Annotated in this window: 99 protein-coding genes and 1 pseudogene (2 of these 100 running past the window's edge); 42 read left to right on the forward strand and 58 right to left on the reverse strand. The window is 37.7% G+C overall.

Annotation, left to right across the window (positions count from 1 at the left end):
• From AC106K_RS00775 to AC106K_RS00790, 4 genes are all read right to left on the reverse strand, one after another.
• Positions 1–273: the 5' portion of an alpha/beta hydrolase gene (locus AC106K_RS00775; RefSeq protein ID WP_482442879.1), read on the reverse strand. The gene continues 786 nt to the left of window position 1, outside the view; only the first 273 of its 1,059 coding nucleotides appear in the window; it begins with the start codon at positions 271–273; its stop codon lies off the left edge, out of view.
• Positions 257–1,531, reverse strand: coding sequence for a PepSY-associated TM helix domain-containing protein (locus tag AC106K_RS00780; protein WP_482442881.1), 1,275 nt, complete (start codon positions 1,529–1,531; stop codon positions 257–259). Before AC106K_RS00780 ends, AC106K_RS00775 begins: the two co-directional genes overlap by 17 nt.
• 288 nt (positions 1,532–1,819) lie before the next feature.
• Positions 1,820–3,970 carry a TonB-dependent siderophore receptor gene (locus tag AC106K_RS00785; protein WP_482442883.1) on the reverse strand — a complete coding sequence of 717 codons (2,151 nt, stop codon included), beginning with the start codon at positions 3,968–3,970 and terminating at the stop codon, positions 1,820–1,822.
• 343 nt (positions 3,971–4,313) lie between these two features.
• A complete protein-coding gene (locus AC106K_RS00790; RefSeq protein ID WP_482442885.1) occupies positions 4,314–4,805 on the reverse strand; it encodes a hypothetical protein in 492 nt (163 codons plus the stop codon).
• A gap of 391 nt (positions 4,806–5,196) precedes the next feature.
• On the opposite strand from AC106K_RS00790, the gene AC106K_RS00795 reads away from it, so the two are divergent.
• The 3 genes from AC106K_RS00795 to AC106K_RS00805 all read left to right on the forward strand — a co-directional run bounded on the left by AC106K_RS00795 (position 5,197) and on the right by AC106K_RS00805 (position 7,839).
• Positions 5,197–5,991: an alpha/beta hydrolase gene (locus AC106K_RS00795; protein WP_482442886.1), complete on the forward strand. Its 795-nt coding sequence runs from the start codon at positions 5,197–5,199 to the stop codon at positions 5,989–5,991.
• Positions 5,992–5,999: 8 nt separating this feature from the next.
• The gene (locus AC106K_RS00800) at positions 6,000–6,575 is read left to right on the forward strand and encodes a hypothetical protein (RefSeq protein ID WP_482442888.1); all 576 of its coding nucleotides are present in this window, start codon (positions 6,000–6,002) and stop codon (positions 6,573–6,575) included.
• 106 nt (positions 6,576–6,681) lie between these two features.
• Positions 6,682–7,839 carry an AraC family transcriptional regulator gene (locus AC106K_RS00805; protein WP_482442889.1) on the forward strand — a complete coding sequence of 386 codons (1,158 nt, stop codon included), beginning with the start codon at positions 6,682–6,684 and terminating at the stop codon, positions 7,837–7,839.
• A gap of 15 nt (positions 7,840–7,854) precedes the next feature.
• Here the strand turns inward: AC106K_RS00805 and AC106K_RS00810 are convergent, their stop codons facing one another.
• From AC106K_RS00810 to AC106K_RS00870, 13 genes are all read right to left on the reverse strand, one after another.
• The gene (locus AC106K_RS00810) at positions 7,855–8,565 is read right to left on the reverse strand and encodes a hypothetical protein (RefSeq protein ID WP_482442891.1); all 711 of its coding nucleotides are present in this window, start codon (positions 8,563–8,565) and stop codon (positions 7,855–7,857) included.
• Between the two features lie 20 nt (positions 8,566–8,585).
• Complete coding sequence (locus AC106K_RS00815) at positions 8,586–9,314, reverse strand: hypothetical protein (RefSeq protein ID WP_482442892.1); 729 nt, start codon at positions 9,312–9,314, stop codon at positions 8,586–8,588.
• 60 nt (positions 9,315–9,374) lie between these two features.
• The gene (locus AC106K_RS00820; RefSeq protein WP_482442894.1) at positions 9,375–10,181 is read right to left on the reverse strand and encodes a hypothetical protein; all 807 of its coding nucleotides are present in this window, start codon (positions 10,179–10,181) and stop codon (positions 9,375–9,377) included.
• 168 nt (positions 10,182–10,349) lie between these two features.
• On the reverse strand, positions 10,350–10,802 hold the full coding sequence (locus tag AC106K_RS00825) for a hypothetical protein (RefSeq protein WP_482442895.1): 453 nt from the start codon (positions 10,800–10,802) through the stop codon (positions 10,350–10,352).
• An 80-nt stretch (positions 10,803–10,882) separates the two neighbouring features.
• The gene (locus AC106K_RS00830) at positions 10,883–12,529 is read right to left on the reverse strand and encodes an amidohydrolase family protein (RefSeq protein WP_482442896.1); all 1,647 of its coding nucleotides are present in this window, start codon (positions 12,527–12,529) and stop codon (positions 10,883–10,885) included.
• 11 nt (positions 12,530–12,540) lie between these two features.
• A complete protein-coding gene (locus tag AC106K_RS00835; protein WP_482442898.1) occupies positions 12,541–15,303 on the reverse strand; it encodes a S8 family serine peptidase in 2,763 nt (920 codons plus the stop codon).
• A gap of 445 nt (positions 15,304–15,748) precedes the next feature.
• Positions 15,749–16,192 (reverse strand): hypothetical protein, encoded by a 444-nt coding sequence (locus tag AC106K_RS00840; RefSeq protein ID WP_482442899.1) that lies wholly within the window; start codon positions 16,190–16,192, stop codon positions 15,749–15,751.
• 288 nt (positions 16,193–16,480) lie between these two features.
• Positions 16,481–16,921, reverse strand: coding sequence for a DUF6884 domain-containing protein (locus AC106K_RS00845; protein ID WP_482442900.1), 441 nt, complete (start codon positions 16,919–16,921; stop codon positions 16,481–16,483).
• Positions 16,922–16,939: 18 nt separating this feature from the next.
• Positions 16,940–17,584 (reverse strand): tetratricopeptide repeat protein, encoded by a 645-nt coding sequence (locus tag AC106K_RS00850; RefSeq protein WP_482442902.1) that lies wholly within the window; start codon positions 17,582–17,584, stop codon positions 16,940–16,942.
• A 157-nt stretch (positions 17,585–17,741) separates the two neighbouring features.
• Positions 17,742–20,924 (reverse strand): carbamoyl-phosphate synthase large subunit, encoded by a 3,183-nt coding sequence (gene carB / locus AC106K_RS00855; RefSeq protein ID WP_482442904.1) that lies wholly within the window; start codon positions 20,922–20,924, stop codon positions 17,742–17,744.
• Between the two features lie 56 nt (positions 20,925–20,980).
• Entirely contained in the window at positions 20,981–21,331 is a 351-nt protein-coding gene (locus AC106K_RS00860; RefSeq protein ID WP_482442905.1) for a four helix bundle protein, read from the reverse strand.
• A 63-nt stretch (positions 21,332–21,394) separates the two neighbouring features.
• Positions 21,395–22,468 (reverse strand): carbamoyl phosphate synthase small subunit, encoded by a 1,074-nt coding sequence (locus AC106K_RS00865; protein WP_482442906.1) that lies wholly within the window; start codon positions 22,466–22,468, stop codon positions 21,395–21,397.
• A gap of 94 nt (positions 22,469–22,562) precedes the next feature.
• The gene (locus AC106K_RS00870) at positions 22,563–23,453 is read right to left on the reverse strand and encodes an aspartate carbamoyltransferase catalytic subunit (protein WP_047094923.1); all 891 of its coding nucleotides are present in this window, start codon (positions 23,451–23,453) and stop codon (positions 22,563–22,565) included.
• A gap of 241 nt (positions 23,454–23,694) precedes the next feature.
• On the opposite strand from AC106K_RS00870, the gene AC106K_RS00875 reads away from it, so the two are divergent.
• Entirely contained in the window at positions 23,695–24,156 is a 462-nt protein-coding gene (locus tag AC106K_RS00875; RefSeq protein WP_482442908.1) for an Lrp/AsnC family transcriptional regulator, read from the forward strand.
• 329 nt (positions 24,157–24,485) lie between these two features.
• Here the strand turns inward: AC106K_RS00875 and argH are convergent, their stop codons facing one another.
• From argH to AC106K_RS00915, 8 genes are all read right to left on the reverse strand, one after another.
• Entirely contained in the window at positions 24,486–25,790 is a 1,305-nt protein-coding gene (gene argH, locus AC106K_RS00880; protein WP_482442909.1) for an argininosuccinate lyase, read from the reverse strand.
• Between the two features lie 348 nt (positions 25,791–26,138).
• Complete coding sequence (locus AC106K_RS00885) at positions 26,139–27,221, reverse strand: M20 family metallo-hydrolase (RefSeq protein WP_482442910.1); 1,083 nt, start codon at positions 27,219–27,221, stop codon at positions 26,139–26,141.
• Positions 27,196–27,990: an acetylglutamate kinase gene (gene argB, locus AC106K_RS00890; RefSeq protein WP_482442911.1), complete on the reverse strand. Its 795-nt coding sequence runs from the start codon at positions 27,988–27,990 to the stop codon at positions 27,196–27,198. Before argB ends, AC106K_RS00885 begins: the two co-directional genes overlap by 26 nt.
• A gap of 79 nt (positions 27,991–28,069) precedes the next feature.
• Entirely contained in the window at positions 28,070–29,023 is a 954-nt protein-coding gene (locus tag AC106K_RS00895; protein WP_482442912.1) for an N-acetylornithine carbamoyltransferase, read from the reverse strand.
• A gap of 242 nt (positions 29,024–29,265) precedes the next feature.
• Positions 29,266–30,405: an aspartate aminotransferase family protein gene (locus AC106K_RS00900; RefSeq protein WP_482442913.1), complete on the reverse strand. Its 1,140-nt coding sequence runs from the start codon at positions 30,403–30,405 to the stop codon at positions 29,266–29,268.
• A 111-nt stretch (positions 30,406–30,516) separates the two neighbouring features.
• The gene (gene argC / locus AC106K_RS00905; RefSeq protein ID WP_482442915.1) at positions 30,517–31,482 is read right to left on the reverse strand and encodes an N-acetyl-gamma-glutamyl-phosphate reductase; all 966 of its coding nucleotides are present in this window, start codon (positions 31,480–31,482) and stop codon (positions 30,517–30,519) included.
• A gap of 52 nt (positions 31,483–31,534) precedes the next feature.
• A complete protein-coding gene (locus tag AC106K_RS00910) occupies positions 31,535–32,731 on the reverse strand; it encodes an argininosuccinate synthase (RefSeq protein ID WP_482442916.1) in 1,197 nt (398 codons plus the stop codon).
• The gene (locus AC106K_RS00915) at positions 32,703–33,389 is read right to left on the reverse strand and encodes a GNAT family N-acetyltransferase (protein ID WP_482442917.1); all 687 of its coding nucleotides are present in this window, start codon (positions 33,387–33,389) and stop codon (positions 32,703–32,705) included. Before AC106K_RS00915 ends, AC106K_RS00910 begins: the two co-directional genes overlap by 29 nt.
• A 160-nt stretch (positions 33,390–33,549) precedes the next feature.
• Here AC106K_RS00915 and AC106K_RS00920 point away from each other — a divergent pair, with 160 nt between their 5' ends.
• From AC106K_RS00920 to acs, 9 genes are all read left to right on the forward strand, one after another.
• Positions 33,550–33,966 carry an IS1/IS1595 family N-terminal zinc-binding domain-containing protein gene (locus tag AC106K_RS00920; protein ID WP_482442919.1) on the forward strand — a complete coding sequence of 139 codons (417 nt, stop codon included), beginning with the start codon at positions 33,550–33,552 and terminating at the stop codon, positions 33,964–33,966.
• 181 nt (positions 33,967–34,147) lie between these two features.
• Entirely contained in the window at positions 34,148–35,527 is a 1,380-nt protein-coding gene (locus AC106K_RS00925) for a porin (protein WP_482442921.1), read from the forward strand.
• Between the two features lie 63 nt (positions 35,528–35,590).
• Complete coding sequence (locus AC106K_RS00930) at positions 35,591–37,171, forward strand: MFS transporter (RefSeq protein WP_482442923.1); 1,581 nt, start codon at positions 35,591–35,593, stop codon at positions 37,169–37,171.
• A 43-nt stretch (positions 37,172–37,214) separates the two neighbouring features.
• A complete protein-coding gene (locus AC106K_RS00935; RefSeq protein ID WP_482442924.1) occupies positions 37,215–37,442 on the forward strand; it encodes a DUF6814 family protein in 228 nt (75 codons plus the stop codon).
• 61 nt (positions 37,443–37,503) lie between these two features.
• Positions 37,504–37,698, forward strand: a complete 195-nt coding sequence (locus AC106K_RS00940) for a hypothetical protein (protein ID WP_047094936.1) — start codon at positions 37,504–37,506, stop codon at positions 37,696–37,698.
• Positions 37,691–40,393: an ATP-binding protein gene (locus tag AC106K_RS00945; RefSeq protein ID WP_482442925.1), complete on the forward strand. Its 2,703-nt coding sequence runs from the start codon at positions 37,691–37,693 to the stop codon at positions 40,391–40,393. The genes AC106K_RS00940 and AC106K_RS00945 overlap by 8 nt, the downstream gene beginning before the upstream one ends.
• Before the next feature lie 9 nt (positions 40,394–40,402).
• Positions 40,403–40,762, forward strand: coding sequence for a response regulator (locus AC106K_RS00950; RefSeq protein ID WP_047094938.1), 360 nt, complete (start codon positions 40,403–40,405; stop codon positions 40,760–40,762).
• A 93-nt stretch (positions 40,763–40,855) separates the two neighbouring features.
• The gene (locus AC106K_RS00955; RefSeq protein ID WP_482442927.1) at positions 40,856–42,742 is read left to right on the forward strand and encodes an AMP-binding protein; all 1,887 of its coding nucleotides are present in this window, start codon (positions 40,856–40,858) and stop codon (positions 42,740–42,742) included.
• 158 nt (positions 42,743–42,900) lie between these two features.
• The gene (acs, locus tag AC106K_RS00960; protein ID WP_482443536.1) at positions 42,901–44,841 is read left to right on the forward strand and encodes an acetate--CoA ligase; all 1,941 of its coding nucleotides are present in this window, start codon (positions 42,901–42,903) and stop codon (positions 44,839–44,841) included.
• A 153-nt stretch (positions 44,842–44,994) separates the two neighbouring features.
• On the opposite strand, the gene AC106K_RS00965 is transcribed toward acs, so the two are convergent.
• Both AC106K_RS00965 and AC106K_RS00970 read right to left on the reverse strand, forming a co-directional pair.
• A complete protein-coding gene (locus tag AC106K_RS00965; protein WP_482442928.1) occupies positions 44,995–45,633 on the reverse strand; it encodes a hypothetical protein in 639 nt (212 codons plus the stop codon).
• A gap of 32 nt (positions 45,634–45,665) precedes the next feature.
• Entirely contained in the window at positions 45,666–45,950 is a 285-nt protein-coding gene (locus AC106K_RS00970; RefSeq protein ID WP_482442929.1) for a hypothetical protein, read from the reverse strand.
• Between the two features lie 607 nt (positions 45,951–46,557).
• Between AC106K_RS00970 and AC106K_RS00975 the strand changes: the two genes are divergently transcribed.
• From AC106K_RS00975 to nhaA, 3 genes are all read left to right on the forward strand, one after another.
• Complete coding sequence (locus tag AC106K_RS00975; RefSeq protein ID WP_482442931.1) at positions 46,558–46,923, forward strand: hypothetical protein; 366 nt, start codon at positions 46,558–46,560, stop codon at positions 46,921–46,923.
• A 108-nt stretch (positions 46,924–47,031) separates the two neighbouring features.
• Positions 47,032–49,242 (forward strand): RelA/SpoT family protein, encoded by a 2,211-nt coding sequence (locus tag AC106K_RS00980; protein WP_047094942.1) that lies wholly within the window; start codon positions 47,032–47,034, stop codon positions 49,240–49,242.
• 2 nt (positions 49,243–49,244) lie between these two features.
• A complete protein-coding gene (gene nhaA / locus AC106K_RS00985) occupies positions 49,245–50,423 on the forward strand; it encodes a Na+/H+ antiporter NhaA (protein ID WP_482442932.1) in 1,179 nt (392 codons plus the stop codon).
• Here nhaA and AC106K_RS00990 read toward each other — a convergent pair.
• Entirely contained in the window at positions 50,420–51,436 is a 1,017-nt protein-coding gene (locus tag AC106K_RS00990; protein ID WP_482442934.1) for a YihY/virulence factor BrkB family protein, read from the reverse strand. The genes nhaA and AC106K_RS00990 overlap by 4 nt on opposite strands.
• Before the next feature lie 239 nt (positions 51,437–51,675).
• Between AC106K_RS00990 and AC106K_RS00995 the strand changes: the two genes are divergently transcribed.
• A complete protein-coding gene (locus AC106K_RS00995) occupies positions 51,676–52,149 on the forward strand; it encodes a 23S rRNA (pseudouridine(1915)-N(3))-methyltransferase RlmH (RefSeq protein WP_482442935.1) in 474 nt (157 codons plus the stop codon).
• A 50-nt stretch (positions 52,150–52,199) separates the two neighbouring features.
• Here the strand turns inward: AC106K_RS00995 and AC106K_RS01000 are convergent, their stop codons facing one another.
• Genes AC106K_RS01000 through AC106K_RS01015 form a run of 4 tightly spaced genes read right to left on the reverse strand, consistent with a single transcriptional unit; the run spans position 52,200 to position 54,519 of the window.
• Positions 52,200–52,775: a hypothetical protein gene (locus AC106K_RS01000; RefSeq protein WP_482442937.1), complete on the reverse strand. Its 576-nt coding sequence runs from the start codon at positions 52,773–52,775 to the stop codon at positions 52,200–52,202.
• Positions 52,776–52,804: 29 nt separating this feature from the next.
• Complete coding sequence (locus tag AC106K_RS01005) at positions 52,805–53,617, reverse strand: tetratricopeptide repeat protein (protein WP_482442939.1); 813 nt, start codon at positions 53,615–53,617, stop codon at positions 52,805–52,807.
• Entirely contained in the window at positions 53,614–54,180 is a 567-nt protein-coding gene (locus tag AC106K_RS01010) for a phosphatase PAP2 family protein (protein ID WP_482442940.1), read from the reverse strand. The genes AC106K_RS01005 and AC106K_RS01010 overlap by 4 nt, the downstream gene beginning before the upstream one ends.
• 3 nt (positions 54,181–54,183) lie before the next feature.
• Positions 54,184–54,519: a Sec-independent protein translocase subunit TatA/TatB gene (locus AC106K_RS01015; RefSeq protein ID WP_047094949.1), complete on the reverse strand. Its 336-nt coding sequence runs from the start codon at positions 54,517–54,519 to the stop codon at positions 54,184–54,186.
• A gap of 326 nt (positions 54,520–54,845) precedes the next feature.
• Between AC106K_RS01015 and AC106K_RS01020 the strand changes: the two genes are divergently transcribed.
• The gene (locus tag AC106K_RS01020; protein WP_482442942.1) at positions 54,846–55,796 is read left to right on the forward strand and encodes a hypothetical protein; all 951 of its coding nucleotides are present in this window, start codon (positions 54,846–54,848) and stop codon (positions 55,794–55,796) included.
• A 208-nt stretch (positions 55,797–56,004) separates the two neighbouring features.
• On the opposite strand, the gene AC106K_RS01025 is transcribed toward AC106K_RS01020, so the two are convergent.
• The 3 genes from AC106K_RS01025 to secD form a co-directional block, all read right to left on the reverse strand.
• A complete protein-coding gene (locus AC106K_RS01025; RefSeq protein ID WP_482442944.1) occupies positions 56,005–56,808 on the reverse strand; it encodes an arylamine N-acetyltransferase family protein in 804 nt (267 codons plus the stop codon).
• A gap of 141 nt (positions 56,809–56,949) precedes the next feature.
• A complete protein-coding gene (locus AC106K_RS01030; protein WP_482442946.1) occupies positions 56,950–58,203 on the reverse strand; it encodes a TCR/Tet family MFS transporter in 1,254 nt (417 codons plus the stop codon).
• Positions 58,204–58,574: 371 nt separating this feature from the next.
• The gene (gene secD / locus AC106K_RS01035; protein ID WP_482442948.1) at positions 58,575–61,469 is read right to left on the reverse strand and encodes a protein translocase subunit SecD; all 2,895 of its coding nucleotides are present in this window, start codon (positions 61,467–61,469) and stop codon (positions 58,575–58,577) included.
• 216 nt (positions 61,470–61,685) lie between these two features.
• On the opposite strand from secD, the gene AC106K_RS01040 reads away from it, so the two are divergent.
• Complete coding sequence (locus tag AC106K_RS01040) at positions 61,686–63,065, forward strand: PQQ-dependent sugar dehydrogenase (protein ID WP_482442950.1); 1,380 nt, start codon at positions 61,686–61,688, stop codon at positions 63,063–63,065.
• Positions 63,066–64,086: 1,021 nt separating this feature from the next.
• On the opposite strand, the gene hemN is transcribed toward AC106K_RS01040, so the two are convergent.
• The 3 genes from hemN to AC106K_RS01055 all read right to left on the reverse strand — a co-directional run bounded on the left by hemN (position 64,087) and on the right by AC106K_RS01055 (position 68,204).
• A complete protein-coding gene (gene hemN / locus AC106K_RS01045) occupies positions 64,087–65,445 on the reverse strand; it encodes an oxygen-independent coproporphyrinogen III oxidase (RefSeq protein ID WP_482442951.1) in 1,359 nt (452 codons plus the stop codon).
• 179 nt (positions 65,446–65,624) lie between these two features.
• Entirely contained in the window at positions 65,625–66,638 is a 1,014-nt protein-coding gene (locus AC106K_RS01050; protein ID WP_482442953.1) for a WD40/YVTN/BNR-like repeat-containing protein, read from the reverse strand.
• A 51-nt stretch (positions 66,639–66,689) separates the two neighbouring features.
• A complete protein-coding gene (locus tag AC106K_RS01055; protein ID WP_482442954.1) occupies positions 66,690–68,204 on the reverse strand; it encodes an amino acid permease in 1,515 nt (504 codons plus the stop codon).
• A gap of 164 nt (positions 68,205–68,368) precedes the next feature.
• On the opposite strand from AC106K_RS01055, the gene pnuC reads away from it, so the two are divergent.
• From pnuC to AC106K_RS01080, 5 genes are all read left to right on the forward strand, one after another.
• Positions 68,369–69,046, forward strand: coding sequence for a nicotinamide riboside transporter PnuC (pnuC, locus tag AC106K_RS01060; RefSeq protein ID WP_482442955.1), 678 nt, complete (start codon positions 68,369–68,371; stop codon positions 69,044–69,046).
• A complete protein-coding gene (locus tag AC106K_RS01065; RefSeq protein WP_482442957.1) occupies positions 69,043–69,741 on the forward strand; it encodes a hypothetical protein in 699 nt (232 codons plus the stop codon). Before pnuC ends, AC106K_RS01065 begins: the two co-directional genes overlap by 4 nt.
• A gap of 91 nt (positions 69,742–69,832) precedes the next feature.
• Entirely contained in the window at positions 69,833–70,600 is a 768-nt protein-coding gene (gene dapF, locus AC106K_RS01070) for a diaminopimelate epimerase (RefSeq protein ID WP_482442959.1), read from the forward strand.
• A 31-nt stretch (positions 70,601–70,631) separates the two neighbouring features.
• Positions 70,632–71,657, forward strand: coding sequence for an endolytic transglycosylase MltG (mltG, locus tag AC106K_RS01075; RefSeq protein WP_482442960.1), 1,026 nt, complete (start codon positions 70,632–70,634; stop codon positions 71,655–71,657).
• Positions 71,658–71,790: 133 nt separating this feature from the next.
• Positions 71,791–74,397, forward strand: coding sequence for a TonB-dependent receptor domain-containing protein (locus tag AC106K_RS01080; protein WP_482442962.1), 2,607 nt, complete (start codon positions 71,791–71,793; stop codon positions 74,395–74,397).
• Between the two features lie 43 nt (positions 74,398–74,440).
• On the opposite strand, the gene AC106K_RS01085 is transcribed toward AC106K_RS01080, so the two are convergent.
• The 4 genes from AC106K_RS01085 to AC106K_RS01100 all read right to left on the reverse strand — a co-directional run bounded on the left by AC106K_RS01085 (position 74,441) and on the right by AC106K_RS01100 (position 78,292).
• The gene (locus AC106K_RS01085) at positions 74,441–74,890 is read right to left on the reverse strand and encodes an adenylyltransferase/cytidyltransferase family protein (RefSeq protein ID WP_482442964.1); all 450 of its coding nucleotides are present in this window, start codon (positions 74,888–74,890) and stop codon (positions 74,441–74,443) included.
• A 16-nt stretch (positions 74,891–74,906) separates the two neighbouring features.
• On the reverse strand, positions 74,907–75,671 hold the full coding sequence (locus tag AC106K_RS01090) for a methyltransferase domain-containing protein (protein WP_482442966.1): 765 nt from the start codon (positions 75,669–75,671) through the stop codon (positions 74,907–74,909).
• An 11-nt stretch (positions 75,672–75,682) separates the two neighbouring features.
• A complete protein-coding gene (gene galE, locus AC106K_RS01095) occupies positions 75,683–76,705 on the reverse strand; it encodes a UDP-glucose 4-epimerase GalE (protein WP_482442967.1) in 1,023 nt (340 codons plus the stop codon).
• Positions 76,706–77,167: 462 nt separating this feature from the next.
• Positions 77,168–78,292 carry a DegT/DnrJ/EryC1/StrS family aminotransferase gene (locus AC106K_RS01100; RefSeq protein ID WP_482442968.1) on the reverse strand — a complete coding sequence of 375 codons (1,125 nt, stop codon included), beginning with the start codon at positions 78,290–78,292 and terminating at the stop codon, positions 77,168–77,170.
• Between the two features lie 88 nt (positions 78,293–78,380).
• On the opposite strand from AC106K_RS01100, the gene AC106K_RS01105 reads away from it, so the two are divergent.
• Positions 78,381–79,985 carry a S8 family peptidase gene (locus AC106K_RS01105; RefSeq protein WP_482442969.1) on the forward strand — a complete coding sequence of 535 codons (1,605 nt, stop codon included), beginning with the start codon at positions 78,381–78,383 and terminating at the stop codon, positions 79,983–79,985.
• An 84-nt stretch (positions 79,986–80,069) separates the two neighbouring features.
• On the opposite strand, the gene AC106K_RS01110 is transcribed toward AC106K_RS01105, so the two are convergent.
• Complete coding sequence (locus tag AC106K_RS01110; RefSeq protein WP_482442970.1) at positions 80,070–82,604, reverse strand: phosphoenolpyruvate carboxylase; 2,535 nt, start codon at positions 82,602–82,604, stop codon at positions 80,070–80,072.
• Between the two features lie 131 nt (positions 82,605–82,735).
• Between AC106K_RS01110 and AC106K_RS01115 the strand changes: the two genes are divergently transcribed.
• The 6 genes from AC106K_RS01115 to AC106K_RS01140 all read left to right on the forward strand — a co-directional run bounded on the left by AC106K_RS01115 (position 82,736) and on the right by AC106K_RS01140 (position 87,007).
• On the forward strand, positions 82,736–83,455 hold the full coding sequence (locus AC106K_RS01115) for a hypothetical protein (RefSeq protein WP_482442971.1): 720 nt from the start codon (positions 82,736–82,738) through the stop codon (positions 83,453–83,455).
• 142 nt (positions 83,456–83,597) lie between these two features.
• Entirely contained in the window at positions 83,598–84,506 is a 909-nt protein-coding gene (locus AC106K_RS01120; protein WP_482442972.1) for a hypothetical protein, read from the forward strand.
• 123 nt (positions 84,507–84,629) lie between these two features.
• Entirely contained in the window at positions 84,630–85,196 is a 567-nt protein-coding gene (locus AC106K_RS01125; protein WP_482442973.1) for a Crp/Fnr family transcriptional regulator, read from the forward strand.
• 56 nt (positions 85,197–85,252) lie between these two features.
• Positions 85,253–85,831 (forward strand): peptide deformylase, encoded by a 579-nt coding sequence (gene def, locus AC106K_RS01130; RefSeq protein ID WP_482442974.1) that lies wholly within the window; start codon positions 85,253–85,255, stop codon positions 85,829–85,831.
• 125 nt (positions 85,832–85,956) lie between these two features.
• Positions 85,957–86,361, forward strand: coding sequence for a hypothetical protein (locus tag AC106K_RS01135; protein ID WP_482442975.1), 405 nt, complete (start codon positions 85,957–85,959; stop codon positions 86,359–86,361).
• Positions 86,362–86,401: 40 nt separating this feature from the next.
• Positions 86,402–87,007 carry a hypothetical protein gene (locus AC106K_RS01140; protein ID WP_482442976.1) on the forward strand — a complete coding sequence of 202 codons (606 nt, stop codon included), beginning with the start codon at positions 86,402–86,404 and terminating at the stop codon, positions 87,005–87,007.
• Positions 87,008–87,280: 273 nt separating this feature from the next.
• Here the strand turns inward: AC106K_RS01140 and lpdA are convergent.
• Positions 87,281–88,681 (reverse strand): annotated as a pseudogene (gene lpdA, locus AC106K_RS01145) (dihydrolipoyl dehydrogenase).
• Positions 88,682–88,780: 99 nt separating this feature from the next.
• Here lpdA and AC106K_RS01150 point away from each other — a divergent pair.
• The 6 genes from AC106K_RS01150 to AC106K_RS01175 all read left to right on the forward strand — a co-directional run bounded on the left by AC106K_RS01150 (position 88,781) and on the right by AC106K_RS01175 (position 93,406).
• Positions 88,781–89,191, forward strand: coding sequence for a winged helix-turn-helix transcriptional regulator (locus tag AC106K_RS01150; protein ID WP_482442977.1), 411 nt, complete (start codon positions 88,781–88,783; stop codon positions 89,189–89,191).
• A 62-nt stretch (positions 89,192–89,253) separates the two neighbouring features.
• The gene (locus AC106K_RS01155; RefSeq protein WP_482442978.1) at positions 89,254–89,664 is read left to right on the forward strand and encodes a hypothetical protein; all 411 of its coding nucleotides are present in this window, start codon (positions 89,254–89,256) and stop codon (positions 89,662–89,664) included.
• A 109-nt stretch (positions 89,665–89,773) separates the two neighbouring features.
• Positions 89,774–90,937, forward strand: coding sequence for an iron-containing alcohol dehydrogenase (locus AC106K_RS01160; RefSeq protein ID WP_482442979.1), 1,164 nt, complete (start codon positions 89,774–89,776; stop codon positions 90,935–90,937).
• 306 nt (positions 90,938–91,243) lie between these two features.
• On the forward strand, positions 91,244–91,699 hold the full coding sequence (locus AC106K_RS01165; RefSeq protein WP_047094976.1) for a lipocalin-like domain-containing protein: 456 nt from the start codon (positions 91,244–91,246) through the stop codon (positions 91,697–91,699).
• Between the two features lie 69 nt (positions 91,700–91,768).
• A complete protein-coding gene (locus tag AC106K_RS01170; RefSeq protein WP_482442981.1) occupies positions 91,769–92,425 on the forward strand; it encodes a GDSL-type esterase/lipase family protein in 657 nt (218 codons plus the stop codon).
• Positions 92,426–92,434: 9 nt separating this feature from the next.
• On the forward strand, positions 92,435–93,406 hold the full coding sequence (locus tag AC106K_RS01175) for a tetratricopeptide repeat protein (protein ID WP_482442983.1): 972 nt from the start codon (positions 92,435–92,437) through the stop codon (positions 93,404–93,406).
• A gap of 37 nt (positions 93,407–93,443) precedes the next feature.
• Here the strand turns inward: AC106K_RS01175 and AC106K_RS01180 are convergent, their stop codons facing one another.
• Both AC106K_RS01180 and AC106K_RS01185 read right to left on the reverse strand, forming a co-directional pair.
• Positions 93,444–94,796 (reverse strand): DEAD/DEAH box helicase, encoded by a 1,353-nt coding sequence (locus tag AC106K_RS01180; RefSeq protein WP_482442985.1) that lies wholly within the window; start codon positions 94,794–94,796, stop codon positions 93,444–93,446.
• Between the two features lie 197 nt (positions 94,797–94,993).
• Positions 94,994–96,643 carry an ABC1 kinase family protein gene (locus AC106K_RS01185; RefSeq protein WP_482442986.1) on the reverse strand — a complete coding sequence of 550 codons (1,650 nt, stop codon included), beginning with the start codon at positions 96,641–96,643 and terminating at the stop codon, positions 94,994–94,996.
• A gap of 87 nt (positions 96,644–96,730) precedes the next feature.
• Here AC106K_RS01185 and AC106K_RS01190 point away from each other — a divergent pair, with 87 nt between their 5' ends.
• The 3 genes from AC106K_RS01190 (at position 96,731) to AC106K_RS01200 (ending at position 98,174) form a co-directional block, all read left to right on the forward strand.
• Positions 96,731–97,543: a tetratricopeptide repeat protein gene (locus tag AC106K_RS01190; RefSeq protein WP_482442988.1), complete on the forward strand. Its 813-nt coding sequence runs from the start codon at positions 96,731–96,733 to the stop codon at positions 97,541–97,543.
• Positions 97,544–97,671: 128 nt separating this feature from the next.
• A complete protein-coding gene (locus tag AC106K_RS01195) occupies positions 97,672–97,845 on the forward strand; it encodes a hypothetical protein (protein WP_482442990.1) in 174 nt (57 codons plus the stop codon).
• Positions 97,846–98,012: 167 nt separating this feature from the next.
• A complete protein-coding gene (locus tag AC106K_RS01200; RefSeq protein ID WP_482442991.1) occupies positions 98,013–98,174 on the forward strand; it encodes a hypothetical protein in 162 nt (53 codons plus the stop codon).
• A gap of 75 nt (positions 98,175–98,249) precedes the next feature.
• Here AC106K_RS01200 and AC106K_RS01205 read toward each other — a convergent pair whose 3' ends face one another.
• Positions 98,250–99,752 carry a nitrilase-related carbon-nitrogen hydrolase gene (locus tag AC106K_RS01205; protein WP_482442993.1) on the reverse strand — a complete coding sequence of 501 codons (1,503 nt, stop codon included), beginning with the start codon at positions 99,750–99,752 and terminating at the stop codon, positions 98,250–98,252.
• An 86-nt stretch (positions 99,753–99,838) separates the two neighbouring features.
• Between AC106K_RS01205 and AC106K_RS01210 the strand changes: the two genes are divergently transcribed.
• Positions 99,839–100,051 (forward strand): hypothetical protein, encoded by a 213-nt coding sequence (locus tag AC106K_RS01210; protein ID WP_482442994.1) that lies wholly within the window; start codon positions 99,839–99,841, stop codon positions 100,049–100,051.
• Between the two features lie 57 nt (positions 100,052–100,108).
• Here AC106K_RS01210 and guaA read toward each other — a convergent pair whose 3' ends face one another.
• The 10 genes from guaA to AC106K_RS01260 form a co-directional block, all read right to left on the reverse strand.
• Entirely contained in the window at positions 100,109–101,638 is a 1,530-nt protein-coding gene (guaA, locus tag AC106K_RS01215) for a glutamine-hydrolyzing GMP synthase (RefSeq protein ID WP_482442995.1), read from the reverse strand.
• Between the two features lie 161 nt (positions 101,639–101,799).
• A complete protein-coding gene (gene purD, locus AC106K_RS01220) occupies positions 101,800–103,038 on the reverse strand; it encodes a phosphoribosylamine--glycine ligase (protein ID WP_047094984.1) in 1,239 nt (412 codons plus the stop codon).
• A 103-nt stretch (positions 103,039–103,141) separates the two neighbouring features.
• Positions 103,142–104,659, reverse strand: coding sequence for a bifunctional phosphoribosylaminoimidazolecarboxamide formyltransferase/IMP cyclohydrolase (gene purH / locus AC106K_RS01225; RefSeq protein WP_482442996.1), 1,518 nt, complete (start codon positions 104,657–104,659; stop codon positions 103,142–103,144).
• 171 nt (positions 104,660–104,830) lie between these two features.
• Positions 104,831–105,397, reverse strand: coding sequence for a phosphoribosylglycinamide formyltransferase (gene purN, locus AC106K_RS01230; RefSeq protein ID WP_482442997.1), 567 nt, complete (start codon positions 105,395–105,397; stop codon positions 104,831–104,833).
• 83 nt (positions 105,398–105,480) lie between these two features.
• Positions 105,481–106,473 (reverse strand): phosphoribosylformylglycinamidine cyclo-ligase, encoded by a 993-nt coding sequence (gene purM / locus AC106K_RS01235; protein WP_482442998.1) that lies wholly within the window; start codon positions 106,471–106,473, stop codon positions 105,481–105,483.
• 280 nt (positions 106,474–106,753) lie between these two features.
• Complete coding sequence (locus tag AC106K_RS01240) at positions 106,754–107,305, reverse strand: NADPH-dependent FMN reductase (protein WP_482443000.1); 552 nt, start codon at positions 107,303–107,305, stop codon at positions 106,754–106,756.
• A gap of 95 nt (positions 107,306–107,400) precedes the next feature.
• Positions 107,401–108,129 (reverse strand): pirin family protein, encoded by a 729-nt coding sequence (locus tag AC106K_RS01245; RefSeq protein ID WP_047094989.1) that lies wholly within the window; start codon positions 108,127–108,129, stop codon positions 107,401–107,403.
• 311 nt (positions 108,130–108,440) lie between these two features.
• The gene (locus AC106K_RS01250; protein ID WP_482443001.1) at positions 108,441–109,823 is read right to left on the reverse strand and encodes an MFS transporter; all 1,383 of its coding nucleotides are present in this window, start codon (positions 109,821–109,823) and stop codon (positions 108,441–108,443) included.
• Between the two features lie 14 nt (positions 109,824–109,837).
• A complete protein-coding gene (locus AC106K_RS01255) occupies positions 109,838–110,359 on the reverse strand; it encodes a nuclear transport factor 2 family protein (protein WP_482443002.1) in 522 nt (173 codons plus the stop codon).
• 9 nt (positions 110,360–110,368) lie between these two features.
• The gene (locus AC106K_RS01260) at positions 110,369–112,231 is read right to left on the reverse strand and encodes a glycoside hydrolase family 13 protein (protein WP_482443003.1); all 1,863 of its coding nucleotides are present in this window, start codon (positions 112,229–112,231) and stop codon (positions 110,369–110,371) included.
• A 384-nt stretch (positions 112,232–112,615) separates the two neighbouring features.
• Here AC106K_RS01260 and AC106K_RS01265 point away from each other — a divergent pair, with 384 nt between their 5' ends.
• Positions 112,616–113,599, forward strand: a complete 984-nt coding sequence (locus AC106K_RS01265) for a sterol desaturase family protein (protein WP_482443537.1) — start codon at positions 112,616–112,618, stop codon at positions 113,597–113,599.
• 112 nt (positions 113,600–113,711) lie between these two features.
• On the opposite strand, the gene AC106K_RS01270 is transcribed toward AC106K_RS01265, so the two are convergent.
• On the reverse strand, positions 113,712–115,343 hold the 3' portion of the coding sequence (locus AC106K_RS01270; RefSeq protein WP_482443004.1) for a glycoside hydrolase family 97 protein. 525 nt of this gene lie beyond the right edge of the window; 1,632 of the gene's 2,157 nt are visible here — the last part of the coding sequence; its start codon lies beyond the right edge, outside the window; its stop codon occupies positions 113,712–113,714.

Below are 115,343 nucleotides of genomic sequence, written 5' to 3' on the forward strand. Positions count from 1 at the left end.
TGCATAGGGAGCTTTTGATAGGAAATCGGTCATTCCTGCATAATATTCGAAATTGATTTCGCCGTCCAAAAGATAAATAACCGGATATTTTGCAGGATTGATGCTGCTGTCGTTATAGGTTTTGGGAAGATGTACCCAGATTTCTCTGTTTTCATTTAAAATTTTTGAAAATAAAGTCTGCTTCTCTCCTACTGTTATCTTCTCCTGCGCATTCGTCTTTGATGTAAAAACCAAAAGCAGGGAAAAGCATAAAAATTTAAACCAATTGTTCATGATGTCCTTCTTTTCGATGTTGATAAATATTTTTAATTTCTTTTGTCTTTTTTGATGATTTGTTTCTTCTCCCCCACCAGATCAGAAATCCGGTAATGGGAAGACTTGTACAGATGATGCCGACGATAAACGTGAAGATTTTTCCGAACATTCCACCCCAATACCCCACGTGAAGATCAAAATTCATATGCTCGATCACCTCATGCATCTGAACTTCCTTTGGATAATTGATTTCATTGCCTGTATATTTATTAACTTCTCTGCTTTTCCCATCGACAATACTTTTTAATCCAATAAACTTGGCAGCCACCACATTGTAGACAGTAGCAGAATCTTTTCTCGGTACACTCATTCTGATCTGCCGGGCTTCAGGGATTTCTTTAAAATTCCGATCGATAAAAGCGGTAAAAGGCAGTGCTTTTTTATCAGGATCAAACTTCGGTTCGTACTTTTCTGCAATGGCGTGGGCGTCTGCTACTCCACCGAATGCTTCCTGAGTAAGATCCGTCAATACTTTATAAGCCATGATAAGCCCCGTAATGGTAATGAATACTGCCGGCAATAATGAATAAAACCCAAACACATTGTGAAAATCATAATTTTTCCTGCGCCATTTTGTGCCGGATTTGATCTTAAATGCGGTTGTTCTTGTGGTTTTATTCCATTTTTTTGGCCACCAAAGGATCAAACCACCGATCAGCTGTATAAAGAAAATGATCGATGCCACTCCCACAACTGTTTTCCCAAATTTCCCTGCCAGGAGCTGGGCATGAATATGGGCCACCACATAGAAAAACTCATAGCTTTTGGTAGAGCCCATTACTTTTCCGGTGTAAGGATCCAGATAATGATAAGCAAAAACGCCTCTTGGACCTCTTCCCTTTCCCTTAGGTTTCTCTGCTTTTTCTGCATTTTTATCTTTGGGAGGCTTGGTGGCTGAGGCTACCCGGAAACTACGGTCTGCCTCTTTATAGGTATCGAAATAAAATGCTTTCCTGTCCGGAACCTGCTGATGAAATGTAGTGAGAAGCTCTTCGGGAGTCATTTTTTTTGCATGGGCAGGAACCTGTACGTATTTTGCGCTTCCGCCACACAGATCAATAATCTCGTCACAGAACACAAATACGGTCCCGGAAAGGGTTACGGTAAGAACAATGATTCCGGAAACAAGTCCGAGCCAGAGATGGAGCCATCCGGTGATTCTTTTGGTCAGGGATTTTCCCTGTTTTTTCTTTGGGTTAGTTTTTTTATTTTCCATATCTACATCTGAGGCTGTCAAAATGTATTAAGGTGGTTGGGAAAGAACAAAGAGGTAACAACTATTAATGTATTCTAATTACCTATAAAGACTCTGAGAGGCATTATTCTATAGTCTAAAATTTTATCTTGATAAACCAGATGTTTTTTATATAGCCACGAATGCACTAATAAAATAATTCTTGCATTCGTGGCAAAAACAAAATATCAGATGGTAGTCTTTGTCTTCATTTTTCCAACAGACTTTAGCTTAAGATTGGGACAGCCTATGTTTTGTTTTTAAAGGGTATTAGAATTTAAAGGCAAAATTGGCAAGAATCTCTCTTGGTTTCTGTGGCTGGCCGTAGAAGTTCCAGTACATCTGATTCAGAGCGTTATTCATCTTCAGACCGATTCTGTATTTCTTTTTATCATAGAAAACAGTAGCTCCTACAGTAGTGTAGGCCGGTGCAAGAAAATGATTGGTAATATTAATGTATGACTGATCTACAAAATTAAATCCTGCACCAAAGCCCAGCCCTTCATAAGCTCCATCCATAATTTTATAACTTGTCCATAGATTGGCTACATGTTTAGGAGTCCAGGCAATTCTTTTCCCACTGTCTTTGCTTCGGTCATTGTATTTATTATCATTGTAGCCGTAACCAGCCACAATATTCCAGCCTTTCAAAGGGTTAGCAATAATACCGATCTCTGCTCCCTGACTTTTAATATTCCCATCCTGAATGCTTCCTATTCCCCCCGGATCAGCAACCAGTCTGTTTTTAACATTAATGTTGTAGTAACTGATTGTGGTGAGTAATTTTTTATTAAAAAGATCCAATTTGAACCCTGCTTCTACCTGATTACCTTGCTCCGGATCCCATTTTGTAAGGACTCCCACTTCGTTAAGAGAGGGGGCGTAATTCTTGAATCCGTTGACGTAATTGGCAAAAAATGATATTTGATCTTTTACAATTTCATAGACTAACCCAAATTTTGGAGAAAACTGGGTCTGGCTATATCCGGCCACTTTATTTTCAGCATACCCATTTTTAGTGGATATTTCTACACCGTTAATAATTGTATCGTCATTTTTATAACTGTCTACTCTTAAACTTGCCATTACAAGAAGGTTGTCTGTAATATTCAAAACATCAGAAACATAAGCGCTCACTGTTCTGAATCTGGTAATATCCGACTCTGTAGATTTTCTGGCTGTATTTCTAAATTTATTTCTGGAAATAGGATCCCAGACTGAAGAGCTGTCAAGGTTTACTTTATCATAAGGCATAAAAACATTGCTGTAGCCATTAGAATCATAATAAGGGAACTGATATTTTGAGGTTTGCTGGAAGTAATCTATCCCTACGACCAGACGGTTTCTTAAGTTTCCTATTTTAAAATCCCCGATGAAATTCTGCTGAATATTATCGGTGGTTATTTTATAGCTGTCAAACGGACGGATCATTCTTTCCACCTGTTTGTCATTCAAATATCTGAGCACTAAAAAGATTGATTCGTTCTCATTAGCCTCCCCTCTTTGGTAAGATGTTCTGGAAGTCCATTGATCATTGAACTTATGGGTAACTTCAGCCATTGTTACAAAATTGGTTCTCTTTGAACCTATATCATTACTTGTAAATGCTCTCTTGTACGCCACTTCCAGGTCCTTCATAGAATGATAGCTTAGCTTTTCTGAATTTCTTACATAGGCATTCAGCGTTTTTTCCGGTGCATGAAACTCGGTATCCAATGTTACCGTTGTCTTGTCACTTACTTTATAAAGCACACTTCCTGAGAAGAATAATCCTTTATTGTAGCCCGCATCCTGAAATGAATCCTGAGAATAAGCCGCCACATTGAATCTTGCCAGAGCTGTTTTTTCTTTATTCAAAGGAGTGTTTACATCAGCCGTGACCCTGTTCATTCCCCAGCTTCCGGTGGTATAATTAACAATTCCGCCGAAGTTTTCCTGTGGTTTTTTGGTCACTACATTCACCACTCCGCCATAGTTCGCCATAGTTCCGCCAAATAAGGTTCCTGACGGCCCTTTGATCACTTCTACTCTTTCAATATTGGCAATTTCTGACTGTACTCTTGGATTTTGAACCAATCCGTTTCTGAAAGTAGCATTTGAGCTGAATCCTCTCATGAAAATATCATTCCCGCTGTCATTTACACTGTTGTTAACCACTACTCCCGGAGCTGAAGCCATCGCAGTATTGAAATCTATGGCACTCATTTCACTGATGATCTCTTTAGGAACAAGGTTGTATACCGTGGGATTTTCAAGGTTTTCAAGCGGGAGTCTTGCGATGGATTCTGATTTTTTGGTTCTGTAGTTGTGGGTTCCCTGTAGGGATACCGACTGAATTTCGGAGACTTTAATTGTATCTGTCTCCTGTGCACTTAGCATGGTTACTGCCAGTAAAGATGCAGAAATAATAGTTTTTTTCATTTTTATAATTAAGCTTAGTGGAGGCTAAATTACTTTATTTTTATTAATTCTAAATAAAAACATGATGGAAATCATAAAATATCCTCTTCAAAACAGCCCATCAATAAAGGGTTTCCGAATATCGAAAACCCTGACTGGTGAAGTATTTTAACTTACATTCAGAAGAATGAAAATATTTTATCTAAAGATTAGCAATAGTAAATAATGATTGAATAATTAAGAAATCTACCAATTGTATGATTCATTTTCAGACTAAGATTTTAAGGTATAAATCAATGATTGTATTCATTTAAATATTTCTGAAGAATCCCAAGGCAGAATTCTAAAAAATTGTTCTGCTTTTCTAAACAACAGCGATCATTGACATATAATAATTTGCACAGTGTAACGAATTGAGCAGCAAAATCTCTTTATTGGAAAGGACTTCAAAGCTTTCGGACGTGATGATCTGGTATTCATAATTCAATGTACTCCATTTCAGATGAGGCTTCATGACGAAAAGCTCGGTTCCTTGCTGATCGGTAAGGACAAATGAATCTTTAAAGATCCCTCTGTGCTTAAAAAGAAAACCATCTTTTACTCCATCGAAATAGGTCTGTATTACAATTTCCCCATTCCAGTTCATACGGAATTTAAGCAAAACTCTTTCATGATCTTTAAGTTCTATGGTGGTTCCCCAAAAGCCTTTGGGTTCAACTTTATAAGAATGACCTAAAGTCACCATTTCAGCATTAAAGCTAAACCAATTGGTATAGATAAGCTCTCCGATTGACTGGTCTTCCTTCTCCACTTCAAAAGATAAAGAATTGTTTGATTTTGCGTAATATTCTGCCATGGTTACTGTTTAGTTTGCTGAAGATACTATCCGTTTTTATAGGTTCTACAGCTTTCATTTATAACGCTCTAATTTATAAATAATTCCGCAAAAAAATAACAGCTTTTAAAATCCGTTTTTTATCTGCCAATTTCCGGAAGATCTATAAGGACTGAAAAACCATTTTTATCCATAATCAGGTTCTTATGTTTTATTTCTTCTGAATAGAAATACAGGAAACATATCTTTTATCCACCACTGTTATAATTCAAAACAAAAAACAACACAACCTTCTCAAAAACTGCAACTTAAAACAAAGACCACCTTATAAGATGGAGCGCTCAGCATCCACAGCTCCATTACTTTTGCCTTGTCAACATGAAAAAATACTATCGATAAAAACCTCATCCAAATGAAAATATCTGTTATCACATGCCTTAGTATGTTTCTATTTTTTTTAACCGCCTGCCGGGAGGAAGAATTTGATCAGAAGAATGTAAGGGAATTCAGTTTTACCTCTTCGGTTAATGGGAGTACTTATCCTATCAAAGTAGCACTTCCGAAAAACTACTCTACAAATTCAAAATATAAAACACTGTATGTTTTGGATTCAAACTGGGATTTTAATTTTGTCGCTCAGGAGGTTCAGAAACAATCCGAAGAATTCCAGCGTTATGATATTCTGGTTGTAGGTATCGGCTGGGGGAATGACAGGTTGGACGATTATCTGCCTGTTCCTTATAAAAACCATGCTGGCCGGGCTGATGAGTTCGTGAAAGTTATTCATGATGAATTGATCCCCAGACTGGAAAAAGATTATCAGGCAACTCCTTTCCGTGAAGACCGGGCCATCTTAGGACACTCTGCCGGGGGATTACTGGGCTCATATTGCTTTACCAATTATCCTGAAATCTTTGGAAATTATCTTTGCCTGAGCCCTTCACTTTGGGTGGGAAATCAGGTGGTACTCATCAACGAAAAAAAAAACAGGGCCGGAAACCAGTCCAGAAGTGGTAGGTTCTTTCTAGCTGCAGGGGAACTGGAAGAAGGGGGAATGCTTCCTCCTATAGAAGCTTTTCGTTTGATCCTTAACCAGCATTATAACGGATTTTATCAAGGTTATAATCTGGCAGGAGGACTGGATCATCTGGGTTCTAAAAAGGCTAATATCCGAAAAGCAATCTCTTTTTATTTTCATCAACTTTAATCTTTTATATGCGTTTATTATTGATTTGTCTTTATACGTTTATTGGTGTACAGCTACAGGCACAGGATACCATCAGGCAGAAAAAGGTGCTTGAAATAAAACCGGCTATTGGTGCTACAGGAAGTCCTGTAAAAACTACAGTATCAGTCATGATGCTGCATCCGTTGAATTCCAGGTTTTCCGTAGTCTCCCATTCTATGATCAGTTTTTCGCTGTTCAGAAATTCCCTTGATGAATACATCAAAACTCATTACAATTATTCTCTGTCTCAAAAATTAGGAATTGGGTATTCTCTGTACGGAAAAAAAGGAAAAAGCCGGCATACCCTATTAGCTCTGGGCGGTATCAGGCATATTGCATTTAAAGAAACGCTTCAGAATCCGGATCTGGAACAGATAAGCATCAGTACTCACAGTACCGTCGGTGATTATGGACTGATGTATGAGTTTTCAGTGGGAAAAAAGAGATATACATTTGACACCAGATTGTATCTTCCTTTTAGCCCCATCCGTTATTATCCGCAGGGAACATTGACCAACCTGATTTATCTGGAAGTGGGAATTGGCATCAGGCTCTACAAATAAAAAGGAATTGGCTATCAAACGAATAGAATTTTATTGAGTATGAATAAGAAAAAAGAGATAACAGACTGATTATTTGTTATTTTTACTTTTTTGATTTGTTATGGTAATGGCAATAGGCTGGGAACTTATTTACATAGGCGGGATTTCAATATCATTATTCCTTTTTATTATATTGATCAGTAAACAGCATAAAAGCATTGCTGACAGGATTCTCTGTACCTGGTTCTTTTTTGCTTTGGTTCACTTGCTATTTATTGCAGGGTATGCATCCGGAACGATCTATAGAATACCTCTGCTATTGGGATGGGAGTTACCACTTCCTTTTCTCCATGGCCCTTTTCTCTATTTGTATATTTTATTTCTAAGTGGCCAGCAAAGTAACGCAAGACCTTATTGGGCTCATTTTATTCCTGCTGTAGCTGTAGCTATACTCCTTGCTTTTATACTTCCGGGAGTTCAGTTTAGTTCCTTATCCACCCAATCGTTCAAACCTTTATTTCAGGGTATGGTGGCTGCCATTATGATTTCAGGTGTAGCTTATGTGGCGGGATCGCTCGTTCTGTTACGAAGACATCGGCACAACATTGTGGGCCAGTTTTCCAATACAGACAAGATTACTCTTAACTGGATGCAATATCTTATCTCAGGAATGGGCTTCATCTGGATTGTCGTCATTTTTATACAATCGGTACAGGTTCTGTATGTTGCTATTGCCTTATTTATTTTTTTCATAGGATATTTCGGTATTCGCCAGGTCGGTATTTTTTCTAATGCACTATCGGCCCATGAAGTGATTCATCCTATTGTACTTGAAACTGATATTTCGCCAACAGCTACTGTTATTCCTGAAGCGATTGATCCTATAAAATATGAAAAAACAAAGCTGGAAGACACCAAAGCTTTTGAAATTCAGGCTGAACTTACTCTATTAATGAAGGAAAAAGAATGTTATAAAGATCCTGAGCTTACTTTAGGGGATCTTGCCAGGATACTGAATATACAACCCGGCATCCTCTCTCAGGTCATTAATTCAAAGGAAGGGAAAAATTTTTATGACTATATCAATACTTTGAGGGCTGAGGCTTTCAAACAATTACTTTTACAGCCCGAAAGCAGACAGTACACCTTATTGGCTCTTGCTTTTGAATGTGGATTCAATTCTAAAACAAGCTTTAACCGGAATTTTAAAAAAATTACAGGAATGTCTCCCAGCCAATATGCCAAAAAACTAAATATCGATGCTTCACCTGAAGATGAACTATAATAATTGATTTAAGGATCATATTCCTTCCTCAATATTACTTTCATTTTCTTCATACTTATGCATCTCCCGTTCAAAGCGTTCGTATTCAGTAAAACCCTGCTTTATGTTTTTACCTCCTTTATGAGGATACTGAATATAATCTTCCGGAGGTTTTGGTAATTTACTCTCGCATTCTTTTGAGCATAAGTTAGCCAGCAATGGCAATACATCAGTCCCCACCCATAATGAAATCCAAAGCTGATTGGTTTGTTCATAGGTCATACTTTTTCCGCAAACACTACAATCCACCGTATCTCCGAAATACCGGACCGGATTATCTTCTAACGACGGAAATGCCATCCTGTTTTTTTTATTTCCGTATAATGCTCTTGTACTCACTGTACTGCTTATAAGCTTGCTGCATTTTGTAATTTCGTAAGGATACCAGTGCAGATCATACGAGGTATAGGGTATGAAATTTTCAAGTGCCTCCATTTCTCCAATCTGTGGCGGAAGCTGCCTGATCTTACTCCCATAGATCGCGAGCTTTTTTACATTTTTCAGATTTGATATGGTTTCCGGCAAGGTATGAATCTGGGAAAACAGCTCATATCCTAATTCTTCTGCGGGGCAAAAATCCGTCCGGTTTTCTTCCTCCACTTTATCTACATAATCACAGAGTTTCTGCCAGGCCACAGAGCTTCTGTCCTGTACATCATTTTCGATTTTGGGTATCTTTTTATCCATGATTCTTCTTCAGCCTCTGATTATTTTATTTTTTTCCAGTCTCTGTCATACAGTTTCTTCAGCTTATCTTTCAGCTCAGCCCCGAACACTTCTTTTGGGGATTCAGCATGGTCTAAAATGACTTCAAAGGTTGAAATTTCATCCATATCATCAAATTCATTGTTTTTGTTGCTGTCCTTTGTCGCCGTCATCACTACCTTATTGGAAGCCTGAATATATTTCCAGGTATTCACTGCATAATTGGCCGGAGAGATCTGTCTCAGATTTTTTCCGGATTTATCAGAAACAAACAGATAGGCAGGATCTTTATCGTTAAGTAATCGATCTTTATTATAATCCTGGCTTCTCATCATATAAAAAATATGATCTGTTTTTTTGGAAGAGCTCACCCCTTCTTCGGTATTATAATTATAGTTATAGTCCAGGATAAGAACTTTCTTATCTGTTAGCAGATGGTATTCGTTGGTATTTGAATTCAAAAATATAATGTTCCAAAATCCATTATCAGGCATTTTTTTATAGGAATAGTCTCTGTCTTCTGTAGGATTTTGCCCCATTTGGAGAGGAAACATCAGGATCCCGGTACTATCGATCTCCGTAAAAGCACTGGTCTGAATATTTAAATTTTCAATGGTAGCAGGATCTGACTCGGTGTTTGACGAGCTTTCAAAACTTTCAAAGCTTTCATTTTTCTTGCTGCACGAAAACAGGAACAAAGTCAGGATTGAAAATAAGGCTATATTTTTCATGGAATGTTGTTTAATTTTAGTTTTATAGAAACCGAGAATAGTGTTGTACTGCCTGTTTTATTATTTAGTCTTCAGATATATCCCTTCAATAGTGGCGTTCATTCCAAATTGACCGCTACACACTCCATTGGTATATTGAACCAAAGCGAATCCTTTATAGAACTTCACTTTAAATTCACAATCGTCTGTATCTGCTAATTTATAAGTAAAATCGGTTGTTTTCAGACTGATGGTATCATCGTCTATCTGTGCAAGGTTTCTTGCCGGATCTCCGGTAACTGATGTAATTCCAAAAACGGCTTTGGAATCTAGTAATTTTTTAATTTCCAAATCTCCCTGATACCCTGCTTCACTATACTGATAATGATAATGCCCGAAAACATCGTCTAGTTTTGCTTCTGTTTCCATTGAAACGAGTGCGGTATCTTTTTTTACAAGATTCAATGTCAGCTCTTTTCTCGTCTTTGGTGAGAACCAACTTCCTTTAAAAAGACAATCAGCCGGGCTTCCGGTAATGATCCCTGTTATATTTCCTGATTTTTCAAATTCGAGTATTCTGTAGCTGTTATCATCTTCAATAGTCCCTAAAAGCGTTATAGGCAATCTGTTTTTAGTGTTAAGGTAGGTAATTTCACCCACAATGACATTGCCATCCAGCTGATAATGGATAAACACAGGTACTTTCCCATTGAGAAATCCTTTCCAGGAAACTTCTTTCCCTTCCGGCCGCTTTACTGTTGCTGTTGCTGAATCTATTGTTTTTTCAGGAACCACAGGACTGGAAACCTTACTTTTTTGCTCAGGTTTACTACAGGAAATAATTGTTGATAACAGAATGTAAGCTAAATATTGGTATTTGATTTTCATGGTAGATCTATTGATGCTAATATACGGACTGAGTAACAATCTATAAAATTATTTTTGTTTCAATATATTATCTGCCAGATATGAAAGTCTCCAGGTACTCTCAGCCATGAAGCTTTACTTCTTATGTGAATTCAGAAATGCATGTCCTGGAGCCGGATATTGCTGATATTATGGTTCAACAAATTGTTCTGCCAGTTTACCAATCAGCCATGGTGCCGTATTATCTTCCTCTCCTTCATTAGTGTTATCTACATGGGTAAAATCCCAGGTACCATCTAAAAAATCGGCAGCGTGAACACTTTCATGAATTAATGTATTGACTGCAGTTTTTAAGTTATTGCTAAAACAGCGTCTATTAAGCTTTATCAAAGTGGCACTTACTGTTTTTGCATTCACGCAGGTTCTTGGCCTAAGTGGATTAAACCCCCAATATGTTTCTATCTGGATTTCCTGATTGGCTTCTCTAAGAATATCTGAAATCTGAGCAGGAGTCAATTTTGTATTGTCAAACTGAGGGATTTTTTTTATTTCTTCAAAAAATTCGGAATTGCTCAGAATTTCATTTGCTTTATCAACAGCAATCTTAATATGGGGTTCATCCCCTTTAAAAATAAGTTTCATGGTTTTCGTTTTTTTGTTCCAGGCTACTGACCGGTAAAAATCTACAGGACACTAACCTGGAAAGTTTAGAATATTTCCAGTTAATTCCAATTATTAAGGAACCTTTTCAAAAAGTTTTTCCCGTTTTCAGACAAAAATTTATCGACACATTGTACAAGATAGTCTTCGTCTATAGCCTCGGAATTTTTGTTTTTAAACGCCCGGATCTCCTTCAGAGGTTCCAGTCTTTTATCTACAATCGGCAAGTAAACAAGAAGATCGTTTCTAAGCTTGTCTAAATTTGTCACATCATCATAAGGATTAATAGGGTTTATAAGCCCGTCATAATCAGATCCTATGCAGATATGATCCCATGGACTGCGCTCTCCTACCCAGTTCATTTCTGAATATCCTAATCTCACAGCATAAAGGATATGGGCACAAAGCAGGTAGATATGTCTTACCTGGCGGTCTGTTTTCTCTTCGGTAATGAAGGCTTCTTTAAGATCAAAAGTTCCTTCTTTAAACCACTTACGCCATTCATAGAGAGGTATTGCTTCCGGATCTTTAAAATATTCAGGTCTGGAGCCGTCCAGCGTACTTTTAGCAGCTCCCAAAATGCGTTGGTCCATCGAGATTCCTATGAGTCCGTTGCTTTTCATGATTTCCAGAATTTCTTCATCAAACAGATTGATGGTCCATGGATTGGCAAATAATTTATTATTCAAAAGAAAATCCGTTTTACCTATCGGTCTGTTTTTAGACTGAATTTCACAAATCGTTTTACCCTGAACGTATCTGAAACCAGAACGATAGTTTTTCTGTTCTAAAAAGTCTTTTATAGAGGAAAATGTAAATCCGGTATGAGAAGAAATAATTGGTAAACGGAGTGTTTCCGGATGTTCTGTTCCCAGTTCTTCGCGGAACTGATAAAATTTGTGTCGGGAAAAAACACTCATATGTTTAATATCAATAAGGGAAGGATGTGAATGAAGGAATACTGTACGAATAAAGCTTTTCCCTTTATCTGAAATTCCAAAGCCTGACTTGGGGATAAAGTCTTCGCTTCGAAAGGCTATTTGGGCAGTTCCGTTTAAAGCCTGTGCAAAACCACACATATGCTGTTCAGGAATTTCGCTGAGGTGTACAAGATTGATGCTGAAAAGATCTACATTCTCTTCATCATCCTGAATTTCACGATAACATTTTTCCGGATCTGTAGCTGCAGCGGTATCTCTTATTGTAGCATTCGAAAAATTATGTGCCCTTTCAACAGAAAATGCGAGATAGGTGTATTGCTGGTTGTCAAAAATATCCTCGCTAAGTGGTTTTTTGCGGCTGATAAATTTTATTTTGAAATCATTTTCAAGACTAGCATAATGGGATTGGTAATAATCTATTTCTTCTTTCAGCAGATCAAAATAAGTCGTTTCTCTGTTTTTTACCCGATCTATAAAATCCCAGTTGATAGGAAGTTTAGAGGAACTAAAGCCTTTAAAAAAACCATTTATGTTTTCTGCAAAGGCATATTCCATAGCCATAAGAGCCGTTACTCCGTACCCCAGCGGACTCTTTTTTACCATTGCCGGTGAAGACTGGCTGTCGAATGCATTGCCCATAAATTCATCGATGACACTCATCAATCCTTTTGTTTTAAAGTTTAAATGCAATGGAAGGCGGTCCGTATCTTTTCTGCTGATCAAATGTTTAAATAACAAATGAAAGTGAAAATCGAATATATTTTTCATAAAATGTTTCTTTAAGGGTGAAGGACTTTTTCTCTTATTGCATTGAATGTAGCAAGTGATTGATTTTCTTCAGGATCACTGATGCTTTCTCCGAGAGTTTTACTTTGCAAAGTATTACGATTGACCATTTTTTTTGCATGATCAGACATTTCATAACCTTCAAACTGAAAACTTTCTTCGCCTCTTATTCCTTGAATAATACTTCTCATGATTCCGTTCCAGAGCATCTTTAAGCTTTCTCCTACGGTTCTGAATCCCATAGCCACACGGCTTATATCTTCACCATCGTATGCATTATTTAGAGTGGAAACAGCCGGAAGCTTAGTTTTTAACAGTTTATCAATATCTAAAATTCCCGCTCCGAAATCATCAGGGGGAAGATTGTGCTTGGTTCTTGCCGAATCTTTAAGGCAAAATCTAAAGGCTTCCACAATCTGATACCCGTGATACGCTTTTAAGTCTTCTCTGTTTTTGTAAAGCCAAAGCACGGCTGCAGAAGAAACATGAGGAGCAGCATAGCTTGTACCATGTCCATAGGCCATTCCATAGCGGAACAAACCTGAATCTTGTTTTAAGGATTTGGGTACATATACATGCATTCCGGGTGCAGTAATATCTACAATTTTCCCCCGGCATGATCCTTTCCATTCTTTATCATCAGGATTGGATGCTGCAACAGCAATAGTTCCCGGATGTACGGCAGGCGCCACCACTTCTTTCACCTCGTTTCCAGCTGCGCAACACCATATAATTCCTTTTTCATATACTTTTTTTGCCAGATTATAAGTGGTCATCGTAGGTGGTAATCCCATACTTGTGGTAATCACTTTTGCCCCTGTTGCAATGGCTGCGTCAACAGCTTTTGCCAATTCTTCCTGTCTTCCTATAATCACCACATCCTGAGCAACCCGATAAGGGATAAGTTTCACCCCGTTTTGATTCAATAATCCGCAGTTACCATTTTCTTCAGCATCAGAATAGAGATTTCCAATGATAATACTACCTGTTCTTGTGCCATGACCTGCATTTGCCAGGGTGAATATTTTATGATTTTCTTCTTCTCTGGAGTTGTCGTCATCATCTACAAAATCATAGTCCTCAGTGAGATCAAATGCCCCGTAGTTTTTTGGATGATGGGAGTAGCCTGTATCAAACTGAACAATTTTTACTGATTTTCCGATAATGTCGGTGATACTGCCGTTATAATTCACGGCTTTCCAGTTCCATTGTCTGTACTCTACTTTAGATTTACCTTTTACATATTTACTGGATTGACTGTATAATTCCAGGAACCGCTTTTCATTGTTAAAATCTTTTGCCCCTGAACTTTCAAGAGCTTTAAACTCTTCATCATAGGTCACCTCCATATTGAGATAAATCTCACTGTCGTACTCTGCATGAAGGACTTCTTCTAATGAAAGTAATTCTCTGGCAAATTCGTTCGGGTTTTTGCCACCCGTAGATATATTCAATACGAATAATTCTTCTTCGTCCTCTTTTGCAGAAACCGGGGTAGCAAGAAAAAGACTGAAATCCTTGCCATAATTCAGGGTTAGTTCTGTTTCGAGATTATCAAAATTTTTCGGGCTATTTTTTGCCAGAATAATGAAAGGAAACTTTATTGAATCATCTACAGTATTTTCTTTATTTAAAGTCTTATCCTCAATTTCAGAAACAGGATCCTTCAGTTTCTGTGCTTCATTTCTTACTTCAGCAAGAGATACTTCCGGCTGATTTTTCATGACTTCTTTAAGTTCTTTTTTGATCTTATGAGTTCTTGTCAGAATTTCGTTTTTCTTAAGGTTGTGAGCCGGATCATCAAAATTTTTCTTTTCCAGCAACTCCAATATTCTGCTGATACGAATTCCGGCATTGGCCACCCATTCAATCTCATCATCCGGCGTACCTAAAGTGGCAACAGCTCCTGATTTTGTAAGAGGTCTTTTATTATTGTCCATTTTAGGCACCCCTGTCTGATGCAGCGCTACGATCTCATTGGTATCTAATGCCATCACCGGTGCACCAGAAGTCCCCGATAAAGAATCGGTCTCATAGATGATCTGATCCTTAGTTTCTGAAAAAAAAGAATTATTATTGAGTGAAGTCTTTTTGGGCTGACCGTTGGGATGCTGTATGATGATACATGTTCCGCCTTTATTTATTTTACCTGCATTGCCATCTATTTCCAAAGAAGGAATATCTGCAATCTTTTTTCCTTTGACATTAAGTTCTTCTAATGCAACCATCGTAAAGTCTAATCCGGAAAACTCATCTTCCGGTTTCTGTTGAATATCTGAAGTAAAGAAGAACGTTTCCGGTTCAGGTCTGAACTGGATAGGATTCAGGATCCTCCCTTCTTCGTCGACTTCATAGAAAAACTCAGCCTTAATGTTTTCACAGTCTTCTATACTGGAAATCACATGATTATTGGTCATTAAAATATTCCCATTGATTAAGAAACCTGTTCCAAGAGCTTGATTGTTATACAAAATTCTGCATACTGATCTGGAAACCTTAAGTATTGTTGAAAGTTTTACAATGTCTACAAGATCATTTCCGCCGATTATTTTTTCGATTCCCCTAGGGAAATTAATATTCTCACGGGCCATTCTAATGTCAAAACGCTTCTGATCATCCTCCAGATTGATGAGAGGATAATTTAAGGAACGTAATTCTTCAAGTTTATTGTGATCTTTGATAATCTGATCATACTGACCCGCCAACCTGTCAACAATGACCGCTTTTGTTTTCCCAGTATTTAAAAAATTAAACATAGTATAAGTTTTTAGGGTTATTTATTCAAAAACCAGAGAAACCGAAACCACGTCTGACTTACCATCAATAAGCTGTAAAGTATGTCATTAATCCATCAATAACCAACAGTTTCCCAGATAAGTATTCTTTAAAAAAAGCAATTAAAAATTACAAAAAAATGCTCAATAAGCTGTCATAAAAAACATTATTATTTCTCAGAATATTTTATCCGAAGTTATTATAAATGATCTTGCCAGGAAATGGCACTTTTGTGTGATTCCTGGTTTATATTTTTTGGAAGTCTGCCAGGAGAGATTCTGCCTATATTTCGTATTTGAAAAATAGGAATGTATTATGTTTTTAAACAAATTTGATCTTATTCTTTTCAAATAAGATTCAAGAATGTTCTCTCCTTATCGGCAAAAGGATTAAATGCTTTGATCTTTAAAAAACAGATATAATGATCTATTCTATTTTGTAAACATAATCATTACTGATCCACTTAGTTTTATTCTTCAACTCTCCAATATTAAAAATTTCCCCATCAATTTCAACATTTTTAATCCTATACCTCCATCTTCCGTTATAGCTTTTATCAATCCTTGTTGTCGAATTGGGCTGAATTTCTAAAATAACTGCAGAATCTCTCACTTCTATTTTTTCAAGGGATTTCGGATTTTTGAGTTTTTGAAAAGCCCGTGGAGACAATATTTTATTTTCATAATTAAACCCAAAGCTGTCAGGTTTATGATCAATTGCTTTTGAAACAGAGTAATTATAATTGATCTTTATTATTTTTTTGCTCCCGGTCAGGTTTTGAATGTAAAAATCTGTCGAATAAGAACATGCTGAAAACAGCAGAACAAAAATAAAACTTAAAAATCCTATTGTCATTGACTTTACACTCATTGTATTTTAGTTTAAGATGATTTTTATAAATTAATCTAAGTTTACTCCACATCAAGGATTATAATATCTTAGCATTCAAGAGCTTTTCAACTTTATAGCAAGCCTCTTTATTGTTGGCATGAATATCAGTAACTTCAAATTCACCTATCCTTATGTCTATTGATAAGCCAATCGAATGAAACATTATGCTGTGCTTGTTCACCAAGGACCGTTGCAACAATATCTGTGATCATTTTTTGTCTGTCTCCTAATGGCATAAACTTTTAATTATTATTGATTCATTACATATTAATTTTCCTTAAGAAATTTAAGTCTCTCTCCTATCCTTAGTCCTGCCAAAGGATTCTCACAATGTAATATCTCTTTTATGATTGGTTTAATATATTCCTGTCCTGCCAAAACAATGAATTCATCATTTTGCAAATCTGTTTCATTGGAGAGTTGTTCAATGATTTTCTTACCCCATTCTAATTTTTCTTTGGAGCTTAATATGATTTGCCCTGGTTTTCTTTTAGCTTTGGAAACATTACTTAAGGTTACATCATAAGGTTCAATTTCTTTGTCAATATCAAGCAAATAATGAAGTCCTGAAAGGATAAATATTTTGTCAGGGTTCTGTTTCGTGGCATATTCCCAACTCAACTTAAATAATGGACTGCTGTATAAATACTTTGCCTTGGCTTTTACACTTCCTTGCTGAGAAGCACAACTGATTAATATTATTTTCATGGTCAGATATTATTGTGATTATTCCTCTGTTATTGTCCTCAAAGTAAACTTAGCCAATTCTGCATTAGCCCTCGTAACATCTGAGGAAAAAATAAGGTTTTCCAATATTTGTTTCGCTTCTTCTTTTTTTTCTTCATTCAATATCAAAGCTTTATTGATCAACAAAATACCTTTCGTTTCAGCATCAGGATTTTTTGCAAGTCCTTTCTCAATAGCATCAAGTCTGGCGGCCTTATCATCCAGCAGATTAGACAATTCTTTCCATCCCGGAGCAAAGTCTGGGACTTTTTGGGTTATCATTTTAGCAATTTCAAGTTTTTTATTCTTATCTGTCTCCCATTCAATCTGCATATAGGCAGTATATAATCCTTTAGGAAATTTACCTTCTTTTTCTCCTTCCAATGAATATAAGGCAGTCTTCGCCGTAAAGAACCCCTTAGGTTCCAGTTCATCCGTTTTTTTATAGAACTTCAAGGCATTATCAAAATCTCCTTTCAATAAGTAAGTAAAAGCTAAATCATAAAAGGGATATGCCCAATTCGGCTGAATCTTTGTGACTTCCTCAAGTTTTGCAATGGACAGCTCATATTTGCCAGATTGTCCCAATTGTCTTGCTTCTTGATGTAGTTCTTGTGCTCTAGGATCAATATTTTGATTCTCCATAATTTCATAGTTTAATTTGCCTGTAGTATTTTTCTTTTAAATGGTTATGTTTTATTTGCTACCCAATTTACAAATTTCATCAATTCAATTTATACATTTGCAGCATGAAAAATCCCGCAAGAAAACTTGCGGGATTGTAAATATTTGTTTTCCGAAATTACATCGTCTCCATTTTGAAACTCATGCTTTCGATTACTTTTAAGATGGCTTCTACTGTATCCATTGAAGTTAAACAAGGAACACCGTTTTCCACACTCATTCTTCTGATCTGGAATCCGTCTCTTTCAGCCTGTTTACCTTTTGTAGTGGTATTAACAACATACTGAACTTTTCCTTTCTGGATCAGGTCGATCAGATTTACGTTTTCTTCTCCGATTTTGTATCCTATTTTGCAAGGGATTCCTTTTTCTTCGAAGAATTTCGCAGTTCCTTCGGTAGCCCAGATTCTGAATCCTACTTCATGGAATCTTGATGCCAATGCTGCCGCTTCTTCTTTATGCTTATCAGCTACTGTGAATAAGATTGAACCATGCATTGGGACTTTTCTTCCTGCTGCAACAAGACCTTTGTAAAGTGCTTTTTCAAGGGTAGTATCTTTCCCCATTACCTCTCCTGTAGACTTCATTTCTGGGCCCAGGGAGATGTCAACTTTTGTCAGTTTTGAGAAAGAGAATACCGGTACTTTTACAAAGACCCCTTCTTTGTTTGGAACCAATCCGTTTTCGTATCCTAAATCTTTCAGTTTTTGGCCAAGGATCGCTTTTGTAGCAAGGTTTGCCATTGGCACCTCTGTAATTTTGGATAAGAAAGGAACTGTTCTTGATGAACGTGGGTTTACTTCGATTACATATACATTTCCTTCGAAAAGAACGTACTGGATATTCATCAATCCGATTACATTAAGTCCTTTTGCCAGTCTCTTCGTATAGTCTACCAAAGTATCAATTTCGCTTTGAGAAATATTCTGTGGCGGATATACTGCAATAGAGTCTCCGGAGTGAACTCCTGCTCTTTCGATATGTTCCATAATTCCAGGAATAACCACTGTTTCACCGTCACAGATCGCATCTACTTCGATTTCTTTCCCTACCATGTATTTGTCAACCAAAACAGGGTGCTCAGGGCTTGCGTCTACCGCATGCTCCATGTAGTGTGCCAATTCTGCTTCTGCATATACAATTTCCATTGCTCTACCTCCAAGAACGTAACTTGGACGTACCAATACCGGATAACCGATTTCGTTAGCAATTTTTATAGCTTCTTCTTTTGAAGTGGAAGTTCTTCCTTTTGGCTGAGGTATTCCAAGTTCCTGAAGGGCTTTTTCGAATTTATCTCTGTTTTCTGCTCTGTCAAGATCTTCCAGAGAAGTTCCTAAGATCTGTACTCCGTGAGAGGCTAATTTATCTGCAAGGTTGATGGCAGTCTGCCCTCCGAACTGTACCACTACTCCTTTCGGCTTTTCAAGCTCGATGATGTTCATTACATCTTCTTCTGTAAGCGGCTCGAAGTATAGTTTGTCAGAGATAGAGAAGTCTGTAGATACTGTTTCCGGGTTGTTGTTGATGATAATCGCTTCGTAACCCATTTCTTTGATCGCCCATACTGAGTGAACGGTTGCGTAATCAAACTCTACTCCCTGTCCGATTCTGATAGGTCCTGAACCTAATACGATGATTTTTTCTTTGTCTGAAACCACACTTTCGTTTTCTTCTTCGTAAGTTCCGTAGAAGTAAGGGGTTTCACTCTCAAATTCAGCGGCACAAGTGTCTACCATTTTGTACACCGGCATGATTCCGTTTTCTTTTCTGAAGTTGAACACTTCACGCTCTTTTACATCCCAAAGAACGGCGATATTGATGTCTGCGAAACCTAATCTCTTAGCTTCAATTAATGTTTCTTTATCAAATTTATTTTCAGCGATTACTTTTTCGAAATCAACTAACTTTTTCAGTTTCCAGATAAAGAATTTGTCAATTTTACTCCATTCTACGATTTGCTCCCAATCGTATCCTCTTCTTAAAGCATCTCCAATGATGAACAATCTTTCGTCATCGCAAACTCTGATTCTTCTTTCGATTTCCTCAGCAGTAAGGGCCTCAGCCTGTTTTGTTTTAAGTCCTAAATGCTTGATTCCCGTTTCTAATGAACGGATCGCTTTCTGTAAAGATTCCTCAAGGTTTCTTCCGATCGCCATTACCTCTCCGGTTGCTTTCATCTGAGTAGAAAGTCTTCTGTCTGCTGTTTCGAATTTATCGAATGGGAATCTTGGGAATTTTGTTACCACATAGTCCAGAGCAGGTTCAAAACATGCATATGTCTTTCCTGTCACCGGGTTCATGATTTCATCAAGAGTTAATCCTACTGCAATTTTCGCAGCGATCTTAGCAATCGGGTATCCTGTTGCCTTACTTGCTAAAGCTGATGAACGGGAAACTCTAGGGTTTACCTCGATGATATAGTATTCGAATGAATGCGGGTCTAAAGCTAACTGTACGTTACATCCTCCTTCAATTCCTAAAGCTCTGATGATCTTTAAAGATGCATTTCTCAATAGCTGATACTCTCTGTCTGAAAGGGTCTGAGAAGGTGCTACTACGATAGAATCTCCTGTGTGTACTCCTACCGGATCAATATTTTCCATGTTGCAAACCACAATGGCATTGTCGTTTGCATCACGCATTACTTCGTATTCGATTTCTTTGAAACCTGCAATTGATTTTTCAATAAGACACTGCGTAACCGGGCTGTGCTTTAGTCCCAATTCTGCAATTTCTTTCAATTCAGCTTCTGTAGAGGCAATACCTCCTCCGGTACCTCCCATTGTAAAGGCAGGACGCACAATCACAGGGTATCCGATATTATCTGCAAAAGTAAGGGCTCCTTCTACAGTATTTACGATGTCTGATTCAGGAACAGGTTCGTTCAGCTCTCTCATCAGCTCGCGGAAAAGGTCTCTGTCTTCTGCTCTGTTGATGGCAGAAAGTTTAGTTCCCAATACTTCCACTTTGCACTCTTCAAGGATTCCTGATTTTTCCAATTCTACCGCCATATTCAGACCTGTCTGTCCTCCAAGTGTTGGTAGCAATGCATCGGGACGTTCTTTTCTGATGATGTGGCTTACAAACTGTAATGAAATCGGCTCGATATATACTTTATCAGCGATTTCCACATCGGTCATGATCGTAGCAGGGTTTGAGTTGATCAAAATTACCTTGTAGCCTTCTTCTTTCAAAGACAGACAAGCCTGCGTTCCTGCGTAGTCGAATTCAGCTGCCTGACCAATGATGATAGGTCCTGAACCGATTACTAAAATTGTTTTTATATCTGTACGTTTTGCCATTTTTCTTTTTTTATTAGAGTCAAGAATCTAGAATCAAGAGCCAAGATTTCCAGACTTTATTTTAAATTATTTTTGAATGAGTAAATCATTCTTTGAATTTCAGAAACTTCGTTTAATAAAGTACTTACTTTTTCTTCTCGTAAAAGATTTAGCTCTTTAACCAAAATCAGTTGAGTTTGTAATTCAAACGCAGAACCTAAAGCAATAGCAAGAAAGTGATTAAATTCTTTACTGCTATTTCTCCCAGAACCTTCAGCAATATTAGACGGAATAGAAACAGCGCATCTCTTAATCTGTGAAATTATACCATACTTTTCATCGCTACTGATTTCCTGACAAATAATGTATATATTTTTTGCCAACGCAATAGATTTTTGCCAGAAAAGTAATTTTTCAAAGTTGTGCATCTGTTCTTTTTCTCTTAAGTCTTGAATCTTGGCTCTTGGTTCTTGCTTCTTAAATTTTAAATCTTACTTCTTAAAGTCCTCCATCATTTGAATGAACTCATCAAACAGGTAGTTTGCATCTTCCGGGCCTGGGCTTGCTTCAGGGTGATACTGAACGGAGAAACAAGGGTGAATTTTGTGTTTCAATCCTTCGTTTGTTCTGTCATTTAGTGCGATGTGTGTTTCGATAAGGTCTGTTCCTTTTAAACTTTCCTGATCTACTGCATACCCATGGTTTTGGGAAGTGATCGCTACTGTATTTTTCTCCAGATCCAATACCGGGTGGTTTCCACCTCTGTGTCCGAATTTCAGTTTGAACGTTTTTGCTCCGCAAGCAAGACCGATCAACTGGTGTCCTAAACAGATTCCAAAAATTGGAACTTTTCCTAACAACCCACGGATCATATCCAATGCATGTGGTACATCTTCCGGGTCACCAGGTCCGTTGGAGAGCATGATTCCGTCAGGGTTCATCAACAGGATGTCTTCAGCTGTCGTATCCTGAGAAACTACGATGATGTCACAGTTTCTTTGAGATAGTTCTCTGATGATCCCCAGTTTTGCCCCGAAATCTACCAATACTACTTTGAAACCTCTGTTCGGGTTTGCATAAGGTGTTTTTGTAGATACTTCTTCTACCTGGTTGGTTGGGAAGTTAGTCGTTTTTAATTCTGCAGCTACTGCAGCGTCATCCGCATCTGCATTTACGATTTTCCCTTTCACAACTCCGGAGTTACGAAGAATTCTTGTCAGTCTTCTTGTATCGATTCCTGAAATTCCTGAAAGGCTTTTCTTTTTAAATAGTTCATCTAAAGTAATCTGAGTACGGAAATTGGAAGGCAGGTCGCAAAGTTCTTTTACGATAAGCCCTTTGATTGCCGGCTCGATACTTTCATAATCATCACGGTTAATACCATAATTCCCGATAAGCGGATAGGTCATACAAACTATCTGACCACAATAGGATGGGTCAGAGATCAATTCCTGATACCCTGTCATTCCGGTATTGAAAACTACTTCCCCTGCAGTTTCCAATTCTGCTCCGAAACCTTCTCCATGAAACACTTCACCGGACTCCAGTATTAATTTTTTCTTCATTTTTAAAAATTAGATATTAGATTTTAGAAGTTAGAGGTCAGACCTCCTTATTCTATATTATTTTTCTTTATTCTTTGTTCTTTATTCTATCAGTCTACTTAAAAGTAAACCCTTTTTCTTCCAACGCTTCTTTCAGAATGGCCATTCTGGCGAAGACTCCGTTTTCCATTTGTTTAAAGACTCTTGATCTTTCGCATTCCACAAGGTCTGAATCGATCTCTACTCCTCTGTTGATGGGTGCCGGGTGCATGATGATTGCTTCTTTTTTCATGGCCTGCTCTCTTTCTTTGGTCAGTCCGTATCTTTTATGATATTCCGAAGCTGTGAAGCTCATTGCAGCGTCATGTCTTTCATGTTGGATTCTCAGCAGCATCAGAACATCTACTTCAGCGATCAGTTCATCTACTGAAAGGTAGGTTCCGTTAATCAAAGCTCCTTCATCAAACCATTGTTCGGGTCCTGAGAAGTATACTTTAGCTCCCAATCTTCTTAATGCTTCTGCATTTGAATTGGCTACACGGCTGTGTTTCACATCTCCTACGATTCCTACTTTCAATCCTTCAAATTTTCCAAACTCCTGGTAGATCGTCATCAGGTCCAGCATACACTGTGATGGGTGGTTCCCGGTTCCGTCTCCGCCATTGATTACAGGAATTTTTATATTTTTCAGTTCTTCGAAGTATCTGTCTTTCTTGTCACGGATCACTACAAGGTTTACTCCTATACTTTCGATGGTTTTTACGGTATCATAAAGACTCTCTCCTTTGTTTACCGAACTGTGTGATGCATCAAAAGGAACGACCTGAAGTCCTAATTTTCTTTCTGCAAGATCAAAGCTTGTTTTTGTTCTTGTGCTGTCTTCGAAGAAAAGGTTTGAGCAAAAAACTTCTCCTTCAATTTTGGCAGTTTTACCGTTTGCAAAAGCCAGTGCTTCTGTCAGTATACTGTTGATTCTCTCGGTGCTTAGTTCTGTAATCGTAAACATAATTCTTATTTTTGGGCATAAAAAAAGCGAAGACAACTATCTTCGCTTAATAACAATAAATATCGTAAAGGGCGCTTTCGCCCGGTAAATCTAATGATATAAATGCTTTTTTATTCATTAGGTGCAAAGATACAACAATTTTATGAACCTACAAAAATTAAGTTTAAAATAAATTAAAAACCTTAGTATTTCCTTATTCTCATTTAAAATTAATATTTTTGTTAAAACTCAACTTTATTCTATGGATTTAAAAGACAAAATGATTCTCAGTATTATTCAGGAAGACTCCACTTTATCTGTAAAGGAAATTTCAGAAAAGATCGGTCTTACCTTTACTCCTACGTATGAGCGAATCAAACAATTGGAGAAACAGGGGATCATTCAAAAGTACGTAGGCCTTCTGGACCGTGAAAAATTGGGTTTGAATATTGTAGTCTACTGTAATGTACGTCTGAAAGAACAATCCAAGAAAGTATTGGAAACCTTTGAGAAACACATCGGAAAATATGATGAAGTACAGGAAATCATCAGTCTTTCCGGGGAGTATGACTATATGCTGAAGATCATTGCGAAAGACATCAATTCTTATAACGAATTTGCAGTCAATGTTATTTCAAATATCCCTAATATTGGACAGTACCACAGCTCTATCGTTCTTCATGAGGTAAAAAAATCAACCAAATTCAAAATTGATCTGGAATAATCTTTTGATTTTTTGCTCTCTTTTATTCTGTTGGAAAATGCTAAGATGCGAAAGAAATTTATAACCTTTATACTATAAGGCACAAATATTTTCTCTCCTATACAATTTCAGGCTGCATTTTTGTCTCAATTTTAAACTATATCCCAATAGTTTTAAAACAATCATCAAATTCAAAGAGCAGAGTAAAATCTAACCATTAAGATCACTTAAGCAATCAAGATTTATTAAGATTAAGGATTCACAAACGAATATGTAAGGCAGTATTAAAAGTATTTTTAAAACTTTACAGATTCAGCTTAAGTGGGTCTAAGCTCTTAATGGTTCAGATTCTAACCCAATAATTTATTTTTCAGTTTATTGAACTGGTATTCTATTTTATCCAGGCAAAGGTTACCGATACTTCCCTGATGGGTATGGTCAAGATCTCCTATTTCAAAATCGAATTCATTGTTTTCTATCTCCTGTCCTACTTTCACATAAGCATCACGGAAGGAGCTTCCACTTTTTACTTCTTCATTGATCTTCTCTACGCTGAACAGGTATTTGTACTTTTCATCTTCCAGAATTCCGTCTTTCACCTGAATATTCGGTAAAGTATAGCTTAAGATCTCCAAACATTCTTTTAGTGAATCAATCGCCGGGAAAAGGATTTCTTTGGTCAGCTGTACATCTCTGTGGTATCCTGACGGAAGGTTATTCGTCAGCAGGATCAGCTCATTCGGTAAGGACTGAATTCTGTTGCATCGTGCCCGAACCAATTCGAAAATATCCGGATTCTTTTTATGAGGCATTATGCTGCTTCCTGTTGTAAATTCCTTTGGAAAGCTGATGAAATCAAAATTCTGATTCAGGTACAGACACACGTCATAAGCGAATTTCCCAAGCGTTCCCGCCAATGTTGCCATAGACATCGCCAATAGTTTTTCCGATTTACCACGGGTCATCTGGGCATACACAGAGTTATAGTTCATCGACTGGAATCCCAGGTTATAGGTTGTGCTCTCACGATTGATCGGGAAAGATGAACCATAGCCTGCTGCTGATCCCAACGGATTTTTATTGATGATATTTTTTACTGAGAACAACATCTCCACATCATCCAAAAGGGCTTCCGCATATGCTCCGAACCACAATCCGAAAGAGGAAGGCATAGCAATCTGCAAATGGGTATATCCCGGGAGCAGAATATTTTTATGCTGATCCGCCAGCTGGATCAGAATCTGGAAAAACTCATCGGTCAATGCTGTGATCTCACGAATTTCATCAAGAAGATAGAGTTTAATGTCCAGTAAAACCTGATCATTTCTCGAGCGTGCTGTATGAATTTTCTTTCCGGTATCTCCCAGTTCTGCAATTAAGATCGCTTCTATCTGAGAATGGATATCCTCAGCCTCTTTATCAATTTCAAAACTACCATCTTCAATTGTATTTAAAATAGTGTTCAAAACAGATACCATCTGCTCTGATTCTTCCTGGGAAATAATCCCGGTTTCGGCTAACATTTTGCAATGTGCCATCGATCCTTTGACATCATATTTTGCCAAACGTTCATCAAAGTCAAGGTCTTTTCCTACTGTAAAATTATTGACTAATATATTGGTGGCAAGGTCATCCTTCTGCCATATTTTTTTCATATGTAATGAGTTGTTTTTCTGAGGTCATATATCATCACACTTCCTTCTGTTTGTTGATTGGAAGTTCGTTCAAATGATTTCAAATGATCCCGATTTAAAATATTGATTAGTTTCGACATGCCCAGCCCGGCGTTCCTTATTAATTATTAACTATAAAAAAACATTTCCTTATTTAAAAGCCCGTTTTTAATCTTTCTTCTTGCATAAATCCTTATTAAAAACTTAAACTTTACCGCCTGCTGAGCAACGTCAAAACATATATTAAGCTGGAAAAGTCTGAAGCTAGAGGCTGGAAGTTAATCACAAACCGCAATAACTTCCCTTCTTCCTACTTCCCTCTTCTATCTTTTATAACACTTTTTCTAAAACTCTGATGTAGATTTCTATTCCTTCTTCTATTTCCTGGATATAGATAAATTCATCTGCTGTATGAGAGCGCCTACTGTCTCCAGGCCCCATTTTCACCGATGTACACGGAATGATTGCCTGGTCTGATGAGGTGGGTGAGCCGTAAGTTGTCCTGCCTATTTCCAATCCTGCTTTTACAAACGGATGATCCATTTCAATTTTGGAAGAATTCAGCCTGAAAGACCTTGCGGTAAGGGTAGATTTCATCTGCGACTGGATCACTTCAAAGACTTCTTTATTGGAATATTCATCCGTCACCCTCACATCCAATGTAAAGTTGCATGACTCAGGCACTACATTATGCTGAACACCTGCATGAATACCTGATAGGGTAACTTTTACTTCTCCCAGATATTCTGAAACTTTTGGAAATTTAAAGTTTAAAATATTCTGCAGATCCTGCATACATTTTACAATCGAATTATCCTCATTGAGATGAGCAGCATGAGAAGGAGTTCCCTTCATTTCCCCGTCTATCACAAGCAATCCTTTTTCTGCAATCGCCAGATTCATCTGCGTGGGTTCTCCTACAATGGCGAGTTCAATATTGGGAAGCTGTGGGAACAGGGCCTCAATTCCGTCAAAACCTGAAATCTCCTCCTCTGCCGTCAAAGCAATCACTAAATTATATTTTAAATCTTCTTTCTCATAAAAGTGTAAAAAAACCTGCGCCATAGCAACCAAAGATGCGCCGGCATCATTACTCCCAAGCCCATACAGTTTTCCATCTTTTTCAATGGGCACAAACGGATCCAGCGTATATGCTTTATTGGGTTTCACCGTATCGTGGTGGGTATTCAGCAAAACTGACGGTTTAAACACATCAAAGTTTTTGTTGACTGCCCAGATATTGTTTTTAAAACGCTTGGTTGGGATCTGGTATTTTTTGAAAAAGTTTTCAATCTCCACCGACGTGTTGAATTCATCTTTACTGAATGAAGGAATTTCAATCAGGTTTTTAAGCAATTCAACCGCATTTTTCAACAATTCTTCTTTATTATAAACAGATTTCAGTTCCTGCATGATGATTCTCTATATGGTTTTTCAGTTGGGTTTCTTTGATCAGAAACACTTTATCGACATTATTTTTTACTGCTCCAAGAGCATTTTCAAGTTTGGGTAAAATCCCTTTATGAAGTTTTCCTTCTTCTTTTAATACCGTAAATTCTTCTTCGGTAACGCTTTTAATCACGGATTCAGGGTCGTCCACATCTCCCAAGACTCCTTCTTTATCGAAACAATACAAAAGCTCAACTTCGTATTTTTCTGATAATGCCTGAGCAATCACAGAAGCAATAGTGTCTGCATTGGTATTGAAAAGGTTTCCTTTTTTATCGTGAGTGATGGCAGAAAATACCGGAACCAGATCAAGTTTAATGAGTTTAGAAACCAACTTTCTGTTGACACTTTTCTTAGTAATATCACCTACAAATCCGAAATCAATCTCGGGATGCTCTCTCTTCTTTGCCTTGATTAAATTTCCGTCTGCACCGGAAAACCCTATAGCATTACACTTTTTCTGCTGCAGCTTTTCAACTATATTTTTATTGATTCCTCCGGCGTATACCATCGTTACAATATCCAATGTCTCTTTATCCGTAATCCGCCTTCCGTTGATCATTTTTTGTTCTATACCCAGTTTATCAGCTAATGTTGTAGCTAACTTACCTCCGCCATGAACAAGAATTTTCCTTTCTTTTATTTCGGAAAACTGATCTAAAAACTGATCCAGCAATCGTTCATCATCAATGAGCGCTCCGCCTATTTTTATGATGTATATTTTCTGTTTCATTTTTCTTTTGTTTTTGATTAAGACCATTGGAATAGATTCCAATTTCGGATTAAATCGTCCCTTTGAGACTCTTTGGATATTATTTTATGTTGTCTAAAATTTCACTGAATACGGCCTGTGCTGAGAAAATACGGTTCTTCGCCTGCTGATAGATGATAGAATTTCCGCCATCCATTACCTCGTCACTCAATTCTACATTACGGCGAACCGGAAGACAGTGCATCACTTTTCCATTGTTGGTATTAGCCAGCTTTTCGTTGGTCAGCATCCAATTGCCTTCTACTTCAGGCATTGCAGCATAGTCATCAAACGAAGACCAGTTTTTCACATAGATAAAGTCTGCATCTTTCAGAGCTTCATCCTGATCATGGATTACTTTTGTATCTTTTGTAAAAGCCGGATCTAAATCATAACCTTCAGGATTAGTAATTACAAAGTCTACATCCATTTCCTGCATCCATTCTGCAAAGGAATTTCCAACAGCCTGTGCAATCGGCTTGATATGAGGAGCCCAGGTTAATACTACTTTCGGCTTTTGTTCTTTGCTCCAGTTCTCCGTAATCGTGATACAGTCTGCCAGGCTTTGCAGCGGGTGGCGTGTTGCCGACTCCAGTGAAACAACAGGAACTTTTGCATGTTGCTCAAACTGGCTCAGAATGCTTTCATTAACATCATCTTCTTTGCTTTTCATCCCTGCAAAACAACGTACTGCGATGATGTCACAATATTGATTCAGAACTTCAATTGCATCTTTGATATGCTCTACGGTATCTCCGTTCATTACAGCTCCGTCTGCAAATTCAAGATTCCAGGCTTCCTGTGCTGCATTTAATGTCAATACATTCAAACCTAAGTTTTGTGCTGCAATCTGGCTGCTCAAACGGGTTCTTAAGCTTGAATTTAAAAATACCAAACCTATTGTTTTCCCTTTTCCTTTTTCTGTTTCCGAAAGCGGATCTGCTTTTATGTCTAAAGCTTTTTTTATGATTTCCTGTAAGTTTTCTACATCACTTACAGAGGTGAATTTTTTCATTTTGAATTGATTTTAAAGATTTTGTTTACCTGTTTTTTGAGAATTTTAGCGCAAGGATGCAAAGTTTTTCATTGGTAACATTTTTTTCGTTCGCAAAGGCGTTTCACTCGGCAATTGAAAGCTACTTTATCATTTTAAGATTTTTCATTTCACTTCGTTACATTCAAAATAACAAACACTGTGTTAAGCCTTTTACCCTTTTTGCTATTTCGCCCTTTCAGCTTCCTTTGCTTCCTCAGCCCTTAAATTTTCCCAAGTACTGCTTTCAAAGCATTGATGAAAAGATCAGTCTCCTCTTTTTTGATATTAAGCGCCGGAAGAATCCTTAAAACACTTTTATCATTAGAGTTTCCTGTGAAAATATGATGATCGAACAGCAAGCTTTTCCTTACTTCTGAACAGTCTCTATCGAGTTCTATTCCGATCATCAAGCCTTTCCTTCGGATGGACTTAATATGTGGTAAATCTTTAATTTCATTTTCAATATACACTCCCATTTCCTGAGCGTTTTGGATGAGATTTTCATCTTTCATTACATCCAGAACAGCAATTGATGCTACACAAGCCAAATGATTTCCACCAAATGTTGTCCCTAGCAGACCGTTGCTTGCTTCAAATTTAGGATGGATCAATACGCCTCCAACCGGGAATCCATTGCCCATTCCTTTGGCCGTTGTAATAATGTCCGGCTCGATTCCAAATTCCTGGTGCGCAAAGAAATATCCGCTTCTTCCGTATCCCGACTGTACTTCATCCAGAATCAGAACTGTATTATATTTATCACACAATTCTTTAATTTTAGATAAAAACTCTGTTGTTGGGATCATAATTCCTCCCACTCCCTGGATTCCTTCGATGATTACTGAAGAAATTTCATTTCCGTGTGCTTCAAAAGTTTCTTCAAGCTGCTTTACATCATTCCATTCTGATTTGATAAATCTTTCTGAGAAGTTTACAGGAGCTACAATCTTTGGATTATCCGTCACTGAAACTGCTGCAGAAGTTCTTCCATGAAATGAACCTGAGAAATAAAGCACTTTGCTTTTTCCATTGTGGAAAGAAGCTAATTTTAATGCATTTTCATTGGCTTCTGCTCCTGAATTGCACAGGAAAAGGTTATAATCTTCATATCCTGAAAGCTTCCCGAGTTTGTCAGCCAGTTCTACCTGCAATTCATTCTGAACTGAGTTAGAATAGAAAGAAATCTTTTCTAATTGCTCTTTCAGTTTATTTTGATAATGTGGATGATTATGTCCGATAGAAATCACTGCGTGACCTCCGTAAAAATCAAGATATTGTTCTCCTTTGTCATCCCAAAGAAATGAACCTTGAGCTTTAACCGGATTTATGTTGAATAATGGATATACGTTGAATAAATTCATTTTTGTTGATAGTTGTTAGTTTGATGGTTGATGGTTAAAAGCTTGCAGGTCTATAGTTATTCTTCACACTGCTGCAACCTCTTATCTAAAACCTTCTACCTTATTAATAATTTAGAATGCTATTGGCTTCAGGTTTAATCCTGCATTTTCTTCCCAACCCATGGCTATGTTCATATTCTGCACAGCCTGTCCTGAAGCTCCTTTCAACAAATTGTCAATCGCTGAGTGAATCACCGCTACATTTCCACTTTTCGCAATCTGAATCACACAACGATTCGTATTGACAACCTGTTTCAAATCAACTGCCTTCCTACTTACCGTTACAAAAGGCTCCCCTGCATAAAAATCCTGATATAATTGCTCAATTTCCTCCAGTTCCAAATCTGTTTTCACGGTAGAACTTGTAAAAATCCCTCTCGCAAAATCTCCTCTCCATGGAACAAAATTCAGGGTTACTTCTTTATTATTAAATGCTGTCAGCTGCTGCAAAATCTCATCTACATGCTGGTGTGTCAAAGTTTTGTAAGCTGATATATTATCATTTCTCCATGTAAAATGGGTTGTTGCCTGCAAAGACTGCCCCGCTCCCGTTGAGCCTGTAATTCCTGTTGTAAAAACCTCAGCCAGCAAGCCTTTTTCAGCCAATGGCAACAATCCTAATTGAATGGCCGTTGCAAAGCATCCGGGGTTGGCAATACTTTTGGAACCGATCAGTTGTTTTTTATTGATTTCAGGCAATCCGTAGATAAATTCTCTGTTTCCAAAATTTCCTTCCAAACGAAAATCATTTCCAAGATCAACTACCAGGGTTTCATCTGCCACAGGATTCTGAGTTAACCAATTTTGACTTTCCTTATGCGGAAGACAAAGAAACAGAATATCTACCGCCTCAGGTTTATCTGTCAAAACCTGTTCACAAACCGTCGTTAAATCCGGGTACAGATCCGAAATTCTTGTTCCCGAATTCGAACGACTATATAAAAAACTCAATGTCACATGGGGATGGAAAGCCAGCAGACGTATCAACTCACTTCCTGTATAGCCGTTTGCTCCGACTATTCCTACTGTTTTTTTCATATTTTTATAGATAGGACGTTGTCCTGTCTTGGGTTAAATCGTTCCTTCGGAACTAGTTGATATTTTGGTTGATCTGGTGGTATATATTCAAAGAATTGCTTACAATTTTCGTATATCCTTTTACATCTTCTCCGGTCCATGCTCTGTTAGCTTCTCCATAGCTTCCGAATTGATCAGACATCAGGTCATGATCAGATTCTATCCCGTTCAAAACAAATCGGTAAGGATGAAGTGTTATAAATACTTTCCCACTCACTGTTTTTTGAGAATCTGTCAGGAAAGACTCTATATTTCTCATTACAGGATCCAGAAATAATGCCTCATGAAGCCAGTTTCCGTACCAGTCGGACAATTGAGACTTCATCATTTGCTGGTATTTTGAAAGGGTATGCTTCTCCAATAAATGGTGTGCTTTAATGATCACCGAAGCTGCCGCTGCTTCAAACCCTACTCTTCCTTTAATTCCTACAATAGTATCTCCTACATGAATATCACGCCCAATTCCATACACTGAAGCCAGTTTTTCTATTTTCTGAATAGCATATACTGAGTGTTCAAAATTCTCTCCGTTAACTGAAACAACCTCTCCGTTTTTAAATCCGATTTCCAGTTCTGAAGGCTGAGTTTCCTGAACCTGTGATGGAAATGCTTCTTCAGGCAGATAATTTCTTGACGTTAATGTCTCCTTACCGCCTACAGAAGTTCCCCACAACCCTTTATTGACTGAATATTGTGCTTTATGAAATTCCATTTCATACCCATGACTTTTCAAAAATTCTATTTCTTCTTCACGGGACAGCGCCATATCACGAATAGGCGTAATGATCTCAACACTCGGGCACATTACCTGGAAGATCAAATCGAAACGAACCTGATCGTTTCCGGCACCTGTACTTCCGTGTGCGATAGCATCTGCATTGACTTCGATTGCATATTTTGCAATTTCCTGAGCCTGAATCGTACGTTCAGCACTTACAGAAAGAGGATAGGTATTATTTTTCAGTACATTCCCGAAAATCAGATATTTCACACATGAATTGTAGTAATCTTCCTGAGCGTCTACGCACCTGTATTCTTTCACTCCTAAATTCAAGGCTTTTCTTTCCAATTCTTTTTCTTCTTCTTTGGAAAAACCGCCTGTATTTACAGTGACCGCATACACATCATACCCCAGTGTCTCACTAAGATATTTAGCACAGTAGGAAGTATCCAGACCTCCACTAAACGCTAAGATGACTTTCTTTTTCATCTGGATTTTTTTTATTTTCATTAATAATTGCATGAAATTCACCAATAGACTCCTGTATAGAATCTCCAGAAGCAGACTGGTTTATTTCATGATTCTGATTTTCAGGCTGATTGTTTACAACCTCATTCTTTTTTATATCTTCCGGAACAAATAACATAGCTGTACACAAACAGTTTTTACGTTCCTTTTTCATTAAGATCTCATAGTTCACACAGTTCTTACACCCATTCCAAAACTCTTCATCCTGCGTAAGTTCAGAATAGATCACCGGCTTATACCCTAAATCGCTATTGATTTTCATTACCGCAAGACCTGTTGTCAATCCAAAAACCTTTGCTTCCGGATATTTTTCTCTAGATAACTGGAAAACTTTATGCTTGATCTGAGTGGCGACTCCCCCGTTCCTGAATTTCGGAGACACAATGAGTCCCGAATTGGCTACAAACTTCCCATGTGACCAGGTCTCTATATAACAGAAACCTACCCACTCACCATTTTCAGTAGCAACCACAGCATTGCCCTCTGAAATTTTCTTACTCAAATATTCTATAGAACGTTTTGCGATCCCCGTTCCTCTACGCTGTGCAGAATCATACATTTCCTGCTGTATTTCACTCACATACATTAGATGTTCGCATGAGGAAATTTCTATTTCCATTTATTTATCTAAATTTTTTGGCAAATTTAAAATATAATTTCTTTTAAAACCAAATAAAAAAGATATTTTTTTTGTTTTAAAAATTTACACAGGTAAAATTATCTTTATTCGAAAATGTATATTTGCTAATTTATTATATATTTGCTAAAAAACTATAGTTATGGAAAATAGCTGCCCTAAATGCAACAGTAACAAAGTCGTTAAAAGTGGGATTATCAACAACAAACAACGCTTCCACTGCAAGGACTGCAATTATTATTTCACAGTCAAAAAACTGGGAAAACAGATTGATGATTACTATGTAACAAAAGCGCTTCAGCTCTACCTTGAAGGACTAAGTTTCCGTGAAATAGAGCGAATCATCGGGGTATCTCATGTCACCATCAGCTCCTGGATCAAAAAATACAACATTACAAGACCTCCCCATTCTGAATTCCATCCTGTTTACAAAATTTTGAAACAAAGTGAATTGATAGAATATATCGCTAGGGAAGAAAATATTAAAAATTCAGGGATTATTATCACTCAATTTGCAGACAAATATATGCTGATCAAATGGGAAAGATTTAAGAAGTAGATGAATAGAAATAAGAAGATAAGAGATGACAGACAGATAGATAATAGACTTTATTTCTTTGTTTTATAGTATTTATAAAATATAACTATAGTATTAGCATTAATATATATTAAATTTTCATAAACAAATTATTAATTACAATTTGGCTTTCACAAAAAACAACGCCAAAAATTGATAATTTATGAAGAAATTACTTACATTCATTGGAGTAGCCTTAATCAGCAGTTCTCTATACTCACAAGGTTCTCCTGATTACGGCAGTGGACTGAAATTAAATCTTAATCCTGAGGGAGATAAATTTATCCGATTTATTTTGTGGGACCAGCTTTGGCTAAGGAACACTTCTATGAATCCCGGAACAATGGTTGGAGGAGAACCCACAGACAATTCCTGGAGCATAGGAAACAGAAGGTTGCGGGCTTTAACTTATGCACAGATTTCTAAAAGATACATGATCCTTCTCCACTTTGGAATCAATAATCAAACATTCATCAATGGCGGAGCTACAGGCACCTCAGGAACGGGCGGCTATGGAAACGGAAAGAAAACCCAGCTGTTCTTTCACGATGCCTGGAACGAATATGCAGTGATTTTACCTGGAGAAGCCGGAAAATTCAGTTTATCTTTAGGGGCAGGGCTTCATTATTATATGGGACTTTCCCGAATGACAATGGCTTCTACTTTAAATTTCCTCACCGTAGATTCCCCGGTATTTTCGTGGCCTCTCATTGACAATTCGGATCAGTTTGCAAGACAGCTCGGAATGTTTGCCAAAGGAAAATACGGAAAACTGGAATATCGTTTCAGTTTAAATAAGCCTTTCGCAACTGATTTAACTCCAGTGAATGTAACAGATGCTTCAAAAGCAGTTGCTGTAGACAACAATGGAAATCCAAGTTTTTCAAAAGCAGGTTATCTTGAGTATCAGTTCCTTGATGAGGAATCGAACACTCTTCCTTTCAAAGTGGGTTCTTATCTGGGAACAAAAAAAGTCTTCAACGTAGGCGCCGGTTTCTACCATCAGGCAGACGGAACAAGAACTTCAGTGAATTCAACGATTGAAAAACACGACATCACCCTTCTTGCTGTAGACGCATTTGCTGATATTCCATTGGGAGAGGCAAAAAATAAAATGGCTGTTTCAGCTTATGCCGGATATTATAACTACAATTTCGGTCCTAACTATGTAAGAAATTTGGGCACGATGAATATTGGAGCCAACGATCCGAATTTTATCGGTAACAAAGCGATCGCAGGTCCCGGAAATTTACAACCAACCATCGGAACAGGTAATATTATCTACGCACAGGCCGGTTTGCTATTACCAAGTCAGGCAGAAAAGCCTAAAATCAGAATACAACCCTTCGCAGCTTACACTCACAAAAGCTTTGAAGCATTCGATAAGTCATCCAATCAATTCGATATTGGAGCTAACTGGTTCATAGATGGGCATCACGCAAAAATCACCACCCAGTATTCAACAAGGCCTGTTTATACAAGTCCTACGGAAAGCCCTTCTTCTAAAGGAGAATTTATTGTACAATTTCAAATCTACTTATAGAATACTGGTTTCCAATATTTTCAAACCAACATCCTATTCCACTAACATCAAAAACTAATCAATATGAGCGAAAATCATCACGAAAGCTATGAAAATATGACCGACAGGCAAAAGAACCGCACCATATGGAGCGTAATCACCGCCTCTTCTCTCGGTACTTTGATAGAATGGTATGACTTCTACATTTTCGGAAGTTTAGCCGTTGTTCTGGCCACCAAATTTTTCCCGGCCGATAATCCTACTGCAGCATTCCTGTCTACGCTGGCTACTTTTGCTGCCGGATTTGTGGTAAGACCTTTTGGAGCTTTATTTTTCGGAAGACTGGGAGACCTTATCGGAAGAAAATACACGTTCCTTGTTACGTTACTGATCATGGGGTTCTCTACTTTCCTGATCGGATGTATCCCAAGCTATGAAACGATCGGATTCATGGCCCCAGTGCTGGTTTTAATTTTAAGATTACTACAGGGATTAGCACTTGGAGGGGAATATGGAGGTGCCGCTACTTATGTTGCCGAATATGCACAACCTCACCGAAGAGGATACTGGACATCCTGGATCCAGACCACAGCTACAGCCGGACTTTTCATTTCACTGATTGTTATTTTAATCACTAAAACAACGCTTTCTGCTGAAGAATTTGATACCTGGGGATGGAGAATTCCTTTCTGGATCTCTATTTTAATGGTAGCCGTTTCTTACATTATCAGAAAGAATATGAAAGAGTCGCCTCTTTTTGCAAAGGCCAAAAGTGAGGGAAAAACATCCAAAAACCCGTTAAAGGAAAGCTTCGGAAATAAATACAATTTCAAATTTGTTCTTCTTGCCTTATTCGGAGCAGCGATGGGACAAGGGGTAATCTGGTACACCGGACAATTCTATGCGATGAGCTTTATGCAGAAAGTTATGAATATTGACTCTACGCAGGTGGATTATTTAATGGCTATCGCTTTGTTTTTAGGAACTCCTTTCTTCGTATTCTTCGGCTGGCTATCTGATAAAATCGGACGAAAAGCTGTGATGATGACCGGAATGTTAATTGCCATTTTAGCTTACAGACCTATTTATGACAGCATGTTCAAAAGTGTTGGTCTGGAAAATAAAACAGTGGCAACAAACGGGATCACAGAGAAAAGAACAGCAAAGATCCACAACGACATTGTTACAGACAGTCTTGTTACCTTCCACAAAGAAACTCTTTTCACGGACGGAACTCTAACCAAAAAAGACAGTATTGTTCACTGGTCCCCTACTGGCCCTGTCATGAAAGACGGAAAAGCTGAAGAACCCAAAGTATCACAATCTGTAACAGTAAGTGATAAAACAAAATGGTATCTGATCTTCCTTGTATTTGTTCAGGTCTTGTTTGTAACTATGGTATACGGACCTATTGCAGCATTCCTTGTAGAAATGTTCCCGGTAAGGATCCGCTATACTTCTATGTCTCTGCCTTATCATATCGGAAACGGGGTATTCGGAGGTCTTCTTCCGGCAGTAGCTACCTATCTGGTGACCACAGGAAAAGAAGCCGGCCATGCTACATGGTATCTTGAAGGACTTTGGTATCCTATTGGAGTAGCCGCAGTCTGTCTGATCATCGGATTGTTTTATCTTAAAAATAAGAACAATAATCTTCATGATTAAGCACTGAATCACTTAAATTTTTATTAATTTTAAAACTACTAAAATGAACGGACTAAAAAAAATATTAGGCATTCTCTGGATCGCAGTTGCTGTGGTCGTAGGATATTTCGGAACTACTGTCATGGGAATCCCCAAGATCACTTCCGGAAAACAGGAAGATCTGGTTTTCGGTATCATCATCCTTTTTGTGCTGATGCCGATTATCTCAGGCGGAATGGCTGTTTTTGGATATTATGCTTTAACCGGAGAATATTCGGATGACAAAATTTAAAAACAATATCGATCATTGATGGATTTCACATTCATCAATGATCTTTTATCAAGTATTATGTATGAAAAAGAGACACGAACAAAAACTGGTTATTCTGAGTATCGGGCTGATGATTGCTTTCAGTATTCCTATTTCTCTTCTGTTCAACAGTGAGAAAGAAGTTCTTGGCTACCCTATGATCCTGGTTTATCTGTTCGCCGTCTGGATGATTTCCATTGTGATTTCATTAGTCATTGTAAAAAAGTATAATGAATAGTCTCGCTTTATTTTTTGTAGTCTTGTTTTATCTTGCTCTTTTATTCTTAGTTGCCCACCTGGCAGAGAAGAAGAAAGGTAAGCGCTGGATCAACAATCCTTATATTTATGCATTGTCTCTCGCCGTGTATTGTACAGCATGGACGTACTACGGAAGTATTGGGGTAGCTGCAACAAGCGGATTAAATTATTTACCCATCTACATTGGCCCTGTCATGATTATTCCGGCATGGATCTACATCAACACCCGGATTGTAAGGATTTCCAGAGTCAATAAAATAAGCAGCCTTGCCGATTTTATTTCTTTGAGATACGGAAACAGCAGAAGCTTCAGTGCTATCATTACCATTGTATGTCTTCTGGCCATTGTTCCTTATATCGGACTTCAGATTAAAGCTATTTCTGAAACATTTCATTTGGTGACGGAAACTCCAATGTCAAAAGATATACTGACAGACAATGCCACATTTGTAGTGGTTTTAATTGCCCTGTTTTCTTCTTATTACGGCACCAAATATGTAGATGCTTCAGAAAAACGTCTGGGAATTATTTCTGCGATTGCCCTGGAAAGCTTTTTAAAACTTTTCTTCATTATTATTCTTGGATTTTTTGTCATTTATTATGTATTTGACGGATTTTCGGACATTTACCAGAAAGCAAGCAGGTTTGATGATTTCAAAGCAAAAAACACGTTCAACGGGATTGAAGGTGCGATGAACTGGATGGTTTTATGCATGATCTCTGCTACGGCAATCTGTATATTGCCAAGACAATTCCACACCGCTATTGTTGAAAACCGACAGGAAAAGCACATCAGAACAGCAGTCTGGTTTTTTCCGCTTTACCTTTTGATATTCACGGTATTTATTTTCCCGATTGCATGGGGTGGAAGATTAATTTTTGACGGGCAGAAAGTCAATCCTGAATTTTATTCTATTTTAATTCCGCAGCATTTTGACAATACGCTGATTACGGTTCTGGTATTTCTTGGCGGATTGAGCTCATGCATTTCCATGATCATCATCTCCGCCATCACTTTATCGATCATGCTTTCGAATAACCTCATCATTCCTTACGGTCTGTTGGGAAAGCTTAAGTCTGAAAATGAAGAACAAAACACCAGAAGCATCACGAACATCAGAAAATTCAGCATTTTCGCATTGATCATCATGGCTTTTGCTTTTTATAAGTACTTTATCCTGAAAACATCACTGGATTCTGTAGGTTTGATTTCTTTTGTGGTGATTGCCCAGCTTGCTCCTGCATTTTTCGGAGCTTTATTCTGGAGAAGAGGAAGCTATAAAGGCGCTGTTGCAGGATTAGCTGCCGGACTCGCCATCTGTTATTTCGGACTGATCATTCCACAATATTATTTTTCCTATAACCAGGAATTCAAAGGAGTATTGAGAGAAATGTATGATGCTTTCGGATTTTTCACTATACCTTATTTGGGAAGAATTCCGCAGATCTTTTTCTGGTCTCTTTTGGTAAACACCGGTTTATTTACCATTATTTCAGTAAGCATCAAAGGAAACTACCGTGAAAGAAATTTTGCTGAGCTCTACGTGGATATTGACAAATACATTCAAAATCATGAAAATGCTTTTATCTGGCGTGGCACCGCGTACATTTCCGATATTCAGAATATTCTTGAAAGATTTTTAGGGAAGAATAAAACTGAGCAGGCCCTCAGAATTTTCAATTTAAAATATAATATCGACTCCAAAACAGAAACTGCCGATTCAAGGTTCATTAAATTTTCCGAAAACCTTCTGGCCGGAAGAATAGGAACTGCCTCTGCAAAAATCCTGATCGAAGGAGTCACCAAAGAGGATAAAATATCCTTAAAAGAAGTACTCAACATCCTTGAAGAATCTAAAGAAAACATCAGCCTCAATAAAAAACTCACAGAGCAATCTGAAGAACTACAAAAATTATCTGATGACCTGAGAACCGCCAATGAAAATCTGATCGTCAAAGACCGCCAGAAAGACGATTTCCTGGATTCTGTAGCCCACGAACTCAGAACCCCGATTACCGCCATCCGCTCTGCAGGAGAAATTCTGGCAGATGACGACGACATTCCCTTTGAGATCAAACAGGAGTTTTTAAATAACATCATCACAGAATCTGACAGACTAAGCGAAATCATCAATGACATTCTTTATCTGGACAAGCTTCAGCACGGTGAAATCTCACTACACATCCGCCAAAACAATATTATTGAAACCTACAAGAAAGCATTAAACCCACTCCTCCATCTGATCCAGCAGAAAAATATTCATTTAAGTGAAGTTAATCTTTTGAATCAGTCTATATTTGAATACGATGAAGCCAGAATGATTCAGCTGCTGCAAAACATCTGGGGAAATGCGTTGAAATTTACAGAGGAACAAGGAACGATACAAACAAAGCTCTCCGAAAAGGAAAATCAGCTGATGATCTCAATCTTTAATACAGGAAAACTGATCCCTGAAGAAGATTTGGAGATGATCTTTGACAAATTTTATCAATCTAAAAATCAAAATATTTTAAAACCTACCGGAAGCGGGCTCGGACTGGCCATTTCAAAAAAAATCATCCAGGCTCACGGAGGAAGTATAAAAGCGGAAAATAGCGGACTGGGTGTGACTTTCACAATAACCCTTCCCGAAAAAACGACAAAAGAGATTACAAATGAAGTTGAACACCACTAAAGCCTATTTATGAGAAAGATAATCATTGCAGATGATGAACATAAGATATTAATGTCACTGGAATACAGTTTTAAGAAAAACGGTTATGATGTTTACATTGCAAGAGACGGAACAGAAGTTCTTGATTTTTTAAAAACCATGGTTCCGGACGTCATTTTACTGGATATTATGATGCCCAACCTTGATGGGTACAGCACTCTGGATATCATCAAACAGGATGAAAAGCTTAAAGATACCAAAGTCATCTTTCTGAGTGCGAAAAATAACCCAAGGGATATTGAAAAAGGGTTGGAAATGGGAGCTGATGCTTACGTAACGAAACCCTACTCCATCAAAAAGCTGATGCAGCAGATTGAGGAAATGTTTTAAGAGATTAGAGGAGCTACTACTCTCGAAATTCTCCTCGTCAAGGCTTAAAACCTTGACAAGGAGAGCAGTTAAACCTGAAACACAAAAACTAATATGGATACCGATACATTATTTAAACAAAGTATAGACAATAAAGAAGAATTCTGGAAAGAACAGGCAAAAGCAATACAATGGTTCAAATTTCCGGAACACATTCTTGCCAAAGATGAGAATGATTACCCGCAATGGTTTTCCGACGGACAGCTCAATATGTGCTATCTGTGTATTGACAGGCATATTGAAGATGGCTTTGGAGAACAAATCGCTATTGTTTATGACTCTCCTGTTACTAACCAGAAGAAAACCTATACATTCAATCAGGCCAAAGAAGAAATTTCAAAATTGGCAGGTGGCCTTACCTCTCTGGGATTAAAAAAAGGAGATACAGCCGTAATCTACATGCCCATGATACCGCAGACTCTTTTTGCTATGCTTGCGTGTGCAAGAATCGGGGTTATTCATAATGTGGTTTTCGGAGGGTTTGCCCCACATGAGCTGGTGGTAAGAATTGACGACTGTAAACCTAAGGTTCTGATCACAGCAACCGCAGGAGTAGAAATTGCCAAAAGAATCCCTTATCTCCCATTGGTAGAGAAAGCCATCGAACTGGCACAGGATAAAGTAGACAACATTATCGTTTACAACAGAAAACTGGTAGACAACCAACACGAGATGTTCGACGGATTGATTGACTACGAAGAACTGGTTCAAAAATCAGCACCTGCCGACTGCGTTTCTGTAGAATCTACTCACCCGCTTTATTTACTTTATACTTCAGGAACGACAGGGAAACCCAAAGGAATTGTCCGGGATACCGGAGGCTATGCCACTGCTTTAAAATTTTCCATGAAATATGTATACGGAGTAGAACCCGGAGAAACGTATTGGGCTGCTTCTGATTTCGGGTGGGCCGTAGGACACAGCTTTTCCGTCTATGGACCTTTAATCAACAGGAATACCACTATCATTTTTGAAGGAAAACCTATTATGACTCCTGATGCCGGCACTTTCTGGAGAATTATTTCAGAATATAAAGTATCGGTCATGTTCACTGCCCCTACAGCGATCAGAGCGATAAAAAAAGAAGATCCCAATGGAGAATTGGTCAGAAAACATGATCTGTCACATTTCAGAAAACAATTCCTTGCCGGAGAACGATGTGATGTTGCCACATTGGATTGGTTTGCAGAGCATATCGGCGTTCCGGCTATTGACCATTGGTGGCAGACGGAATCCGGATGGCCAATGCTGGGTCTGATGACTTTTGATGAACATTATAAGATCAAAAGAGCTTCTGCCGGAAAACCCATTCCAGGTTACGACATTAAAATTTTTGATGAAAATGGCTATGAATTGGATGCCCATCAGGAAGGCTATTTAATTATAAAACTTCCGCTTCCTCCAGGTGCCATGCTGGGAATATGGAATGACTATGAGCGTTTTCAAAGCAGCTATCTTTCTCAATACAACGGATATTATTTCTCAGGAGACGGAGCCATACAGGACGAAGACGGCTATATTTTCATTACCGGACGGGTAGATGACGTTATCAATGTAGCCGGACACAGACTTTCCACTTCTGAAATGGAAGAAATTGTGTCATCACACCCCGATGTTGCAGAATGTGCTGTTGTCGGAATTGATGATGAACTGAAAGGACAGATCCCTTTTGCCTCCATAGTATTGAAGAACGGAACATCAATCTCAGAAGAACAGGTTGAAAAAGATATTATTCAAATGGTTCGCGAAAAGATCGGAGCCGTCGCTTTTTTAAAAAACGCAATGGTAGTCAAACGTTTACCCAAAACACGATCCGGAAAGACGCTGAGAAAGCTTATAAGAACACTACTGGATGGAAAAGATTTTCAGATTCCATCCACCATTGATGACGAGAAAATTATTGAAGAAATTCAGGAGAAAATCAAGGAATATAGGGCTTAAGCCAGAAATTAAACATATATTTAAGTATTTAATACATCGCAAAAACAATTGCAGATACAGCCTCACAGATCAGCCCAATCATGCCAGTTTTTGGTAACTGAAATTCACAAAATCCGTGAAATCTATGAGATAAAAAAAACAAATAAACAATACACAATATTTATCAATCAAAATTCAAAAACGAAAGGGATATGAGAAATTACTTAATAGAAGATTTACCACAATATTTTGAAGATTATAAAAAGTCTATCAAGAACCCGAAGAAATTCTGGGACAAGGTAGCCGATCAAAACTTTGTTTGGTATCAGAGATGGAGCAAAGTTGTTAAGTACGATATGAATGAAGCTAAAATTGAATGGTTCAAAAATGCCAAACTTAATATTACCAAAAACTGCCTGGACAGGCATCTTGCTACAAGAGGAGACAAAACAGCTATTATCTGGGAACCGAACGATCCGAAAGAGGAAGCTCAACACATCTCCTACAACGAATTATATACCCGTGTTAACAAAACAGCCAATGTTCTGCGTGACCTGGGTATTGAAAAAGGAGACAGAGTCTGTATTTATCTTCCGATGATCCCCGAACTGGCCGTTACTATGCTGGCATGTGCTAAACTGGGAGCCGTTCATTCCGTAATTTTTGCAGGGTTCTCAGCATCTGCAGTAGCTTCAAGAGCCAATGACTGTGAAGCGAAAATGATTATTACTTCAGACGGAAGTTATAGAGGCAGCAAGGTTCTGGATCTGAAAAGTATCGTGGACGAAGCTCTGGAAAAAACAACAACCATTGAAAAAGTATTGGTCGTAAAGAGAACCCACAACGAAATCAAGATGCAGGAAGGAAGAGATTTCTGGATGGCAGATCTTTATGAAAAAGCCTCTCCCGATTTCGTGACCATGATTATGGATTCCGAAGATCCGCTCTTTATTCTTTATACGTCAGGATCTACAGGAAAACCGAAAGGGATGCTGCACACCTGTGCCGGATATATGGTCTATACCGCTTATACTTTCAAAAATGTATTCAACTATAAAGAAAATGATATTTACTGGTGTACTGCCGATATTGGATGGATCACCGGACACTCTTATATTCTTTACGGACCGTTATTGAATGGGGCTACGACTGTTATTTTTGAAGGAGTCCCTACTTATCCGGAGCCGGACCGCTTCTGGGAAGTTATTGAAAAACATAAGATCACTCAGTTCTACACCGCTCCTACAGCAATCCGTTCATTGGCTAAAGAAAGTACAGAATGGGTAGATAAGCATGACCTGAGTACATTAAAGGTAATAGGATCTGTAGGTGAACCTATTAATGACGAAGCATGGCACTGGTTCAATGACCATGTAGGAAAGAAAAAATGCCCTATTGTAGATACATGGTGGCAGACTGAAACAGGTGGAATCATGATCTCTCCTCTTCCATTCGTTACTCCTACCAAACCAACCTATGCGACTCTTCCGCTGCCGGGCATTCAGCCTGTTCTGATGGATGACAAACGTAATGAGATCACAGGAAATCAGGTAACAGGAAATCTGTGTATCCGTTTTCCGTGGCCGGGTATTGCAAGAACCATCTGGGGCGATCATCAAAGATATAAGGAAACCTACTTTACCGCTTTCCCAGGAAAGTATTTCACAGGTGACGGAGCCTTGAGAGATGAGGTGGGTTACTACAGAATCACAGGTCGTGTAGATGATGTCATCATTGTTTCCGGACACAATCTGGGTACAGCACCTATTGAAGACAGCATCAACCAGCATCCTGCTGTAGCAGAATCTGCGATTGTAGGGTATCCGCATGACATCAAAGGAAATGCACTGTATGGCTATGTAACTCTTAAAGAAACGGGAGAAAGCCGTGATAAAGAAAATCTGAAGAAAGAAATCAACCAGTTGATCTCCGATCAGATCGGACCTATTGCCAAGCTGGATAAAATACAGTTTGTTTCAGGGCTCCCTAAAACACGTTCCGGGAAAATCATGCGTAGAATATTGAGAAAAATTGCGGAAGGAGACTTCAGTAATTTCGGGGATATTTCTACTCTTTTAAATCCTGAGATTGTAGAGGAAATAAAAAACGAAAGAATTTAAATTTCAGATAATACATAAACACAATTGGCGAAACCAAAAGTAAAAAAACAAGTGCTATGACCGCCGATTTATCACTGAAAAATAATTCAATTTTAAAGACCATTTAAATAATCTAAAAAAAGCACTCAATTGAGTGCTTTTTACATTACTTTTTTAGAATTCCTCTTTAATTTTATTTAAATAGGAGTAATCTTCTTTAACTTTCGCCAACCAGCGATCTCTCCCTTCCGGCTTATTTATAAAATCTGAGTGAAAAGTTTCTTTTGCCGAGTAACTAGCTATCTGTTTCGCTAAATCTTTTACTAACAGCGCGTTTTTCGGATCTTTTTTCAAGGTTTCCAGTGCATTGTATAAAAGACAGTAGCCAATATATTTTGTCTTTACTAACTCTTTAGTATAGTTGGCAATTAGATTAGCTTGTTCCTGCGTTGGGTTATTGTTTTGTATTCCAAGAAGGTCTTTTTTAGCGAATAATATATAGATAACATGTTGCTTTGATGCGGTACTCAAATCCGGATGGTATAAAGCATTAATTTCTTTCCAGTCAATCTTAGGATCATTCATTTTATTACCAAGGTCATTTTCAACATTGAAAGCCATAAAATCTGTATGAGCGTCGAGGTATGGTAGTTGTTGTGTATATTCTTTTCCTGAAGGAATGTCTGCTGATCTTTTTGTTATAATAGATGATTTAGCATTTTTATCTTGGCTTTGCTCAGAGACCGGATTATCATCTTTACAACTGGTAAGTATAGTAGTTACAACTGCAATACTTAAAATTATTTTTTTCATATTCATTTTTTTTTGGTATTCAATTTTTTTTTCTAACACCCTACCGACATTCCTTGCTCCCAACCATTAATAACTCCTTGCTCAAATACATAATCTGATGTAGCATATGCATAATGAACAATTGCTCCGCGAGGAGGAGTTCCACTACATGCTGTTCCATTGGGGACATTCCATCCCATACCTACACCATAACCACCAGCGGATACATAACAGCTAGACGTACATACTCTAGCTTCAACAACTATAACAGCTGCAAAAGCTATAAAGGTCATAATTTTTTTCATAATTGTTTTTTTTAAGTTAATATTTAGTTTCATGTATTAAACTGCAATACTACAAAACAAGTATAGTAATTATTTTTTAATCACAACTATGGGAATCCGTACTTACTAATATTGTTTTATTATATAGAATACATGTAAGATGAAATAATGTTTTGGCTGAATAAAATTCTTTAATTTGTTGTAATCGCTTTTTCAACTGAACTCAAACTGCTTGGCTTAATATCATTTTTTTTAATCTTTCAGATATTTTATACTGACTCAAACCTTCAGTAAGATACTTAACAATTAATTTTTCTACTTCGTCCATGAAATAAAAAAACATCTCTATATGAAATAGCCCTTTGTCTTATTTCAATATGATTTACTCAACCTCTTAAAATAGAAAAATAGAGGTCAAAATTAGAGTTAAGCTCAAATGTCTTAAACAACCCGCTAAAAATCAATAGCTTAAAAATATTAAAATTTTATTAAAAAATTTTTACAAAATAATCAAAATTAAACAACCGTTCAATAAAATTTAGCAATACAAATCATTTTATACTGTAAATGAAATGTTAATTAACAAATTTTATTGATTTAACCGCAATTAAAATAGGAAAATAATCACTAACTTTAATCATAACTTTTAAACCTATTAATTATGTCAAATATACTAGCTGGACTATTTGAGCATCACAGCGACTACAAAAAACTAGAAAGTGATCTGGAAAATTCAGGTTTTAAAAATGAAGATTACATTGTGTACCTTACTAGTGATTCTAATAATTCCCAATATCTGGCAAGTGTTACCGTAAAAGATAATAGCCAGATTGATCTCGCCCGGAATATTTTCATTCAGAATGCGGCACTAAAGTCGTACTTATTTGAAAACATGAACGTTAGTGAAACAAATTATGACACGATAAAAAAATACATTGATGCAAGAAACAGGGCCGAAATTCACAACAGCCCCGATATTAAAATCAAAACATCAAGTGACGGTATGAATTCAGAAGTGAAATTCTAATCGGCATAAACCTAATAACTAAAGATCCGTAGACACCTCTGCGGATCTTTTCTATTTGAAAAAACTAAAAATTTTCGTATTTTCGTTTTATTATAGGCATCTGCACAAATGAGTTACGATTTAGAACAAGAGAACAAAGAGATCCTTGCCAGATATAAGGATCTGATTTCTAACACCTACAGAACGTTGGATGAGGAAAACAATAAGCTCATCCGAAAGGCATTCGATATTGCATTGGATGCTCATAAAGATCAAAGGAGAAAGTCTGGGGAACCTTACATCTACCACCCTATCGCCGTGGCCAAAATTGTGGCGACAGAGATTGGGCTGGGTGCTACGTCTATTGCCTGTGCATTGCTTCATGATGTCATTGAAGATTCTGATTACACCTATGAAGATCTGAAAAAAATCTTTGGAGAAAAGATCGCCAATATCGTCAATGGGCTCACCAAGATCTCCATCATGAACCACCAGAACATTTCTGTACAGTCTGAAAACTACAGAAAGCTCTTACTGACTCTTTCTGAAGACTTCAGAGTGATTCTGATCAAGATCGCAGACCGCCTTCATAATATGCGTACTCTGGAAAGCATGGCTCCGGACAAGCAGAAAAAAATTGCTTCGGAAACGGTCTACATCTACGCTCCTATGGCTCACCGTCTTGGGCTTTACAACATCAAATCTGAGCTGGAAGATCTTTCTTTGAAGTACAACAGTCCTGAAGTCTATAATGAGATTACAGAAAAATTGGAGCTGGCCAAAGAAAGCCGTGAAAGATATATTGAGGAATTCAAAAAAGAGGTTTCTGAAAGGCTTCGTGAGGAAGGTCTGAATTTTAAGATCAAAGGCCGGGCAAAAGCCATTTCTTCTATCTACAGAAAAATGCTGAAGCAAGGGGTTTCCTTTGAAGAGGTTTTCGACAACTATGCAATCAGGATCATTTATAAATCTGATGCTAAAAATGAAAAATTTCTTGCCTGGAAGATCTACTCCATAGTTACCGATGTATACCACAGTAACCCGTCCAGAATGCGTGACTGGATCACCCAGCCCCGTTCTACAGGATATGAAAGTTTACACTTAACGGTTCTGGGGCCTGACAGAAAATGGATCGAGGTACAGATCCGTTCGGAAAGAATGGATGAAATCGCTGAAAAAGGGGTTGCTGCCCATTACAAATACAAAGAAGGCTACAAGCAAAGCTCTGACGACCGTAATTTTGAAAAATGGGTTACGGAGATCCGGGAAGTTCTTGAGCAGCAGCAAAACCTTTCCACTTCTGAGCTTTTGGATAATATCAAGCTTAATCTTTACTCAAAAGAGGTATTTGTATTTACGCCGAAAGGAGAAATTAAAATTCTTCCAACGAACGCTACTGCACTGGATTTTGCTTTTTCCGTTCACTCTGACCTGGGAATGAAATGTCTGGGTGCCAAGATCAACGGAAAACTGGTTCCTATCTCCTATATCCTTCAAAATGGGGATCAGGTTGATATTCTTTCTTCACAGAACCAGAAACCTAAATCTGACTGGCTGGAATTCGTGGTCACTTCGAAGGCTAAGTCCAAGATCAAAAGTTACCTGAATTCTCAGAAAAACCAGCTTGTAGAAGAAGGTAAAGAAACACTGCAAAGAAAACTTCGCCATGCGAAAATCAATTTCAATGACGAAGAGGTAAACAAGCTACAGAAATTCTTTAATTTAAAATCATCTCAGGAGCTGTTCCTTAAATTCCAGACGAATGAACTGGATGCCAGCAGCCTGAGAAAATATATTGAAAGTAAAAACGTATTCAACAATTTACTTTCGAGATTCAGAAAATCCCCGTCCAAGAATCAGCACTATGAAGAACCGAAGGAACAGAATCTTGACATGATCGTTTTCGGAAAAGACGAGGAGAAACTGAACTACACCTACGCAAAATGCTGTACCGTAATTCCTGGAGATAAGATCTTCGGATTTATTACTATATCGGACGGAATCAAAGTCCACAGTGACAACTGTCCGAACGCTATTAACCTGAGAGCACAATATGATTATCGGGTTATTCCTGCCAAATGGGTCAATGCCGAGAGCTTCAAGAACAGGGTGAAAATTGAGATTGAAGGACTCGACAGAATGGGAATGATCAACGATATTACCACTGTCATCAGTGGAAGCATGGGAATGGACATGAAAAGCATGTCTATTGAATCCAACAACGGCGTTTTCACCGGAAACATCAACTTGGAAGTAAAAAACAAAGGTCAGCTGGAAGAGACCTTTAAAAAACTTAAAAGTATCAATGGCGTTTCAAGAGTGAGACGATTACAATCCTAAGTATGAATTTAACCCTTTATTTTAAAAAATTTTTCAACAACAGTCAGGCCTCAGGAATTATCCTTATTTTCTGTGTGCTTATTTCATTACTAATTGCCAATTCATCGGCAGCAGAGACATTCCAGAATTTTCTGGATAAGGTAGTGGGAACTCACCTCTTTGGACTGGAGTACCCGGTAAGCATCTGGATCAATGACGGGCTGATGGCAGTATTTTTTCTATTGGTAGGTCTTGAAATCAAAAGAGAGCTTGTAGAAGGCGAACTCTCTTCTTTTAAGAATGCTTCATTACCTATTTTTGCTGCAGTGGGCGGAATGCTTGTTCCTGCCGTTATCTACAGTATTTTCAACTCGGGAACTGAGTACAGCAACGGCTGGGGAATTCCTATGGCAACGGATATTGCCTTTTCATTGGCTATTATTTCCATGCTGGGAAAGAAAATCCCTAATTCAATCAAGATATTCTTAGCTGCATTGGCTATTGTAGACGATCTGGGAGCTATTCTTGTTATTGCAATCTTCTATACGGAACAGATCCACTGGAGCTATCTGCTGCTATCTTTTGGAATGACTGCCCTTCTGTTTATTTTGAATTTTTTAAAAGTAACCAAAACGATATTCTATATTATTCCGGGGCTCTTTTTATGGTACTTCCTTCATCATTCCGGGATTCACGCAACGATTGCAGGCGTTTTGCTTGCATTCTCTATTCCTACCAATGCTTCGAATGTAGAAATTTCTCCTTTGGAAAAACTGGAGCACCAGCTTCACATTCCGGTAAGCTTCCTGATCATGCCGATATTTGCATTGACCAATACCAATATTACGTTTTCAGGTGATATGGTTGCAGGAGTTACCAGTACATTGGGATTAGGAATTATCTGCGGATTGATATTAGGAAAACTGATCGGAATCAATCTGTTTTCTTTACTGGCTATTAAATTAAAACTTAGCGCTTTACCTCAAAACAGCAACTGGCTTCAGATGATAGGTGTAGGACTGCTGGCAGGAATCGGATTTACCATGTCTATTTTTATCGCTTTGTTATCCTTCAAAAATGAAATTCACATTCAGGATGAAGCTAAATTTGCCATTCTGATTGCCTCATTTATAGCAGCTATCTTAGGATTTACTATTTTAAGCATGAGCTCAAAAGGAAATATGGAACCGGAAGAAGATTAATTCTTTTTCTGGTTCTCCAGTTTTCTCCGATGTTCCTCATCACCATCAAAATCAGGTTCTGTAACAGATGTATGATACTGAACGGTTTCCTTCTGGATCTCGTCTGAAAGCAATTTCTCTATTCTGAGTTTTCTGATGGCCATATTCAATTCATTGCCGAACAGAAGAAGGTATACATTTACATTCACCCAAACCATCAGCAGAATCATACTTCCAATGGAACCGTACAGAACGTTGTATCTCGCAATATCTTTTACATAAATGGCAAAAATATAAGTCGTGGTCACAAATAATACCGTAGTAAGAACCGCCCCAGGAATGGCTTGTCTGAATCTGGTGATCTTCACTGTTCCCAACCAATAAAACAGAGTGAGAAGGATAAAATAGAACAACGGAAATGAAACAAAACCGATGATCTTGGAAAGGTTGTCTACCAGCCATGTTATATCATAGGCCGGGGTAAACAGCTTCATTTTAACCTCTACATAATAGACTCCGAAAAGGGCCAAAAATACAATAGTAACAAAGCCTATCGTAATGAAAAAAGAAAGGATAAATTCTTTGACATCACTGAGTTTCTCCTCAGAATTTTCATTAAACCCATTGATCAGAGAAAAGGTTCCATTGGTCGCAAAAATGAGTGCCAGTACAATGGTAAGGTTACTGATCCCCTTCATATTGGGAATAATATTGTTCTGTATATACCCTCTCACATCATTCTCCATACTATTGGAGGGAAATACATTATGCATCAATACATCGAAAATATAAAATTGTAATTTATCATAAAGAGGCATATGAGGGAGTACGGAAAGCAAGAATAAAATGAAAGGAAATAAGCTCATGGTAAAGCTCCAGGAAATGGCAGCTGCCTTTCTGCCGATCTTATCTTTAAAAATTCCTGAGATATAAATCTGAAACATCTGCCAAAGTGATATTCCCAAAACAGGAATATGGATGCTATCAAAAAACTCTTGAATCTTCAAAATAAAATTAGGAACCTTCACACTCATCTATTTGCTTGTCTTTTACAAAGGTAGGAGAATTAAATTAAATGAGGAGCGATTAAATAAAGCAATTAACGGTACATAATAAAACAGAGCAGTCCTGTTTTCCCGAATGTAACAGCTTCAAAGATGATGTATAAAAGCAACAATCTCCTCTCCCGGAAAGCCTTTAAATTCTACTTTCCCTGCCTAAACTTTGAATCAAAAACTTTAAGCAGTATCTTTGCCCTCTGAAACTTTTATCAATGCGAATCAGCTTACTTTGTATCGGCAAAACAGATGATAAAGAGATCACCTCTTTAATTAATTATTATCTCAACCGCTTACCCAAACACTGGAATTTTGAAATTATAGAAATTCCTGATGTAAAAAACGCAAAAAACCTCTCTCCGGATCTTCTGAAAAAGGAAGAAGCCAAACTATTCCTGAATCATATCGACAAAAACGATCTTGTTGTGATGCTGGATGAAAAAGGGAAACAATTCACCAGCCGCGAGTTTTCTCAAAAAATTGATACCTGGATGAATTCTTCTGTGAAAAAGGCTCATATTCTGATAGGAGGAGCCTATGGCTTTTCAGAAGAAATGTATAACAGAGCCAATGAGAAAATGTCATTATCCAAAATGACCTTTACCCACCAAATGATTCGCCTTTTTATTGTAGAACAGTTGTATAGAGCTGACCAGATTCTTCAGGGTAAGCCTTATCATAACGACTAATACTGAAAAATGGCCTTTGTAAGGCCATTTTTATTTTTTGTAACAATATTTTATTTCTTTGTGAAGCAAACCGTATCGGTTCCGCTGTTATAGCAATAAGTTCCCCTTTTCAGGTTCTTTTTAGTACTCTCAAACTGATCCTTCAATCCATATTCACGATCTATAATCATCAACCAGTTTTGAACTTTAAGCCTTAAAGGCGTTGTTTCCTTTTTCTGTTGGGCGGAAGGATAAAGCTCAGGAAAGGCAAATGTTTCTATTGTATTATTTCGCAAAAGCTTCACCGTTAAAGCATCTCCATCCAGGTAAGACATTCCCTCGTCATTATAGGTTTCGTTTACAGCATCAATGCCGGCATCTTTCAGCTGAGAAATCATTTCCCGGCTTTTATCCGGAAACTGATTCGTTTCAATAAGCAGCTCTATATCGCTTCCCTTCTTTTTCAAATGGGTATTGATCGTGGCTGAATAGGTATCGTCTTTATAATGTTTCAGTATAATCGTCTGAGGCGAATTACAAAGGTTAAATTCATAATAGCTGATATATTCCTCCGCTTTCTGACCTTTTGAAAATCCATAAAATAACAGGGTTGCTGTTAAAAATATTTTAATCGTTACGTTATTCATTTTTTATGTGGAAGTCCCCGGAAAACAGTTTACTTTTTTGTACACTTGGTATAATATTCTGCCAGTATTGCTTTTTCATATCCTAAAACAACTGCTTTATCCAGGTTGTCGCAAGCTTCCTTAGGTTTGGCTGTATCAAATAAAACCAATGCTTTAGTGACATAAGACTGTGCAAATTTCGAATCTATAGTAATTGCTTTATTGACGTCCGTAAGGGCTTCCTTATATTTTTTCATTTTTAAATAAACATCTGCCCTTCCGTTATACAGCAAAGATTCCGGTTTTTCTGAAATAAGCTGATTGTAGTCTTTCAGTGCTCCGTCAAGATCACCGCTGTTTTTCTTCAGATTGGCTAGTCCTGTTTTGGCAAAAATATTATCCGGTGCAAAGGTCAGTATCTGATTGAGATCCTTGATCGCCAATTCTTTTTTTCCCTGACTGTCATAGATTTTGGAACGGGTAAGATACAGATCAGGATTTTTGTCATCTACCTGAAGGCCTTTCTGAATATACTCCAAAGCTTTCACTTTGTTTCCTTTCTGGCTGTGTAATGAGGCAAGATTGGCATAGACGGAAACCGACAAGGGATTGGCCTTTAAAGCAGACTCATAAGATTTAAAAGCAAGCGCCGCTTTACCCTGTCTTCTCTGAGCGGTCCCGAGATAGTCATAATACTCTGACTGAAATTTCTGGATTTGCTCTTTTTCTGCCAGTTTGGAATACTGTTCTTCGGCACATTTGTAATCCCCTTTTTTGAAACAGTCTTCGGCCAGTTTTTTGTCCTGGGCATATCCATTCAGGGAAAAGCAAATACATGCTGTCAGTAATAAAATTTTTTTCATGAGGTTATAGTTTGTTTATTGATCACTTTTTTGGCGAGTGCACCAAATATCACTCCCAATAAAGATCCAACAAACGCTCCCACCAAAATATCAATTGGAAAATGCACTCCTAAATAGATTCGGCTGTAAGATACAACCAGAGCCCATACAAATATAGCATAAGGAAACCATTTAATCTGCTTTTTCAGTAAAATACCTAAATAAGTTGCCAAAAAGAAGGTATTTGAAGCATGAGCAGAGTAAAACCCAAACTGCCCGCCACATTTCACAATCCTCATGTGATGCTCCAAAGTAGGATCATGGCATGGTCTCAACCTGGCCACTCCATACTTGAAAACATTGGCAAGCTGATCTGAAATCACAGCCCCAAGGGTTAAAAATATAAGAATAAAAACTAAAGATCTTAGTTTGTAGTTTTTGTATAAGAAATAAAGGAATATAATATAAAGGGGAACCCAGATCCATGTACTGGAAATCAACATCCAAAACTGATCAAAAGAAGAGTCTCCTAAATTATTAAGGTACAGAAATACCTTTTTATCTTCCTGAATGAGCTCCTCCATACCTTATCTGCTTACAGGTCCTTCGTAAGTTTCATCTTCGGAAGGTTTTGGTTTCGGAGGTTCATTGGTAGCCGTCGGTTCTGTAAGAATATCTTTTTTAATATCATTCACAGGGTTGAAATCTTTGGCAGCATCTTTTACCTTTTCGATTTCACGTTTGATTTCGGAAACAGGATTATCCGTCTCCTTCATAATCTCCGTTTTAATATCTTCTACTGCACCACGCATTTTCCTAACACCCGCGCCAAGATCACGTGCTATCTGAGGAAGTTTATCCGGTCCGAATAATACAACGATTGCAATGGCAATGAGTGCCATTTCTCCAATGCTTAATTCCATGCTGTAAAATTACGAAAGATTATACATTTATTGATCGTAAACTAAAAATTTAAACAAATTTTAAGATTTTCAATTTAAAATTACACAATACAGGCGTTCAAATTCAGAAATCTAGGCTTTGAGTACGGCTATAAAGCTGCAATTCGTCAAATACAAATTGACGTTTAAAACTCATCATTAAAATTCCTCCGCCCAACCTACTTCTTTGAAAAACAAGCTTCTGCAGTTTTTCATTTTTTTAATTATTAACAAATATTTAATTCAAATCATTGAGAATTAAATAATGAATCAGTATATTTACTATGCACAATTTAAAAAGATTTAATATGAAAAAACTAGCAACTACCTTTAAAGTTTTTGCCGTAGTCTCGGTGTTAGCCCTCAACAGCTGCCGTGACGAAAACAATGAAATCACTCAGCAGGAAACCGCACAGGCTAAAGTAACCACTGCTGATCTGAAAAAAGAAACTACCCCACTTTCTTCACAAATGGTTCCGGAAACGGTACAAACGCAGCTGGATGAATCCAAAAAGAATCTCGAAGCCCATTTGAAAAGTGACTTACAGATTGCAGAAGTAAATGTAATCGGGAAAATCGCTACCCAAAAAGGAATCGAGCTTTCACAAAATCTGGTCTCTGATAAAGACCAGTTTATCGCATTGGGGAATATTATGGATCCTTCTTCTGTAAAGATCGGGAAAATCGGTGATCTGTATAGCGGAGATGATCTGGCTACAGCCCAAAAAGGATTGCGGGAAACCATCACAGAAGAAGTGAAAACCGGCACCAACGTCATGGAAGTAACCTGGAATGGTAAAAACGGATCATTCAAGACATTATGTTTCTACAATGATTCAGGAATTATCTGGGATAATATTTTTGGCGGATTGGTGATGATGGACACAAGAGCTAATACTGAAACATCAAATGACCGCCAGGCCTCAAAAGTAGTTTCCACATGGTACAAACAATGGTGGACAGCCAACTGGCTTTGGGGATCTAAAAGAGGAGAAATCGGTTATCAGATCACGATTTATTATTCAGGATCTACCGTTTCCAATGCTGATGTAAGCGATTGGGGCTATATCAGCTTAGGAAAAGCGAAGAGCGAAAGTAAGATCCTTAGAAGAACAGGTGCGTTCGGGCAGTGTCAATATGCATTGGGAATCTGTACCCCTACCGGTTCTTTAAGCTTCAATTCTAATAACTTCTCTGTATCATTTTCAGGATTGGGAAGCAACGTGGTAAGCAACGGAACGAAATCACTTTACCCGTAATCTTCATATATAATTAATTTTTATACAGGAAGTTATCTCACTTTTGAGATAACTTCTTTTTTTGAACTTTATTACTATTACACGATTTTTTATTCGTGCATCCGTAGCAATCATATTTTCTCACTGAGTTTATAAAAGGTCTGTGGAATCGACAAAACCTTAGGAATTCTTCTAATATTGTGGAAGTTAAATCAAAGTAAATAATCAGCTAGTTTTCTATTGTTTTCTTCAGAGCCTCAATAGCATTTCCTTTCAATCCAAAAGTATTTTTCAGTATTTCAAACAGCTGCATCTCATTTTTAATAGAAACCGATTCTTTCAGTCCATCATTAGATCTGATATTCAAAACGTGATCTGTGTAGGTATAACGGGCATTTTCGTCTACTTTTGAAAGAATCAGACTTTTCTTAAAATTGGACTCCGGATAAGTAGATAAGTACCAGTTGGGTATTTGCAGATCAATAGGCTCTGTATTTCCCAGTATAAATCGATAAACGGGAAACCATTTGTCATCCTTTCCTGACCAAAGCACATACGTGTCTTCTTTATGGGAGACTTTAAATATCCCGTTAGGTGTTTGTTGTGGTTCTATTTCATTCAACAACAGAGGACTGGTAAGTGTAGCTGTTCCAAAACCACAATCTACCAGATATTTTATTTCTTCCAGATCAACAATCAATAATAAATGGGTTGGCGGAGCAATACTGTTCTCCTCTCTCTTCCAGACGACTCTACCCAGTTGCAGCTTTACTTTAAATCCTAAATACTTTAAAACTTCGCTCAAAAGCAGGTTCTGTTCATAGCAATAGCCTCCTCTGGATTCTACAATCAATTTCCGGAAAAGGTCTTCTATTTCCAAAGAAGGAACAGTTCCTGTGTAAGGATCTATATTTTCAAAAGGAATATACTTAGGATGAAGCTGATGGATTTTCTTCAACGTCTCCAGACTGGCATCATAATTTCCGGAATAATGAATCCGTTCCAGGTATTTTTCTAATTTTAATTCGTCCATACGTTCAGCTTTTTCATTAAAATATGGCAGTTCTGGCCATCCAAAAACCGTTCTAACTCTATGACAAGTTACGGAAATATTCAAACCAGATTATAAAAAAATAAGGTTAAGATGTATCAATTGATCTTAACCTTATCTGTTTTATTTTGAATATTTATCTTCTGAGAGCGTATCTATATTTTTCGGTTTTTTCTGGAACGCAGAATAAGTGACGACTACACTGATAGCCATTAGAATAAACGCTAAAAAGAACGGAGCTCCTGAAAATTTAAAAGGGGCTTCATCGTGGGTAAAAAAGTAAAACAGGTTCGTCATCATCGGAGGTCCGATAATAGAAGTCGCACTCATTAAACTTGTGAGTGCACCCTGAAGTTCTCCCTGTTCGTTGGAAGGAACACTTTTCGTAATCACAGACTGTAAAGCCGGGCCGCAAATACCTCCCAGGCAATATGGAATCAGGAAAACAAACATCATCCAGCCTTCTGAAGCGAATGCAAACAGGAGCAGCCCAACGGCATACAGTGCAAGTCCGTAGTAGATGCTTTTCTGCTCTCCAAGTCTCGGAGTCGTCCATCTGATCAGCAATCCTTGCACTAGCCCAACCAAAAGGCCCACTACTCCTAATGAGATCCCAACCATTCTTTCGGTCCAGCTAAACTTATACATGGTAAAGAAACTCCAGTTACTCTGTACAGCGTGCCCTGCAATATAAATTAAAATCAAAGCAACAATCAGTCCTGAAATTTCAGGGTGTTTACCTAAAAATTTAAATGAACCTACAGGATTCGCTCTTTTCCAGTCGAATTCCCGTCTTTTATCTTTATCCAAACTTTCCGGAAGAATAAAATAGCCATAGAGGAAATTAAGCAAGCAAAGACCGGCAGCAGCATAGAAAGGAACTCTAGCACCATAATGCCCGAGAACACCGCCTAGAACCGGCCCTATGATAAAGCCAAGTCCAAATGCAGCTCCTATCAATCCAAAGTTTTTGGCTCGGTCTTCATCCGTGGAAATATCCGCAATATAGGCACTCGCCGTGGTGACACTCGCCCCGGTAATCCCCGCAATCACTCTTCCTAAAAACAGCCACCAAATACTCGGAGCCAATGCCAGGAAAATATAATCCACAGCAAACCCGAAAAGTGAGATCAGGATAATAGGTCTCCGTCCATATTTATCACTCAGGTTTCCAACAAGAGGCGAAAATATAAACTGTGTAAATGCATAGGCAAATCCTAACCAGCCTCCATATTTTGCGGCTTCACTAATGTCAGCATGAATCAGTTCTTCAATCAATTTCGGAACCACGGGAATGATGATTCCCCATCCTGTAATATCAATCAGTAAAGTAATAAATATAAAGCCAATAGCTGCTTTTTTCTTTGAATTTTCCATGATGCTGCAAAATTAAACAAATCTTAAAAATAATGATTCTAAATTTTACTGTATTAAGGAAGTATAATAGTAAGCCCTTGTTCTGAAATAAAAAAAGTCCTGTTTTTAATATTCACTTCAATGCTACAGAACGCAAAAAATTAAACATTCTATAACAATAAATAAAAAAGCCTGCCTCAAAATAAATTTAATCCAGGCTTACATTTTGATCATTCCCTATTCTTTCCAAATGCGGCTAAGCTTAGCATAACCATTTCCGTTGAATAGGGAAACATAATAGAACCGCTCTTTTAAAAGGTAATTTAATGATATGCTGGGCACAAAAAAAGCCTTTCTTTCGAAAGGCTTTTACTAATTTATTGTAGTTCGTATTACTTTGAAGCAAGTACTTCTTTTTCAGAAGTTGATTTTCCGTGTACTTCTTCTTCTTTTCCTGTCTTAAGGAAGTCATAAGCAATTGCTGATGCAATAAAGATGGATGAATAAGTACCGAATCCGATACCGATCAACATGGCAAACATGAATCCTCTCAGGTTATCACCCCCAAAGATGAAGATCGCAAGGATCACAAGGATGGTTGTGAATGAAGTGTTGAATGTTCTACCCAATGTACTTGAAATAGAGTCATCAAATAATCCAGCCAATGTTAATGATTTCTTCTCTCTCAGATATTCTCTAATTCTGTCGAAGATAATTACCGTATCGTTGATTGAGTATCCTAATACCGTAAGGATTGCAGCGATGAAATCCTGATTGATCTCCATATTGAACGGCATATATTTGTGAAGTAGTGAATACGTTCCCAAAATAATAACCGCATCGTGGAATAATGCTGCTACAGCTCCCAGAGAGAACTGCCATTTTCTAAATCTGAATAAGATATAGATAAAGATACCCGCCAATGCAGCCACTACTGCAAGGATACCGTGCGTCTGAATATCATCCGCTACCGTAGGACCTACTTTCTCAGATGAAATGATCCCTGCGTGGTCTTTGTCTGCAGATTTAAATTCAGTCAGGGTAATATTAGCAGGAAGATCTCCTTTTAATCCTTCATATAATTTATTCTCAATCGTTTGGTCAGCCTTTAAAGATTCGTCTTCAATAAGGTAATCTGTAGAGATTTTCAATTGTTTTGCATTTCCGAAAGTCTTAGCTTCTACAGAAGAATTCTTCCCGTCTTCAGTTTTGAAAAGTTTTACTAATTTTTCTTCAACATCATTAGCATTTACTTCTTTATCAAATCTTACCACATAGTTTCTACCTCCAGTAAAGTCGATACCATATTTGAATCCGTGAGTTACCATAGAAACAATACAGATTACTGTTAATACAGCAGAGATGATGTATGCATATTTTCTCTTTCCGATAAAATCGATCCAAGTATTTCTGAATAGGTTTTTCGTTGGCGGAGTCCATACAGAAAGGTGCTTACCTTTGTTCAGTCTGCTGAAGATCATTACTCTTGATAACAATACAGAAGTGAACAATGTCATGATAATACCGATCATCAATGTCAAGGCAAATCCTTTGATAGGTCCTGTTCCGAAGAAGAATAATACTACCGCAGTCAGTAACGTAGTCGAGTGACCATCGATAATTGCGCTTAATGCATGTTTGAAACCATCTTTATAAGCTTCAAGGATGCTTTTCCCTGCAAATAATTCTTCTTTTGTTCTTTCATAGATAATTACGTTGGTATCTACTGCCATCGCCATCGTCAATACGATACCTGCGATACCAGGAAGTGTCAGCGTAAAGTCTCCGGAATCCATAATTCCGAAAATATAGAATAAGTTGATTACCATTGCAATCACAGCGTACACACCGGCACCACCGTAATAGAAAATGATATAAACAATGATAATTAAGAATGCAATAGCAAATGAAATCATACCAGCGTTGATAGACTCCTGTCCAAGAGACGGACCTACCTGAGTAGCCTGTACTACTTTTGCACCAGCAGGTAATTTACCCGCTCCAAGAACGTCAACCAATTCTTTAGCTTCTTCCTGAGAGAAGTTACCAGAGATTTGTGTTCTACCGTTAGGAATAGCATTTACAACGTTTGGTGCAGTATATACTCTGTTATCAAGAGTTACAGCAACTGGTTTTCCAACGTTTTTCTCCGTTAATGTTTTCCATTCTTTTGCTCCTTTAGAATCCATCTGCATGTCTACCACTACTCTTCCAAGTTCATCATAGCTGATGTTGGCAGTTTCTACAGCACCGTCAACCGGAGCTTTTTGGTTAATGTTACTTCTGATTGCATACAATACTAAATCATCAGGACTTGTAGCTTCAGGTTTGTAACCCCACATGAACTGTGTATATTTAATGTTAGCCGGACGTAAAGACTGACCTACTTTGCTGTTTAAAATTTTGTTTACAACAGCTGTATCAGATAGTTTTACATTGGCAACACCGTTTGTTCTTAATTTGTCAAGCTGTAAAAGATTCATGAAGTTCACATTCTTTGCTACTCCCATAGAATCTCCTTTTGCCGCAACCATAGTTGTCAAAGTCTGGAAATAAGGTGCAATTTCAGGAACCTGCTGTACTTCCCAGAACTGAAGTTTTGCAGAAGTCTGAAGCATTTTCTTCACTTTGTCGATGTCTTTCATACCAGGCATTTCCACAGAAATTCTAGCTGTACCAGGTACTCTCTGAACGTTTGGCTGGATGGCTCCAAGCTTATCAATTCTCGTTCTGATTACCTCGAAAGCTGTACCTACTGAAAGATCAACTCTTCTTTTTACAATACTTTTTACCTGCTCGTCAGTAGTGTTGTACTTGATTTCAGATAAGTTGGTATTTCCGAAAAGTTCCGGATCAGCAAGCTTAAGGTTGGTTCCTTTCGCTCTGTTTACCGCATCGAACTGTTCAAAGAAATTGTCGATGTAAGATTTTGTTGAGTTTTTCTGAGCTTCATCAGTCTTATTTAAAGCCTCAATAAGAACAGGATTGGTAGAATAATTGGTTAAATCATTTACCAAATCTCTTTGGTTGATTTCCAATAGAACGTTGATCCCTCCTTTTAAGTCAAGACCCAGTTTCATTTCCTTGTCCTTAGCTTTTGAATAATAAAGCTTTGTATACCCAAGATTAAGAGTATCTTCCTTGATTCGTTTGATCTCTTTCTCGTTTCCTTTCGCAGCTTCGATCTGCGATTCAATTTTGCTGGCGTACCAGGTTGGTAATAGCTCGTTTAAGCAGATCAACCCCAGGACAATAGCAACAATTGTAATAAGTCCTTTTCCTTGCATTTTGTTATAACTACGTTAAATTAAGTCGGCAAATATAATGATTTTCTTGTATTTTATGAATTTTTAACAACAGAAATGGTTTATTTTCAGATATATCAGCATTCTGATTTCTATTTAAGATTTAACAATTATTTCTTACTATCATAATGAAATTTTCAAAATTCGATTGGTATAAAATTTTCATTCTTATATCAACGCACTAAATATCAAAATATTATGAAAAATTTACTTTTTAGCATCAGTATTTTTTCTTCCTTAATTGTTAATTCTCAAAGCATTAATTTGGAAGAATTTGCCACCGGATTGACCAGTCCGGTCGAGATTACAAACGCCAATGACAGCCGCCTCTTTGTCGTTCAGCAAAACGGAATTATACGAATTATTCAACCCAATGGGACAATTAATGCCACCCATTTTCTGAATATTTCTTCCAAAATTAATTTTGGCGGCGAAAGAGGACTTCTCGGACTTGCTTTTCATCCACAATACTCTACCAACGGGTATTTTTTTGTGTATTACAATAATCCTTCCGGAAATATTATTGTGGCAAGATACACCGTAAGCTCCACCGATCCCAATGTAGCAGATGCCAATTCTGAAAAAATCCTGTTGAACATCCCCAAACCATTTGCCAATCACAATGGCGGAAGCATTCACTTTGCCCCGGACGGAAAACTGTGGATCATTACAGGAGATGGAGGAAGCGGAGGAGACCCTGGCAATAATGCTCAGAACAAAAATTCACTTTTAGGAAAAATGCTGCGAATCGATGTAAATGCCACTGATCCTACTCCGTATAATATCCCTCCCGACAATCCTTTTGCCGGCTCCGGTGTGGATGGAGCTGATGAAATATGGGCGTATGGACTTAGAAATGCATGGAAATTTTCCTTTGATCTCACTACAGGAAATGCTATAATTGCCGACGTAGGACAGGAAACCATAGAAGAAATCAATAAAATGCCAATCACACAGGCCGGTTTGAATTATGGCTGGCGCTGCTATGAAGGAAACAATGTCTACAATAACAGTACAGGTTGCCCTGCCCAGTCTACGATAACCTTCCCCATCGCCGTCTATGACCATTCCGGAAATAAATGTTCCATCACCGGAGGCTATGTTTACAGAGGCACTCAATATCCGGCTCTTCAGGGAAAATATTTCTTTGCCGATTATTGCTCTACGCAAATCGGAATCCTGGATAACAGCAATACCATAACATGGACCTCGCCCTACACAGGAAACAATTTCTCCACTTTCGGGCAGGATGCACAAAAGGAATTGTATGTGGCAGCAGTGAATAGCGGAAAGATCTTTAAAATTACCACAGGGACCTTAGGGACAGAGGAAAATAATAATTTAGGAAAGATAAACGTTTATCCTAATCCTGCTCACAAAGAGATTTTCATCAAGGGGACTAAAGATAAAAAGGTAACAGCAGAAATCATCAGTATGGAGGGAAGAAAAGTTTTGGAAGCCCGTCAGATCATCGATGGAAAAGGTATTGATATTTCCGGAATACCGGCTGGTGTCTATTTTATCAACATAAAATCCGGCAACCTGAAATCTTACAGTCAGAAAATTGTTGTTAAGTAGAGACTGCCTATTTCAAACGCTAATGGGCGCTAAGTATTTTTAATTTATCACTTGTAAGATCGTTCGCTAAGGCGTTTCACTCAGCCAAGACACCCTTTGCTGAACGAAGTGCCTTTGCGGACGAAAATAATAACTACGCAAGATAGCCTTGCGGACGTTGCGTTTTTTAAATATTCTTACAACCAGAAAATTGTTGTTAAGTAGAAATTGCCTATTTCAAACGCTAATGGGCGCTAAGTGTCTTTAAAAACATTTCCTGTAAGATCGTTCGCTAAGGCGTTGCACTCAACCAAGACACCCTTTGCTGAACGAAGTGCCTTTGCGGACGAAAATAATAACTATGCAAGATAGCCTTGCGGACGTTGCGTTTTTCAAATATTCTTACAACCAGAAAATTGTTGTTAAGTAGAAACTCTTTATTTTAAACGCTAATGAGCACTAAGTATTTTTAATTTATTACTTGTAAGATCGTTCGCTAAGGCGTTGCACTCAGCCAAGACACCCTTTGCTGAACGAAGTGCCTTTGCGGACGAAAATAATAACTATGCAAGATAGCCATGCGGACGTTGCGTTTTTTAAATATTCTTACAACCAGAAAATTGTTGTTAAGTAGAAATTGCCTATTTCAAACGTTAATGTGCGCTAAGTATTTTTTAATTTATCACTTGTAAGATCGTTCGCTAAGGCGTTGCACTCAGCCAAGACACCCTTTGCTGAACGAAATGCCTTTGCGGACGAAAATAATAACTATGCAAGATAGCCTTGCGGACGTTGCGTTTTTTAAATATTCTTACAACCAGAAAATTGTTGTTAAGTAGAGACTGCCTATTTCAAACGCTAGTGGGCGCTAAGTATTTTAACAATACTTCCTATAAGATCGTTCGCAAGGGCGTTACGCTCAGCAGTTTTTATTGCCACGAATGCACGAATTAATCATCTATACGCTTAATTTTAAACTTATATATAAAGAAAATTATTCGTGGCAAAAATAAAAGCGATTCAGTGTTGAATCGCTTTTGTTTTATATCGTCATCGAGAAGATTCTCGTTTCCGGTTTGTTTCTCATCATTCTGAGATCAAAAACCATAGCTACATTCCTTGTGAATGCTCTTCCCGCTTCTGTAATTTTTATTTCATTGCCTCTGATCTCAACCAGACCGTCATTTTCCATCTCTTTCAACATGTCCAATGCATTTTCAAGTTCTGGGAATGAGTTGTTTTCATCGAACGTGGTTTCAAGCTGGCACATCAGATTCAGAATATGTCTTCTCACGATCAGGTCCTCTTCATTCAGAACATGTCCTTTCACTACAGGGATCTGACCTTCTTCTACCATCTTTTGGTATTCTTCCACCGTTTTTACATTCTGGGCAAAAGCATACCATGAATCTGAGATTGCAGACATTCCAAGACCTACCATCAGCTGGGTATTGCTGGAGGTATAACCCATAAAGTTTCTGTGAAGTTTTTTATGAATCAAAGATTGGTACAGATCATCATGTTCTAAAGAAAAATGATCCATTCCTACTTCAATATATCCTAAATCCTGAAGCAGTTTTTTACCATCTTCATACAAACGGCGTTTTTCTTCTCCACTCGGAAGGTCATTTTCATCAAAACCTCTCTGCCCCACTCCTTTTACCCATGGAACATGTGCATAGGAATAGAATGCTAATCTGTCCGGCTTCAGTTCCATTGTTTTTCTGATGGTGTGCTCCATCGCTTCCCAGGTCTGATGCGGAAGACCAAATACTAAATCATGACTGATTCCTCTGTAACCGATTTCCTTCGCCCATTCCGTTACGTTCTTCACATTCTCAAAAGGCTGAATTCTGTTGATCGCTTTCTGTACTTTAGGATCATAATCCTGAACACCGAAACTTACTCTTCTGAAACCAAGATCATATAAGGTCTGAAGGTGTTCCTTTGTTGTATTATTCGGATGTCCCTCGAAAGAAAACTCGGGATGTTCGGCAATTTCTACTGTTTCAAAAATTCCACCTAATAAAGTTTTTAAGTTCTCAGGGGAGAAAAATGTAGGGGTACCGCCACCAAGATGTAATTCTTTCAGTTTCGGTTTTTCATTAAAGAGCTCTAGGTAAAGTTTCCATTCCTTCAGAACGCTTTCCAGATAAGGAACTTCAACGCTGTGTTGCTTTGTAATACGCTTATGACATGCACAGAACGTACATAGCGCCTCACAGAAAGGCAAATGGATATAAATAGAAATCCCCTCCTCTGCATTGGTTTCATGAAAAGACCTGATCACTGTTTCCTTCCATTTCTCCGGTGAGAATGTCGTTTCATCCCAATAAGGAACGGTAGGGTAAGAAGTGTATCGTGGTCCGGGAATATTATACTTATCTATTAAAGAATTCATTTTGAAAAATAAAATTTTATAAGGTGAGGAAATTTAACATTATTAAAATTCCGTCCTACAAAATTAACCATTAGTTATGAATTTTAACCTATGAATTATATTAGGTTCTAGTTTATAATGAGTCTAAATACGCATGATCAATGCCTTTGCTGAATAATGATAATTTCTATGAATGTTATTTAAAATTTTAATTTCACTACCGAAATCTTGCCATTTCCTGCAACAATAACTTTATCGCCATCCATCCATTCGCAAACAAAAAATCCTTTTTCATCAGAAATTTTCTTCCAGGTTTTTCCGAAATCTGAAGAATAACTGATATGCTGATCTCCTACTGCAATGATGTCTTTCCCTTTAGATCCTGGTTTTATTTTTACACAGGTCGTATATCCTGCATTCTGCCCTGAAGCCTGAATCTGCCAGGTTTCACCACCATCGTTGGTGGTTGCAATATTGTTGATATTAGCTGCCTGCTTGGTGTAATCTCCTCCTACGGCAATTCCAAAACGGTCATCATAAAAATCTATGGAATACATCCCCTGAGAAGATTCTCCCTGAATAAACGGCGTGTTGAAAACCTCTATTTTCTCGTTTTTCAAATTCATCTTTACTATTCTTGAGGCTTTTCCACCTGTGGCAATCCATAGATATTTCTGCGTGGAAGAAATATTGGTATTACTGGCTGCAAAAGCGGCTTCCCCTTCATTCAGTCTGAAATCACTTTTAAACATGCTCCATTTTCCATTCCTGTATACAGCCAGCTTCAAGAGGTTATCTTTATCTGCATCACTGAATGTATAAGCCAGTTTGTCATTCACAAAATGCAAGGCATCATAGAAAGCTGTTTTGGCAGTATCTTTAAAAACAATTTGGGAAGTAAGATCCTTCTTATTAATTTTAAAAAACCGGCCGGGGCTTACGATATTGATGGCATAGAAAGACGTTTTATCGTGCCCCAGAGTTCTGAATTCAAGTTTTTCTTCGGACAGCTTTATCTGCTTCTGCTTCTTATAATCTTTAAGGTCCACATACCCGAATTTAGAATCAGATCCGCTATACCAGACTTTATGATCATAGAGTTCAATGGCTCTAATGCTTATTTTATCATTCAAAATCGTTTCTATATTTTCTACCTGCTGAGAAAAGGCATACATTCCCACAGATAAGAACAAAATGCTGAATATTTTTTTCATAGATATTATTATTTAAGAACAAAAAAACCGCCGAAGCGGTTTATATTATTATTAATCGTCCTGATATTTTTCAGGGTTGTTAAGCTTACTGTTTCTTTTACCATAAAGGAAATATACAACTCCTCCTAACAACAACCATGCTCCGGAAAGTTCTTTTGCATGATCACTAAGGTTATAAATCAGATATAGGTTGATCACTACCCCTAGTCCTACTACTACTTTATAAGCAGGAACTTTGAAAGGTCTGATCAAATCCGGTTCTTTCTTTCTCATTACCCAAACCGCAATACAAACCAGAGTAAATGCAAACAGAGTTCCGAAACTCGTCATATCTGCCAAGGTAGAAATTGGGGTAAATGCTGCAATAAATGCTACGATAACTCCCAATAAAATAATTCCTTTGTAAGGTGTTTTTGTTTTCGGGTGAAGTTCTCCAAAGAATCTAGGGATCAAACCGTCTTTTGCCATCCCGATAAAGATTCTGGACTGCCCCATCATCATTACCATAACTACAGAGATCAATCCTACTGTTGCTGCAATTGTTACGACATTACTTGCCCAGTGTTTTCCTGCAATTTCAAAGGCATAGGCTACAGGCGCTTTGATCGCATCTGGATATTTTCCTTCAGGATTAAAGTCTGTATAATGCATCATCCCTGTCAAAACAAGAGATACACAGATATATAAAGCTGTACAGATCAATAATGAAGCGATAATTGCAAAAGGTACGTCCTTCTTAGGATTGATTGCCTCTCCTGCCTGTGTAGAAACGGCATCGAAACCGATATAGGCAAAGAAAATGGCAGCTGCTCCGGAAATAATTCCTTTAATACCATAGGCAGAGACCATATCTCCCTCGGAGTTCTTGATCTTGACAGGATCAGGAATAAAAGGCTTCCAGTTTTTCACTCCATCTACCGCATTGTATAAATCAGTATTGGAAAAAATAATATAAACTCCAGCAATAATTACGAAAATAACCGCAGAAGTTTTCATCAAAACGATCAGGTTATTGGCCCCTGCCGCTTCTTTAGTTCCTTTTACCAATAATGCTGTAATCAATAGCACAAGAATAAATGCTGGCAGGTTCATTGAAAACCCTTCTCCTGTATAGCTTGACGGATCGGATGTAAGATAGGACGGCAGATGAACGCCGAAAATTTTCAAAAATTTGTTAAAATATCCTGACCAGCTCACCGAGACCGCCATACTGGCCATGGCATACTCCAGAATGAGACACCACCCCATCGCCCAGGCAAAGATTTCCCCTACGGTTCCGTATGCATAGGCATAAGCTGAACCTTCTACAGGAATAATTGATGCAAATTCTGCATAACATAATGCTGCAAAAACGCAGGCAATACCTGCTATGATAAAGGAAATGGCAAGTGCAGGACCTGCATGGTAATAGGCTCCTGTTCCTGTAAGAACAAAGATTCCACCTCCAATGATAGCACCTACTCCAATTGCTGTTAAACTCCATTTTCCAAGGACTTTTTTCAGCTCACTTTTCTTCATATCTGCCTCATAGGCACTTAGTGGCTTTTTAACCCAAATTTTCGACATGTTTTTTTATTTATTAAGGATTCACGAAAATATAAAAAATTTAGGAACTCTCACGTTTATCGTTAAACTTTCATCATTTATTTTACATTAATACATCAAAAACACGAACAAGATATTATTTAATTCATTTTAAAAAGTCCATATTTTTGCTTATTTTTGATCGCATGAATTTATATGATCTTTTCGTAAAGCCCTATGAAAACTACAATTCCTTACAAATTGCACTGGAAGCATCAGGTGCTATTTTCGGAATTTTGAGCGTATATTTTTCCATTAAGAAAAATATATGGGTATATCCTACCGGCATTATATCAACACTAATCTATGTATACATCCTTTTCAATGCCGGATTATTAGGAGATTGTCTGATCAATGTATACTACACGGTGATGAGTGTCTATGGTTGGATATTATGGGCCAGAAGCTCTGAAGATCATGTACATGTGGACGTAACCTGGGCCACAAAAAAGGAATGGATCTATGCCAGTATTCTTTTCATATTGAGCTTAGCATTTGTTACCTTTATATATTATTACAAACCTTATATTGACAATCATTTTTCAATGGAAGGAACCAGTCTCGGATTGTATCATCTTGACTGGGCCAATTGGATGGATGTTTTCACCACTTCCATATTTTTAGTAGGAATGTGGTTTATGGCCAAACAGCGCATTGAGAACTGGATTTTCTGGATTATCGGAGATTTTATTTGCATGCCTATGATGATTTTTAAGGGACTTGGTATCACTTCGGTTCAATATTTGGTATTTACTATAATGGCTATCTTAGGATACCTCAATTGGAAAAAAAGTTTTAAAGAAAAAAGTACAATAAAGTCATGAAAAATTTATTTAAAATAGCAGTCAGTATTTTTGCTATTACCAGTTTAACTTCTTGTTTAGCATATACAGACGGATATGCCAATAATGGCTATGGTTATGGTGATCCCTATTATAATAACGGGTATTACTACGCCCCTTCCGGATACTATGGAAGTGGTGGATATTGGGGTAATGACGGCTATTATTACAGAAACGATGTGAATTATTACTATGATAACGGCGCTCCTTATTATTACTACAATTACAATAACACCAGAAGAAAAGTGTATGTAGAAAGAAGATCTTCTACCATCACCACTCAAAGACCAAACAGTGGTTTCCGAGGTAGTGGAGATTCATATAATAATAACAATAACAACAGCGGCGGATTTAATAATAACAGAAATCCCAACAATAATAGCGGATTCAGAAACCCAAACAGTGGTTCCCAAAATAACCAGGGAAATCAGAACAACGGCGGATTCAGGAATCAGAACAGCAGCAGCAATAGTGGATTCAGAAACCAAAGCAGCGGTTACCAGAACAACCAGGGAAGCCAAAACAGCGGTGGATTCAGAAATCAGAACAGCAGCGGTAACAGTGGTTTCAGAAATACTGAAAGTACAAGATCCGAATCATCCGGCGGCTTCAGAAACAGCTCAGGCAGCCAAAGCAGCGAGACCAACAGACAGAGCGGTGGACGAGGCTTTAGATAAAACGATTATAAATAAGGAAACGAACAGTTAACACTGTTCGTTTTTCATTTTAAATATATTAATTTTGCGGCTTCATTTAGACAAAAAAAATATGGAATTTTATAAATATCAGGGAACTGGAAATGATTTTGTAATGGTAGACAACCGTGATCTTCAATTTCCAAAAGACAAAGCAATCATCGAAAAACTATGTGACAGACGTTTCGGAATAGGGGCAGACGGGCTTATTCTCTTGGAAAACGATCCGGACTATGATTTTAAAATGGTTTACTACAATTCTGACGGTGGAGAAAGCACAATGTGCGGAAACGGAGGAAGGTGTCTGGTAGCTTTTGCTTTTTTCCTTGACATTTTTGAAGACAAATGCAAATTCATTGCGATAGATGGAGAGCATGACGCTGAAATTCATAACGGAGTCATCAAACTAAAGATGATCAACGTAGATACGGTTTCTCACGACGGAAACGACTTTGTTCTGAATACAGGATCGCCACATTATGTAAAATATGTAGAAAACTTACAGGATTACCAGGTGTATAATGAAGGATACGGGATCAGAAATTCGGAAAACTATAAGGAAAAAGGGATCAATGTCAACTTTGTGGAAAAAATTTTAGATGATGAGATTTTTGTAAGAACCTATGAACGAGGCGTTGAGGACGAAACTTACAGTTGCGGAACAGGAGTTACAGCTTCTGCTTTAACTTTTCTTCAAAAAGACAATCTAACCTCTGTAAAAGTTAAAACTTTAGGCGGAAATCTTAAAGTATATGCTGAAAAAAGCGGTAATTCTTTCCATAACATCTGGTTGGAAGGACCTGCAAAGCAAGTTTTTAGAGGCAAAACGGATCTTCTTTAAAAACAAAAACTTTTAATCAACATTAATAAGAATGAAAAAAACTATTCTCATTATCATTCTGCTGGTTTTTGTAGTCGCAGGATTTTTTGGTTTGAGATTTTATAATAAATATTTCGGAAATAACGTAGAAAAGGAAGGCTATGTTCTGATTCCTCATAAAGCAGGGTTCAAACAGATCCTCGATTCTATTGCTCCTTATATTAAAGACAAGGAATCTTTTGAAGCGGTAGCAAATGATAAAAATCTTGCTGCTAATTTTAAAGCGGGACGTTACCAGATCAAAAGCGGAACAGGAAATACAGACCTTGTCAATATGATCAAAGCGGGAAATCAGGCTGCCAATTCTTTCAGAATCGGAGATTTTGGAGATATGTACCAGATGATCGGTAAAGTGAGCAAAAAAACAGAACTGGATTCTTTACATTTTGTGAATGATCTGGATGTTGTTGCTCAGGAGAAAGGCTATAAAAGTGTTGAAGATTTAAAGAAATATTTTTTTATTGATACCTATAATTTTTTCTGGACGGTAAGCCCGAGAGAATTTTTTGCAAAATTTGAGAATCAGTACAATGATTTCTGGACCAGCGAAAGAAAAAAAGAAGAACAGCAGTCTGGTCTTACAAGAGATCAGATCTATGCACTGGCTTCTATTGTTTATAAAGAATCAGGAGGTAAAAAAGATGAAATGAAGACCATTGCTGGCCTGTATCTGAACCGTTACAGAAAAGGAATGAAGCTTCAGTCTGATCCTACCGTGATCTATGCGATCAATAAGCAGACTAATTTTAAAGAACAAATCAAAAGAGTATTTTACAAACATCTTTCTACACCATCTCCATACAATACCTATGCAAATGCCGGGATTCCTCCGGGACCTATCTGCGTGGTAGACAAAAATTCGGTAGATGCTGTTTTGAATGCAGAAAACAACAATTATATATTCATGTGTGCCGATCCTGCAAGATTTGGTTATCACAAGTTTACGGCAAGTGCGGAAGAGCACGCTGTGAATGCAAAAGCTTATCAGGACTGGCTCAACTCAAAGAATATAAAATAGACCTGGCAGGCACCTAAAATTTTATACAGCTAAAAAACAATAAACAGATCATAATATTTTGAAAATCAAATTGATATGGATATTCAAAATATTAAGGGTTATCCTTTCACGATTTTATACAAAAAAATAACCTATGAAGAATAAGACAGAAATTGTCAATATTTTCACAAGAAAAACTTTAGGACTTACCTTAGTACTTTCGGCAGCAGCTATGGCGTTTGCACAGGAAAAAGCAGGCGTTTCAGGAACTATTGTCAATAAAAAGAACCAACCGGTTCCTTATGCTTCCGTAACTTTCAGCAATAAGGCTAACTCTACTTTGAGCGATGCCGTACTTACGGATGAAAAAGGACAGTACAAACTTCAGCTTGCTCCCGGAAATTATGACATTACCGTAGAAGCGATTGACTACAAGAAAAGTGTAATCAACAAAAATATCGCAGCAGCAGGCAATATTGGAGCATTGTCTATAGAACCGGAAGCAACAACCACTATCGATGGAAAAACCAAAGAGATCCAGGGCGTTGTTATTACTGCATCTGCAGCAAAACCTTATAAAGTAGAACTCGATAAAAAAACATATGATCCTTCACAGGACATTGTCAGCAAAGGAGGAAGCCTTCAGGATGTTTTAACGAATGTTCCCTCGGTTTCTGTAGATACAGACGGAACGGTTTCTATGAGAGGAAGTACGAATGTAAAATTCCTGATCAACGGAAAACCTTCTGCCCTTTTAGGAATTGATGACGGAGCCAATGCCTTGCAGAGTATTCCGGCAGATCAGATCGAAAGAATCGAAGTGATCACCAATCCTTCTTCAAAATTTGAGGCCAGCGGAACTTCCGGTATTTTGAATATTATTCTTAAAAAGAGCAAAAAAATAGGCTTCAACGGTAGCGTTGTAGGTACACTGGGATATTTCCCAAGAACCTCTCTTAATACCAACTTAAGCTGGAGAAAAAACAACTGGACATGGTTTCTGAACGGAGGCGGTGGTTACACAGAAAATAAGACTAAGAATAATTCTGAAACCACTTACAACAGTATTAATTTCCCAACTATTGTAAAAGGTCAGCAGCCTAAAGATGTTCTTCTTCATCAGCTGCAAAATTCCACCAATAAAACTTATAATAAAAACTATAATGTAAGTGCCGGTTTTGTACACGACCTGTCTGACAGGACCTCGATCAATTTGACAGGATTGGTAAGAACTTTTGAAGGGGACGGGAATGAACTTCTGAATACGGAAGATAGTTTTTACAGATTTTCTAAAGATACATCAGATCCGACCGGACTTACCGGGACATGGAATTTATTGAATCCTTTCGGGGTGAGAGATTCTAAGAGTGTCTTCAATAACCTTGCATTCCAGGGGGATATAGGATTGGATCACAAGTTTGATGACAAAGGTCAGAATTTATCCGTATCATTGAGTTTACAACGAAACAGAAGTAACAACAATGCGGACATTCTGGAAACCAATGACCTTCTGCCTGATGTACATGATGTAACCAGAAGATATTCTGTAAGTAAAACTGTTATCGGAAAAGCAGACTATGAATTGCCAATAGGTGAACAATCCAAATTGGAGGCAGGATACAGATTAGACATCAATGACAACAGGTATGATAATACGGTAAGCAGTACTTCAAACAATCCTTTTATTGCTGATTTTAATAATAATACCAATTACAAGGAAATGTTCAATGCCTTCTATGTACAGTTTAAGAGTAAAATCGGAAACTTTGCCTATCAGTTAGGGTTAAGGGATGAACTTTCGAATGTTAAGATCAATTACATCAGTCAAAACACAGCGAAACCTCCATTGAATCAAACTAAGAATTACAACAATATCTTTCCGAGTGTTTTCTTAAGCTATGATGTATCCAAGAATAATCAGATTTTGGTTAACTATTCCAGAAGAATAGACAGACCAAGATCATTCTTTATGGTTCCTTTCCCTAATTACAGCAACAGTCAGAATATTTTCGAAGGGAATATTGAACTGAATCCTTCTTATGTAGACTCTTTCGAGGTAGGTTACAACATTACTAAAAAGAAATTTACTGTAAACCCTACTCTATACTACAGACATGCAACGGATGATACCAAAATGCTGGTATACAGACCCGATGAAAGTCTGAGTGTTTTCTATACAAAACCTATCAACCTTGGGAATGATGACCGTTATGGTTTAGACCTTAACTTCACGTATGATCCTTTCGCATGGTTTAAAATAATGGGTAGCCTGGATATGTTCGGATACAAAACGAGCGGAATTGCTTATTATGATGCCAGAGATAAAGATGGTAATGCCAAAGTGGGCAATATGAATTTTACCGGAAGCGGTTTTTCTACCAGAGCACGTCTAAACACAACTTTCAGGCTTGATAAAACGCTAAGTGTACAACTACAGGGATTCTATAGAGGCGCTCAGAAATCAGCCAATCAGAATACGGAAGATATGTATGCTTTAAATTTTGGGGCTTCCAAAACCATCTGGAAAGGAGACGGAACGATTTCTTTCAACATCCAGGATATTTTCAATACAAGAAGCAGAGAGGTATACAGCTTCAACAGCGACTATACCCGCCGAAATTATATGCAATGGCAGCCAAGGCAGTTTTCTATTTCATTAACCTACCGATTTAAGCAAGGTGAAAAAATAGAACCGCCTAAGAAGAAAAAAGACATTAATTCTAATGCTGCGGGCGACGAACAACAAGGTGGCCCAATGTAATACAAAAAATCCCGAAAAGTACTTTTCGGGATTTTTCTTGTTTTTATTTTACAGATTCTGCTGAGTATTTTTCTTTTTCAGCTTCGTAAATTCTTCTTCTCAGGTCGCTGGTGGAAAACCTGTGGTCTCTTTTGTTGTAAAAGATTTCGATCCCTTTTTCTTCACAATATTGCTTACCTGTAAAGTCTCTGTCCATATAATCGTCCCCAATGATTCTTACATCAATAACGAACGATTTTAATATATCAAGCAGATCTTCTTCCGTATAATAAGGAATGATCTCGTCTACAGCATTCACAGCCTTCAACTGGATGTATCGCTCAACGATGGTCTGGCTTGGTTTATTTTTATTGGGACGGTCGTGGGACGGGTCGATCTGAAGTCCTACGATTAAATAATCGCATACTGTTTTTGCTTCTTCAAGCATTTTGATGTGCCCTGCGTGCAATAAGTCAAATGAGGAAAATGTAATACCTATTCTTTGTGTCTTCATATTAATTTAAAATTAATTAAAACTTCGCTGAAATGAATGTTCTTTTAAATGGATAAAAGACCGGTGATTCAGGGAAGATATTTTGTAATTCGTTTTTATAGTCGTTTTTAAATTGCTCTTTCATCTCATCCGGAAGTTTTTCTATGTAGGGAAGCATAGCGGTTCCTGAAGCCCAGGTGAATACTGCCTCAGCATTTTCAAGAACATGTGGAAATACTTTTTCAAATACGGTGATTTCCCTTCCTTTATGATCAAATAAAATCTTTGCGTACTCTTCTATGGTGAGAACGGGAGATTCTCTTTCCCAGGAATTGTAAGCAGTTTTATAAGGCTCTGTTCCTGCAATCTTTCTCAGCAGCGCATGCACTACATAGTCATGATTAGACGGAATCTGAACAGCCAGCTGTCCTCCATCTTTAATCTTACTGATGATTCTCGGAAAAATTTCTTTATGATTGCTGCACCATTGGATGGCTGCATTGGAAATTACCAGATCATAGGTATCCCCCAGGTGAAGCTGTTCTTCAATACTTCTTTTTTCAAAGGTCAGCCTGCTTGTTTTATATTGAGCAGCCTTGGCAAGCATTTCTTCAGAAGAATCAATTCCCAGCACTTTAGAGTCTTCCAGATAGTCTAAAAGCTTAGAAGTAAGTTCTCCTGTTCCGCAGCCCAGGTCTATAACGGATAAATCGGTTTTAGATTCAACCAGTTTCAGCAAATCAAAGAAAGGTGCAGAGCGTTCTTCTTTAAACCGGTCATATACTTCTGGATTCCAAGCCATATTTTGTTATTTTATGAGTTTCTGGTATTCAAATATTTCTGCCATTCCCAAACTGTTCTTAAAGACTCTTCCAGTGAAGTTTCAGACTTCCAGTGAAGTTCTTTTTCTGCTTTTTGAGGGTCGGCATAGGCAATGGTAATATCGCCTTCTCTTCTGGCGCAAATCTGATAAGGCACCTCAACGCCGTTGGCTTTTTCAAATGCTTTTACCACTTCCAATACGGATGAACCGTTACCTGTTCCCAGATTGTATATATCAATCACAGTTTCTACAGATGAGTCATCCATCAGTTTCTTTAATGCTGCAACATGGGCTTTTGCCAGGTCAACAACATAAATATAATCGCGGATCGGGGTTCCATCTTCTGTGTCATAGTCATTCCCCCATATGCTTAATTTTTCACGGATTCCTGCCGCCGTTTGCATCACGTAAGGTACTAAATTATTAGGAATTCCTGACGGCAATTCTCCAATTTTTGCAGACGGATGGGCTCCGATAGGATTGAAATATCTCAACAATGATATTTTTCGGTGATAGGCTTTTGCAAAATCGATCAGAATCTCTTCACCCATCTGTTTTGTTTTCCCATATACACTTTCAGGCATCTTCAAAGGGGCATTTTCATTAATCGGCATCACCTCAGCCTGCCCATATACGGTACAGGATGAACTGAAAATAAAATTAGAAATCTCTCTTGCTTTAAATTCCTGAAGGATATTGATCAGCGAAAACAAATTGTTTTCATAGTAGTCTACAGGTTTTACCTGGCTCTCTCCTACTGCCTTAGATGCAGCAAAATTGATACAACCATCAATAGAATGAGCATCAAAAACCTGGGTAAGAAGTTCCTTTCTTCTTAGGTCAAAAGGATAAAAAACCGGTTTTTTGCCTGTAATTTCCTCAATATTATTTAAAATAAACCTCTCTGAGTTGGACAGATCATCTACAATAACCACTTCAAAGCCGCTATTGAGAAGTTCTACTACAGTGTGGGAACCAATGTATCCAAGTCCTCCGGTAACAAGTATTGCCATTTTTATTTTTTAATCTTCGTGTTTTCCTATATTTTCTATTTCGTTCTTTACTGGATTATGTTTAAAATAATTTATCAGTATAACGGGGCCTACTACGCATAATATATTCATTAATATAAAAGGGAATAAATATGTAGTAGGAATTGTATTTTTTTGATACCTAACACTAAAAATTATTACATGAAATATAAGCATTAAGAATAAAGAAATATTTAGATAAAGAAACATTTTTCTTGATTCTTGAAAAATACTCACCAATGTAATAGTTAATAGTGGAAATATTAAAAAGTATAATACATAAATGATCATTTTAAATGTATTATACTCTTCTTTTAATCCGTAACCTCTTAAAAAAATATTAAATATATTATATGCAAAAAATACTATCCAGCAAAGGACAAAAATAATTGCAAAGAAATATGCAAACTTATGCTTTAATATTCTTTCTTCGTGAAGCATGATTTATCCCATAAACTCAAGCACTGCATCTGTAATATACTTCAGCTGCTCTTCGTCTAATTCTGTATGCATCGGTAAAGAAATTACCTGATCCAAAAGTTTATCGGTATTCACAAAGTCAGCTGCATTGCTTTCCTGGAAGTATGCTTTCTGCTTTCTCAGTGCTACCGGATAGTAGATCATTGCAGGAATTTCTTTTTCTGTTAAAAACTTCTGAAGCTCATTACGCTTACCGTTCAGAATTCTTAAAGTATACTGATGGAATACGTGTGTAGAGTTCTCAGCTCTTTTTGGAGTAAGGATATTAGGGTTTCCCTGGAAAGCTTCGTCATAAAAATCTGCAGCTCTTCTTCTTGCTTCGTTGTAAGAATCAAGGTGAGGCAATTTTTTTCTTAAAACAGCAGCCTGAATACTATCCAGACGGGAGTTTACCCCTACTTCATCATGATAGTATCTTTCGTACATACCGTGGTTTACAATTCCTCTTAAACGGTGTGCCAGCTCGTCATTGTTGGTAAAGATAGCTCCACCATCTCCGTAGCACCCAAGGTTTTTTGAAGGGAAGAAAGACGTTGTTCCTACAGTAGCCATTGTTCCTGCCTGCTTTACCGTTCCGTCAGAGAATGTATATTCTGAACCGATGGCCTGAGCATTGTCTTCAATAACGTATAAATTGTGCTCTTCAGCAATTTTCAAAATTTCTTCCATATTGGCACACTGTCCGAAAATGTGTACCGGAATAATTGCTTTTGTTCTTGGCGTAATTGCTTTTTTAATCTGTTCTGTAGAAATAGTGAATGTATCATAATCAACATCTACCAATACAGATTTTAATTTAAGAAGGTGAATTACCTCTACTGTAGCCGCAAAGGTAAAATCTGCAGTGATGATTTCATCTCCTTCTTTCAGATCCAATGCCATCAGGGCAATCTGTAATGCATCTGTTCCATTAGCACACGGAATCACATGTTTTACTTCTAAATAAGACTCCAATTCATTCTGGAAAGACTTTACTTCAGGACCGTTGATGAATGCCGCCGAATCCATTACATTTAAAACCGCATTGTCTACATCATTCTTTATTTTGTAATACTGACTTTGCAAGTCAACCATCTGAATTTTTTTCATATAACAAATATTTCTGTAAAAATAAGGATTTTAATATCCTATCAAAAATTTTATTGATTTTGTTTTTATCTTTATACAAATTAATCTCATGAAAAAACTTTTACTCTTTTGTTCCCTAGCAGGTTACCTCAGTGTATCGGCACAAACTGAACTTGTTTTTGTCTATTTCACCGACAAGCCTAATAAAGCAGCGTTCTATGCCAATCCGCTTTCTGAGCTTTCCCAAAAGTCACTCGACAGGCGTACCGCACTGGGAATTTCTCTTAATGACCAGGATGCTCCTATTGAACAGTCTTATCTTCAGAATCTCCAGAATTTAGGTTTTACGGTTACGGATTATTCCAAATGGCTTAATGGGGCTGCAGTAAATGCCACACCTGAACAGAAAATACTTCTGCAGACAAAACCTTTTGTGCTTTCTGTGGAAAGTTTTGCCAGAAACGGCAACTCAACCGGAGTGAAAACTGCCCCAATAAAATGGAATGACAATGCAACCTTTCATAAAACACTTACCAATTTCAATTATGGTTCTGGAAGTTCCCAGATAGACCAGGTCAATATACGACCGCTGCATCTCGCCGGATATACAGGAACCGGCATCTCTATTGCAGTTATTGACGCAGGATTCCCTACCGTAAATACCGGGGCAGCATTTTCAAGATTGTGGAGTAATAACCATATAAAAGCCTCTTACGATTTCGTTACCAAAACCGGAGACATCTACAATACTTCTCTGAGCCCTCACGGGGCTGTAGTACTTGGAGCTATAGGAGGTTATCTGGAAAATACTTTTGTGGGAGCAGCACCTGATGCCGACTTCTACCTTTATCGTAGTGAAAATGCAGCCGTTGAGATTCCCGAAGAAGAACTTTACTGGATTGAAGCAGCCGAAGAAGCCGACAGAAAAGGGGTTGACATTATCACCTCCTCTCTGGGATATAGTGTTTTTGATGATACCCGGTACAATTATACTTATGCCAATATGAACGGAAGTACGTCCTTCATTGCACGGGGAGCCGGAATTGCTGCCGACAAAGGAATATTTGTTCTTGCTGCTGCCGGAAATTCAGGGACTCAGCCGTGGCATTATCTTACAACCCCGTCAGACAATGCTAAAGTTTTTTCAATAGGCTCCGTAGATTCAGCAGGAAATGCTTCAGATTTCTCCTCTTACGGACCTAATGCTCTGGGAGTGGTAAAACCTGACGGAAGCGCGCAGGGAACTGGTACAACAACAGTGTATGACGGTGCAACTCTCATTGTGAACGGAACTTCCATCTCTACTCCTATTGCTGCAGGAGGCGTAGCATGCTTTATCCAGGCCTTCCCAATGATGAACAGGGAACAAATCAGAACCAGACTGAGACAGACAGCTTCTCTTTATCCTAATCATACTGACCAGATGGGATATGGCATTCTCAATTTCGGAAATGTCTATAATGCTGTACTTAACACTTCTGAAACTGTGAAAAAAGAAAAATTGGCTGTATTCCCGAATCCAGTTAAAAACATTCTGAATATCGTATCAGAAAGTGATGTACAGACTTTGGAAATCTATGATAATCTGGGAAGGCTGATCAGGAAAAACAGCAATCAGAAGGCTGTAAAAGTTGATGATTTTGCAAAAGGCATCTATTATCTGAAAATTCGGACGAAGGATAAAGTCTATTATGAAAAGGTGATCAAGGAATAAACCACAAATGACACCCATTTTCTTCACAAATATCACAAATTTGATCAATAAAAACGGGCTGAAGCCCGTTTTTATTGATGTTTGCTAAGCTGAATTTCGGCTCGCATTGATATTTCCAAAGAGTGATCTTGTCACCAGCTTTTCGTAAGCTTCTTTATTTCCTTCTCCTTTCTGAATTTTCATCAGGGCATATTGTTGAATGCTCAATAACGGAAGTACAATTTTTTCACGGATCTTCACCGATTTTCTGGATAGCGGATCTTCTTCCTGAAGCATTTTAAATCCTGTCAGTTCCAGCATTATTTCTCTTGAAAGCTCATATTCACTGAAAAGAACATTCCAGAATGCTCCGAATTTCGGATTGTTTTTAATATAATACGTCAAAGGGAAGTAAGACTTATTCATACTCATCATGGAGTTCAGAACTAAAGTTTTAAAGAAATCTGAGCCTTTATACAATTCTCTTACCTCTTCAAATCTTCCCTGCTCTTTCATTTTTTGCATGGCATATCCGAAACCGAAGAAACCGGGTACATTTTGTTTTAGCTGTGACCATGATCCCACAAACGGAATCGCTCTCAGATCCTCAAATTTCAGCTCGCTACCGTTTCCTCTCTTCGATGGGCGGCTTCCGATATTGGTTTTCCCATAATATTCCAGGGTACTCATTTCCTGAAGATAAGGAACAAACATCGGATGGGCTTTCAGATCTGAATACTTCTGATAGCTGATATTGGCCAATTCAATAATCAAAGCTCTTTCTTTTTCTGTAAGTTCTTTTTTGGCATTTTTAAAGACATCATTTTCTACTCCGGCCGTCAGAAGCTGTTCAAAATTGTATTTCGCCTGCTCTTTGTTCCCGAAGATACTGGTAATCGTCTGCCCCTGAATTGTCAGTTCTATTTTATTATTTGCAATTGTTTTTCCTTGTGATGCGTAGAAATCGTGGGTTTTCCCTCCTCCTCTCGCTGGCGGACCTCCTCTGCCATCGAAAAATACTACTTTGATATTACTCTCCTCGGAAAGTTTCGTCAGTACTTCTTTGGCTTTATAAATCTCCCAGTTGGCTTTCAAATAACCTCCATCTTTGGTTCCGTCAGAGAAACCTAGCATAATGGTCTGCTGATTTCCTCTTCTTTCCAGATGTTTTTTGTAGACCGGATTCTGATACAGTTCGTTCATCACCTGTTCCGCATTGGCGAGCCCTTCCATTGTTTCAAAAAGCGGAACAATATCCATATTGATCTCTTCATCCTGATAGCCGCAGATCTTGAAAAACGCATATACATTCATAACGTCTTTCACCGCATCGGAATTGGAAATAATATAACGGTTCATTCCTCTCAGACCATTCAGCTTCTGAATTTCGGATACTTGGGAAACTGTCAGTAAAGTATCTTTTACAATATCCTCAAAATCTGCTGCATTTACCTTATCGGAAATCCGGATAAGCTTATTGAATTTCTGTTCGTTGTCTGTGTCTTCATTCCCATATACTTTTGCAAAGACCTCATCAATTACTTTCTGATGAATTCTGCTGTCCTGGCGGATGTCCAGCGTTGCAAAGTGGGTTCCAAAAATTTTGACACGGTCTCTGAAATTCACCAGAAGGTCCAGGAACAGGGAATTGTGTTCACTGATCAATATTTTTTCAGCTTCATCGGTTTTCTTCAAAATAGCTTCCGATGTAATGCTTTTACCATCAAAAATGGCAGCATACAGCTCTTCACTCAGCTGAGTCAGCACCTCTGAAACTCCTCTGAAGCTCAATCTTCTTCGGATGAACTTCAAATGACTGTAATAAGATTTCAGAATGGCCGAACGAAGTTCTTCTGCTACTCTTTTGGTAACATCTGCCGTTACAAACGGGTTTCCATCTCTGTCTCCTCCCGGCCAGAATCCTAGCTGGATAATATCTTCATGCAGGTGAAAATGTCCGTTTCCGAAAGTCTTTTTAATTTTCGTAAATAGCTCACCGATGGTGTCGTAATAGACATATCTCAGGTATGAAATAATACTCAAAGCCTCATCAATAGGCGTTGGTTTTTCCTTATTCACAAAAGGAGTTTTTCCCAACTGCTGCAGAAGTGTATCGATCTGCGTTACAGAATCACTGGTAATGGCTCCTCTCAGATCCTGAATGATTCTCTGCACCGAACTTGGATAAAACTGGGTAGGGTGTGCTGTGAACACCACTTTTACACTGAAATCCTTTAATTTCTCACGTACTTTCTCGATTTTATGATCCTGAAGGGAACGTTCAAAAAGATTGGTAACGGTTCCACTGTCACTTTCGGAGTGGAGATTCGGGAACGCAGCATCTTCAATACTATCAAACAAAACCACCTGTCTTTCTATATACTGAATGATCTTAAAAAGCAGTTCAAGTTTCTGTTCTTCCGTTTTAAGATCCGTATGATTTTTAAAAAATTCTTCTACGATCTCTTCAGGGGTTTTCCCTGCATCATAGCCGGTTCTGCTTTCTTCATAGAGAAATGGGAGAAGCATACCGATATTCGTCATTTTATCATAAGGCAGGCTCATAAATAATGAATTGTAGATCTGGAACTTATTTTCCACAATCTGCCTGAATTTTTCTGCGCGTTGGTCGTGTATCATAATAACAAATGTAAGTGATTTTGGAATTAGTTGAATTGACAAATGACAAAAATTAAGGGATAAAAAGCAAAAAAATGATATTAAATTTTGTTCAGAAAATTGTTTAGTTTTGAACTCTATTAAAACTAAGCATGATCAAATTCAATTTCAACGCCAATGTGAATATTAAAAATAATGGAAGCAAGCTTGATAAAAAAGGGCTGAAAACGATTCTCATTGTATTTACAGTTTTTATACTGGTTTTCATTATTTCAGCAATCAGTATGACTTCTTTTGCTTTCAACAGCATCAATTCACTGGAACAGAGAATAGATGATTACAACAAACAGGCTGAGGCGATCCCAAAACTTCCGGTATTAAAATGCAAAATATATACGGATAATACAGTCACTGCTCCTTTATCAGGACAACAGTCTTCACTGTATCTTCTCCGTGTCGGTACTGTAAAATATAGTAAACGCCTTCGTAAAACGGATGAAAGCTTTGATTACAGTATGGTAATCGGCTATCCCAAGGGGACTCAAGTTTCCGTCAATGGCCAATTATATCCTATTGATTTTAAATTGTGTATCGTAGACAACCCGGATACAAGGAATATGCCCTACCTTTACGAAACGTTTGCTACAAGCCATAATACACCTGCCTTCCTGATAAATTATAAGCGTAATAATAATCAGAAAATTCCTGCATTGAAGAACACTCATCCCTGGATTGAATTCTTCATAGAACATAGCAGCCCAAACAACCTTATTTTGAATGAATATATCTTCAAAAATGGGGATTCTCTCTATATCAAAGGAAAAATCGAGAATAATAAAATTGTTCCGTTTGTGGAACATATGGTACAATAAAAAGGAACTGTATTTAAGCTGGAATAACAACATTTTTTATGACTGATCAACATTTATAATTTAAAAATATACAGTAAATTGCATATCTGTTTAAGAGGTATATTAATACTCACTTTTAACTAAAAAATTACAAACTAATATCATGATGAAAAAACTGAATATACTTGTATATTTTGCTTTTACAGCCGCCTTTTCCCAACAAAAAAAAGATGATTCACTCGTTATAAAAAAAATGATCATCGGCACCATCGAAAACAATGTGTCCGTCGGGGCAAAAATCAATGAGAAGTGCCAGATGGAAAGTATAGAACCCTTTACTCCTATCCATAAATACCTGGAAGGAATAGCCGTTGTTACAGATTATATTTTATGTAATAACGGAAACCCAAACATGTTTTTTGAGATTTATGATGGTGAAAAATTCAAATATGTACAGGATAAAGATATTAAATTCCCAGAAAATTCTGATCTGGAAAATCCCAAGCTTATCCTTTCAAAACGAAGTCCGGAAGAACGAAAATTTGTGCGGAGCAATGTTGAAACAATGATGGATTTTGTAAAAGATTTTGGTAATGAGGAAAAAGAACAAGAGCTTTCCAGCGCAGTAAAAGAAGCTTCAGATCCTATTTTCACGGCAAAAAAATATGAATTAGGAATTATAAGCTACTATCCTACCAATAATATTTCTGCTACAGGAGCCTCCTTTAAAATTCTAAATCTTTCGAAGAAAACAATAAAATACATTTGGTTTACTGTTGCCGGCAAAAACGCTGTAGAAGATCTGGTGAAGTCTGACGGATCTTTTTATAAAACGTTGAGAGGAATAGGACCTGTAGAACCCCACGCAGGAGGAAGCTGGTCTTTTGATTATGTCTGGCTTACGGATATTATTCAAACTTTAAAAATCTCCACCATTAAAATTCAATATATGGATGGTACTTTTAAAACGATAAAATACAATGAAGAAATGCATATTGGAGAGGCAGCTTTTGATCATTTCAACTCAGTCTTTGAGCAAAAAGAGCAATTTGAAAAAGAACGTAAAAAGTAAAAACAGAAATCAGAGTAATATCAGTTAAAAGTTATAAAGCGAATTCAACTCCGAGAAAAAATCAATTCTATTATGATTTAATTTTTATAAAGTATTAATTTTACATCAATCAATAAGTAAATAATGGGCTACATCAGAGAATATTATGAGCAAATTGTCAAACTCCAGGAATCGGAATGGGCATTTATAGCCGGACATTTTCACAGAAAGGTCTATGCTAAAAATGAAATCATTACCCAGCAGGGAAATACGGAGAACTTTTTATCTTTTATAGAATCCGGACTGGTAAGATTTTATATTCCGGATGATGAATACGGCTATACTTTCAGCTTCAGTTTTGAAAAAGAATTTACCTGCGCCTATGATTCTTTCCTTACACAGACTCCTTCTGAATATGAAATGCAGGCTCTGACGGAAACTGTAGTCTGGCAAATTTCTTATGATGATCTGCAAAGCATTTACAGTCATACCCATGTAGGAAATCATCTGGGTCGCTTTGCTTCTGAAAGACTATTTTTGGCAAAAAGTAAAAGGGAACTTTCTTTATTAAAGCTTACTGCCAAAGAACGTTATTTAAAATTATTCACAGAACAACCTGAAATCATCAGACGGATTCCCCTGAAATATATTGCTTCTTATATTGGAATTACGCCACAGGCTTTAAGCAGAATCCGCAGACAGATTAATTAACATAGGTTCATTGTATATCCCTCTCCTTCTGCGGAACTTTGCAGAAAAATAAGACAATGAATTTACCTATTATAGCTTACGGAAATCCAGTTTTAAAGCAAAAATGCTCAAAGATTCAAGAAAATGTTCCGGAGATCCAAAAACTCATTGATGATATGTGGGACAGCATGAAAAATGCCAACGGTTGTGGCCTCTCCTCTTCCCAGATCGGGAAACCTTTACAGCTTTTCATCGTCGACAGCCAGGTCATTTATGAAAACTTTGACATGGAAGACCAACTCCTGTACTTTGAGAAAAACGACAAGGGAATAAAGGAAACTTTTATCAATGCAAAGATCATCAATTCTTCTGAAGAAACGTGGGACGATGATGAGGGATGTCTAAGCATTCCGGGACTTTCTCAAAAAGTAACCAGACCTTGGGAAATTACCATTGAATATCTGAATCAGGATTTTATAAGACAAACAAAAACCTTTACCGGATTAACGGCAAGAATTATTCAACATGAGTATGATCACACCCGGGGCATTTTATATACTGACCGTCTGAAACCATTAACCAGAAAATTAATGGAATCTAAACTGAAGAAAATTGCCAATGGGAATATTGTAGCAAAATATCCGATGAAGTTTTAATTGTAAGGCACGTCAAGGTTTAAACTTTGGTATGCCTTATGGAGTCCACTTTAATTATTTAGGTTTATATAAATCTGATTATAAAAAATAATTGTTAATTTTACTCCTTACACCATCCATAATCCATGAAAAAAACATTCATTTTTCTACTCATAGCACTTCTGTTCATCTCTTGTGAAAAAGATTGTTACAACGCGCCACAACCCATCGTTTTTAAGTTTACCAATTCCAATAATGAAAATCTTATTACCAACGGGACCTTAACAACTTATTCTGTTCAGGATGAAAATAATGCTAATGTACAATTAACCCGAACCTCTGACGATATGGTTATTGTAGAAAATGTAGGGGCCTATAATGGAACAAAAAATTATAAATTTTATTCTAATATTAAAAACCTTAATTTTTCAATCCAATCCTCGGAATTTAAGGGAGGTTGTGATGGTTTTCAAATCAATAAATTAACGTTCACAGGTGTTGGAATCGATGTAACAGATGAAAAAGGCTATTACAAAATTGTCTTGCAATAAATCCTGACTTTGCTAAATTTGCATTGAAAACACTTTCTCTATGAAATTCATCATCGCATCTTTCCTGATCGCATCCAATCTGTTTTTTGCACAGATCACGGTTCCCGATGATTATAAAAAGATTCCGGATATTCTGGATAATGTAGATTATCTCTATCCATTTATCGTTCCTTCTAAAGATTATGCATACTGGAGGGTACTCAACAATGATAATGATTATGAAAAAGCAGTGATCTATGAAAGTCAGGCCCCGGATTTTATGACCATCAATGAGCCTGTTCCGGAAAGAGGTTTTTTCCAGAAATGTGTGGGCAACAATTGCTTTTCTTATATTCTTGCGTGTAAAAAAGACAGATCTGTTTATTTTTCGAACGAACAGCAGCTCAGAGATTTTATCGGGACTGTGGATAATCTTCCTGAAGCTATTCTGCTGGCTAAAACTTATGGATACTCAGTGGATACTAAAAATCGTTTTTCCGGAGCTTATAAAATGGATGACCGTCATATTTCTATGTATGTGATGCAGTCTAAAGGATGTCCGGCTGTGAAAGAGTCTTTTTGGGTTAAAATCAATAGAAAAACCGGAAAGCTTGAAGTGAAAAGTAATGGAGTTTATTCAAAAGATGAAAATTGTGTTACGTTATAGGTAGTTTTTATTATTGGAAGAGCGCTAAGACGCAAGTTTTTTAACTACATCATGCTTCAAGGCGCAAGGATTTTATCTGCGATAAAATTGAATACCGCTGATTTTTTTGCAACGAATGCACGAATTTTTTTTACTTTATTCATGCATTCGTGGTCATAAAAATTTTTCTGCTTATTATGGAATGGATTTGTGTTATCCGCTTCATCAGCAAGAGATAAAAAATTGCGCTTTAGATTTTAAAGTATCAAATATATCAATCGCTTTACGTTTTCATCAGATATTAATAGCACCCTGTCCGGAGGCAATCAGATAGGCTTCTTTCAAGGTTTCGGAATAGGTAGGATGCGCATAAGAGATCCTGAACATATCTTCAGCAGTCACTTCATATTCCTGGGCAATCACGCCTTGTGCAATCAGGTCGGCAGCTCTGGCTCCAATGATGTGGACCCCCAGTACTTCACCATATTTCGGATCCACTAAAACTTTAGCAAAACCATCCGTATCCATTGAGGCCCGGGCTCTGGCACTTGCAGAAAATGGAAATTTCCCCACACGGTAATCGATATTATTTTTCTTCAGATACTCTTCAGAATATCCTACAGATGCTACTTCCGGCCATGTATATACTACAGAAGGAATACGGTTGTAATGAATATGACGTTTCTGTCCGTTAATTGCTTCCGCAACAAAAACACCTTCTTCTTCAGCTTTATGAGCCAGCATTGCCCCTCCTATCACATCACCGATCGCGTAAATTTCCGGAACCGAGGTCTGATTATTTTCATTGACCTGAATATATCCACGGTTATCAAGCTGCACATCCGTATTTTCAAGACCAAGACCTTTTACATAAGGGCTTCTTCCAACTGCTACCAGAATATACTCCGCATCCAACTAACCTTCTGCTCCGTTCTTATCTTTAAAAAAGACCTTAGCGGATGTATCCGAAGTTTCTGTTCTGTAAACAGCATGGTTCAGGCGGATGTCAATTCCTTCTTTTTTCAGGATTTTCTGAAGGTTTTTTCCAAGATCGTGATCCATCGTAGCAATCAGATGATCCGCATATTCAAGAATCGTCACCTGAGTTCCTATCCGGCTGAAAACAGAGGCCATCTCCACTCCGATAACCCCGCCGCCGATGATCACCATCGATTGAGGTTTTTCCTGTAAAGACAAGGCTTCCGTAGAAGTAATGATTCTTTTTTTATCAATTTCCACTCCAGGGATTGTTGAAGGTTTTGATCCGGTTGCAATGATATAATGCTTTGCAGCTACCTGTATTGTTTCTTTTTCATTGACAACTTTCAATGTAGAGTTATTCACAAAAGATGCAGTTCCTTTCAGGCGGGTAATTGCATTTTTATTCATCAGAAACTCAAGTCCGCTTGTATTCTTTGCTACAACTTCAGATTTTCTTTTGTACATCTGGGAAAAATCAAGGCCAATGTGATCCAGTTGAATACCATGCTCCTTAAATTTATGATGCGCTTCAGCATAATGATGGGTACTATCCAGCAACGCTTTCGTCGGAATACACCCTACATTGGTACAGGTCCCTCCCAGCGTATCATATTTTTCTATGATGACTGTTTTATACCCCAGCTGAGCACTTCTTATCGCAGCTACATATCCGCCAGGTCCTGACCCGATTACGGCAATATCATAATGTTCCATTTGATTTATTAATTTTTTATGATTAAATTTACTTGCAAAACAAAAGCAAAATTAAATCAAACACTTTCATTTTGCAAGTATTATTTTAAATTTAACAAAATGAGTAAGAAAAGATCAGACTGCCCCATCAGTTGTTCTCTTGAAATGTGGGGAGATAAATGGTCACTGCTGATCATCCGTGATCTGATGCTGAAAAAAGAATGTACCTATGGAGATTTTCTGAAGGCTGATGAAAAGATCGCAACCAATATTCTGGCTTCAAAGCTGCAGAATTTAGTGGATCATGGAATCATTGACAAAAAAGATCACCCGGATAACAAACTGAAGATCATCTATTTTTTAACAGAAAAAGGAATCGACCTTATTCCTGTAATTGTTGAGATCAATCTTTGGGGAGACCGTTATCTGACCATTCCTGAGGATCGGAAGAAACTTTTAGAGGACATAAAAAAGAATAAGGAAGACTTTATAAAGAGGGCAAAAGCTTTTCTTTCAAAGAATATTCAATAGAGCACTAGGATTTTTCAATATCATTTAATTTATATATTAGCATCAAACCAAATAGTAAGAAAATGAAAAGAATCTTCTCGTATTTAGTTATTCTGTTATTTTTTATTTCGTGCAGTAAAGATTGCTATACGGCCCCCGAGCCCATTATTTTTGAGTTTATAAATACTGCTGGAGAAAATCTTATACAAAATGGAAGCCTTACCCAATTCGCTATTTCTGAAGACAATAACAGTAATATTACTCCAGGAGTGCAATTGACTAAAACAAACGACAATAAAATAATTTTAGAAAGAGTGGGCTCTTTTGACGGAACAAAAAATTATAAGTTCTACTCAACGATAAAATTTTTCAACTTTTCCATAGAATCCTCTAAAGCAACAGATGGTTGTGATGGCTACCAAATACGAGGGGTTGATTTTAAAAACATAACTGCTACCAAAGAAGGAAATTACTATAGAATTATTTTGGAATAAAATTATAAACAATAGTTTTCATGAAATGTAATCATAGCAATTTTAAAACTTCCTTAACTCAATTTTTCTTTTTCATTCCGTAAATTTGGATTAAAATAAATTTAGAATAATGCTTAATTTCGAGTTTAAAAATCCGACAAAAATACTTTTTGGGAAAGGCGAAATCGCTAAAATTTCCAACGAAATTCCTAAAGATGCCAAAATATTAATGATCTATGGTGGGGGAAGCATCAAAAGCAATGGGGTTTATGACCAGGTGAAAGAAGCCTTAAAGGATCATGACCTCCATGAATTTGGCGGCGTTCCTGCTAATCCTGAATATGAGGTTCTGATCAATGCTTTAAGTTTTATCAAAGAGAATAATATCACCTATCTTCTTGCTGTAGGAGGCGGATCAGTGATTGACGGGACAAAATTCCTTTCTGCTGCAGCCAACTATGATGGTGAGCCTTGGGATATTCTGAGAAAACAGGTAAGAACTTTTGAAGGGGAAGGAATGCCTTTCGGAAGTATTCTGACTCTTCCTGCTACGGGTTCTGAAATGAACTCCGGATATGTGATCTCAAGAAGGGAAACCAACGAAAAACTCTCTTCAGGAGGTCCTGGGCTTTTCCCTCAGTTTTCTGTTCTGGACCCTGAGGTGATCAGATCTATCCCAAAAAATCAGATTGTGAACGGAATTACTGATGCCTATACCCACGTATTGGAACAATATATGACCGCTCCTTCTTCTGCCGACCTTCAGGAAAGAATCGCTGAAAGTATCCTGATCAGTCTTCAGGAAACGGCTCCAAAGGTATTGGCCGATGATTTCAACTATGATGCTGCCGGAAACTTTATGTGGTGCTGTACCATGGCTCTGAACGGATTAATCCAGAAAGGAGTGATCACAGACTGGGCGGTACACGCTATGGGACATGAGTTAACTGCTTATTTCGGTATTGACCATGCAAGAACCCTTGCCATCATCGCTCCATCTCACTACCGTTATAATTTTGAAGACAAAAAAGGAAAACTGGCTCAGTATGCGGAAAGAGTCTGGGGAATCAAAGACGGAAGTGTAGAAGAAAAGGCAGAGCAGGGAATCAAAAAGCTAGAGGAATTCTTCCACAGCCTTCATGTCAAAACCAAACTTTCTGAATATACTGAAGAGTACAACGGAACTGCTGAAAGAGTAGAGAAAGCCTTTACAGAAAGAAACTGGATGGGACTTGGAGAATATAAAAAACTGACTCCGAAGGATGCCTATAAGATTGTAGAAATGAGCTACTAAGGTTCAAAGCCAAAATATTAAGAACTGAAATTCAAGCTTTTAAGTTTTGGCTAAAGCCAATGGAATAAGATATTTACAGAAAGCGGGCTAAAGCCCGCTTTTATTGATATTAGTATTGAGATAGGTATAGGTAAGAGAAGTTTAATGATCAATCTACAATCTGCAAATCACCCTTTATTTTTTTAATCATTCAGTCGTCAGGTCATTTAATCCATCTTATTTACAAACATTCGTTTAAAAAAAGAGTATTTCATTACATATATTTCAAATTTATTTATATTTTAGCATATTCTTAAATTTGTGAAAATGAAAAAACAGCTACTTTTATTTGCCTTTTCAGCCCTGGCAATTACTTCTTGTAAAGATAATCTTGAAGCTTACGACATGGAAGTCATGCAGGGTGATTGGAAGGAAGTTAAAAGAGAAATAATTTCCGGAAAAGATAATAAAGTGCTTTTTACTGAGACTTTAACAGGATGTGAAGCTAAAAATACGCTTTTCCTGAAAACAGACTATTATGTGAGTTATACTGCTTATACTGGAACAGGGACAACCTGTAATGTATCTGAAAAATCTGAAGGAAGATATACTTATGACGCAGGTTCAAAAGTGATAGGAATAAAACTCGGCCAGGAAGGATCTATCAACTATAAAATTGAGGTATTGACCAGCAAAGATTTGAAAATGTCTCAGCAATCCGGGCTTATAGATATGAACGGAGATAAAGTTCCGGACATCCCATATGTTACCTACAAAAGATAAATCTATCATAGAACTCCCGTTAACCGGGAGTTTTTTATTACTTTTATCCTCAATTTAAAACTGAATATAATGAAGAAGATTCTATCAGCATTTCTACTGCTGTTTTTTGCTATTGCCTTTACCCAGGAAAAGAAACCGATGTTCTGGCAGGACATCCAGGAGTTTAAAAAACAGGACCAACAAAATCCGCCTCCCAAAGATGCGATCTTATTTATCGGAAGTTCCACTTTTACCAAATGGACAGATATAGCCGATTATTTTCCTGATAAAAAGATCATCAACAGGGGTTTTGGAGGGTCAAGACTTACAGATCTCAATGATTTCTCAGAAGATCTTTTAGCTCCTTATCAGCCGAAGCAGATCATTATTTACTGCGGCGAAAACGATTTTGCAGACAATCATCAATTGAAAGCTCAGGTAGTAGTTGACAGGTACAAGGCTTTTTATCAAAAAATACGGAAAAAATTTCCTACTATTGAAGTGGATTACATTTCCATCAAATATTCTCCGAGCAGAGAAGTGATCTGGCCTCAGATGAAGGTTGCCAATAAAAAGATTGCTGCTTTTATGAAGAAAGAACCTCACGCGAAATTCATTGACGTTACAAAAGCAATGGAAGATTCCAACGGAAAGGTAAGAAAAGATATATTTGTAGAGGATATGCTTCACTTTAAACCGGAAGGCTATAAGATCTGGACCAAGGTGATCTATCCTTATCTGAAATAAACTATAACCATGATAAAAAAACGACTGACCATTGTATTCTCAATTTTCACCTGTACGCTGGCTTTTTCTCAGAAACAAGAAAATAAACTGCCTACCTCAAAACAGGTTTTAAAGGAACTTTCGGAGGGCTCCTGTAAATGTATTGACTCTATTGATTCTTACAACAAAGCCAAAGAAGCCGTCAATAAAGAAATCCATTCCTGTATTGATACAAAAGTGCTGCCTTATATGCTGAGTAAGGGTCTGAGCCAGGCGAGTGAGGATCTTGAAAAAGGAAAAACTAAAGGGAAAAAAGTGAATCTGACCCTGAATTCTAATCCTGAATCAGACGATTATAAAAGAGCATATTATGAGATTGAATCGTACCTGATGACCAATTGTAGCAGAGCCAGAGTACTCGCAACCGCTGCAGAAAGTAAGCAGGAGAAGATTTCAAATGATCCTGTAGCTCACGATTTTTATAACAAAGCAATACAGGCTTCGGAAAAGGAGAATTGGAATGAGGCGATTAAGAATTATAAATCTGCGGTGGAAAAAGATCCAAAATTCACCTATGCCTGGGACAATCTGGGGATCTGCTACAGAAGAACCGGAGATTATGACAAGGCGCTGGATGCTTACAGACATTCATTGGCTATTGACCCAAAAGGAAAGATGCCTTTACAAAATATAGCCATCACCTATGTCTATAAAAAGGAATATCAGAAAGCGATAGATGCTTATTCTGACTTCGATAAGGTACATCCCGGAGATCCGGAAGTATATTATGGAATCGGACAGATTTATTATGAATACCTGAAGGATAATGAAAAAGCGCTGGACTATATCTGCAAAGCTTATACGATCTATACAGCAGAAAAATCCCCTTACAGGTCAGATGCCGAAACGATTATAGGGTATATCTACAAAAAAATGAAGGATGAAAATAAACTTGACAAGTTTAAAGAAACGCTGAAAAACAATAAGCTCAACTTTGAGTAAAAATAAAAAACTCCCGAAAAATCGGGAGTTTTTTATTTTATTTCTTTCTCTTCGATTTAGAGATTGCTTTTTGCTGTGCTCTGTTGGCTCCGAACTTCTTAGGTGCCTTTCTTTTGGAAGGACCACCCCAGTTTTCTTTTGTATTCTTAGCTTTTTTCTCGTGGAAAGCTCCGCCCCCTTCATTCAGTTTTACCTGTACAGGGTTTTTCATTACAACCTGATCTTCTTCAGCAGCAATCTTTTTAGGATTGATCTTAACATCTTCAGGGAAATCATTGAACTTTAATTCTTTATTCATTAATAATTCAATATCAAGAATCAAAGGTTCTTCTTTTTTGGTAACGAAAGTAACTGCTTTTCCTTCTTTATCTGCTCTACCTGTTCTACCAATTCTGTGAATGTATTGTTCAGGAATATCCGGTGTTTCAAAGTTGATGACATGGGTAATATTTGAGATGTCAAGACCTCTTGCCATAACGTCAGTCGTAATCAAACCTCGGATCTCTTCGTTTTCAAAACGCTTCATCGCTTTAAGCCTGTAATTCTGAGACTTATTGGAGTGGATCACGTCAAACTGTTCAGGGAAAAGCTCATCAATTTTGGTAAACAGCAGGTCAGCATGTTTCTTATTATTATTAAAGATCAATACTTTAGACATATCTGTATCATTCTTCAATAAGTTCTCCAGTAAATTGATTTTTGTATTGAAGTTTTCAACTTTATAAGCCGTCTGCTCGATCTTTTCAAGTGGTGTACCTGATTTGGCCAATGAAATTTCCACCGGGTTGGCAAAATATTCATCCAGCATATCATCTACCGCTTCTGTCATGGTTGCAGAGAAAAGGATATTCTGTCTCTTCTCCCTCATCATTTCAAAGATGTGGGTAAGCTGTGGTCTGAAACCTAAGTTTAGCATCTCATCAAACTCATCAATGATCAGCTTCTGAACTTCTTTCAGAGAAATGGCATTATCAATAGAAAGGTCCATCACTCTTCCCGGAGTTCCTACCAAAATATCGCAACCGTCATTGAATAACAGTTTTTGAGTATTGATATTTTTTCCACCATATATTCCGATTACTCTTGCTGTAATATTTTCTGTAAGTTTCTCAAGAATTTCAGTCACCTGTACCACCAGTTCTCTTGTTGGAACAAGTACAACAACAGTTGGATTTCCTGTCTTGTTGTATTTCCATGTTTTCAGAACGGGTAAAAGATAAGCTAATGTTTTCCCGGTTCCGGTCTGTGCAATTCCCATTACATCTCTTCCGGAAAGGATAGGCTTCAGACTCTTCTCCTGAATAGGGGTAGGTTCGAATAATTCCAGATCCGCTAAAACATCAAGGATTTTAACCGGCAGGTCAAAATCTGCAAAAGTGAGTTTTTCCATTTTGCAAAGATAGGCATTAATATGTATAATGTAAAATCAGGTTTTAGAGGACAGATCTAAAGAGGTAACAAGTGAATAACTATTCCTCTGTATTACCAGCTTTGAACAGATTATGAATAATGAAAAACATTGAAACATTCTCACTCCCCAATACTATACTCTCAAACCCTAAAACGCTCCCACTCTCATACTTCCCACTACTTCCTCGTCACCCTCAGCAAAAGTATCAACACCAAAATAACAGAAAAGATAAAACCTAAAACAGCAACCAGAGAAAGTTCTCCTATTCTCGGTCCGGATTCGGAGGTGAAAACAATGGCCGTTGCTATGATATTGGCTCCGAGAATCATCGCTAAAATCAGGTTAACCACACTGGATTTGATCAGCTGGTTTGTTTTTTCAATATTTTTGATTTCACTGGATACGGTGAATTTATTTTCATCCAGTTTTTGCAGCACAGAACGGAGTTCTCTTGGAATTTCATCCACATTATCCGTGAAATTCATCATACGATCCATTCCCGTTTTCAGTAGATTTTTCGGACTGATCTTTTTAGTGAAGATTTTTTTGGTATAAGGATGAAGACTTTTCACAATATCCAGATCCGGATTGATATTTCTGCCAACTCCTTCTATCAGGCTTATTCCTTTGAACAAAAGATAGAAATAATCAGGCATATACAATCTGTTGTCCTTCAGAATATCCTTCATTTTATTGATCATCACCTGCACATTGATTTCCTGTAAAGACGAGCTGTGTACAAAATTCAGTATATCTTCCACATCATTCTCAAATCTTCTTTCGTCCGGAATCTCATAGCTTATCGCCATTTTTTTGAGATAACGGACAATCTTATGAGGATTTTTAGCTACAAAACTTACAATCAGGTTTTCAAGGATCTCTTTATCATTGGGTTGAATTTTTCCCACCGCACCAAAATCAATGAAAACGATTCTCCCGTCTTTTTTTACCAGGATATTTCCTGCATGCGGATCGGCATGGAAGAATCCATAATCTAAGATCTGAGAAACGAAGAGTCTCAATCCTGCTTCGGAAACTTTTACCGGGTCAATACCATTCTCAATGAGAGCTGATTTGTCGGTTACTTTTATTCCGTCAATAAACTCCATACAAAGAATATTGTTGTTGGAGAATTCTTCGTAGACTTTAGGAACGTAGGTTTCTTTATTATTTTTAAAATTGAGGCGGAACTGCTGAATGTTGTTTTTTTCATTGATCAATGATACTTCTTCCAGTAAAGACCTTTCGAAAGTAGAAATCGCCTGTTTTAGGTTCAGCTTCTCTCCTATTTCAGAATAGGTCGACAAAAGTTTTTCCAGATCCTTGATCAAAAGCAGGTCATCTTCAATCACAGACTGTACGTCCGGCTTTCTGAGCTTGAGGATGACAGGATTTCCGTCTTTTAAAACGGCCTTATACACCTGTGCAATGGAGGCTGTCGCTAGAGGTTCTTTCTGAATGTCCAGGAAATGCTCTTTCACAGAAATATTGAATTCATTCTCCAAGACATCTTCTACATCCATCTCTACAGTTTCCACTTTGTCCTGAAGTTTCTGCAGCTCCTGAATCAGTTCCGGTGGCAACAGATCCTCCCGGTTACTGAATGCCTGCCCAAGTTTTACAAAGGTAGGTCCCAACTCTTCCAAAGCCAGTCTTATTCTTTCATAAACAGTCCCTTTTGAAATGATCTCTTCTGAATTTCCCGAAGCTTCTTCCTGTTTATTTCCACCGTTCATTCTTGCCAGAAGGTCCTTAAATCCATATTTACTCAATACGGAAATCAGTCTGGCGGATCTTTTCAGTTTTCTTTGCTGCTTATCAAACATAGTCTATCAATAATAAGTGCAATTTACTCCAAAAAGCATTCCTATTTTTAATTATATTCGTAAACTTAAAACTATTACCACCTACCCATGAGAAAAATTCTACTTCTACTATTTTGCCTGATAAATTCCCTTCTCCTCTTCGCTCAAACCAACTATGATTTAGGTTATAAAGAATATGACAAAGAAAATTATCAAAAAGCCATCTCATATTTTGACAAAGCCATTAGTAAAAAACAAAATATTTTTGATGCTTACCTGTATAGGGGAATGTCCTATTTCTATTTGTATGACGGAAAAAAAGCTAAAGAAGATTTTGACAAAGTTCTCGCATTAGATCCAAAAAATTCTAAAGTGTATTCTTTTTACGGAAAATATTATGCATTAACGAATCAGTTTGATAAAGCTATAGAAAGTTATACGATTGCATTGGAAAGAACGCCCGATGATTATAGATTATATGGAGAGAGAGGTGCTGCAAAAGCTGAAGTGGGCCAATATATTGAAGCCCTTGAGGATGCCGATATATCAGTACAAAAACTTTCCAACCATTATAGAGGTTATCTGAACCGGGGCTACGTCAAAATGCGTATTGATAAATATGCTGATGCAGTTGAAGATTTCAATACTTCATTATCGATAAAAAAATCAGAAAAAGGTTATGAGCACAGAGGTACCGCCTATGCTTTATTAAGAAAATATGATGCTGCATTACAGGATTTCGAAAAGGCCCTGGAATACAATCCCAATAATCCTCTTGTCCTTTATTACCAGGGAGAAGTATTATTATCTTCAGGACAGAAAGAAAAAGCCTGTAAAAGTCTGTTGAAAAGTAAACAATTAGGAAATAAAGAGATTGATGATGTTATTTCTAAAGCCAAATGTACAGAGAGTGGAAATTAAAAACATTACCACAAAATCAATATTTTACAATAAAAAATTCAACCATAATAACAAAACACAATAACATATCGTATATTTTTCTATATTTACAGAGTACAAAACATTAAAACAAACAAAAATATTACAACATGAAAAATTTACGTAACAGCAAATTGTCAAGAGAACAATTAAAGAGTATTTCAGGAAGCGGAATTATCGGGATTGATATTCCAAACTGCTCCAATCAGTGCTGCCCTACTGACGGAAGACCAAGATGCCCTAGACTGATCTGTCCTGCGGTAGTATGTCCTCAGTACATATAATCTATTTCAATAAATTTTAGGTAAAAATAAAAACAGAGTGCTTTTGCATTCTGTTTTGTTATCTGATCTAAATCAATCATTTTTAGGTAGCTGTTTTTTTTTTATGATAATAAATGAAATAGAATACCGTTTTTACTATACACTAAACTCATCAAAAAATATTCAACATGAAAAATTTACGTAACAACAAACTATCAAGAGAACAATTAAAAAAAGTTTCAGGAAGCGGCCCTATCATTGGCTGTACTTATGAATGCTGTCCAAAAGACGGAAGACCTCTGTGCCCGGGCTATTACTGTCCTGATGTGCTATGTCCGCAGTATATGTAGAAAACAACAACATATTATTATTAAAATAAAAGAGCAGAAACCAATCTGCTCTTTTATTTTTTACGAAAACGGCTATTATTTGAGATAGGTATCATAAAGATCTTTTCTGCGGTCTTTCATCACCTGAACAGACCCATTATGATGAAGGTCTTTCAGCAGGTTCAGATCTACATCCACGATAAGGGTCATTTCTGTATTGGGAGTGGCTTCTCCTTTTACAGCATTGGATGGGAAGGCAAAATCTGATGGAGTAAATACGGCCGCCTGACCAAACTGAATGTCCATATTATTCACTTTCGGAAGGTTACCTACACAGCCGGCAATCGCTACATAACATTCATTTTCTATAGCTCTTGCAGCGGCACAGTGACGTACTCTCATGTAAGCATTCTGGGTATCTGTAAGGTAAGGAACAAATAATATTTTCATGCCCTGATCAGCCAGGATTCTTGGCAGTTCCGGGAATTCTACGTCATAGCAGATTACAAGTCCTATTTTACCGCAGTCGGTATCGAAAACTTTGATTTCGTTGCCGCCTTTCATTCCATAATATCGTTTTTCATTCGGGGTGATATGGATCTTTCTGTATTCATCCATACGGCCATCACGGTGAAGAAGGTAGCTCACATTATACAGCTCATTATTTTCGAAAACAGGCATACTTCCTGAGATAATATTCACATTATAACTAATGGCCAGTTCTGAAATCCTGTCTCTGATCTGCTCTGTAAGTTTTGCGAGTTCGATCATACTGTCCCTTTCTGAAAGGCTATTGAAAGGCGCCAGTAAAGGGGTATTGAAAAGTTCAGGGAAGAGTACAAAGTCTGATTTGTAATCTCCCATTACATTCACAAAAAACTCCACCTGCTCATAAAAGGCATCTATATCCTTGAAGTGTCTCATCTGCCATTGTACCAATCCCAGACGGATAATGCTATCCTGCATGGTATTCGGTTTTCTGCTATAATAGATGTTGTTCCATTGTAAAAGAACCGCATTTTCTCTGGACGCTTCATCTTCGGGAAGGTATTTTTTCAGGATTCTGATCGGCAGAAAGTTGTTGGAAAGCTGAAAAGATAATACCGGGTCATAAATTTCTTTATCCCTCACCTTTCGGATATAGTCTCTGGCAGAAAGTTCGTGACTGTATTTGTGGTAATTCGGGATTCTGCCCCCCAAAACGATTGATTTTAGGTTTAATAATTCACACAATTCTTTTCTGGCATCATATAATCTCCTTCCCAGGCGTAATTCCCGGAATTCCGGGTCTACAAAAACTTCAATCCCATATAAGACATTTCCTGTTGAAGAATGGGTATTAAAGGTATAATTTCCTGTAATATCGCTATAGGTATGATCGTCTCCAAATTCTTCGTAATTGACAATAATGGAAAGTGCTACTGCCGCCAGTTTCCCATCTACCGTAATACAGATCTGCCCGTTAGGAAACATTTTTGTCAGCTTTTCAATACTTTTTTTAGACCATATGGATTCTGACATTTGGGGATAGGCTCTTTTCATGGTTTGTGCCAGCTCATCATAATCCTGAACAGTCAGTGGTCTTGTTTCTATTTGCATTTGATGTAATTTTACTTAAATTTAGTGAAAATTTGTTTTAACAGGTTATTTACTATGCAAAACATTAACCAAAATATCGATTGGAAATGGCAATAATTTTTCTGAACCAAAGTAAATGCCCTATTTGCAAAAAAACTTTAGATAAAGGACAGGCTATTGTTTTATTCCCTCCTTTCACTTCGGACAAGAATCATCAGTTTTACCTATTCAATGATGAAGGTGTTCACCGTTCCTGTTTGCAGAAAACAGAACTTGGAATAGAAGCCTTAAAATTTTTAGAAACAAAATTTCCGATATAAACAAAAAAATCCCACCCAAAATGGACAGGATTTATATTAAAAAATTCAAGTCAGAAATTATTCCCACTCAATGGTTGCAGGTGGTTTGCTTGAAATATCGTAAGCTACTCTGTTGATTCCTCTTACTTCGTTGATGATTCTGCTGGAAACAGTATCAAGGAACTCGTAAGGAAGTCGGCTCCACGTTGCTGTCATAAAGTCGATGGTGTTGGCAGAACGAACTACTGCTGTGTATTCATACGTTCTTTCGTCACCCATTACTCCTACAGATTTTACCGGAAGTAATACTACAAACGCCTGAGATACTTTCTCGTAAAGGTCATTTTTGTATAATTCCTCAATGAAAATATCATCAGCCTCCTGAAGGATTCTTACTTTTTCAGCATCTACAGCTCCCAATACTCTGATTCCTAATCCAGGACCTGGGAAAGGGTGTCTGTATACCAAATGGTGAGGAATTCCTAATTCTTCTCCCACTCTTCTTACTTCGTCCTTGAAAAGCTCTCTTAATGGCTCTAATAATTCGAATTCCATATCTTCAGGAAGTCCGCCTACGTTGTGGTGAGACTTGATTACTGCTGATGGTCCGTTTACAGACTGGCTTTCGATAACGTCAGGATAAATGGTACCCTGAGCAAGGAATTTAGCGCCTTCAATTTTATGAGATTCTTCATCAAATACGTGGATAAATTCGTTTCCGATGATTTTTCTTTTTGCTTCAGGATCGTCTACTCCGGCTAATTTTGAAAGGAATCTTTCCTGAGCATCCACCATTTTGATGTTCATATGGAAATGCTCTCCATACTGATCCATTACTTTTTTGCCTTCATCTTTTCTCAATAGTCCTGTATCTACGAAGATACATGTCAACTGATCACCGATTGCCTTATGGATCAAAACAGCCGCTACAGAAGAGTCTACCCCTCCTGAAAGACCAAGGATCACTTTGTTGTCTCCTACTTTCTCACGGATCTCTTCAACTGTTTTTTCAATATAGTTCGTCAGTTTCCAGTTTTTCTCTGAGTTACAGATTCCGAATACGAAGTTTTCAAGCATTTTCGCTCCTTCTTCAGTATGAGAAACTTCCGGGTGGAACTGAACGCAGAAGATTTTTTTATCTTCATTGGAAATAGAAGCGATCACTCCTGATTTGGCATTCAATTCAAAACCTTCAGGCAATTCTCCTACTTCGTCAAAGTGGCTCATCCAAACTACAGAGTTTTGGGTAACCCCTTTTAATAAAGAGCTCTCTTTAACGATTTCAAGATTTGCTTTACCATACTCTCCTTTTTCTCCTTTGTTTACCTTTCCTCCTAAAAGGTGAGCCGTCATCTGCATTCCATAGCAAATTCCCAATACGGGAACTCCCTGCTCATATAATGCTTTTTCTACCAGGTGGGCATTTTCAGCATTTACAGAACTTGGGCCTCCGGAAAGAATGATTCCCTTTGGCTGTTTTGCTAAAATATCTTGTAATGGTGTATTGTAAGGCAAGATTTCAGAGTACACACCCATCTCACGGATTCTTCTTCCGATAAGCTGGTTGTACTGGGATCCGAAATCTAAAATAATAATACCGTTGTTCATTGTTGATAATTGATTTGTTTGAAAGAGGTCAGATTTCAGACAGCAGATTTCAGATTGTGGTCTGAAGTCTGGAATCTAGCATCTGAACTCTTAATTCTAATATTAACTGTTTTACAAAAAAAGACTTGGAATGGCTCCAAATCTTTTTCCGTGATTTTTTATTAAAACTTTCCGATGTCTTCTCTGTAGAAGCCGTAATCGAAATGTACATGACCTGCGTCTTCGTAAACTTTCTTGCGGGCATCTTCGAATGTAGCACCTGTAGCCACAATGTTCAGAACTCTACCTCCATTGGAAACTACTTTGTCTCCTTTTCTGATAGCTCCTGCGTATAATAGTTTACTGTGCTTCATTTTGTCTTCTCCTGTGATCTCGAAACCTGTTTCGATGTTTCTAGGATAACCTCCTGAACACATTACCAGACAAACTGCTTTTTCGTCTTTAAATTTAAGCTCGATGTCTTTTCCATCCATACAGTCCTGGATCACATCCAGAAGATTGTTTTCCATAAGAGCCATCAATACCTGAGTTTCAGGATCTCCGAATCTCATGTTATACTCAAGAAGGTAAGCACCATTCTTTGTCACCATTAATCCGAAGAAAATGATTCCTTTGAAACTGAATCCTTCTGCCTTCAGACCTTTAACGGTAGGCTCCAGGATATTTTTTTCAAAATCTGCATAGTGCTCCTGAGTAAATTCCGGGCTTGGTGCTACGGAACCCATACCTCCTGTATTAGGTCCTGAATCTCCGTTTCCAGCTTTTTTATAATCTTTTGCCGCTACACATGGGAACAATTTTTCACCATTAGAGAAAGCAATGATAGAAGCTTCAAAACCTTGTAAATATTCTTCGATAACTAAACGGATCCCAGCATCTCCATAAATTCTTCTGATCATGAAATCATGGATGGTAGCTTCAGCTTCTTCAAGGGTGTCACAAATAACAACTCCTTTTCCTCCAGCCAAACCACTTGCTTTGATCACTAAAGGATACTGTTGCTTCTGCACATATTCTTTAGCTTCGTTATATGAATCAAATACGACAGCCTTCGCTGTTTTGATATCATAGGTCTGCATAAATTTCTTAGAGAAAGCCTTACTTCCTTCCAGGCTTGCCACTTTTTGGGTAGGACCGAAAACTTTAAGATCGTGTTTTTTGAACTCGTCCTTCAAACCAGCTACCAATGGAGCTTCAGGACCTACGATGGTAAGATCGATCTTTTCTTTAATAGCGAAATCTCTAAGTTCTTTGATTTCTGATAAATGAACATTTTTCCCTATTACATCGGTAGTTGCATTCCCGTTAGCAAAAAACATTTTAGAAATTCTCGGGTCATTCTGAAGTTTTGCCGCTAAAGCAGATTCTCTACCGCCTTCACCTATGATTAATATTCTCATACTTTATTTATTATCTAGTCTTATTCTACAAATATATAATTTTCCGATTAAGAAATTAAGCAATTTGGAGATTACTTAATTTCTTAATTTTAATTTTATTCAATTAGTGGAAAAAGTGTCTTACCCCTGTAAACATCATTGGGATACCATGCTCATTAGCAGCTTCTATACTGTCCTGATCTTTTACACTTCCACCTGGCTGAATGATCGCCTTGATACCTTCCTGAGCACAGAAATCTACTACATCACGGAAAGGGAAAAATGCATCTGAAGCCAATACAAGATCTCCGGAGAATTTTTCTTTTGCTCTTTCGATGGCCTGTTGCGTAGCCCAGATTCTGTTTACCTGTCCGCCACCGATTCCGAACGCCTGAATACCGTTGGAAACGACAATAGCATTAGATTTCACATATTTTACCACTCTCTGAGAGAAAAGCAATGCTTTTTTCTGCTCTTCTGTAGGCTGAACTTCAGTCACTACTTTGATGTCATCAGAGAAATGAAGGTCATTATCCTGAACCAAGATACCACCGTCAACTTTCACCCATGTCTGTTTGTCTGAAACCGGGTTTACAATTTTGATGATTCTTAGGTTTTTCTTTTTTCTTAAAATTTCAAGAGCTTCTTCATCAAATGCCGGAGCCATTACGATCTCAAGGAATGTTTTGTTCAGTTCTTCAGCTGTTGCTGCATCGATCTTATAGTTCATAGCAACAATTCCGCCAAAGATAGAAACCGGATCACATTCGAAAGTTTTCTGGTAGGTTTCCAATGCTGAAGTTCCGATTGCCACACCGCAAGGTGTAGAATGTTTCACTGCACAACAAGCCATTTCTTCTTTGAACTCAGTGACTACTTTCCAGCAAAGGTCCATATCACGAAGGTTGTTGAAAGAAAGTTCTTTCCCTCCAAGCTGTTCGAAGTCTTTCATCGCTCCGTTCTCGAAAGTAGAAACGTAGTAAGCTGCCGTCTGGTGAGGGTTTTCACCATATCTCAGATCAGAAACTTTCTTATAAGATGCATTTAAATACGTAGGATATTCCTCGTCTAAAAGCATTCTTGAAATAGCAGCATCATAGGCTGAGGTAAGGTTGAATACTTTTCCTGCAAGCTTTTTACGGGTTTCGATATACGTATCACCGTTTTGCTCCATTTCCAGTTTTACTTTTGTATAATCTTCTACATCGGTAATTACCGTTACAGAGTCAAAGTTTTTCGCTGCAGAACGAAGCATAGACGGACCGCCAATATCGATAAACTCTACTTTCTCGTGTAAAGAAATGTCTTTGTTCACGTTTTCAAAGAAAGGGTAAAGATTTACGATCACCATGTCGATCAATCCGATTCCGTGCTCCTGAACGGTTTTCATGTGCTCTTCATTGGTACGGACAGCCAGAAGTCCTCCGTGAACTTTTGGGTGTAATGTTTTCACTCTTCCGTCCAACATTTCAGGAAAATCGGTTACCTCATCAATCTGAATAGGATTTAAACCAGCGTCTTTCAAATGTTTGAACGTTCCTCCTGTGGAGATCAACTCATAATTCTGAGCTTCCAAAAACTGTGCGAATTCTATTAATCCACTTTTGTCAGAAACACTGATTAAAACTCTCTTTTTACTCATTTTACTTTCAATTTTTTACTTTTTACAGCTATTTCAAACTGTGCTCGGGTCTTTCACCTCCGAACTTACTTTTTATTTTTTACTTAGATTTTGCTAATGTAGCAGTGTATCAATCTGGCTCTGTAACAATATCTACACATTGGTAAACTGTTGCATTGTTATATTGGTACACTATGCATTCCCCAGGACCTTATTGATCGCTATCGGAAATATTTCATATTCAATCTGATGAACTTTCTGAGCCACTGTTTCAGGGGTATCTTCTGCCGTTACTTCAAAAGATTTCTGAAGAATAGCTTCTCCTTCATCAATGCCCGGTGTTACAAAATGCACCGTTGCCCCACTTTCTGTTTCTTTTGCTTCAATAACCGCGTTGTGGACGTTCATTCCCCACATTCCTTTTCCACCGAATTTCGGAAGTAATGCAGGGTGAATATTGATAATTTTACCATTCCAGTTTTCACAGAACTCAGGTTTTAAAATGGATAGGAATCCTGCCAACACAATAAGATCTGTATCTTGTGGGATTACTTTTGCCAGTTCGCTGCTGAAGTTCTTTCCTCTCGGAATAAGAATGTTGGCTATATTATGATTTTTGGTTCTTTCCAATCCGAAACATTCTCTGTCTGCAACTACCAAAGTTACTTTTGCATTCTGAATTTCTCCAGCTTCGATAGTATCAATGATTCTCTGCAGATTGGTTCCTGAACCGGATACGAGTACAACAATGTTTTTCATATTAATAATGTAACAATGTATCAGTCTAGCAATGTAACAATGATTTAATTGGTACACTGGTACATTGTTATATTGTTATATTATTATAGTGATAATTTAATTTTCTCTGCTCCTTCCGTGATCTCTCCGATTTCGTAAGCATCATCTAAAAGGTGTAATACTTTTTCAGCGTGCTCTGCATCTACAACGATGACCATTCCTACCCCCATATTAAAGGTTCCGTACATTTCCTCACGAGCTACTTCACCTCTTTTCTCAAGCTCAAGCATTACACTAGGAATTCTGATTTTCGATTCGTCGATAGAAGCACAAAGTCCTTCTGGGATGATTCTTGGAACGTTTTCGTAAAGACCTCCGCCTGTAATGTGAGCAATTCCGCTTACACTTACTTCTTCCAATACTTTATGAATGTCTTTATAATATAGTCTTGTAGGAACCAAAAGGGTTTCATATAAAGGTTTTCCTTCAAACTCCTCTTCGAAGTTCGGGAATACTTTTCTTACTAAAGAGAATCCGTTGGAGTGGAATCCTGAGCTTGGCAATGCAATAATTTTGTTACCTGCTTTAATCTTGGAACCATCAATAATCTGATCTTTTTCAACGATTCCTACGCAGAATCCTGCAACATCATAATCTCCTGGCTGGTACATTCCCGGCATTTCAGCAGTTTCCCCACCAATCAATGCGCAGTTGTTGTCTTTACAGGCAGCTACCATTCCTAAAACAATCTCAGCTGCAATTTCAGAATCAAGTTTTCCGCAAGCCAGATAATCTAAGAAGAATAAAGGTTTTGCTCCGTGACAAAGAATATCATTGGCACACATTGCGAAACAGTCTACCCCAATAGAGTCATATTTTTTAGTATCTAAAGCTACTTTAAGCTTGGTACCTACTCCATCTGTACCTGAAACAAGAACCGGATTTTTGTATCCTCCGATTTCATAGAAAGCTCCAAAGCTTCCCAAGTGATTCAATACATTGGAATTGTGGGTTTCACCAACCGCTTTTTTGATCTTGTCAACCGTTTTGTATCCTTCTTCTTTGTCTACTCCTGCTGATTTGTAAGTGTTGCTCATGTCTGCTTAGATTTTTTAGATAATCGGATTTCAGATTTCAGATTATTTGAGTCTAGTATCTGTTATCTGACCTCTTCTTGTCTTTTATATTTTTACTTTTTATTTCAAATTTAGAAAACAAAAAAGCCGACAATCTTTTCAGATTATCGGCCGTTATTTTATCTCAGAATTTCAGAGCCCACAATTTTCCCTTTCTCAGAAAAACATTGTTTATAGGAGGTCTGAATTTTCATCTCTTTTCTTTTTGCAAAAATAGTAATTTTAAATGAATATTCAAATTCTATTTTTCAAGGATCGTTTCGATGGCCGCAATCTTCTTGATTTTCTCCTTTAATTCAGTGTTTTTCTCCTCATTAGAAATTTTCTGAGCTGCTTTATCAAAGTTATCATTGAAGAAAGGAAGAGAAAAAGTTTCTACTACATTTCCACCGTGGAAAGGAAAACGCTTGGATGCTGCTTCCAAAACTCCTGCACCACCTCTACCTCCGGGAGACGTAGACATCAATAGCATTGGTACTTCATTCCACACAGTTCTGTCTTTGATTCTGGATACCCAGTCGAACACATTCTTGAATGCTGTAGAATAAGTTCCGTTGTGCTCGCCTAAAGAAACCAACAACACATCTGCCCCATCAATTTTGGCTGCAAAGTCATGCGCTTCCTGAGGAACACCCCCTGCCAATTCTCTTTCATGTTTGTAGATAGGCATTTCAAAAGGGTTCAAATCAATCACTTCTGCTTCTGCATTATCAAATAAAGTGGACGCATAAGCCACCAACTGCTTGTTCATTGAAACCTCCGAGTTACTTCCTGCTATTGCTAAAATTTTCATATGTAGTAATTATTTTTTGTTGTAGAGAATCATCACCGGTTCTTGGATGACGATTCCTTATTATTTTAAATTTTTAAGGATACAAATTTAGTTTTTTATTTAAGATAAGAAGGTAATTCCATTGGCACTTCCATCAATAATATTTCTGCATCTTCCACCGCTTCGATATTAAAGCTCTGAGTATCCCAGATTCCCAAACCATCTCTTTCATTCAGAACACGGTCACCTACTTTTGCACTTCCTTTTAAGACAAAGGCATAGACTCCGTTTCCTTTTTTGTTCAGCATATAGTTTTTACCATTACCTTTTTTGAAGTTAGCCAGATTGAACCAGGCATCCTGATGAATCCATACTCCGTCATCATTTTTATTTGGAGATAAAATCTGCTGAAATCCGTTGATCTTTTCGCCTTCTTTGATACTTTTCTGGTCATACCTTGGTTCAACATTCAATTCTCTTGGGAAAACCCAGATCTGTAAGAATTTTACTTCTTCATCTTTATTTTTATTGTATTCACTGTGTTGCACCCCGGTTCCGGCACTCATCACCTGAATCTCTCCTTTTCTGATCACCGCAGTAGTTCCCATTGAATCTTTGTGTTCCAAATCTCCCTCTAAAGGAATAGAGATAATTTCCATATCCCTGTGCGGGTGTGTCCCGAATCCCATTCCCTGAGAAACGGTGTCGTCATTCAATACTCTCAACACTCCAAAGTTGGTTCTGTCTCTGTTCTGATAGTTTGCAAAACTGAAGGTATGATAAGAGTTTAACCAACCATGATTGGCGTGGCCTCTTGAATCTGCTTTATGATATACTGTTTTCATTTCTGTGATTATTTTATGGTACAAATGTACGGGATATGGATGTTGAAAAATGTTGATGTAGGTTAAGAAAGGAGATTAAGGAAGAGTTAAAGAATAAAGAGTAAAGAGTAAAGAGCAAAGGAAGCGAAGAAAGCAGAGAAAGTGGAGAAAGTGGAGAGAATGGAAAGGGTATTATAAGTTTTGGCTGAAGCCATTGGACTGAATCTAAAATAGGAAAGCGGGCTAAAGCCCGCTTCTATTGAATGAATTATTATTCTTAATGTGTTGTAGACATTAGCAGCTCCATTTTTTTGGTTTGTCTAATTCTGACTTTAAAAATGTACCTGCTTAATTTCCTCTTCAATTTCCTTTGGCGTTTCTTCTTCTGATCTGATGAATATCATGGTAACCACAGCACCGATCAGCATACAGACACCTCCTACCACAACGTAATCGATGGCTAGCTTTCCAAAGATATTGCTGACAATAGGTCCACCGAAAATTCCGTTAATAATTTGCGGAATTACGATAAAGAAATTGAATATTCCCATATAAACCCCCATTTTTCTTTGTGGGATCACTTCAATCAGCATAGCATAAGGCATGGCCAGAATACTTGCCCAGGCAAATCCTAAGCCGATCATTGACATCCACAGATGGTCTACATCTTTAATGAAGTACATTGAGATCAACCCTAAGCCTCCACACAGTAATGCCAATGCATGGGTCTGTTTTTTCCCAATCTTTTTAGCGATAGGTGTTAACAGGAATGCAAACGGAATGGCCCAAAGGTTATACATTCCGAAAAGCTTACCGGTTAAATCTCCGGCATCATTGAATGCTTTTGAATGGGTATCCTCGGGAGAAAGTCCAAAATGATGGGTTGCCAGAGCACTGGTTGTAAATACCCACATGGTAAATAAGGCAAACCATGAGAAGAACTGTACAATTCCCAGTTTTTTCATTTGGGTAGGGATCGTAGCAAAGTCCTTGAAAATATCTGAGAATTTAGATTTTTCATTTTCTACCTCTGTACCTTCTTCAAACGCCGCAAATTCTTCCGGAGAATACTCTTTAGTAGTAATGATCGTATACAAAATAGATATGATCAGCAATACAGCGCCTATATAAAAGGAATAAATCACATTGTCTGCAACAAAACCTTTCGGAGCAACGTTGGAAATCCCCAGCTTTGTCAACCAATCGGGCAGATAAGAGCCCAACACCGCTCCAAAACCAATAAGAATCGTCTGCACGGAAAATCCTATAGTCCCCTGATGTTTAGGAAGCATATCTCCCACCAAAGCCCTGAAAGGCTCCATGGCAATATTAACGGAGGCATCCATCATAGCCAGGAAAATAACTGCTAGTAAAAGTGCATTCGCAGCAAACATCTGCGTTACAGAAGCAGCATTCGGAAGCAGAACCAATCCTATTGCACACAGAACAGCTCCAATCAGAAAATAAGGTTTTCTTCTTCCCAAAGGGCTCCATGTATTGTCTCCCATATGTCCTATGATAGGCTGCACAATGAGTCCGGTAATAGGAGCTACCAGCCAGAACCAGGAAAGTTCGTGAACGTCTGCACCTAAATTGGCAAGAATCCGGCTTGCGTTTCCATTCTGAAGTCCAAAAGCCATCTGGATCCCTAAGAATCCCATACTCATATTGATGATCTGAGTAAGTGAAAGTTCCGGTTTTATTTTTTTAGCCATTGCTATTTTTATGGTTATTTTGTTTTTAATTCCTGGATCAGTACATCTTCTAATGCTGTTTTGTCAGCAACTACTTTGTCTACTACGTCATTAGGGACGGTCATAGAAAGCACATATTGTTTTACTTTCCAGCTTCCATTGATTTTTTCTACAACGCCTGAACCTCTGCAAATTTTCATTTGGGTATCTAATAATTCGTCAAACCAAGCCAGTTTTCCGTCTTTGCTGAAATAAATATTTCTTTTAAGGGCTGTAAAATTCCAGGTTTTCTTTTTATCGAAATGAGGTTTTGCCCAGACCATAAATGCTTTTTTATCCCAAATTTCGGTAGCATCTGTTCCGATAAAGGTAGATTCATCTGCAAAATAGTTGAAGTAAGTTGTGTAATCTGCCTTTGCCGCAGCTGCATTAAACCCATCAAGCATGGTACTGATCTCTGATTTTTCTTTTTCAAATGCTTTGGTTGATTGTGCTGAAAGTAACGAAAACCCAAATAAACAAAGGATCAATGTATGGACAGCTATTAATTTTTTCATTGGTAATATTTATTTTTCAAGTTCAATAATAAACGAAGTCTTTACAGGAATTGTTATCCCATTCTGTAATATTAATTCTTTCCCCGAAATAATTTCTTTTCCTTTCGAAAACCCTTTCAGTGATTCTTCAAAATGTTTCAGGTCCAGCGTCTGGTCTTTTACATTATTATTGAGAACCACCATTACACTTTCTTTATCATTGTATCTGAAATAAGTAAAAACGCCGTCTTTAGGAACGAAATTTTTAGTTTTCCCTGTGTGGATCACTTCTTTTCCTTTTCTCCAGTTCAACAATTGCTGGGTAAACCTGAAAAATTCTTTCTGCTCCGGGGTCTGTGTCGCCGGATTGAAAGCGTTCTGCTTATCAGATCTCCAGCCTCCCGGAAAGTCTCTGCGAATATCAGCATCTCCGCCTTTTGTCTTGTTCCCCCGCATTCCTATTTCTGATCCGTAATAGATCTGTGGAATTCCACGAACCGTTGAAATCAGCGTTAATCCCATTTTGTAGGCTTTAGGATCAGCATTAAAGATCTCGTTCCATCTTTCTGTATCATGATTTTCAAAGAAAACCAAGAGATTATTGATGTCCGGATAAAGGAAATCGCTGGTAAAAGCATCATAAAGTTTGATCATCCCTTTATCCCAGCTTTCTTTTTCCTTAAGAGCTTTTGGCATTTCACTGAACAGTACAAAATCCATTACTGAAGGCAGATTCGAGTTATATCCCGCAGCTTCTCCTGTTTTAGAATCTTTCTGCCAGGCAGAAATATGCCCTGGTGTGGAAAGCCAGGTTTCGCCTACGATATTAAACTTCGGGTATTCATCGGTAATCGCTTTGGCCCATTTTGCCATTGCTTCTTTGTCATTATAAGGATAGGTATCTACGCGGAAGCCACCCAATTCGGCATATTCAATCCACCAGATTGCATTTTGGGTCAGGTATTTCAGTACCAGCGGATTTTTCTGATTAATGTCCGGCATGGTGGTATCAAACCATCCGTCCAGCGCATATTTTTTATCTATTTCAGAGGCATTGGTATCAAATTGGGAAGTGATTTTATAATTGGATCTTTTGAAACCGTTTTCCCCATCATTGAACCAATGAATCCAGTCTTTTGTAGGCAGATCTTTCATCATCCAATGGGAGATTCCCCAGTGATTGGTCACATAATCCATCACCAGCTTCATATTTCTCTTATTCAGTTCCTGGGACAGTGTTCTGTAGTCTTCATTGGTTCCGTAGCGGGCATCAATTTTATACAGATCGGTCTGAGCATAGCCATGATAAGAGTATACTTTTTCGTTATCTTCATTCACAGGGGTAAGCCAAACAGCTGTTGCTCCCAGATTCTGAATATAATCGAGGTTATTAATGATTCCACGCAGATCTCCGCCGTGTCTTCCGTTAGGTAAATTTCGATTTGCTTTTTCTGTGAGTATCGGACTTGAATCGTTTTTTCCGTCCCCATTGGCAAAACGATCCGGCATGATCAGGTACATTACATCTTTTGAAGTATAGGATTCACGGTCTGCTGATCCGGAATTTCTCTGTTTAAGTTCATAAGTGTAAGAATCCAGGTCCTTTCCTTCTTTTTTAATATTGATTTTAAACCTCGGAACGTTGATTTCATTGGTATTGACCGTAATAAAAACATAATTCGGGTTTTCTACCTTCTGAATATCTTTGATCTGTATTCCGTCTGAAAGGGTAATTTCATTATTTCCAATTCCTTTTCCGTAAACGAGGATCTGAAGTTCAGGATTTTTCATTCCCTTCCACCAGAATGCCGGCTCTACTTTTTCTACTGGTTTTAATTGTGAAAAAGCTATTGAAGCAGCAGAAAGGGCAAAAAACACGTATATTTTTCTCATAACTTAGTCTTAATCTTCAATTCAACAATCAGCCGCACACCATAGAATGCTATCAAAAACACGGTTTATAACTTTGAAAATCAGCATTTTAAACAAAAATACAAACCATTTTAGCGATGAACAACTTAGCAGCAAATTACGATTTTTTTTAGGAGTTATGACTAAATAACGAGCAGAATTATCTTTTATTAATCGATATTCCGGGATTTTTTGGTTCTGTCCAAATTTAAACGGAATATTTCCGCTCATTTTCCATTTATTGATGAAGTTTTTACAATAACAGCTTAAATTTTTATTAAATTTTCATTAAATCATGCCTAAGTAAGAATATTTAATCTAAAAAATATATTTTTAAACTATTTAATGTTTAGTTTTACAGAAAAAATGTTGGATTTCAGCAATATGTTCAAAACTGAGGGGCCAGATGTTGTTTATACATGGACAATCCCTGTGTTTGCGGCTATTATTTTCATAGAAATGGCTTACAGCCACTTTAATAAAGAAAAGATCTATGAGACAAAGGATGTGGCCACAAATGTCCTTTTTGCCTTGCTCAATTATGGGTTAGACATTATCATGAAGGGTTTTTCTTTGTTTGTCATGATGTTTTTTTACCAACATCGTATTTTTGACTGGCAAGAAGGCATATGGTACTGGATTGCAGTATTCCTGGCTCAGGATTTTGCTTATTATGTCCATCACTATGTGGATCATCACTCCAGAGTTTTCTGGGCGGTACATATTACCCATCACAATTCTGATTACTTCAATATCAGTACAGGATTCAGAAGCCCGGTATTCCAGCCATTATACAGATATCTGTTTTTCTCTCCACTAGCTTTCATGGGATTTCATCCATGGCATATTTTGGTAGCTTACTCTTCCATACAGATCTATGGGACATTTGTGCACACCCAATCAATTAAAAGTATGGGATTTTTGGAATACATTCTGGTAACTCCTTCTCATCACAGGGTACATCATGCCTGCAACATCAAGTACCTGGACCGTAATATGGGAATGGGCTTGATTATCTGGGATAAAATCTTCGGAACATTTGAAAAAGAAGACCCTGAAGTTCCTGTAAAATATGGAATCTATCCTAAAATGGAGTCTAAAGATCCAGCCACTACCCTATTCTATGAATGGCGAAGGATAGGAAAAGATATAAGACAGCCCGGAATTTCTTTTAAAACCCGACTAAAATATCTTTTTTACTCACCAGGATGGAGGCATGATGGTACTGGAAAAACGGTAAAGCAGTTTCAAAAGGAATATCTTGAGAAAATAAAAAATAAAACTTCTGCGATAAAAAAAGAACCTGTTCCTGAAGCAGAATATGAATATACAGAGGCATTGGATAAGTAGGAAAATGACGAAGAAAACCTCATTCAACACAGATTTATTCTGAAATTGAATAAAAAAACAGCCCCGGAAATTGAATAATCAATAAACCGGGGCACCTTAGTGTATTTTCAAATTATTTTACTGGTTTGATTGAAATTGCGAAACCGCCACTTCTTACCATTTTAAAATTAATTTTTGACTTGCTGGTAATCTCTTTTTTATAGATGTTATAGCTTTGAGGATTGTCGATATAATCGGCATCTTTTCCATCTTCATAGATAGTTGCCTCATATTTCTTTCCTTTATCCAGGAATGAGAAGTCCACGGTGTATTCACGCTTGTTTTCGTCGGTAATACCTCCTACAAACCAATTCTCTGTACCTTTTGCTTTTCTTGCAGTGATCACATAATCTCCCGGCTCAGCTGATAAGATTTTGGTATCATCCCAATCTGCTGCTACATCCTTGATAAACTGGAAAGCATCCATATGCTTTTTATAGTTTTCAGGAAGATCTGCCGCCATCTGAAGAGGCATATACATCGTCACATATAATGCAAGCTGCTTTGCCAGCGTAGTTTTTACAAAACGTTTATCTCCAGGGAAGTAATAATCTAACTTAGTTTGGAAAATTCCCGGAGTGTAATCCATAGAACCTCCCATCCATCTTGTAAACGGAAGTACTGTCTGGTGGTCCGGCTTATTTCCTCCGAATGCTTCATATTCTGTTCCACGAGCCGCTTCTGCAGAGATATAATTCGGATAGGTACGGCTTTCTCCTGTAGGGCGTACAGACTCGTGAGAGTTGACCATGATCTTATATTCATTGGCTTTTTCAGCAATTCTATAGTAATGGTTGATCGTCCATTGAGAGTAATGGTGCTCTCCTCTAGGAATAATATCTCCTACATATCCTGTTTTCACAGCATCGTATCCATATTTATTCATCGTCTGGAAAGCTTTGTCAGCCCATCTTTCGTAGTTGGTTGCAGATCCTGAAGTTTCATGGTGCATGATCAGCTTGATTCCTTTTGAATGCGCATAATCATTTAGCATTTTAATATCAAAATCCGGGTAAGGGGTAATGAAATCAAAAACAAATTCTTTGGAATGCCCAAACCAGTCTTCCCAACCAATGTTCCAACCTTCGATCAATAGTCCCTGGAATCCGTTTTCTGCTGCAAAGTCGATATATTCTTTAACTTTTGTATTGTTGGCTGCATGTTTTCCATTTGGAGTCAATTTTGAGAAATCGGTTTTATCCAAATGAACATTTTCAGCGGTAGAATAAGCCCACTGAGATTTTCCGATGATCATTTCCCACCAAACTCCCATATATTTTGTAGGGTGAATGTAAGAAGTATCGGTATACTTTGTAGGTTCGTTCAGGTTAAAGATCATTTTGGAATCCATCACCTCTTCTGCTTTCGGAGCTACAATAATCGTTCTCCAAGGGGTTACTGACGGGGTTTGTATATATCCTTTTGCTCCCTGTCTGTCAGCAGTCAAATGCGTTTTGAATTTAAAATTCTGTGCATCTACCTCCAGATGTGAAGCCGGATAATCTAATACTGCCGCTTCTGCAACGTTAATGTATAAAGGAGTTTTTCCTTCTTTTTTAAGCATTAATGGAGACTGTACTGCATTTTTGATCAGTTTCTGAGAAGCATTGGCATCCGCAGCCTGAGTCCATTTTGCCGGAATTTCAGAAACTTTGGTTTCCTGATACTGATATTCCTGAGAATCATAGTCTGCCACCATCCACCA

The organism is Chryseobacterium sp. FR048 (genome assembly GCF_056844665.1).

What these genes read in the sequence shown, in the direction of transcription:
- AC106K_RS00780 (WP_482442881.1), bottom strand. Translation starts at nt 1,531, where the DNA reads ATGGAAAATAAAAAAACTAACCCAAAGAAAAAACAGGGAAAATCCCTG.
- AC106K_RS00785 (WP_482442883.1), bottom strand. Translation starts at nt 3,970, where the DNA reads ATGAAAAAAACTATTATTTCTGCATCTTTACTGGCAGTAACCATGCTA.
- AC106K_RS00790 (WP_482442885.1), bottom strand. Translation starts at nt 4,805, where the DNA reads ATGGCAGAATATTACGCAAAATCAAACAATTCTTTATCTTTTGAAGTG.
- AC106K_RS00795 (WP_482442886.1), top strand. Translation starts at nt 5,197, where the DNA reads ATGAAAATATCTGTTATCACATGCCTTAGTATGTTTCTATTTTTTTTA.
- AC106K_RS00800 (WP_482442888.1), top strand. Translation starts at nt 6,000, where the DNA reads ATGCGTTTATTATTGATTTGTCTTTATACGTTTATTGGTGTACAGCTA.
- AC106K_RS00805 (WP_482442889.1), top strand. Translation starts at nt 6,682, where the DNA reads ATGGCAATAGGCTGGGAACTTATTTACATAGGCGGGATTTCAATATCA.
- AC106K_RS00810 (WP_482442891.1), bottom strand. Translation starts at nt 8,565, where the DNA reads ATGGATAAAAAGATACCCAAAATCGAAAATGATGTACAGGACAGAAGC.
- AC106K_RS00815 (WP_482442892.1), bottom strand. Translation starts at nt 9,314, where the DNA reads ATGAAAAATATAGCCTTATTTTCAATCCTGACTTTGTTCCTGTTTTCG.
- AC106K_RS00820 (WP_482442894.1), bottom strand. Translation starts at nt 10,181, where the DNA reads ATGAAAATCAAATACCAATATTTAGCTTACATTCTGTTATCAACAATT.
- AC106K_RS00825 (WP_482442895.1), bottom strand. Translation starts at nt 10,802, where the DNA reads ATGAAACTTATTTTTAAAGGGGATGAACCCCATATTAAGATTGCTGTT.
- AC106K_RS00830 (WP_482442896.1), bottom strand. Translation starts at nt 12,529, where the DNA reads ATGAAAAATATATTCGATTTTCACTTTCATTTGTTATTTAAACATTTG.
- AC106K_RS00835 (WP_482442898.1), bottom strand. Translation starts at nt 15,303, where the DNA reads ATGTTTAATTTTTTAAATACTGGGAAAACAAAAGCGGTCATTGTTGAC.
- AC106K_RS00840 (WP_482442899.1), bottom strand. Translation starts at nt 16,192, where the DNA reads ATGAGTGTAAAGTCAATGACAATAGGATTTTTAAGTTTTATTTTTGTT.
- AC106K_RS00845 (WP_482442900.1), bottom strand. Translation starts at nt 16,921, where the DNA reads ATGAAAATAATATTAATCAGTTGTGCTTCTCAGCAAGGAAGTGTAAAA.
- AC106K_RS00850 (WP_482442902.1), bottom strand. Translation starts at nt 17,584, where the DNA reads ATGGAGAATCAAAATATTGATCCTAGAGCACAAGAACTACATCAAGAA.
- carB (WP_482442904.1), bottom strand. Translation starts at nt 20,924, where the DNA reads ATGGCAAAACGTACAGATATAAAAACAATTTTAGTAATCGGTTCAGGA.
- AC106K_RS00860 (WP_482442905.1), bottom strand. Translation starts at nt 21,331, where the DNA reads ATGCACAACTTTGAAAAATTACTTTTCTGGCAAAAATCTATTGCGTTG.
- AC106K_RS00865 (WP_482442906.1), bottom strand. Translation starts at nt 22,468, where the DNA reads ATGAAGAAAAAATTAATACTGGAGTCCGGTGAAGTGTTTCATGGAGAA.
- AC106K_RS00870 (WP_047094923.1), bottom strand. Translation starts at nt 23,453, where the DNA reads ATGTTTACGATTACAGAACTAAGCACCGAGAGAATCAACAGTATACTG.
- AC106K_RS00875 (WP_482442908.1), top strand. Translation starts at nt 23,695, where the DNA reads ATGGATTTAAAAGACAAAATGATTCTCAGTATTATTCAGGAAGACTCC.
- argH (WP_482442909.1), bottom strand. Translation starts at nt 25,790, where the DNA reads ATGAAAAAAATATGGCAGAAGGATGACCTTGCCACCAATATATTAGTC.
- AC106K_RS00885 (WP_482442910.1), bottom strand. Translation starts at nt 27,221, where the DNA reads ATGCAGGAACTGAAATCTGTTTATAATAAAGAAGAATTGTTGAAAAAT.
- argB (WP_482442911.1), bottom strand. Translation starts at nt 27,990, where the DNA reads ATGAAACAGAAAATATACATCATAAAAATAGGCGGAGCGCTCATTGAT.
- AC106K_RS00895 (WP_482442912.1), bottom strand. Translation starts at nt 29,023, where the DNA reads ATGAAAAAATTCACCTCTGTAAGTGATGTAGAAAACTTACAGGAAATC.
- AC106K_RS00900 (WP_482442913.1), bottom strand. Translation starts at nt 30,405, where the DNA reads ATGAATTTATTCAACGTATATCCATTATTCAACATAAATCCGGTTAAA.
- argC (WP_482442915.1), bottom strand. Translation starts at nt 31,482, where the DNA reads ATGAAAAAAACAGTAGGAATAGTCGGAGCAAACGGCTATACAGGAAGT.
- AC106K_RS00910 (WP_482442916.1), bottom strand. Translation starts at nt 32,731, where the DNA reads ATGAAAAAGAAAGTCATCTTAGCGTTTAGTGGAGGTCTGGATACTTCC.
- AC106K_RS00915 (WP_482442917.1), bottom strand. Translation starts at nt 33,389, where the DNA reads ATGGAAATAGAAATTTCCTCATGCGAACATCTAATGTATGTGAGTGAA.
- AC106K_RS00920 (WP_482442919.1), top strand. Translation starts at nt 33,550, where the DNA reads ATGGAAAATAGCTGCCCTAAATGCAACAGTAACAAAGTCGTTAAAAGT.
- AC106K_RS00925 (WP_482442921.1), top strand. Translation starts at nt 34,148, where the DNA reads ATGAAGAAATTACTTACATTCATTGGAGTAGCCTTAATCAGCAGTTCT.
- AC106K_RS00930 (WP_482442923.1), top strand. Translation starts at nt 35,591, where the DNA reads ATGAGCGAAAATCATCACGAAAGCTATGAAAATATGACCGACAGGCAA.
- AC106K_RS00935 (WP_482442924.1), top strand. Translation starts at nt 37,215, where the DNA reads ATGAACGGACTAAAAAAAATATTAGGCATTCTCTGGATCGCAGTTGCT.
- AC106K_RS00940 (WP_047094936.1), top strand. Translation starts at nt 37,504, where the DNA reads ATGAAAAAGAGACACGAACAAAAACTGGTTATTCTGAGTATCGGGCTG.
- AC106K_RS00945 (WP_482442925.1), top strand. Translation starts at nt 37,691, where the DNA reads ATGAATAGTCTCGCTTTATTTTTTGTAGTCTTGTTTTATCTTGCTCTT.
- AC106K_RS00950 (WP_047094938.1), top strand. Translation starts at nt 40,403, where the DNA reads ATGAGAAAGATAATCATTGCAGATGATGAACATAAGATATTAATGTCA.
- AC106K_RS00955 (WP_482442927.1), top strand. Translation starts at nt 40,856, where the DNA reads ATGGATACCGATACATTATTTAAACAAAGTATAGACAATAAAGAAGAA.
- AC106K_RS00965 (WP_482442928.1), bottom strand. Translation starts at nt 45,633, where the DNA reads ATGAAAAAAATAATTTTAAGTATTGCAGTTGTAACTACTATACTTACC.
- AC106K_RS00970 (WP_482442929.1), bottom strand. Translation starts at nt 45,950, where the DNA reads ATGAAACTAAATATTAACTTAAAAAAAACAATTATGAAAAAAATTATG.
- AC106K_RS00975 (WP_482442931.1), top strand. Translation starts at nt 46,558, where the DNA reads ATGTCAAATATACTAGCTGGACTATTTGAGCATCACAGCGACTACAAA.
- AC106K_RS00980 (WP_047094942.1), top strand. Translation starts at nt 47,032, where the DNA reads ATGAGTTACGATTTAGAACAAGAGAACAAAGAGATCCTTGCCAGATAT.
- nhaA (WP_482442932.1), top strand. Translation starts at nt 49,245, where the DNA reads ATGAATTTAACCCTTTATTTTAAAAAATTTTTCAACAACAGTCAGGCC.
- AC106K_RS00990 (WP_482442934.1), bottom strand. Translation starts at nt 51,436, where the DNA reads ATGAGTGTGAAGGTTCCTAATTTTATTTTGAAGATTCAAGAGTTTTTT.
- AC106K_RS00995 (WP_482442935.1), top strand. Translation starts at nt 51,676, where the DNA reads ATGCGAATCAGCTTACTTTGTATCGGCAAAACAGATGATAAAGAGATC.
- AC106K_RS01000 (WP_482442937.1), bottom strand. Translation starts at nt 52,775, where the DNA reads ATGAATAACGTAACGATTAAAATATTTTTAACAGCAACCCTGTTATTT.
- AC106K_RS01005 (WP_482442939.1), bottom strand. Translation starts at nt 53,617, where the DNA reads ATGAAAAAAATTTTATTACTGACAGCATGTATTTGCTTTTCCCTGAAT.
- AC106K_RS01010 (WP_482442940.1), bottom strand. Translation starts at nt 54,180, where the DNA reads ATGGAGGAGCTCATTCAGGAAGATAAAAAGGTATTTCTGTACCTTAAT.
- AC106K_RS01015 (WP_047094949.1), bottom strand. Translation starts at nt 54,519, where the DNA reads ATGGAATTAAGCATTGGAGAAATGGCACTCATTGCCATTGCAATCGTT.
- AC106K_RS01020 (WP_482442942.1), top strand. Translation starts at nt 54,846, where the DNA reads ATGAAAAAACTAGCAACTACCTTTAAAGTTTTTGCCGTAGTCTCGGTG.
- AC106K_RS01025 (WP_482442944.1), bottom strand. Translation starts at nt 56,808, where the DNA reads ATGGACGAATTAAAATTAGAAAAATACCTGGAACGGATTCATTATTCC.
- AC106K_RS01030 (WP_482442946.1), bottom strand. Translation starts at nt 58,203, where the DNA reads ATGGAAAATTCAAAGAAAAAAGCAGCTATTGGCTTTATATTTATTACT.
- secD (WP_482442948.1), bottom strand. Translation starts at nt 61,469, where the DNA reads ATGCAAGGAAAAGGACTTATTACAATTGTTGCTATTGTCCTGGGGTTG.
- AC106K_RS01040 (WP_482442950.1), top strand. Translation starts at nt 61,686, where the DNA reads ATGAAAAATTTACTTTTTAGCATCAGTATTTTTTCTTCCTTAATTGTT.
- hemN (WP_482442951.1), bottom strand. Translation starts at nt 65,445, where the DNA reads ATGAATTCTTTAATAGATAAGTATAATATTCCCGGACCACGATACACT.
- AC106K_RS01050 (WP_482442953.1), bottom strand. Translation starts at nt 66,638, where the DNA reads ATGAAAAAAATATTCAGCATTTTGTTCTTATCTGTGGGAATGTATGCC.
- AC106K_RS01055 (WP_482442954.1), bottom strand. Translation starts at nt 68,204, where the DNA reads ATGTCGAAAATTTGGGTTAAAAAGCCACTAAGTGCCTATGAGGCAGAT.
- pnuC (WP_482442955.1), top strand. Translation starts at nt 68,369, where the DNA reads ATGAATTTATATGATCTTTTCGTAAAGCCCTATGAAAACTACAATTCC.
- AC106K_RS01065 (WP_482442957.1), top strand. Translation starts at nt 69,043, where the DNA reads ATGAAAAATTTATTTAAAATAGCAGTCAGTATTTTTGCTATTACCAGT.
- dapF (WP_482442959.1), top strand. Translation starts at nt 69,833, where the DNA reads ATGGAATTTTATAAATATCAGGGAACTGGAAATGATTTTGTAATGGTA.
- mltG (WP_482442960.1), top strand. Translation starts at nt 70,632, where the DNA reads ATGAAAAAAACTATTCTCATTATCATTCTGCTGGTTTTTGTAGTCGCA.
- AC106K_RS01080 (WP_482442962.1), top strand. Translation starts at nt 71,791, where the DNA reads ATGAAGAATAAGACAGAAATTGTCAATATTTTCACAAGAAAAACTTTA.
- AC106K_RS01085 (WP_482442964.1), bottom strand. Translation starts at nt 74,890, where the DNA reads ATGAAGACACAAAGAATAGGTATTACATTTTCCTCATTTGACTTATTG.
- AC106K_RS01090 (WP_482442966.1), bottom strand. Translation starts at nt 75,671, where the DNA reads ATGGCTTGGAATCCAGAAGTATATGACCGGTTTAAAGAAGAACGCTCT.
- galE (WP_482442967.1), bottom strand. Translation starts at nt 76,705, where the DNA reads ATGGCAATACTTGTTACCGGAGGACTTGGATACATTGGTTCCCACACT.
- AC106K_RS01100 (WP_482442968.1), bottom strand. Translation starts at nt 78,292, where the DNA reads ATGAAAAAAATTCAGATGGTTGACTTGCAAAGTCAGTATTACAAAATA.
- AC106K_RS01105 (WP_482442969.1), top strand. Translation starts at nt 78,381, where the DNA reads ATGAAAAAACTTTTACTCTTTTGTTCCCTAGCAGGTTACCTCAGTGTA.
- AC106K_RS01110 (WP_482442970.1), bottom strand. Translation starts at nt 82,604, where the DNA reads ATGATACACGACCAACGCGCAGAAAAATTCAGGCAGATTGTGGAAAAT.
- AC106K_RS01115 (WP_482442971.1), top strand. Translation starts at nt 82,736, where the DNA reads ATGATCAAATTCAATTTCAACGCCAATGTGAATATTAAAAATAATGGA.
- AC106K_RS01120 (WP_482442972.1), top strand. Translation starts at nt 83,598, where the DNA reads ATGATGAAAAAACTGAATATACTTGTATATTTTGCTTTTACAGCCGCC.
- AC106K_RS01125 (WP_482442973.1), top strand. Translation starts at nt 84,630, where the DNA reads ATGGGCTACATCAGAGAATATTATGAGCAAATTGTCAAACTCCAGGAA.
- def (WP_482442974.1), top strand. Translation starts at nt 85,253, where the DNA reads ATGAATTTACCTATTATAGCTTACGGAAATCCAGTTTTAAAGCAAAAA.
- AC106K_RS01135 (WP_482442975.1), top strand. Translation starts at nt 85,957, where the DNA reads ATGAAAAAAACATTCATTTTTCTACTCATAGCACTTCTGTTCATCTCT.
- AC106K_RS01140 (WP_482442976.1), top strand. Translation starts at nt 86,402, where the DNA reads ATGAAATTCATCATCGCATCTTTCCTGATCGCATCCAATCTGTTTTTT.
- AC106K_RS01150 (WP_482442977.1), top strand. Translation starts at nt 88,781, where the DNA reads ATGAGTAAGAAAAGATCAGACTGCCCCATCAGTTGTTCTCTTGAAATG.
- AC106K_RS01155 (WP_482442978.1), top strand. Translation starts at nt 89,254, where the DNA reads ATGAAAAGAATCTTCTCGTATTTAGTTATTCTGTTATTTTTTATTTCG.
- AC106K_RS01160 (WP_482442979.1), top strand. Translation starts at nt 89,774, where the DNA reads ATGCTTAATTTCGAGTTTAAAAATCCGACAAAAATACTTTTTGGGAAA.
- AC106K_RS01165 (WP_047094976.1), top strand. Translation starts at nt 91,244, where the DNA reads ATGAAAAAACAGCTACTTTTATTTGCCTTTTCAGCCCTGGCAATTACT.
- AC106K_RS01170 (WP_482442981.1), top strand. Translation starts at nt 91,769, where the DNA reads ATGAAGAAGATTCTATCAGCATTTCTACTGCTGTTTTTTGCTATTGCC.
- AC106K_RS01175 (WP_482442983.1), top strand. Translation starts at nt 92,435, where the DNA reads ATGATAAAAAAACGACTGACCATTGTATTCTCAATTTTCACCTGTACG.
- AC106K_RS01180 (WP_482442985.1), bottom strand. Translation starts at nt 94,796, where the DNA reads ATGGAAAAACTCACTTTTGCAGATTTTGACCTGCCGGTTAAAATCCTT.
- AC106K_RS01185 (WP_482442986.1), bottom strand. Translation starts at nt 96,643, where the DNA reads ATGTTTGATAAGCAGCAAAGAAAACTGAAAAGATCCGCCAGACTGATT.
- AC106K_RS01190 (WP_482442988.1), top strand. Translation starts at nt 96,731, where the DNA reads ATGAGAAAAATTCTACTTCTACTATTTTGCCTGATAAATTCCCTTCTC.
- AC106K_RS01195 (WP_482442990.1), top strand. Translation starts at nt 97,672, where the DNA reads ATGAAAAATTTACGTAACAGCAAATTGTCAAGAGAACAATTAAAGAGT.
- AC106K_RS01200 (WP_482442991.1), top strand. Translation starts at nt 98,013, where the DNA reads ATGAAAAATTTACGTAACAACAAACTATCAAGAGAACAATTAAAAAAA.
- AC106K_RS01205 (WP_482442993.1), bottom strand. Translation starts at nt 99,752, where the DNA reads ATGCAAATAGAAACAAGACCACTGACTGTTCAGGATTATGATGAGCTG.
- AC106K_RS01210 (WP_482442994.1), top strand. Translation starts at nt 99,839, where the DNA reads ATGGCAATAATTTTTCTGAACCAAAGTAAATGCCCTATTTGCAAAAAA.
- guaA (WP_482442995.1), bottom strand. Translation starts at nt 101,638, where the DNA reads ATGAACAACGGTATTATTATTTTAGATTTCGGATCCCAGTACAACCAG.
- purD (WP_047094984.1), bottom strand. Translation starts at nt 103,038, where the DNA reads ATGAGAATATTAATCATAGGTGAAGGCGGTAGAGAATCTGCTTTAGCG.
- purH (WP_482442996.1), bottom strand. Translation starts at nt 104,659, where the DNA reads ATGAGTAAAAAGAGAGTTTTAATCAGTGTTTCTGACAAAAGTGGATTA.
- purN (WP_482442997.1), bottom strand. Translation starts at nt 105,397, where the DNA reads ATGAAAAACATTGTTGTACTCGTATCCGGTTCAGGAACCAATCTGCAG.
- purM (WP_482442998.1), bottom strand. Translation starts at nt 106,473, where the DNA reads ATGAGCAACACTTACAAATCAGCAGGAGTAGACAAAGAAGAAGGATAC.
- AC106K_RS01240 (WP_482443000.1), bottom strand. Translation starts at nt 107,305, where the DNA reads ATGAAAATTTTAGCAATAGCAGGAAGTAACTCGGAGGTTTCAATGAAC.
- AC106K_RS01245 (WP_047094989.1), bottom strand. Translation starts at nt 108,129, where the DNA reads ATGAAAACAGTATATCATAAAGCAGATTCAAGAGGCCACGCCAATCAT.
- AC106K_RS01250 (WP_482443001.1), bottom strand. Translation starts at nt 109,823, where the DNA reads ATGGCTAAAAAAATAAAACCGGAACTTTCACTTACTCAGATCATCAAT.
- AC106K_RS01255 (WP_482443002.1), bottom strand. Translation starts at nt 110,359, where the DNA reads ATGAAAAAATTAATAGCTGTCCATACATTGATCCTTTGTTTATTTGGG.
- AC106K_RS01260 (WP_482443003.1), bottom strand. Translation starts at nt 112,231, where the DNA reads ATGAGAAAAATATACGTGTTTTTTGCCCTTTCTGCTGCTTCAATAGCT.
- AC106K_RS01265 (WP_482443537.1), top strand. Translation starts at nt 112,616, where the DNA reads ATGTTGGATTTCAGCAATATGTTCAAAACTGAGGGGCCAGATGTTGTT.